This is a genomic window from Sphingobium fluviale (assembly GCF_004122115.1).
Classification (GTDB): domain Bacteria; phylum Pseudomonadota; class Alphaproteobacteria; order Sphingomonadales; family Sphingomonadaceae; genus Sphingobium; species Sphingobium fluviale.
In genome coordinates this window covers 1-109,599 of sequence record NZ_SBKP01000011.1, presented here as the reverse complement: position 1 = coordinate 109,599, position 109,599 = coordinate 1, and the positions used below count along the sequence as shown (strand labels likewise).

97 protein-coding genes and 3 tRNA genes are annotated in these 109,599 nt (G+C 60.0%); 55 read left to right on the top strand and 45 right to left on the bottom strand.

The features are described from left to right. The 4 genes from EQG66_RS15360 to EQG66_RS11545 form a co-directional block, all read left to right on the top strand. Positions 1 to 267: hypothetical protein (locus EQG66_RS15360; protein WP_164975668.1), on the top strand; the 267-nt coding region annotated here is incomplete at its 5' end. Further along, positions 264 to 875, top strand: a complete 612-nt coding sequence (locus EQG66_RS11550; RefSeq protein ID WP_129404746.1) for a J domain-containing protein — start codon at positions 264 to 266, stop codon at positions 873 to 875. The genes EQG66_RS15360 and EQG66_RS11550, both read left to right, overlap by 4 nt. Beyond that, positions 872 to 1,048 (top strand): hypothetical protein, encoded by a 177-nt coding sequence (locus EQG66_RS15355; protein ID WP_164975667.1) that lies wholly within the window; start codon positions 872 to 874, stop codon positions 1,046 to 1,048. Before EQG66_RS11550 ends, EQG66_RS15355 begins: the two co-directional genes overlap by 4 nt. A gap of 130 nt (positions 1,049 to 1,178) precedes the next feature. Continuing rightward, positions 1,179 to 2,111, top strand: coding sequence for a tyrosine-type recombinase/integrase (locus EQG66_RS11545; RefSeq protein ID WP_164975666.1), 933 nt, complete (start codon positions 1,179 to 1,181; stop codon positions 2,109 to 2,111). Positions 2,112 to 2,143: 32 nt separating this feature from the next. Here EQG66_RS11545 and EQG66_RS11540 read toward each other — a convergent pair. The 3 genes from EQG66_RS11540 to moaA form a co-directional block, all read right to left on the bottom strand. Continuing rightward, positions 2,144 to 2,218: transfer RNA gene (locus EQG66_RS11540), tRNA-Asn, on the bottom strand. 64 nt (positions 2,219 to 2,282) lie between these two features. After that, complete coding sequence (locus tag EQG66_RS11535; protein WP_129404744.1) at positions 2,283 to 3,047, bottom strand: NAD kinase; 765 nt, start codon at positions 3,045 to 3,047, stop codon at positions 2,283 to 2,285. Then, on the bottom strand, positions 3,044 to 4,033 hold the full coding sequence (gene moaA, locus EQG66_RS11530) for a GTP 3',8-cyclase MoaA (RefSeq protein ID WP_129404743.1): 990 nt from the start codon (positions 4,031 to 4,033) through the stop codon (positions 3,044 to 3,046). Before moaA ends, EQG66_RS11535 begins: the two co-directional genes overlap by 4 nt. 153 nt (positions 4,034 to 4,186) lie before the next feature. Here moaA and EQG66_RS11525 point away from each other — a divergent pair, with 153 nt between their 5' ends. Beyond that, positions 4,187 to 5,527, top strand: coding sequence for a putative bifunctional diguanylate cyclase/phosphodiesterase (locus EQG66_RS11525; RefSeq protein ID WP_129404742.1), 1,341 nt, complete (start codon positions 4,187 to 4,189; stop codon positions 5,525 to 5,527). Between the two features lie 95 nt (positions 5,528 to 5,622). Here the strand turns inward: EQG66_RS11525 and mfd are convergent, their stop codons facing one another. After that, positions 5,623 to 9,102: a transcription-repair coupling factor gene (gene mfd / locus EQG66_RS11520; RefSeq protein ID WP_129404741.1), complete on the bottom strand. Its 3,480-nt coding sequence runs from the start codon at positions 9,100 to 9,102 to the stop codon at positions 5,623 to 5,625. Between the two features lie 121 nt (positions 9,103 to 9,223). Then, complete coding sequence (locus EQG66_RS11515) at positions 9,224 to 9,490, bottom strand: FAD assembly factor SdhE (RefSeq protein ID WP_129404740.1); 267 nt, start codon at positions 9,488 to 9,490, stop codon at positions 9,224 to 9,226. 64 nt (positions 9,491 to 9,554) lie between these two features. On the opposite strand from EQG66_RS11515, the gene recG reads away from it, so the two are divergent. Next, a complete protein-coding gene (gene recG, locus EQG66_RS11510; RefSeq protein ID WP_129404739.1) occupies positions 9,555 to 11,645 on the top strand; it encodes an ATP-dependent DNA helicase RecG in 2,091 nt (696 codons plus the stop codon). Here recG and tyrS read toward each other — a convergent pair. After that, on the bottom strand, positions 11,632 to 12,855 hold the full coding sequence (gene tyrS, locus EQG66_RS11505) for a tyrosine--tRNA ligase (RefSeq protein WP_129404750.1): 1,224 nt from the start codon (positions 12,853 to 12,855) through the stop codon (positions 11,632 to 11,634). The genes recG and tyrS overlap by 14 nt on opposite strands. Positions 12,856 to 12,884: 29 nt before the next feature. Between tyrS and EQG66_RS11500 the strand changes: the two genes are divergently transcribed. Both EQG66_RS11500 and EQG66_RS11495 read left to right on the top strand, forming a co-directional pair. Further along, positions 12,885 to 13,445, top strand: coding sequence for a DOMON-like domain-containing protein (locus EQG66_RS11500; RefSeq protein ID WP_129404738.1), 561 nt, complete (start codon positions 12,885 to 12,887; stop codon positions 13,443 to 13,445). Next, a complete protein-coding gene (locus EQG66_RS11495) occupies positions 13,445 to 14,656 on the top strand; it encodes an exo-beta-N-acetylmuramidase NamZ family protein (RefSeq protein WP_129404737.1) in 1,212 nt (403 codons plus the stop codon). The genes EQG66_RS11500 and EQG66_RS11495 overlap by 1 nt, the downstream gene beginning before the upstream one ends. A gap of 30 nt (positions 14,657 to 14,686) precedes the next feature. On the opposite strand, the gene EQG66_RS11490 is transcribed toward EQG66_RS11495, so the two are convergent. Next, a complete protein-coding gene (locus tag EQG66_RS11490; RefSeq protein WP_129404736.1) occupies positions 14,687 to 15,343 on the bottom strand; it encodes a TetR/AcrR family transcriptional regulator in 657 nt (218 codons plus the stop codon). Between the two features lie 111 nt (positions 15,344 to 15,454). Between EQG66_RS11490 and EQG66_RS11485 the strand changes: the two genes are divergently transcribed. After that, complete coding sequence (locus tag EQG66_RS11485; RefSeq protein ID WP_129404735.1) at positions 15,455 to 17,071, top strand: GMC family oxidoreductase; 1,617 nt, start codon at positions 15,455 to 15,457, stop codon at positions 17,069 to 17,071. Positions 17,072 to 17,103: 32 nt separating this feature from the next. Here the strand turns inward: EQG66_RS11485 and EQG66_RS11480 are convergent, their stop codons facing one another. From EQG66_RS11480 to EQG66_RS11455, 6 genes are all read right to left on the bottom strand, one after another. After that, on the bottom strand, positions 17,104 to 18,063 hold the full coding sequence (locus tag EQG66_RS11480) for an SDR family NAD(P)-dependent oxidoreductase (RefSeq protein WP_129404734.1): 960 nt from the start codon (positions 18,061 to 18,063) through the stop codon (positions 17,104 to 17,106). Positions 18,064 to 18,145: 82 nt separating this feature from the next. Continuing rightward, positions 18,146 to 18,727: a cytochrome b gene (locus EQG66_RS11475; protein WP_129404733.1), complete on the bottom strand. Its 582-nt coding sequence runs from the start codon at positions 18,725 to 18,727 to the stop codon at positions 18,146 to 18,148. 23 nt (positions 18,728 to 18,750) lie between these two features. Continuing rightward, a complete protein-coding gene (locus EQG66_RS11470; protein WP_164975665.1) occupies positions 18,751 to 20,031 on the bottom strand; it encodes an MFS transporter in 1,281 nt (426 codons plus the stop codon). 102 nt (positions 20,032 to 20,133) lie between these two features. Beyond that, positions 20,134 to 20,931, bottom strand: coding sequence for a sugar phosphate isomerase/epimerase family protein (locus EQG66_RS11465; RefSeq protein WP_129404731.1), 798 nt, complete (start codon positions 20,929 to 20,931; stop codon positions 20,134 to 20,136). Then, complete coding sequence (locus tag EQG66_RS11460; protein ID WP_129404730.1) at positions 20,932 to 21,399, bottom strand: C-glycoside deglycosidase beta subunit domain-containing protein; 468 nt, start codon at positions 21,397 to 21,399, stop codon at positions 20,932 to 20,934. 25 nt (positions 21,400 to 21,424) lie between these two features. Continuing rightward, entirely contained in the window at positions 21,425 to 23,698 is a 2,274-nt protein-coding gene (locus EQG66_RS11455) for a TonB-dependent receptor (protein ID WP_164975664.1), read from the bottom strand. Positions 23,699 to 24,085: 387 nt separating this feature from the next. On the opposite strand from EQG66_RS11455, the gene EQG66_RS11450 reads away from it, so the two are divergent. Together EQG66_RS11450 and EQG66_RS11445 are read left to right on the top strand one after the other, a co-directional pair. Beyond that, on the top strand, positions 24,086 to 25,201 hold the full coding sequence (locus EQG66_RS11450; protein ID WP_129404728.1) for a Gfo/Idh/MocA family protein: 1,116 nt from the start codon (positions 24,086 to 24,088) through the stop codon (positions 25,199 to 25,201). 3 nt (positions 25,202 to 25,204) lie between these two features. Continuing rightward, positions 25,205 to 26,302: a sugar phosphate isomerase/epimerase family protein gene (locus EQG66_RS11445; RefSeq protein WP_129404727.1), complete on the top strand. Its 1,098-nt coding sequence runs from the start codon at positions 25,205 to 25,207 to the stop codon at positions 26,300 to 26,302. On the opposite strand, the gene EQG66_RS11440 is transcribed toward EQG66_RS11445, so the two are convergent. The 4 genes from EQG66_RS11440 to EQG66_RS11425 are packed head-to-tail and all read right to left on the bottom strand — an operon-like array spanning position 26,287 to position 29,670. Beyond that, a complete protein-coding gene (locus EQG66_RS11440; RefSeq protein WP_129404726.1) occupies positions 26,287 to 27,213 on the bottom strand; it encodes a VOC family protein in 927 nt (308 codons plus the stop codon). The two genes, EQG66_RS11445 and EQG66_RS11440, sit on opposite strands and share 16 nt — an antisense overlap. 51 nt (positions 27,214 to 27,264) lie before the next feature. After that, positions 27,265 to 27,864 carry an NAD(P)H:quinone oxidoreductase gene (gene wrbA, locus EQG66_RS11435; protein WP_129404725.1) on the bottom strand — a complete coding sequence of 200 codons (600 nt, stop codon included), beginning with the start codon at positions 27,862 to 27,864 and terminating at the stop codon, positions 27,265 to 27,267. Positions 27,865 to 27,900: 36 nt separating this feature from the next. After that, complete coding sequence (locus tag EQG66_RS11430; RefSeq protein ID WP_129404724.1) at positions 27,901 to 28,830, bottom strand: 3-carboxyethylcatechol 2,3-dioxygenase; 930 nt, start codon at positions 28,828 to 28,830, stop codon at positions 27,901 to 27,903. Positions 28,831 to 28,842: 12 nt separating this feature from the next. Next, positions 28,843 to 29,670 carry an alpha/beta fold hydrolase gene (locus EQG66_RS11425; RefSeq protein ID WP_220428661.1) on the bottom strand — a complete coding sequence of 276 codons (828 nt, stop codon included), beginning with the start codon at positions 29,668 to 29,670 and terminating at the stop codon, positions 28,843 to 28,845. A gap of 220 nt (positions 29,671 to 29,890) precedes the next feature. Here EQG66_RS11425 and EQG66_RS11420 point away from each other — a divergent pair, with 220 nt between their 5' ends. The 3 genes from EQG66_RS11420 (at position 29,891) to EQG66_RS11410 (ending at position 34,994) form a co-directional block, all read left to right on the top strand. After that, positions 29,891 to 30,580, top strand: coding sequence for a GntR family transcriptional regulator (locus EQG66_RS11420; protein WP_129404722.1), 690 nt, complete (start codon positions 29,891 to 29,893; stop codon positions 30,578 to 30,580). Between the two features lie 182 nt (positions 30,581 to 30,762). Then, positions 30,763 to 32,571 (top strand): flavin-containing monooxygenase, encoded by a 1,809-nt coding sequence (locus tag EQG66_RS11415; protein ID WP_129404721.1) that lies wholly within the window; start codon positions 30,763 to 30,765, stop codon positions 32,569 to 32,571. Positions 32,572 to 32,729: 158 nt separating this feature from the next. Then, the gene (locus tag EQG66_RS11410) at positions 32,730 to 34,994 is read left to right on the top strand and encodes a TonB-dependent receptor (protein ID WP_129404720.1); all 2,265 of its coding nucleotides are present in this window, start codon (positions 32,730 to 32,732) and stop codon (positions 34,992 to 34,994) included. A gap of 94 nt (positions 34,995 to 35,088) precedes the next feature. On the opposite strand, the gene EQG66_RS11405 is transcribed toward EQG66_RS11410, so the two are convergent. Together EQG66_RS11405 and EQG66_RS11400 are read right to left on the bottom strand one after the other, a co-directional pair. Next, complete coding sequence (locus EQG66_RS11405; protein WP_129404719.1) at positions 35,089 to 36,723, bottom strand: FAD-dependent monooxygenase; 1,635 nt, start codon at positions 36,721 to 36,723, stop codon at positions 35,089 to 35,091. A 17-nt stretch (positions 36,724 to 36,740) separates the two neighbouring features. Next, positions 36,741 to 37,061 (bottom strand): putative quinol monooxygenase, encoded by a 321-nt coding sequence (locus tag EQG66_RS11400; RefSeq protein ID WP_129404718.1) that lies wholly within the window; start codon positions 37,059 to 37,061, stop codon positions 36,741 to 36,743. 95 nt (positions 37,062 to 37,156) lie between these two features. Between EQG66_RS11400 and EQG66_RS11395 the strand changes: the two genes are divergently transcribed. After that, complete coding sequence (locus EQG66_RS11395; RefSeq protein WP_164975663.1) at positions 37,157 to 38,020, top strand: GntR family transcriptional regulator; 864 nt, start codon at positions 37,157 to 37,159, stop codon at positions 38,018 to 38,020. A 73-nt stretch (positions 38,021 to 38,093) separates the two neighbouring features. Beyond that, complete coding sequence (locus EQG66_RS11390; protein WP_129404716.1) at positions 38,094 to 38,609, top strand: luciferase domain-containing protein; 516 nt, start codon at positions 38,094 to 38,096, stop codon at positions 38,607 to 38,609. A gap of 27 nt (positions 38,610 to 38,636) precedes the next feature. On the opposite strand, the gene EQG66_RS11385 is transcribed toward EQG66_RS11390, so the two are convergent. After that, on the bottom strand, positions 38,637 to 39,545 hold the full coding sequence (locus EQG66_RS11385; protein ID WP_129404715.1) for an IclR family transcriptional regulator: 909 nt from the start codon (positions 39,543 to 39,545) through the stop codon (positions 38,637 to 38,639). Here EQG66_RS11385 and EQG66_RS11380 point away from each other — a divergent pair. The 9 genes from EQG66_RS11380 to eda all read left to right on the top strand — a co-directional run bounded on the left by EQG66_RS11380 (position 39,538) and on the right by eda (position 48,863). Then, a complete protein-coding gene (locus tag EQG66_RS11380) occupies positions 39,538 to 40,332 on the top strand; it encodes a 2-keto-4-pentenoate hydratase (RefSeq protein ID WP_129404714.1) in 795 nt (264 codons plus the stop codon). The two genes, EQG66_RS11385 and EQG66_RS11380, sit on opposite strands and share 8 nt — an antisense overlap. A 2-nt stretch (positions 40,333 to 40,334) precedes the next feature. After that, positions 40,335 to 41,273, top strand: coding sequence for an acetaldehyde dehydrogenase (acetylating) (locus EQG66_RS11375; RefSeq protein ID WP_129404713.1), 939 nt, complete (start codon positions 40,335 to 40,337; stop codon positions 41,271 to 41,273). After that, positions 41,273 to 42,301, top strand: a complete 1,029-nt coding sequence (gene dmpG / locus EQG66_RS11370; RefSeq protein WP_129404712.1) for a 4-hydroxy-2-oxovalerate aldolase — start codon at positions 41,273 to 41,275, stop codon at positions 42,299 to 42,301. The genes EQG66_RS11375 and dmpG overlap by 1 nt, the downstream gene beginning before the upstream one ends. Before the next feature lie 10 nt (positions 42,302 to 42,311). After that, on the top strand, positions 42,312 to 43,058 hold the full coding sequence (locus tag EQG66_RS11365; protein ID WP_129404711.1) for an SDR family oxidoreductase: 747 nt from the start codon (positions 42,312 to 42,314) through the stop codon (positions 43,056 to 43,058). Between the two features lie 326 nt (positions 43,059 to 43,384). Continuing rightward, positions 43,385 to 44,848, top strand: a complete 1,464-nt coding sequence (gene zwf, locus EQG66_RS11360; protein ID WP_245988065.1) for a glucose-6-phosphate dehydrogenase — start codon at positions 43,385 to 43,387, stop codon at positions 44,846 to 44,848. Further along, on the top strand, positions 44,841 to 45,452 hold the full coding sequence (locus EQG66_RS11355; RefSeq protein WP_129404710.1) for a 6-phosphogluconolactonase: 612 nt from the start codon (positions 44,841 to 44,843) through the stop codon (positions 45,450 to 45,452). The genes zwf and EQG66_RS11355 overlap by 8 nt, the downstream gene beginning before the upstream one ends. A gap of 5 nt (positions 45,453 to 45,457) precedes the next feature. Continuing rightward, positions 45,458 to 47,278, top strand: a complete 1,821-nt coding sequence (gene edd, locus EQG66_RS11350) for a phosphogluconate dehydratase (RefSeq protein WP_220428660.1) — start codon at positions 45,458 to 45,460, stop codon at positions 47,276 to 47,278. After that, the gene (gene glk / locus EQG66_RS11345; protein WP_129404708.1) at positions 47,275 to 48,249 is read left to right on the top strand and encodes a glucokinase; all 975 of its coding nucleotides are present in this window, start codon (positions 47,275 to 47,277) and stop codon (positions 48,247 to 48,249) included. Before edd ends, glk begins: the two co-directional genes overlap by 4 nt. Then, positions 48,246 to 48,863, top strand: coding sequence for a bifunctional 4-hydroxy-2-oxoglutarate aldolase/2-dehydro-3-deoxy-phosphogluconate aldolase (gene eda, locus EQG66_RS11340; protein WP_129404707.1), 618 nt, complete (start codon positions 48,246 to 48,248; stop codon positions 48,861 to 48,863). The genes glk and eda overlap by 4 nt, the downstream gene beginning before the upstream one ends. 47 nt (positions 48,864 to 48,910) lie before the next feature. Here the strand turns inward: eda and EQG66_RS11335 are convergent, their stop codons facing one another. The 7 genes from EQG66_RS11335 to dnaG all read right to left on the bottom strand — a co-directional run bounded on the left by EQG66_RS11335 (position 48,911) and on the right by dnaG (position 56,790). After that, positions 48,911 to 49,099 (bottom strand): hypothetical protein, encoded by a 189-nt coding sequence (locus EQG66_RS11335; protein ID WP_129404706.1) that lies wholly within the window; start codon positions 49,097 to 49,099, stop codon positions 48,911 to 48,913. 369 nt (positions 49,100 to 49,468) lie between these two features. Further along, complete coding sequence (locus tag EQG66_RS11330) at positions 49,469 to 50,650, bottom strand: vWA domain-containing protein (protein ID WP_129404705.1); 1,182 nt, start codon at positions 50,648 to 50,650, stop codon at positions 49,469 to 49,471. Between the two features lie 3 nt (positions 50,651 to 50,653). After that, positions 50,654 to 51,079: a GFA family protein gene (locus EQG66_RS11325; RefSeq protein WP_129404704.1), complete on the bottom strand. Its 426-nt coding sequence runs from the start codon at positions 51,077 to 51,079 to the stop codon at positions 50,654 to 50,656. Between the two features lie 4 nt (positions 51,080 to 51,083). Then, positions 51,084 to 51,923, bottom strand: a complete 840-nt coding sequence (locus EQG66_RS11320; RefSeq protein WP_129404703.1) for an AAA family ATPase — start codon at positions 51,921 to 51,923, stop codon at positions 51,084 to 51,086. Positions 51,924 to 52,000: 77 nt separating this feature from the next. After that, positions 52,001 to 52,630 carry a DUF6975 family protein gene (locus tag EQG66_RS11315; protein WP_342775139.1) on the bottom strand — a complete coding sequence of 210 codons (630 nt, stop codon included), beginning with the start codon at positions 52,628 to 52,630 and terminating at the stop codon, positions 52,001 to 52,003. A gap of 211 nt (positions 52,631 to 52,841) precedes the next feature. Further along, positions 52,842 to 54,890: an RNA polymerase sigma factor RpoD gene (gene rpoD, locus EQG66_RS11310; protein WP_129404701.1), complete on the bottom strand. Its 2,049-nt coding sequence runs from the start codon at positions 54,888 to 54,890 to the stop codon at positions 52,842 to 52,844. 28 nt (positions 54,891 to 54,918) lie between these two features. Beyond that, the gene (gene dnaG / locus EQG66_RS11305; RefSeq protein WP_129404700.1) at positions 54,919 to 56,790 is read right to left on the bottom strand and encodes a DNA primase; all 1,872 of its coding nucleotides are present in this window, start codon (positions 56,788 to 56,790) and stop codon (positions 54,919 to 54,921) included. Between the two features lie 88 nt (positions 56,791 to 56,878). Here dnaG and EQG66_RS11300 point away from each other — a divergent pair, with 88 nt between their 5' ends. Beyond that, positions 56,879 to 57,658, top strand: coding sequence for a hypothetical protein (locus tag EQG66_RS11300; RefSeq protein ID WP_129404699.1), 780 nt, complete (start codon positions 56,879 to 56,881; stop codon positions 57,656 to 57,658). A 9-nt stretch (positions 57,659 to 57,667) separates the two neighbouring features. On the opposite strand, the gene EQG66_RS11295 is transcribed toward EQG66_RS11300, so the two are convergent. Then, positions 57,668 to 58,120, bottom strand: coding sequence for a GatB/YqeY domain-containing protein (locus tag EQG66_RS11295; RefSeq protein WP_129404698.1), 453 nt, complete (start codon positions 58,118 to 58,120; stop codon positions 57,668 to 57,670). Positions 58,121 to 58,312: 192 nt separating this feature from the next. On the opposite strand from EQG66_RS11295, the gene carA reads away from it, so the two are divergent. The 5 genes from carA to EQG66_RS11270 all read left to right on the top strand — a co-directional run bounded on the left by carA (position 58,313) and on the right by EQG66_RS11270 (position 64,701). Next, on the top strand, positions 58,313 to 59,470 hold the full coding sequence (gene carA, locus EQG66_RS11290) for a glutamine-hydrolyzing carbamoyl-phosphate synthase small subunit (protein ID WP_129404697.1): 1,158 nt from the start codon (positions 58,313 to 58,315) through the stop codon (positions 59,468 to 59,470). Further along, positions 59,467 to 60,093 carry a hypothetical protein gene (locus tag EQG66_RS11285; protein WP_129404696.1) on the top strand — a complete coding sequence of 209 codons (627 nt, stop codon included), beginning with the start codon at positions 59,467 to 59,469 and terminating at the stop codon, positions 60,091 to 60,093. Before carA ends, EQG66_RS11285 begins: the two co-directional genes overlap by 4 nt. A 7-nt stretch (positions 60,094 to 60,100) precedes the next feature. Continuing rightward, complete coding sequence (gene carB / locus EQG66_RS11280) at positions 60,101 to 63,418, top strand: carbamoyl-phosphate synthase large subunit (protein WP_129404695.1); 3,318 nt, start codon at positions 60,101 to 60,103, stop codon at positions 63,416 to 63,418. 86 nt (positions 63,419 to 63,504) lie between these two features. Then, on the top strand, positions 63,505 to 63,981 hold the full coding sequence (gene greA, locus EQG66_RS11275; protein WP_129404694.1) for a transcription elongation factor GreA: 477 nt from the start codon (positions 63,505 to 63,507) through the stop codon (positions 63,979 to 63,981). Positions 63,982 to 64,005: 24 nt separating this feature from the next. After that, on the top strand, positions 64,006 to 64,701 hold the full coding sequence (locus tag EQG66_RS11270; RefSeq protein WP_129404693.1) for a rhomboid family intramembrane serine protease: 696 nt from the start codon (positions 64,006 to 64,008) through the stop codon (positions 64,699 to 64,701). A gap of 6 nt (positions 64,702 to 64,707) precedes the next feature. On the opposite strand, the gene EQG66_RS11265 is transcribed toward EQG66_RS11270, so the two are convergent. The 3 genes from EQG66_RS11265 to EQG66_RS11255 form a co-directional block, all read right to left on the bottom strand. Further along, on the bottom strand, positions 64,708 to 64,944 hold the full coding sequence (locus tag EQG66_RS11265) for a DUF4170 domain-containing protein (RefSeq protein WP_129404692.1): 237 nt from the start codon (positions 64,942 to 64,944) through the stop codon (positions 64,708 to 64,710). A gap of 44 nt (positions 64,945 to 64,988) precedes the next feature. After that, entirely contained in the window at positions 64,989 to 65,384 is a 396-nt protein-coding gene (locus EQG66_RS11260) for a hypothetical protein (protein ID WP_129404691.1), read from the bottom strand. A gap of 718 nt (positions 65,385 to 66,102) precedes the next feature. Continuing rightward, positions 66,103 to 66,693 carry a hypothetical protein gene (locus EQG66_RS11255; protein ID WP_245988061.1) on the bottom strand — a complete coding sequence of 197 codons (591 nt, stop codon included), beginning with the start codon at positions 66,691 to 66,693 and terminating at the stop codon, positions 66,103 to 66,105. A 206-nt stretch (positions 66,694 to 66,899) separates the two neighbouring features. Between EQG66_RS11255 and eno the strand changes: the two genes are divergently transcribed. The 4 genes from eno to EQG66_RS11235 all read left to right on the top strand — a co-directional run bounded on the left by eno (position 66,900) and on the right by EQG66_RS11235 (position 71,171). Beyond that, positions 66,900 to 68,174: a phosphopyruvate hydratase gene (gene eno / locus EQG66_RS11250; RefSeq protein ID WP_129404690.1), complete on the top strand. Its 1,275-nt coding sequence runs from the start codon at positions 66,900 to 66,902 to the stop codon at positions 68,172 to 68,174. Between the two features lie 93 nt (positions 68,175 to 68,267). Beyond that, positions 68,268 to 68,579, top strand: coding sequence for an FtsB family cell division protein (locus EQG66_RS11245; RefSeq protein WP_129404689.1), 312 nt, complete (start codon positions 68,268 to 68,270; stop codon positions 68,577 to 68,579). A gap of 149 nt (positions 68,580 to 68,728) precedes the next feature. Continuing rightward, positions 68,729 to 69,817 (top strand): pyruvate dehydrogenase (acetyl-transferring) E1 component subunit alpha, encoded by a 1,089-nt coding sequence (gene pdhA / locus EQG66_RS11240; RefSeq protein WP_245988067.1) that lies wholly within the window; start codon positions 68,729 to 68,731, stop codon positions 69,815 to 69,817. A gap of 1 nt (position 69,818) precedes the next feature. Next, positions 69,819 to 71,171, top strand: a complete 1,353-nt coding sequence (locus tag EQG66_RS11235) for a pyruvate dehydrogenase complex E1 component subunit beta (RefSeq protein ID WP_129404687.1) — start codon at positions 69,819 to 69,821, stop codon at positions 71,169 to 71,171. 39 nt (positions 71,172 to 71,210) lie between these two features. Here the strand turns inward: EQG66_RS11235 and EQG66_RS11230 are convergent, their stop codons facing one another. From EQG66_RS11230 to EQG66_RS11205, 6 genes are all read right to left on the bottom strand, one after another. After that, complete coding sequence (locus EQG66_RS11230) at positions 71,211 to 71,810, bottom strand: TadE/TadG family type IV pilus assembly protein (protein WP_129404686.1); 600 nt, start codon at positions 71,808 to 71,810, stop codon at positions 71,211 to 71,213. A gap of 38 nt (positions 71,811 to 71,848) precedes the next feature. Further along, positions 71,849 to 72,472: a TadE/TadG family type IV pilus assembly protein gene (locus tag EQG66_RS11225; RefSeq protein WP_129404685.1), complete on the bottom strand. Its 624-nt coding sequence runs from the start codon at positions 72,470 to 72,472 to the stop codon at positions 71,849 to 71,851. After that, positions 72,469 to 74,499, bottom strand: coding sequence for a TadE/TadG family type IV pilus assembly protein (locus tag EQG66_RS11220; protein ID WP_129404684.1), 2,031 nt, complete (start codon positions 74,497 to 74,499; stop codon positions 72,469 to 72,471). The genes EQG66_RS11225 and EQG66_RS11220 overlap by 4 nt, the downstream gene beginning before the upstream one ends. A 176-nt stretch (positions 74,500 to 74,675) precedes the next feature. Continuing rightward, positions 74,676 to 75,386 (bottom strand): TadE/TadG family type IV pilus assembly protein, encoded by a 711-nt coding sequence (locus EQG66_RS11215; protein WP_181951803.1) that lies wholly within the window; start codon positions 75,384 to 75,386, stop codon positions 74,676 to 74,678. After that, entirely contained in the window at positions 75,383 to 75,994 is a 612-nt protein-coding gene (locus EQG66_RS11210; RefSeq protein WP_129404683.1) for a TadE/TadG family type IV pilus assembly protein, read from the bottom strand. The genes EQG66_RS11215 and EQG66_RS11210 overlap by 4 nt, the downstream gene beginning before the upstream one ends. Continuing rightward, positions 75,994 to 78,321, bottom strand: coding sequence for a TadE/TadG family type IV pilus assembly protein (locus EQG66_RS11205; protein ID WP_129404682.1), 2,328 nt, complete (start codon positions 78,319 to 78,321; stop codon positions 75,994 to 75,996). Before EQG66_RS11205 ends, EQG66_RS11210 begins: the two co-directional genes overlap by 1 nt. Positions 78,322 to 78,415: 94 nt before the next feature. Here EQG66_RS11205 and EQG66_RS11200 point away from each other — a divergent pair, with 94 nt between their 5' ends. Both EQG66_RS11200 and EQG66_RS11195 read left to right on the top strand, forming a co-directional pair. After that, positions 78,416 to 79,057, top strand: coding sequence for a hypothetical protein (locus tag EQG66_RS11200; RefSeq protein ID WP_164975662.1), 642 nt, complete (start codon positions 78,416 to 78,418; stop codon positions 79,055 to 79,057). A 17-nt stretch (positions 79,058 to 79,074) separates the two neighbouring features. Next, entirely contained in the window at positions 79,075 to 79,539 is a 465-nt protein-coding gene (locus EQG66_RS11195; protein ID WP_129404680.1) for an EF-hand domain-containing protein, read from the top strand. 77 nt (positions 79,540 to 79,616) lie between these two features. On the opposite strand, the gene trmFO is transcribed toward EQG66_RS11195, so the two are convergent. The 3 genes from trmFO to gyrA are packed head-to-tail and all read right to left on the bottom strand — an operon-like array spanning position 79,617 to position 84,016. Beyond that, a complete protein-coding gene (trmFO, locus tag EQG66_RS11190) occupies positions 79,617 to 80,966 on the bottom strand; it encodes a methylenetetrahydrofolate--tRNA-(uracil(54)-C(5))-methyltransferase (FADH(2)-oxidizing) TrmFO (RefSeq protein ID WP_129404679.1) in 1,350 nt (449 codons plus the stop codon). 9 nt (positions 80,967 to 80,975) lie between these two features. Beyond that, positions 80,976 to 81,323, bottom strand: a complete 348-nt coding sequence (locus EQG66_RS11185) for a DUF952 domain-containing protein (RefSeq protein ID WP_129404678.1) — start codon at positions 81,321 to 81,323, stop codon at positions 80,976 to 80,978. After that, positions 81,320 to 84,016, bottom strand: coding sequence for a DNA gyrase subunit A (gyrA, locus tag EQG66_RS11180; protein WP_129404677.1), 2,697 nt, complete (start codon positions 84,014 to 84,016; stop codon positions 81,320 to 81,322). The genes EQG66_RS11185 and gyrA overlap by 4 nt, the downstream gene beginning before the upstream one ends. A 284-nt stretch (positions 84,017 to 84,300) precedes the next feature. Here gyrA and EQG66_RS11175 point away from each other — a divergent pair, with 284 nt between their 5' ends. Then, positions 84,301 to 85,578 (top strand): hypothetical protein, encoded by a 1,278-nt coding sequence (locus tag EQG66_RS11175; protein ID WP_129404676.1) that lies wholly within the window; start codon positions 84,301 to 84,303, stop codon positions 85,576 to 85,578. A gap of 57 nt (positions 85,579 to 85,635) precedes the next feature. Here EQG66_RS11175 and EQG66_RS11170 read toward each other — a convergent pair whose 3' ends face one another. Continuing rightward, complete coding sequence (locus EQG66_RS11170; protein ID WP_129404675.1) at positions 85,636 to 86,112, bottom strand: Lrp/AsnC family transcriptional regulator; 477 nt, start codon at positions 86,110 to 86,112, stop codon at positions 85,636 to 85,638. Between the two features lie 180 nt (positions 86,113 to 86,292). Between EQG66_RS11170 and EQG66_RS11165 the strand changes: the two genes are divergently transcribed. The 12 genes from EQG66_RS11165 to dprA all read left to right on the top strand — a co-directional run bounded on the left by EQG66_RS11165 (position 86,293) and on the right by dprA (position 97,035). Continuing rightward, positions 86,293 to 88,023 (top strand): sensor histidine kinase, encoded by a 1,731-nt coding sequence (locus tag EQG66_RS11165; RefSeq protein WP_129404674.1) that lies wholly within the window; start codon positions 86,293 to 86,295, stop codon positions 88,021 to 88,023. A 48-nt stretch (positions 88,024 to 88,071) separates the two neighbouring features. Then, positions 88,072 to 89,091 (top strand): polysaccharide deacetylase family protein, encoded by a 1,020-nt coding sequence (locus EQG66_RS11160; RefSeq protein ID WP_129404673.1) that lies wholly within the window; start codon positions 88,072 to 88,074, stop codon positions 89,089 to 89,091. Positions 89,092 to 89,135: 44 nt separating this feature from the next. Beyond that, positions 89,136 to 89,212, top strand: a tRNA-Ile gene (locus tag EQG66_RS11155). Positions 89,213 to 89,234: 22 nt separating this feature from the next. Continuing rightward, entirely contained in the window at positions 89,235 to 89,648 is a 414-nt protein-coding gene (locus EQG66_RS11150) for a ketosteroid isomerase-related protein (protein WP_129404672.1), read from the top strand. Next, on the top strand, positions 89,645 to 90,235 hold the full coding sequence (locus EQG66_RS11145; RefSeq protein WP_129404671.1) for a GNAT family N-acetyltransferase: 591 nt from the start codon (positions 89,645 to 89,647) through the stop codon (positions 90,233 to 90,235). Before EQG66_RS11150 ends, EQG66_RS11145 begins: the two co-directional genes overlap by 4 nt. Further along, entirely contained in the window at positions 90,232 to 91,134 is a 903-nt protein-coding gene (locus tag EQG66_RS11140; protein WP_129404670.1) for a carbon-nitrogen hydrolase family protein, read from the top strand. Before EQG66_RS11145 ends, EQG66_RS11140 begins: the two co-directional genes overlap by 4 nt. 69 nt (positions 91,135 to 91,203) lie before the next feature. Beyond that, positions 91,204 to 92,631, top strand: a complete 1,428-nt coding sequence (locus EQG66_RS11135; RefSeq protein WP_129404669.1) for a circularly permuted type 2 ATP-grasp protein — start codon at positions 91,204 to 91,206, stop codon at positions 92,629 to 92,631. 7 nt (positions 92,632 to 92,638) lie between these two features. Beyond that, the gene (locus tag EQG66_RS11130) at positions 92,639 to 93,586 is read left to right on the top strand and encodes an alpha-E domain-containing protein (RefSeq protein ID WP_129404668.1); all 948 of its coding nucleotides are present in this window, start codon (positions 92,639 to 92,641) and stop codon (positions 93,584 to 93,586) included. 36 nt (positions 93,587 to 93,622) lie between these two features. After that, positions 93,623 to 94,429, top strand: a complete 807-nt coding sequence (locus EQG66_RS11125; protein ID WP_129404667.1) for a transglutaminase family protein — start codon at positions 93,623 to 93,625, stop codon at positions 94,427 to 94,429. Positions 94,430 to 94,573: 144 nt separating this feature from the next. Then, on the top strand, positions 94,574 to 95,320 hold the full coding sequence (locus EQG66_RS11120) for a proteasome-type protease (protein WP_129404666.1): 747 nt from the start codon (positions 94,574 to 94,576) through the stop codon (positions 95,318 to 95,320). Between the two features lie 58 nt (positions 95,321 to 95,378). Further along, positions 95,379 to 95,978, top strand: a complete 600-nt coding sequence (plsY, locus tag EQG66_RS11115) for a glycerol-3-phosphate 1-O-acyltransferase PlsY (RefSeq protein ID WP_129404665.1) — start codon at positions 95,379 to 95,381, stop codon at positions 95,976 to 95,978. A gap of 7 nt (positions 95,979 to 95,985) precedes the next feature. Beyond that, a complete protein-coding gene (gene dprA / locus EQG66_RS11110; RefSeq protein WP_129404664.1) occupies positions 95,986 to 97,035 on the top strand; it encodes a DNA-processing protein DprA in 1,050 nt (349 codons plus the stop codon). A 90-nt stretch (positions 97,036 to 97,125) separates the two neighbouring features. Here dprA and EQG66_RS11105 read toward each other — a convergent pair whose 3' ends face one another. Next, positions 97,126 to 97,413 carry a GIY-YIG nuclease family protein gene (locus tag EQG66_RS11105; RefSeq protein WP_129404663.1) on the bottom strand — a complete coding sequence of 96 codons (288 nt, stop codon included), beginning with the start codon at positions 97,411 to 97,413 and terminating at the stop codon, positions 97,126 to 97,128. A 141-nt stretch (positions 97,414 to 97,554) separates the two neighbouring features. Between EQG66_RS11105 and topA the strand changes: the two genes are divergently transcribed. Further along, positions 97,555 to 100,107, top strand: a complete 2,553-nt coding sequence (gene topA, locus EQG66_RS11100) for a type I DNA topoisomerase (RefSeq protein ID WP_129404662.1) — start codon at positions 97,555 to 97,557, stop codon at positions 100,105 to 100,107. Positions 100,108 to 100,250: 143 nt separating this feature from the next. On the opposite strand, the gene pth is transcribed toward topA, so the two are convergent. The 3 genes from pth to EQG66_RS11080 form a co-directional block, all read right to left on the bottom strand. Beyond that, the gene (gene pth / locus EQG66_RS11095) at positions 100,251 to 100,820 is read right to left on the bottom strand and encodes an aminoacyl-tRNA hydrolase (protein WP_129404661.1); all 570 of its coding nucleotides are present in this window, start codon (positions 100,818 to 100,820) and stop codon (positions 100,251 to 100,253) included. Between the two features lie 176 nt (positions 100,821 to 100,996). Then, on the bottom strand, positions 100,997 to 101,605 hold the full coding sequence (locus EQG66_RS11090) for a 50S ribosomal protein L25/general stress protein Ctc (RefSeq protein WP_129404660.1): 609 nt from the start codon (positions 101,603 to 101,605) through the stop codon (positions 100,997 to 100,999). 608 nt (positions 101,606 to 102,213) lie between these two features. Next, positions 102,214 to 103,137: a TraB/GumN family protein gene (locus tag EQG66_RS11080; protein ID WP_129404658.1), complete on the bottom strand. Its 924-nt coding sequence runs from the start codon at positions 103,135 to 103,137 to the stop codon at positions 102,214 to 102,216. 109 nt (positions 103,138 to 103,246) lie between these two features. Between EQG66_RS11080 and EQG66_RS11075 the strand changes: the two genes are divergently transcribed. The 4 genes from EQG66_RS11075 to EQG66_RS11060 all read left to right on the top strand — a co-directional run bounded on the left by EQG66_RS11075 (position 103,247) and on the right by EQG66_RS11060 (position 109,382). Next, positions 103,247 to 104,140, top strand: coding sequence for a glycine--tRNA ligase subunit alpha (locus tag EQG66_RS11075; RefSeq protein ID WP_129404657.1), 894 nt, complete (start codon positions 103,247 to 103,249; stop codon positions 104,138 to 104,140). Beyond that, positions 104,110 to 106,452, top strand: a complete 2,343-nt coding sequence (glyS, locus tag EQG66_RS11070; RefSeq protein ID WP_245988060.1) for a glycine--tRNA ligase subunit beta — start codon at positions 104,110 to 104,112, stop codon at positions 106,450 to 106,452. The genes EQG66_RS11075 and glyS overlap by 31 nt, the downstream gene beginning before the upstream one ends. A 63-nt stretch (positions 106,453 to 106,515) precedes the next feature. Beyond that, the gene (ppdK, locus tag EQG66_RS11065; protein ID WP_129404656.1) at positions 106,516 to 109,179 is read left to right on the top strand and encodes a pyruvate, phosphate dikinase; all 2,664 of its coding nucleotides are present in this window, start codon (positions 106,516 to 106,518) and stop codon (positions 109,177 to 109,179) included. Between the two features lie 126 nt (positions 109,180 to 109,305). Then, positions 109,306 to 109,382, top strand: a tRNA-Arg gene (locus tag EQG66_RS11060). The last annotated feature ends 217 nt before the right edge of the window (positions 109,383 to 109,599 follow it).

The following is a 109,599-nucleotide window of genomic DNA, read 5'->3' as shown; positions in this document are numbered from 1 at the left end:
GCCAACAGCAAGGAAGTGCTCCGCAACGGTGTTCACTTCGCGGACACCGTAGATGACGCTGCGGCTCAGGCGATCGTCAAGGCAATGGGAACTCGGGACGGCATCGCCGAATGGATCGATCGGGAGAGCCAAAAGCGTCGGCATAGCCGCTATTTCCACCGTCTGATGCGGATTATCGCCGATGGGGTTCGCAATCGCTTTGATGAGGTGGATGAGCCGGCGCCGGAGGGTGTGAGGGCGACTTACAATGAAGATCAGGGATCATGAGCGTAACAGCTTTCCCTTTGCAGTGGCCAGCAGGATGGCCACGGTCCAAGGCGAGGACCGCCGCCAAGTTCAATCAGAAGGTCAGCAACGGCCGCTATAACGAGACCAAGGATGTGACGGTTGCTGTTGCGCGCGATCGGCTCCAGCGCGAACTCGACCTGCTGCGCGCGACCTATCCCACTCTGTCGACGAATGTGGAGCTTCGGCTTGATGGTCAGCCGCGCAGCGATCGGCGAGATCCGGATGACCCTGGCGTTGCGGTCTATTTCCGACTGGCGGGGAAGGACACGGTACTTGCTTGCGATAAATGGGATCGAGTTGCCGACAACATCGTGGCGATCGCCAAGCATATCGAGGCTCTGCGCGGTATGGACCGCTGGGGCGTCGGCACCATGGCCCAGGCGTTCGCGGGCTATCAGTCGCTACCGGCGCCGGAACAGTGGTTCCAAGTTCTTGGCGTGCGTCAGAACGCTACTCCAGAAGAAATCCGCCACGCATATCGAGAGAAGGCTAAGTCGGCACATCCGGATAGTGGCGGCAGCGACGCCGCAATGGCCCGGCTCAACGCTGCGCGCGACCAAGGGTTGGGGATGGGGGGCGCGCGATGACAGCCGCTGCGCGCATCTGCCAGGCCGACATGGAGCGGGCCGCCAAGGCGGTGAAAGCTGCCGGCTATGAGCGCGCGCGGATCATCATGGATTTGGCAAATCAGAAGATCGAGGTCATCATCGGCGAATCGGGGGAGAAGTCTTCCGAAGGGAACCCGTTTGATGAGGATTGATATGAAGCGTCGCTGGCTGCCAGAGAACGTAACCCCTTTCACCGATAAATGCGGTCGGGTGCGATACCGTTTTCGCAAGAAAGGGCTTCCCAATTATCTGTTTCGCGCCGAGCCGGGAACTCCTGAGTTTATGACTGAATATCAGGCGGCGAAACAAGCCATCCTGCCCGAGAAGGTGAGGTACGAGCGTGGCAGCTTCCATGCCTTGATCGAGAGCTATTACAAGTCGAAGCAGTGGGCGCGGATGGGGGATGCCTATCAAAAGGTGCGCGGTAACGCCTTGGAGCGCTTCCGGGCCAAGCATGGTGATAAACCTGTTTCTGCATTACAGGCACGCCATATCGACAAGTGGATGATGGAGATATCCGATACTCCTCACGCCGCCAACGATCTGCGCAAGATGCTCAATCAACTCATGAAGCACGCCATCCTACTCGGTCTGCGCGAGACGAACCCGGTCAATGCGACCGAGGCAATCCGCGTGGATAGCGAGGGCTATCACTGCTGGAGCGAAGATGAAATCGCCCGGTTCGACACGCGCTGGGCGCTGGGCACGCGGGAGAGATTGGCGAAGGAGTTGCTGCTTTATACCGCGCTTCGCCGCAGCGACATCGTGCGAATCGGGAGGCAGAACCGGCAGGATAATCTGTTGATCCTGCGGCACAGCAAGAACAAGTCTGACACCGTGATCCCCATCCTGCCGCCGCTGGCGCGCGCGCTGGATGCGATCGAGGTGCAGCACCTCACCTATCTGGTCACGGCTTTCGGCAAGCCCTTCACCGCGGCAGGCTTTGGCAATTGGTTCGGCGAGCGGTGTGAAATGGCGGGGCTTCCTCACTGCACAGCGCACGGGCTCCGCAAGGCTATGGCGCGCAGGCTCGCTGAGGCAGGTGTTTCAACGCTGGAGGGCAGGGCAGTGACCGGTCATAAATCGGACGCCATGTTCGCGCATTACGCCAAGAAAGCGAACGACAAGATCATGGCGCATCGCGCCCTAACCATCGTCTCAGATGCGCTGGGGTTGGCAAACGAAAATGGCAAACTATCAGAAAAGGGCAAATAAATGGCAGATTTCTGCGATTTTTTGAGCGGTATTGGCTCCCCGAGTAGGATTCGAACCTACGGCCATTCGATTAACAGTCGAATGCTCTACCGCTGAGCTATCGGGGAGCAGCCCGCTTTCGCAAGGCAGGCCGCGCCTATAGCAGCGCCTTTCGCGAGATGGCAAGAGGCATCACGCGATAAATTGTTCGGCAGCGATGCGGTCGTCAAGCGTATGTTCTGGATCGAACAACAGGGTAAGCGGTGTGGTTCGGTCGATCGCCACCTCAACCGTCGCCACATCGCGCACCTCGCGCTGATCCCCCACCGCGCTGACCGGTCGCTTATGAGGGTCAAGGATACGAAAGCGTACCTTCGTGCTTTCGGGTAAAATCGCTCCGCGCCAGCGACGGGGACGGAAAGGGCTGATCGGTGTCAGGGCGATCAGGCCTGAACCAAGTGGGAGAATCGGGCCATGAGCCGAGAGATTATAGGCGGTGGAGCCGGCAGGGGTTGCCACCAGCACACCATCGCATACCAGTTCCGGCAGCGCGACCCTGTCATTGACGGACACTTCAATCCGCGCGGTCTGGCGAGTTTCGCGCAACAGCGAGACTTCATTGATCGCGGGCAGGGAGATTTCTTCACCTTCGACTGTGATGACGCTCATCCTGAGCGGATTGACCTTGAATGGCTTGGCGCTGGCGATGCGCTGTTCCAGCCGATCCAGCCGCCATTCGTTCATCAGGAAGCCGACAGTGCCAAGATTCATGCCGAAAACCGGCTTGATAGAACGGCTTTCAAGCATGTGATGCAGCACTTGAAGCATATAGCCATCCCCGCCCAGCGCGACGATCATCTCCGCCTCGGCCGGAGGCACAAACTCATACGTCGCGCGCAGGCGCTCCTCCGCCGCGCGCGCGGCAGGGCTGGGCGAAACCAGAAGTGCCCTGCTCATCCGCCAGTAACGCTCATGTGACGACGGGTTACGCCTTTTGTGCCATCGGGACCGATAGCGAAGGCGTGAGCCAGTGGCTTGGCTATCAGCGCTCGATCCAGCGCTGCATCCACCGCGCCCACACCACCTTTGCGGTAGGCGGTCTTGAGATCGATATGATCCTCATGGCCGAGGCACATGAAAATCTTGCCCTCGCAGGTGAGGCGCATGCGGTTGCAGCCGGCGCAGAAATTGTCGCTCAACGGGGTAATGAGGCCGAGGCGGATATGCTCCATGCCTTCAGCCGCGAAATAGCGCGCCGGGCCACCGCTGCGATAGAGCACGGGGGCGAGCGGATGCTCTGCCTCGATCTGGGAAAGCGCCTCTGCGAGCGGCATATAGCGGTCCGTGCGGTCCTCGCCGGTATCGCCCAACGGCATTGTTTCGATCAGCGTCAGGTCATGTCCCTGATCGGCGCACCAGCGCAGCATCGGAAGGAACTCATGATCGTTCAGCCCCTTAAGCGCGACCATGTTGATCTTGATGCGAAGCCCCGCAGCGTTCGCTGCCGCAATGCCGCCCAGCACCTTGCCTAGGTCTCCGCCACGAGTGATATGAGCAAAGCGGTCAGGCTCCAGGCTGTCTAGGCTGACGTTGATACGCCGCATGCCCGCATCGAACAGCGCTTCGGCATACTCGGCGAGGCGGGTGCCGTTTGTGGTCAGCGTCAGTTCGTTGAGCCCGCCGCCCTCCAGATGTCGCCCGATCCGCCTAGCGAGTTCCATGAAATCACGCCGCACCAGCGGTTCGCCACCGGAAAGGCGGATCTTGTGCACCCCGCGCGCGATAAGCCTGTCCGCGATGATCGCGATTTCCTCAAGGCTGAGCACTTCGTTGCGCGGCAGGAAGGTCATCTTCTCCGCCATGCAATAGCGGCAGCGCAGGTCGCACCTGTCTGTTACCGAGATACGGAGATACTCGATCCGGCGGCCGAAGCCGTCGATCATAGTTTTATGCGGGCCAGGGGTGCTAGTCTCCATGCCGTATAGCTAGGTCATGCTGCCCATGTTCGCAAGCGGTGAAGCGCTAAGGCAGGCTCTGTGCGAATGCGGGACATCTTTTGTTGCGCTGTGCTAAGCGATGAGTAACCTCATGCCGGTATGGGTTTTTATACAGACCTTCTGGCGCGCGGCGGCATCGGTAATATGGCGGAATATCAGGGCGAGACAGACGCGTTGACGGGGCTTGCCTCGCGCACCGCCGCGCGCGATTGGCTGGATAGCCGGCTGGGGGGAGCAGACGAAAGGCGGATGCGCGCCTGTATCCTTGTCGGCATCAGCCAGTTCGCCAGTGTCAACGCTGCCTATGGGCACCAGATGGGCGACGCCATTTTGCTCCGTGTCGCAGAAGCGATCACGGTACAGTTGGCCGATATGCTGGGCGATGATGCACTTATCGCGCGCATGGGCGGCACGGAATTTCTTGTCGCCTGCCCGGCGTCTGCGGAAGCGGAGCCGGAGGATATCGCCCGCCTGATCCTTTCCGCTGTTTCCCGCCCGTTCGTTGCGGAAGACAGCGTGATACGCCTTACCGCGCGTTGCGGGATCGCAGCCCCCGTGCCGGGAGATGACGCGTCTGGTTTGTTGCGCCGGGCGAGCGCTGCGCTGGCCGATGCGCGCCGCTCAGCCACCAGCGAGATCTGTGTGCGTTCCGGTTTGGTGCCTGGTGGCGACGAGCATGATCGGCTGGACGCGGATCTGCGGCTGGCGCTGGACCGGGGCGAGATCGGAATCGTCTATCAGCCGCAATATGACAGCATCAAAGACGCGATCATTGGTGTGGAGGCGTTGGCGCGGTGGAACCACGCGCAACTGGGCCAGCTCGATGCCGGAACCCTGTTCGAGGCTGCGGATCGCGCCGATTTCCTGCTGCCCCTCTCGCGCCATATCCAGTCCCGCGCGCTGGCGGAAGCGGGGCGATGGCCGGAAAGCCTCGCCAGCCTGCGCCTCTCTGTCAACGTCACGGCAGTCGATCTGGCGCAGCCGGATTTCAAATCGCATATGCTCGCAATGGTCGATACCAGCGGCTTTCCGCGTGACCGGGTCACGGTGGAGATCACTGAGAGTGGCCTCATCGAGAATATCGAGCAGGCTGGCGGGTTGCTAATGGCGCTGAGGCAGGAGGGGCTGCGCGTCGCGATCGACGATTTCGGAACCGGCTACTCCAGCCTTGCCTATCTGAAGGCGCTGCATCCCGATTATCTCAAGATTGATCACAGCCTTAGCCGCGACATCCTCGGCACGCCGCGAGACCGGATCATTTTGCGCGCGATTATCTCGATGGCGCGTAGCCTTGCGCTTACGGTGATTGCTGAAGGAGTGGAAAGCGAGCAACAGCTCACCCTGCTGGCACGAGAAGGGTGCGATATCTATCAGGGGTTCCTGCGATCCCGCGCCGTTACCAGCGCCGAGTTGGTGGAGATGGTGGAAAAGGCGGTCTGAGGCCTCCCACTCCGCTGCGACTAGCCGCGTCTGCGTCTTGGCAAGTCTCGCTCCCCTTCCGCAAGCGGGAGGGGTTGGGGGTGGGCAGACATCGCCTAACCTGCCACCTTCGCCAATCCCTTGGAAAGCTGTAAACCCGCATGCAGGCGCGCGGCGCCGTCCTTCCACACGCGTGAGATCACGAGCTTGTTGTCCGGTCGCAGCTTGGCGGCACCAGCGAGCCGCTGCACATAGTCGATCAGTCCGGCAGGGTTGCCGAACTGATCGTTGTGGAACGCCACCAGCGCGCCCTTGCCGCCGACATCGAGCCGCGCAATGCCAGCCTTCACGCAGTTTTGCTTGATGCGGATGAGGGTGAGCAGATTTTCCGTGGCGGTGGGTAGCTTACCGAACCGGTCGATCAGCTCCGCCGCGAACGCCTCTACCCCGCGCGCGTCCTCCAGATCGTTGAGGCGGCGATATAGCCCCATGCGCAGATCTAGATCGGGTACATAGTCTTCAGGGATCTGCACCGGTGCGTCGATCGTGATCTGCGGCGAATAGGCGTCGCGTGGCACGAAATCCGTCGATCCGCCGGATTTTGCTTCCAAAATCGCTTCCTCCAGCATCGACTGATACAGCTCGAACCCCACCTCCTTGATGTGGCCGGACTGCTCATCGCCCACCAGATTGCCCGCGCCGCGAATATCGAGGTCATGGCTGGCGAGTTGAAACCCGGCACCCAGCGTATCAAGGTCTGACAAGACCTTTAGGCGCTTTTCCGCCGTCTCGGTGATGATCCGGTCGGCGGGCGTGGTGAAATAGGCATAAGCGCGTGTTTTGCTGCGCCCCACCCGTCCGCGCAGCTGATAGAGCTGGGCGAGGCCAAAGCGATCCGCTCGGTGGATGATGAGCGTGTTGGCGCTGGGGATATCCAGCCCGCTCTCGACGATGGTGGTGGAGAGCAGCACGTCATATTTCTTGTCGTAGAAGGCGGACATGCGCTCTTCCACCTCGCCCGCCGCCATCTGGCCATGTGCGACGACCGGCTTCACCTCCGGCACCTGCTCACGGAGGAAGTCTTCGATTTCCGTCAGGTCAGTGATGCGCGGGACGACGAAGAAGCTCTGCCCGCCGCGATAATGCTCGCGCAGCAGCGCCTCGCGGATAACCACGCCATCCCACGGCATCACATAGGTGCGCACGGCGAGGCGGTCCACGGGGGGCGTCTGGATGACGGAGAGTTCGCGCAGGCCAGACATCGCCATCTGCAATGTGCGGGGGATCGGCGTTGCGGTGAGCGTCAGCACATGCACGTCGGTCTTGAGTTGCTTCAGCCGTTCCTTGTGGACGACGCCGAAGCGCTGCTCCTCATCCACGATCACAAGGCCAAGGCGCTTGAACTCCAGCCCCTTGGTGAGCAGCGCATGGGTGCCGACGACGATATCGATCGTGCCATCGGCGAGGCCCGCTTTGGTTGCCGCTGCCTCTGCTGCGGGCACGAGGCGGGAGAGGCGGCCGATGTTGAGCGGGAAACCGGCGAACCGCTCGACGAAGTTACGATGGTGCTGCCGCGCGAGCAGGGTGGTGGGGCAGATGAGCGCCACCTGCATCCCCGCCATTGCCGCTACGAAGGCTGCGCGCAGCGCCACCTCGGTCTTTCCGAAGCCCACGTCTCCGCAGACCAGCCGGTCCATTGGCCTGCCCGCAGCCAGGTCCTCGATCACGTCTGTAATCGCGCGGTCCTGATCCTCGGTCTCGTCATAGGGGAAGCGATCGACGAACGCGGGGTAGCCACCTGCATCCGGTTCAGCCACGGGGGCATCGCGCAGCGCGCGCGCCGCCGCCACTTTCAGCAGCTCGCCCGCAATCTCTCGGATGCGCTCCTTCATCCGCGCCTTGCGCCGCTGCCACGCCTCGCCGCCCAGACGATCCAGCGCGACACCCTCGTTCTCCGCGCCATAGCGGGAGAGGACATCGAGATTCTCGACCGGTACGTAGAGCTTGTCGCCGCCCGCATATTCCAATGCCACGCAGTCATGCGGCGCGTTGCCGACCGGGATCGACGTCAACCCCTCATATTTGCCGATGCCATGATCGGCATGAACGACCAGATCGCCGGGGGTGAGCGTCGCCAGCTCGGCAAGGAAGGCATCGGTGCTTTTCTTGCGCTTGGCGCGGCGGACCAGCCGGTCGCCCAGCATATCCTGCTCGGTCAGCAACGTAACATCGGCGGTGGTGAAGCCATGATCGAGCGGCAGGACGACGAGCGCCGTCGCGCCCTTGGAGGCCAGTCCCTGCGCCTCCTGCCAGCTGTCGGCCTGAGCGAGCGCGCCCGCCTTGTGCTCGGTCAACAGGCCGGAAAGCCGCTCTCGCGCGCCGCCGGAATAGCTGGCGATAATGATCTTGCGCCCGGCCTTGCGCTGGTTCTCGATATTCACGGCAACCGCATCATAGACATTCGCGTTCTGCGCGCGTTCGGGCGCAAAATCCCGCGCGGCATCGACGCCGAAATCGAGCACCGATGCGCTTTCCGGCTCATAGAAGGGCGATATCATGTGCATGGGCTGCGCGGTGATCGCGGCGTCCCATTCTTCGCGCGTGAGATAGAGTTGGCCCGGCTCAAGCGGACGATAGCTGCCCGGATCGCCCTTCAATGCCGCCACCCGGTTGGCATGATAATCGGTGATCGCCTCCAGCCGGGTCTGTGCCGCCCCGGTCACGCCGCTATCGCGCACCACCAGCGCATCCTTGCCGAGATGCTCGGTGAGCGGCACAAGACGCTCCTCAAACAACGGCAGCCAGTGCTCCATTCCCGCGAGCCGCCGTCCTTCGCTCACCGCCTGATAAAGCGGATCGCCGGTGGCCGATGCGCCGAACAGCTCCCGGTAGCGGCTGCGAAAGCGCTTTATCGTCTCCTCGTCCAACAGTGCTTCGGATGCGGGCAGCAGCGTGAAACTCGGCACATCGCCGGTCGAACGCTGGGTTGCGGGATCGAAGCTGCGTAGCGTCTCGATCTCATCGCCAAAGAAATCCAGGCGCAGCGGCTCCTTCGCGCCGCCGGGGAACAGATCGACGATCCCGCCACGCACCGCATATTCGCCGGCATCATGCACGGTATCGGTGCGGCTATATCCGTTCGCCTGAAGCAGTTTCGTCAGCGCCTCAATGGCAATGCGCTCGCCCGGAGCCAGACGCGCGACAAGCTGCCGCACCCGGAATGGCGTGAGGGTGCGCTGGGTGATCGCCGCTGCTGTGGTCAGCACAAGCTGGGGCGCCTTGATAGGCGCGGCGAGCGCATGCAACCCCGCAAGCCTCTGTGCCGCGCTACGCAGCGAGGGCGATGCGCGATCATAGGGCAGGCAGTCCCACGCCGGGATGGTCACGACCTCCAGCTCCGGCGCGAACCAGCCCGCCGTATCCGCCACCGCTTGCATCGCCAGCTCATCAGGCGCGACGAACACGGCGCGGCGCGCGGAGCCGCCTCCCGCAGCTGCGCGCGCCAGATCGCTCAGAAGCAATGGCAGGAAGCCGGTTGGCGCGCCCGATAATGTCAGTGGCGCATGTGAAGAGAGGATGCGGTTAAGATCGGGCACTCGGCTTTTCCAACACGTCATGCTGAACTTGTTTCAGCATCCATTTTTCAATGAGGGATCTGGCCTAATAGGGCAAATGGACCCTGAAACAAGTTCAGGGTGACGACGCCCGTATAAAACATCAGCGCGGGATTGCGATAAAATCCAGCTTCTTGAACTGATCCATCAATGGCCCTTCAAACCGCTCGGGCACCAAAGCCGTTCCCAGCCCCCACGCCATGATGTCGACATCCTGCTCTTCCAGCAGTTCCTCGAACCATGCAATCTCAGGCTCGCCCCAGCCCGCGCCATAGCGATCGAAAAAGCCGCCGACCATATAATCCGCCTCGCGCGTGCCGCGATGCCATGCGCGGAAATGGAGGCGGCGCAGGCGGGGGTTCTCTTGCATGGCTTCATCATCCCATCGGTGTTTGCTCCCGCCATCGGGCTGAGCTAAGCACAGCGGCATAGCCATGAGACCCGAACTACTCAATCCGCTGTTTGCCGAAATTTCGGTGCTGAAGGGCGTGGGCAACGCGCTGTCGAAGCCGCTCGACCGGCTGGGCCTCACCAAGATGGTTGATCTTACCTTTCATCTGCCGACCGGCTGGGTGGAGCGGCACCGCGTTTCGCGCCTCGATCACAACGATATTGGTCGCACGATCATCATCACGCTGACGCCCACCGATTATCGCGCCGGAGGCTCTCCGCGCGCGCCATTCCGTGTCTGGGCGGTGGATGCCGAGGGCAATGGCGTGTCGCTGGTCTATTTCGGAAAAAACAGCGGATGGCCGCGCAAGCTGCTGCCCATTGGCGAGCCGCGCGTCATCTCCGGCAAGCTGGAGGCCTATGGCGATCAGCTCCAGATCATTCACCCGGATCACGTGGGTCTGCCCGAGGAAGCATTGCAGATCCCGGTGATGGAGCCGGTCTATCCGTTGTCGGAAGGGATCACCAACGCCCGCATGCGCGACCTTGTTGGTGAGGCGCTATCCCGCGCGCCGGATATGCCGGAGTGGATCGATGCCTCGGTGCTCGGCTCGCACGGGTGGAAAGGCTGGCACGACAGTCTGCTCAGCGTCCACGCCACACCAGACAACCGCGAGGCCCGCCGCCGCCTCGCCTATGACGAGATTTTCTCCGGCCAGCTCGCGCTGATGTTGGTGCGCACCGCTTCGCGCCAGCGCCGGGCCGAGCCGATCCGCCCGAATGGACGCCTACGGGACGCGGTAAAGCTGCCCTTCGCGCCGACGGGTGCGCAGCGCCGCTCTGTAGCGGAGATAGATGGCGACTGCGCACAAAATCACCCGATGCTGCGGCTGTTGCAGGGCGATGTCGGGAGCGGAAAGACATGGGTGGCGCTGATGGCGCTGCTCGGCGCGGTCGAGAGCGGGATGCAGGGCGCGCTCCTTGCGCCGACGGAAATCCTCGCCCGCCAGCATTACGAGACGCTGCGTAATATGCTGTCGGGCGTGCCCATCAACCTCGCCATCCTGACCGGGCGAGACAAAGGCAAGGCGCGTGAGGCGACGTTGATGGGACTGGCGGATGGCAGCATCGACATTCTAGTTGGCACACACGCGATCTTCCAGGAGGCGGTGAGCTATCGTCATCTGGGGCTGGTGGTGATCGATGAGCAGCACCGCTTCGGCGTCGTCCAGCGCATGATGCTGGCGTCGAAAGCGCGGCTCAACCCCCATATGCTGGTGATGACGGCAACGCCGATCCCGCGCACGCTCACCCTTACTTATTATGGTGACATGGAGGTGAGCCGCCTCGATGAAATGCCGCCCGGCCGTCAGCCGATCCGCACCACCGTCAGCTCCATCGACAAGCTGGTGGAGGTGGTCGAGGGGCTGGGCCGCCATATCGCGGGCGGCGGGCAGGCCTATTGGGTGTGCCCGCTGGTCGAGGAAAGCGCGGTCTCCGATCAGGCTGCGGCAGAGGCGCGGGCGGAGGCGTTGCGGGCGCGCTTCGGCGATAAGGTGGCTCTGGTCCACGGGCGGATGAAGGGGCCGGAGAAAGACGCCGCAATGGCGCGATTCGCGAGCGGGGAGGCGAGCGTGCTGGTCGCCACCACCGTGATCGAGGTCGGTGTCGATGTGCCCAACGCCACGCTGATGATCATCGAGGGCGCGGATCGCTTTGGGCTGGCGCAGCTGCACCAGTTGCGCGGGCGGGTAGGGCGGGGCGACAAGGCGTCGACCTGCCTGTTGTTGTGGGGCGTATCTGGCAAGGGGTCGTTGCACGACCAAAAGATCAGCGAAACCGCTAAGGCGCGTCTTCTAATAATGAAGAATTCAAACGATGGATTTTTTATCGCCGAAGAAGACCTGCGCCTGCGCGGGGCAGGGGATTATCTCGGCACGCGCCAATCCGGCGAACAAAAGTTCCGCCTTGCGGGGGACGCCGACATATCGGACCTCATAGACATGGCACGGGATGACGCGCGCCTGCTGATAGAGCGTGACGGCGGGCTGGCCTCCGCCCGCGGTCAGGCTGCGCGCATGTGTCTTTATCTTTTTGAACGGGATGCGGCCGTTGGGTTGCTCAAAGGCGGCTAGCCCCCGTCACCATCCCGTGCTTCTTTTTGCCGAGGCTGATCTTGTCGCCCGCCTGCGGAGCGTGGGCGCCATCGCGCACCACCTCATCGTTCACGCGCACCGCGCCTTCCTCCAGCTTGCGCTTGGCCTCGCCGTTGGAGGCGGCAAAGCCCAGTGCGACCAGCGCCGCGATGATATTGGGCGCCACGCTCACCGCAATGCTCGGCAAATCCGCGCCCGCGCCGCCGGCAAATGTCGCGGCCGCCGTCCCTGCCGCCGCTTCTGCCGCAGCGCGGCCATGCAGGATCGTCGTGGCCTCGTTCGCCAGCACGATCTTCGCGTCGTTTATCTCCGCGCCTTCCAGCGCCTCCAGCCGCGCGATCTCGTCCAGCGGCATGTCGGTGAACAGGCGCAGGAACCGCCCTACATCCGCATCCTGCGTATTGCGCCAGAACTGCCAATAGTCATAAGCGGGCAGCTGATCGGCATTTAGCCACACCGCGCCCTTCGCCGTCTTGCCCATCTTGCCGCCGTCCGCCGTGGTGATCAACGGCGTGGTAAGGCCATAGACCTCCGTACTGTCGACACGGCGAGACAATTCTATTCCGTTGACGATGTTGCCCCACTGGTCAGACCCGCCCATCTGCAACCGGCAGGCAGAGCGGCGGGATAGCTCCAGAAAATCATAGGCCTGAAGGATCATGTAATTGAATTCGAGGAAGGTGAGCGGCTGTTCCCGCTCCAGCCGCAGCTTGACGGAGTCGAACGTCAGCATGCGGTTGATCGTGAAATGGCGGCCGATATCGCGCAGGAACGGAACATATTCCAACGCATCGAGCCAGTCGGCGTTGTTGACCATCAGCGCGTCGGTCGGGCCATCGCCAAAGTTCAGAAAATGCTCAAATACACGTTTTATAGAGCTGATATTATTATCAATATCCTGCGCGGTCAGCATCTTGCGGCTCTCGTCCTTGCCGCTAGGGTCTCCCACCTTGGTGGTGCCGCCACCCATCAGCACGATCGGCTTGTGGCCCGCCTGCTGCAAGCGCCGCAGCATCATGATCTGCACCAGGCTGCCGACATGGAGCGAAGGCGCAGTAGCATCGAACCCGATATAACCGGGTACGATTTGCCGCGCAGCAAGCGCATCTAGCCCTTCCGCATCGGTGATCTGGTGGATATAGCCGCGTGAAGAGAGTAAGCGCAGCAGATCGGAGCGATATTCGGTCATGGCGCGGGCGGTTAGCATGGAGTAGCCATTTGGACAATATAGCGAGCCTCGTTTGCCATCCGGATACTCCAACGGATACGGTGACGGGCATTGTCGTATCCGGCACACGCGCAACCGGGGGCTTCATCACGGTGCGCTATCATGTGAAGGGGACTATCGGGCATATAGCCCTGCCGGCCGAGATGGAGCCGGGCCGCGCGGACGGTCTGTGGCAAACGACCTGCTTTGAGCTGTTTACCCGTGATGTGGGTGACATCGCCTATCGCGAGTATAATTTTTCGCCCTCGCGCCTTTGGGCGGCATACGGCTTTGCGGACTATCGTAAAGGCATGCACCCCATCGATATCTGGGCGCCACGTATTGAGGCGCTGCACAAGAGTGATGAACTGGTGGTGGATGTCACCTTTGTGTCTCCCCGGCTGGGTCCACAGATGATCGGCGCCTGCGCAGTCATCGAGGAAAAGGACGGGCACAAATCCTTCTGGGCATTGACACACCCGCCCGGCAAGCCTGATTTTCATCACCCCTCCTGCTTGGCCTATGAGCTGCCTGCCTCAGATGGCCCGGCGACGGCGGACGCGAATTCGTGATGAGAAATGGCATTGACCGGCTGATTGCCGACCCTGAATCGCGCAAACCCTTGATTGGAAGACGGGTTGCCTTGCTGGCGCATCCCGCCTCGGTGACGGCGGATCTGACGCACAGTCTGGATGCGCTCGCCATGTGCGAAGACATCACGCTTTCCGCTGCCTTCGGGCCGCAGCATGGCCTGCGCGGCGATAAGCAGGACAACATGATGGAGTCGCCTGACTTCGCTGATCCTGTTCACGGCATCCCCGTGTTCAGCCTCTATGGTGAGGTGCGCCGCCCGACAGAGGCGATGATGAGCAGCTTCGATGTGATCCTGATCGACCTTCAGGATCTGGGCTGTCGCATCTATACCTTCATCACCACGCTGCTCTATGTGCTGGAGGCTGCCGCCGCGCATGGCAAGACTGTGTGGGTGCTGGATCGACCCAACCCCATTGGTCGTCCGGTAGAAGGCTTAAGCCTGCGCCCCGGCTGGGAGAGTTTCGTAGGCGCGGGGCCGATGCCGATGCGCCATGGGCTGACGCTGGGCGAGCTGGGCCACTGGTTCATCGCGCATTACAAACTCGACGTCGATTATCATGTCATTGCGATGGAGGGCTGGGAGCCAGACGCCGCGCCCGGCTATGGCTGGCCGCCCAATCGCCTTTGGATCAACCCCAGTCCCAATGCGCCCAACCTCAACATGGCCCGCGCCTATCCCGGCACGGTGATGCTGGAGGGTGCCTGCCTCAGCGAGGGTAGGGGCACCACCCGCCCGCTGGAGATATTTGGCGCGCCCGATATTGATGCGCGCGCCGTGATCACGCAGATGCAACGGCTTGCACCGGAGTGGCTTATGGGATGTGCCCTGCGTGACATCTGGTTCGAGCCGACATTCCACAAGCATGTTGGCCACCAGTGCAACGGTGTGCACATCCACGCCGAGGGCGGGAGTTATGACCACGCCGCCTTCCGCCCCTGGCGCGTTCAGGCGCTGGCGTTCAAGGCGATCCGGCGCCTGTGGCCGGATTATGAGCTGTGGCGCGATTTCCCCTATGAATATGAATTTGGCAAGCTGCCCATAGACGTTATCAACGGCTCGCCCCTGTTGCGCGAATGGGTGGACGATGCCGCCGCCACGCCTGCCGATCTCGATGCGTTGGTGCTGCCGGATGAAGCGGCGTGGCGAGAGGAGCGTCGTCCGTTTCTGCTTTATCCGCCACGCGTTTGAGCCAAAGCAGCTGACATCAGGTTCGGATCATTAACGGATCGGGGGATGAACAAGGAATGCGGCTATCATCTGTGCGAGGTCCTCTTTAAGGACATCCCATTCGCCTTCCCATGAGCCTACTATTGACAGTCCCAGCCCCAGATATCTGGTGATGGCGGAATATGTCACCGTGAAGGCTGTGTCGACGGCGCGCTTAGGGCTTGGCTGCTGGATCTGGTCCTCATACTCAAGCATGGCGTCCTTTATTGCAGTGGCGGCGAGCACATAAGAATCTTTGCCTGTCTGCGCGATCAGCGGGTCTTCAGTGGCGCGCATCATGAAAGGGCGCATGACTTCGTGATGTTCGCGAAGGGTTTCGGCTAGCGCCTCCACCAGACCGACTATCAGATGGGGCAGATCGCGCGTTTGGGCTTTGGCCATAGCGAGACGGCGGTGCATATCTGCGTCCACGCGTTGCAGCACACGAAGCTGCACAGCGTGCAGCAAGTTTTCCTTGCTTTCAAAGCGGTTATATATCGAACCGATCGACACCTTGCCCTTGCGGCTCACAGCATTGAGCGTGAAGTCGCATGAACCTTCACTGCGGAGAAGATCCTCGGCAGCAGCCAGCATACGCTCATACGACGCCTTGCTGCGCCCCTGCACGGGGGCTCGCAATGTCTTAGCCAGTCCTACATCGCTCATCATGATGACCCTCTTGCTCAATCCCCCTACAAAATCAATTCCCCATTGTCTTTAAATTATTATTAGAATAATAATTCGAGTTTGATACACAATCTACCGTGATGGGATGAATTAGTGGCTGAAAACTTTGATTATATCATTGTGGGTGCTGGCTCCTCCGGCTGTGCTGTGGCCCGGCGGCTGAGCGACAACCCCGCCAGCCGCGTACTGTTGGTAGAGTCAGGCGGAACCAACCAGAGCATATTTATCAAAATGGCTGCGGGCTTCGCGAAGATCATGGGCAACCCTGCGTACTTCTGGTCATTCCCCGTTACTCCGCAGCCAGATCGCCCCCTGGAGCGTCATGGATATGGCAAGGGCCTCGGCGGCTCGTCGGCGGTCAACGGCATGTGGTATCTGCGGGGCCACCCCCGCGACTTTGACAACTGGCGGGCGATGGGGCTTCCTTCATGGGGGTGGGATGACATTGCGGCAGCATACAAGAAAATCGAGGATTATCGGTGTGCCGGAGCCGATGAATCCCGCGGAACCGGTGGCCCCCTCCAGATCACGCAATCGACGTACAAGTCGGAGGTGTTCGATGCGATTGTCGCGGCCTGCAACGAACAGGGCGTTGCATGGACCGATGATATCTGCACTCCAGCCAGCAGCGGAGTGGGCCGTACGCAATATACTGTCGACAGGAGAGGAAAGCGCGCATCGGCCTATGAAGCTTTTCTGGCTCCGGTTCGTAACAGACCTAATCTGAAGATCATGACGGATTGCACTGTCAAGCGAATCCTTATGGACGCTGGCCGTGCCGTTGCTATCGAATGTGAGGTTGGAGGGCAGAGTATACGTTATTGCGCGAACCGAGAGATCATTCTGTCCGCCGGGGTCTACAGGTCGCCACATCTGCTCATGCTGTCAGGTATCGGTCCCGGTGCCCAATTGTCGGAACTGGGTATTGAGGTGTTGCAAGATCTGCCAGCGGTGGGCCAAAATTTATGCGATCATCAGAAGATGGGGATTTCCTTCGATCTGGAAAATCATCCCGGCCTCAACCGAGAATTTCGTGGCTGGCGCCTCGCGCGCAATGCGCTGCGATATTTTGCGACCGGGACTGGCCCGCTAGCGCGCGTTGGCCTGCCGATTACCGCAATGGTATCCAGCGAGGGTGAGCCGGATTGGCCGGACATACAGCTGGCAGCATCGCCTTTTGCGATGCGTACGGTGCAGGAAATGGCGGCGAGACCCGGCAGTCCGATATCCGAAAGGCCAGGCATTACCTTTGCAGGCTTTGACCTGCGGCCGAAAGGGCGAGGCAATGTGAAGCTGAGCAGTGGCGATTACCGCGATGCGCCGCTTGTTGATCCTCGCTTCTGGAGCGACGAGCGGGATATCGCGAAAGCCCGCCTGTTGTTTGGCTTGTTGCGTAGATTGGCGGGTGCCAGCGCGTTGTCGCACTATGTGGGCGCGGAGCGTTCGCCCGGTGCGGCGGTGCAATGCGAAAGTGAAATCATGGATGCGTTGCGCCGGATGACGGACCCAGGCCTGCATGGTACTGGCACCTGTTCCATGGGTGTGGATCACAGAAACTCAGTTGTCGGTGATGACTGCCGGGTGCATGGCGTCGATGGACTTCGGGTCGTAGACTGCTCGATTATGCCGACGCCGATTTCTGGCAACACCAACGCGCCTGCAATGGCAATCGGCCAGCGTGCGGCTGAACTTATAGCGAGCGGGAGATAGCGCGCTGAGCGCGGCTATCCCCCGGCAGCGAATCAGAAATTCTCGCCAACCATTTCTTCGCTCTTTGCCCACAGTGCTTTTGCGTTAGCCGGATCAAGCGCATAAGAGCGAACGCTGTCATGCGTGCCTACGCCGTCCGCGACCTTGGCGATCCGGTAATCAACACAGTATCGCCCGCCAACCTCATCGCCATTGGCAACGATAGCGGCCCAGACCGGCATGGCCGCGCCTTGTGTTACCGTCTTCATCTCCATGGGCGGGCCGCCAGTGCCCGGCACAAGCGCTTTTATGCGAGCGCGCAGCGCGTCCATGTCTTCGGAGGACAGGTGGCTGGCGAGATCCGTGTTGACCGCACCGGGATGCACAGCGACAGAGCGGATGCCTCGCGACTTGTGGCGCCGGTCAAATTCGACCGCGAACAGGATAGTGGCGGTTTTGGAGCGCCCATAAGCATCCCATCTGTCATAATCGGTGTTTTCGTAATTGGGATCGTTGAGATCGACATCGGAAAAGCGATGCCCCGCGGTTGAAAGCGTCACGACCCGGCCGCCATCGTTTATGAGCTGCGCAATGCGGTTGATGAGTACAAAGTGGCCTAGATGGTTGGTGCCGAACTGCATTTCAAAGCCATCTGCAGTTTTGCCCAATGGCGTTGCCATTACACCAGCATTGGCGATGATGATATCAAAGCGCCTGCCGTCGTTGACAAGAACATCGGCCGCGTGGCGGACGCTTGCAAGCGATGCAAGGTCCAGCTCAATCAAGTCAAAGCTACCGCCATTGACAGCCGCTTCGCGAACGCCTGCTGTTGCGGCCTCACCCTTCGCAAGGTTGCGCGCAGTGCCGACGACATCTGCTCCATGCGCGACAAAGGCGCGGGCGATTTCTACACCGAGACCAGCCGAAACACCAGTAACGAGCACTCGCTTGCCGGATAGGTCCATGCCTGCCATCACGTCGTCAGTAGTGGTCTTTCCATCGAATTCGCTCATGATATGTCCTGTAAGAATTGGGCCGTTCTAGATGCGAGAGCGGCAATAGGGCTGAAGGAAGCGGGTTCATGCGTGGTGCGCGTCAATCCTGCGGTTTGTTGGTGCGGCCCCACAATGCCATCCGGCTTAGCAGGCGATCGCGGAGCACAAGCTGATGATAGGCCGCGCCAACAACATGCAGCCCAATCAGGACGAGCAGAAACCGGGCTGCCCATGCGTGCACCTGCGCACTCGGAAGAGACGCAAGATGTGTCGGCAGTTCTCCTGCCTCGGTTGCAAAAAGTATGTCGCCCAGACCCGAAATCTTTACAGTGGCCATACCACTTGCGAGCATGACCAGCACGCCCAGCCGCAAGACGATGTGTACAGCCTTGGCCAGCAGATCGAGCGCGCCGCTGCCTGAGGTTGCCTTCCGCGGTGCCCGGAACACGACTGCGGTGATGGCGTAGATCAAGAATATCGCCAGTGTAGTGAGCCCCATCATCACATGGAGACGCAGCACGCCGACTTTGGCCGGGTCAGCATCATCAAGCGGGGCAATTCCTTTCAGACCTCCGGCAAGCATGAGGATGACGATCAGGGCCAGCAGCCAATGCATAAGGGCGCGCGGCCTTGCATAGCGGTCCATTTGTTCCTGATTGCTGGCTGCTGAGTTCGTTTGCATAGATATTTCTCCGCTCTCAGGCGTTATCGCACGTCTCGAATGAAGGCGACGCACGCTGCTCCGAGTATGATGAACACGATGCCCATGACAAAAAGGATCGAGTAGCTTCCCACAAAACTCACCATTCCTCCTGCGAGGCCGACGCCGAGCGTCTGTGAAAGGGTGGTGGTAGTATTGATGATGCCAAGATCCTTTCCGGCATCGTCCTGAGACGGCAGTACTTTGGTAATGAGGACATAGTCCACCGAGCCAAAGCCGCCAAAGCCTGCGCCGATGAGGAAACTGTATACAATCAGCCCGGCAAAATTGGGGAAGGCGAGCGGCACCGCAATTGCTGCCACCATCACGGCAGAGCAGGCGTAGATGAGTGGGCGGGTGACATCCAGTCTATCACTGAGCCAGCCCGCGAGGGGCGTACCGACCGCAGAGCCTAGCATCCCGGCGAGGCCCATCAGCGGCATGGTTTTAACCGCCGCCGCGCCCAGCCCGGCATAATCCTGAAGAATATACAGCAAATAGACTGTGAGGGGGAAAAAGCCGGTCAGAATGAGAAACCGTCCAAGGAACGTCCATCCGAATGCCGGATAGCGCACCGGGTTCACCCAAAATGTCCGTAGCAGAATCCCGGCGTTCATCGGCGGCTTTTCAACCCCCAGATTGGAGCGCTTGTTCACCAGCGCAAATGTCAGTACCGCAACCAGCAGCAAGGCGCTGACCGCGAGATAGCCGAGCAGTAGCTCATCCGCGAACACCGCACCCGCGACCTGCCCGAACAGCACACCCAGCAGGTGCGAGAGGCCGACCGAAGCCGAGAATATGCCACGCCGCGCCACGGGAACCCGCTCAGGGATATGGACCAGTATCGGGGTGAAAACAAAATTGGTGCTGGCTTGTATAAGGAGCCAGTAGACCGCAAGCTCCGTGATGCTTGTTGCCTGGGCCAGCAATATCGCGAGGACGACCGTCGCCACGGCGCCGACCAGCATCCAGGGCGCTCTTCCGCCAATTCTCGTGCGAGTCCGGTCACTCAACGCCCCCGCTATCGGTGCCGATAGCAGCGCGCCGATGGCCCCTATCCCAACGACAAGCGCAAGCCCGCCGGCCGCGCCTTTGGGGTCGATCTGCTGAATTTGAAGTGCAAGAAATACGGACTGAAGCGCCGTCCAGAACACGAAAAGGACGACAGCAACGAAAACGAGCGTCGTCAGCAACGGGACAAGGCGCAGCTCACGCAGGCTGGGCAAAGCAGCGGTCGACGAAGGCTTATCAGGAGCGAGCGTGGCCTCTGGCACGGAAACGGACATCTGAGTTCCTTCTCTCGTCCGCCAAGCCATAGCGAGGCGGGGTTGTACTCTGGCGGTGCGTCACGTGGCTGTTATTGGTCCGTAATGCCCATTGCCGCGGCACTATCGGCCATATTTCTCCAGCAAGTTGAACAGCGTTTTCGCCGGCTGTTCCGAAGGGGCATATTTGATGAACCAGCCTTCATACTCGCCGGATACCGATCCCTTGAAGCCATAGTCTTTCAACATGCCCAGCAACTCCTTGTATGGCGTGTTGGGTTCCTCGCCATCCGCGGTAAACATATGCGCCTTTGCATGGCAGTGTACGGTATATTTAAGCAGCGGTTCGAGCGTAGAGAGCGGGTTGCTCTGTATCTGCCCCGGTGCGTTTGGTCCCTGCCAGCAGGAGAAATCCGGCACGAGGCGAAACCAGGGGGAGTCGACCGCATCCAATGCTTCCTGATAATAGGACGGCGGATGCGGGGCGTGCAGCTCGACCCCCCAGATCACGCCGTACTTTTCGAGAGAGGGTAATACGGCGTTCACGAAGTCGATGAGTTGTCCAACGGGGTTGGCATTGAAGGCAGGGCGCATGATCGGTGCGCCAAGATAGGCGGTGAGGGCGATCATCCGCTTGGCGTGATGCACCAGCTCCTCAAAGGTTTGCGGACGATCACTGCGGATGTTCTTGCCGAAGTAGCAGCTGAAGCAGAATATCTCCATGCCAAGAGATTCAACCAGCTCCCGGATCTGCGTCAGGTCATCCAGGCTAGGGTTTGGCCAGCCCGGAATATGCTGTTCTGCTATGATCTCGACACCGTCGCATCCCAGCTCGGCGGCTTTGCGAATGGCGTCAAACACGTCCATCTTGCCCGCGTGCAGATCGGCGCCAAAGCTGTAGAGGGTAAGCCCAAGTTTCATTCAACCACGCTCCACTTCGCCGGTAAGCCGATAAGGCAACGTGTCATCAGGAAAGCCATAGCTGAAGGTCGTGCGCATATCGATTTCGACGCCTATCTCGTTTGTGTCTTTGAGGAGGGCAGGGATCGCCGGATCGGTCAAAAAGACCTCCGCGACTTCACCCATGCCCCACCATATTTCATGCAAATTCTTGGCATACGCTGCAGGCACCATTTGCCCGCGAAGGGAGAGGAAGATGTGCCCCTCCGATACATTATGGCCATTCACCGCTATGCCGAGTGAAGACACGGTGGAAAGATGGGTGCCAGTATACCAGGGGTTACGGATGAGTAGCCGCCACCCCGCGTCGGTCTGTTCAATCCGGTTGGACGCGAACAGATCGCGCTGACCCAGACCGGAGAAGACGAAGATACCTTGCTTCGCTCTATCGGCCTGGTTCCTGTTGGTACGCGGAGGTTCGGCATTCATTTAGTAAATCTCCATCCGGTTCGGGTCAGAACTTGACGCCGATGCGCAAGCCATAAGTGCGTGGATCGCCAACGAAGGCAGAGCCATCGGTAAAGTTGGGGAAGTTCGCTGAAAGCGAGGTGCTGCCCAATGTGATGTTGTCTTCGATGTTCTTGACGTAACCCTGAACGTAAAAGCGGTCGCCGGAGCTGTTGTAGGTCAGCAAAAGATCGGTCTTGGTATAGCTGGGCTGGCGGAAGAAGCCGCGCAGACCGGTGCTGATCAGGTGATAGCTGTCGCTGATCCGTGTGCGGACACCGGCCACTAGCGATCCTTCGCCGATTGGCAGGGTATATTCATAGCCCGCAGAGGCTGTCCACGTCGGCGAACGATCCAGCTTCTCGCCCTTGAATTCGACGCCCGGCGCAACCTGATAGCTGGTGTAGCGTGCATTCATCCACACAGCCGCAAAGGAGAAACGGTTGCGGCGCGTCGGCTGGAGCGTGGTTTCCATCTCTACGCCGTCGATCTTGGCCTTGCCCGCGTTCTTGATGACGAGGCACGGGCCGCCGCAATAGGTAGCGTCAATCTGGCTCAACTGCAGGTTGGAATAATCATAGTGGAAGTAATTCGCCGATAACCGCACTGCTCTGCTCAGATTGGCCTTGATGCCAATCTCGTATGAGGTGAGAGTCTCCGGCTTGTAGAACAAGTCCTTGCTGGGCGCAGCGAGGTTGCAGTTTGTCTGCCCTGCAAGGCACCCCTCGTTAAAGCCTCCGGCCTTGTAGCCCGTTGATACAGAGCCATATAGCAGTGTGTCAGGCGTCAGATCATAGTCGACACCGACCTTCCATGTGACTTTGCTATAGCTTACCGAGGCGTTGTTGAGCGAGTCACGCACCGGCTGGAAACCCGTGGCAGGGCTGCCGGGGTTCGTGGTGCCCGGTTGTACGCCCGTGCTATAATCGAGCGGATCGGTAAGGTTGGCGTGATTGATCGTGTTGCCCAGCCGTGACTTGTCGTCGCTGGTGTGACGAATACCCGCCGTCAGTCTCAGCGTGTCGGTCACGCTGAAAGTCCCCTGCCCGAAAAAGCCGAGAGTCTTGGAGATCGTCGGATGCTGCGAGAAGCCATAGATATAGCCACGCTGGCCGGGCTGGAAGAAGCGCGTGCCAAATAGCAGGAAGTCCACGCCAGACTCTTCGCGGAAATAATAGACGCCCGCCTGCGCTTTGAGGCGATCTGAGTTATAAGCGAACCTCAGCTCGTGCGACTGCTGCTTATAATCGCCCTCAAAGGTCGCGTTCAGCGGATATTGCCCGGCGAACGGTCCGAACAGCAGGCGGCCAACATAGCCGCGCTGCACCTCGTCACGCGTGAACTCGCGATAGGAGCCGACATAGGTTGCGGTGATGGAGTCGGACAGGTCAACCTCCAACTCACCCATCAGGCCCCAGGTGTCATTGTCGCTGGTGGCCTTGCTTCCCTGAGTATAACCCAGCGTGCGATATTCGCTGGAGCTGCGGCCCGAACGATAGACGGGCGTTGCACCGCGCTGCCCCGGCGCCGGGCCGAGGATCGGCATCTGATAAAAATTGGCTAGGGCTACGCCGGTTGTCGGATTGCCCTTCATTGTGCTGTAGTCGCCCTTCACATAGAGGCGTACGCTCTCGCCGAAATCGAATTTCGCGCCGAGGCGGAACGACAGATCATCTTTGCCGGGGTTGAGCGAGGGTGCGGAAGCCCCCTTCAGGATATAGCTGTCGCGGCGGTTATAATTTACCGCTGCGCGAACGGCCACACTGTCTCCGACCGGCAGGTTTATCATGCCAGACGCATGAACGGTGTCGTAATTGCCGTATGTAATGTCGGCAGATGCCTGAAACTCTGGCTTGGGTCGTGCCGACACTGCATTGATGAGGCCAGCGGTGGTGTTGCGGCCATAGAGCGTGCCCTGCGGCCCGCGCAGAACCTCAACGCGCTCCAGATCGAACAGGCTCGTTTCCTGCGCTTGCGGACGGGCGATATACACGCCGTCAGACAGGAACGCGGCTGATGGATCACCCTTTTCCGACACGTCTGCGCTGGTTACCCCGCGAATGGTTATCTGAAGCCCGTTACCATTAACCCGGTCCACAGAAAGGCTGGGCGCTGCGTCTGCGAGCCGCGTGGGGTCGGAAATGCCCTGATCACGAAGGTTGTCGGACGTCAGGACGGAGAGGGCGGTCGGGGTTTTGGACGCGAGCGACTCGACCCGGTTGGCCGTAACCACGATGTCTTCAATTGCGACTTCCGGCGGGGCGTTTTCAGCATAGGCCAACTGAGGCGCGCTAAAAAATGCTGCCGAAACAAGCAGCCGGCTGCAAACGAACGTGGCACGACGTGCCGAGAGTCTCTGATTGTTGATCATTGTAAACCTCCCCATAGTTTTGTTGGCCTTTACAGCCCCACTGTCTTGCAGGCCCAATCGTTGGCGACTGGCACCAATGTTATGCATGCAAAAAGTGGTTGGTTGGCTGTGTGATCCTCATCTCATTACCGTCGATTGACTGGACGGCTTTATTTTGGAATAAGAACTATTGTTCTATTATTGAGCAAGGTTGTCAATAGCCAAAAACTGCTGCGCTCATCAATAGGGTGGATAGGCTCAAAACCTCAGAATTATGACCTAAAAACAGTACAGTATAATAGTTTATAAGGAGGGAAGATGCGTCGATTGCGGATGGGATTGATAGGGGGCGGCCCCGGCGCTTTCATTGGGCCTATCCATCGAATCGCGGCAGAACTGGATCGCGAAATTGAGCTGGTCGCCGGGGTGTTCAGCAGCGATGCTGTCAGGTCACGGCTGGGCGGGGAGAGCTATCGGATCGATCCTGAACGAGCCTATGCTGACGTTGCGACCATGTTATACGCTGAGCGTGGCAGAGACGATGGCATCGATTTCGTTACGATCGCATCGCCCAATGCGCACCATCTGCCTGCCGCGCGATTGTCCTTGGAGGCAGGCGTCGCCGTAATGAGCGACAAACCGGCCACAGCGACCCTTAACGAGGCACGGGAGTTGGCCGCGATTATCGGCAACACGCGCCAGCCCTACAGGCTATCCTACACCTATTCGGGCTACCCGCTTGTTCGGGAGGCCCGGTCCCTGATTTCTGCGGGCAGGATCGGCGCGGTGCGCAAAGTGGTGGTCGAATATGCGCAAGGCTGGCTGGCGGGCGCGGCAATGGGCAAGCAGGCGGAGTGGCGCGTTAATCCGGCGCAGGCGGGAGAGGGCGGGGCGATTGCCGACATCGGCGTGCATGCCTTTCACCTTGCGGAATTCGTGACCGGGCTGCGAACGACTCAGCTTCTGGCTGATCTCGCCAGCGTCGTTCCGGGCCGCACGCTGGATGACGATTGCCAAATCCTGCTGCGCTTTGACAATGGTGCGCGGGGTGTGCTGCTGGCGTCGCAGATCATGATTGGGGAGCGCAATGGGCTGCGTCTGCGCGTCTATGGTGACAAAGGCGGGATAGACTGGTCGCAGGAACAACCCAACCGGCTGACATTGCATCATGCCGATGGTCGAACCGAGTTGATTCAGGCGGCCGATGCGTCCCTTTCGGGTGATGCCAAATGGGCGAGCCGGACACCAGGCGGCCATCCGGAAGGATATCTCGAAGCCTTCGCCAACCTGTATCGTGATTTTGCCCGTGTGTTGCGGGGGGAATCTGGAAGCCTGATACCAGGCATTGAGGATGGCTTGCGCGGTATGGCGCTGATCCATCTATCCGTCCACGCCAGCCGCGAACGCGCCGGCTGGATCAATTTCGAGGTATAAGCTATGCGTACCATCAAAGGCCCAGGCATTTTTCTCGCGCAGTTTGCGGGCGATGCGCCTCCCTTCAACACGCTCGAATCGATTGCCGATTGGGCGGCGGCGCTGGGCTACAAGGGCATACAGATCCCCAGTTGGGATGCACGGCTGTTCGATTTGGAAAAGGCTGCGGAAAGCCAGATTTATTGTGATGAGATCAGGGGCATGCTGGCCGATAAGGGGCTGGCGATCACCGAGCTTTCCACCCATCTTCAGGGCCAGTTGGTTGCGGTTCACCCGGCCTATGACGCGCAGTTCGATGCTTTTGCCGCCCCCCATGTGCGTGGCGATCCGCGCGTGCGGCAGGCGTGGGCGGTCGATCAGCTCAAAAAGGCTGCGGTGGCGAGCCGCAGGCTGGGCCTAACCACGCATGCGAGCTTTTCCGGCGCGCTGGCCTGGCCCTATTTCTATCCGTGGCCGCAACGGCCCGCGGGCTTGGTGGAAGATGCTTTTGACGAGCTGGCGCGGCGCTGGCGGCCCATCCTCGATCACTTCGATGCAAACGGCGTTGATATTGCATACGAGATCCATCCCGGCGAAGATCTGCACGACGGCATCACCTTCGAGATGTTTCTCGATCGTGTCGGCAACCATCCGCGCGCGAATATCCTCTACGACCCTTCGCATTTCGTGCTGCAACAGCTCGACTATCTGGCCTTCATCGATATCTATCACCCGCGCATCAAGGCGTTTCATGTAAAGGATGCCGAATTCCGGCCTAACGGACGCAGCGGCGTCTATGGCGGGTATCAGCCGTGGGTCGAGCGGGCGGGGCGCTTCCGCTCATTGGGAGATGGGCAGATCGATTTCGGCCAGATCTTCGCGAAGATGGCTGCCTATGACTTTTCCGGTTGGGCGGTGCTGGAATGGGAATGTGCGCTCAAGCATCCAGAGGCAGGCGCCGCCGAGGGTGCGCCTTTTATCGCGCGCCATATTATCCCGGTGACGGACCATGCCTTCGATGACTTTGCCGCGGGCGGCGCAGACCGCGCGCTTAATGCGCGGTTGATGGGGATAGCTGAGCGCGCACTGCGCACCCAGCCCGTCGCTCAATCCATTTCGTAATTGGTGCCAAAGTCCGCAGGCGGTGGGCCATCGGCGGACCACAGGAACATGCCGTCCTTTTTGGTCCATTCCTGCGCTTCCCACATCGCCTGTTCCGGGATGTAGTCTATGTCGTGGAAATATTCGGCCATGCCGTTCCAAGGATCACGGAAATAGTGGAAATAGTTGGAGCCCACGCCATGCCGCCCCGGCCCCCAGACGTGCTTGTAGCCCTTTGACAGCAGGCGCGTGGCGGCAACCCCAGCCTCATCGATATCCCCCATTTCGAAGCTTGCATGATGAAAGCCGGGCGCTGCGGATTTGAGCAGCGCGACCACATGATGATCGCTGTCGCCGCTCGTGCGCATGAAGGCCGCATAGCCATCCACGATCCTGTCGCTCAGCCTCAGGCCCAGTACTTCACAATAGAAGTGTGACTGCGCGATCACATCTTGCGCGAACAGGATGAAGTGCCCCATGCGGCGCGGGCGCGGCTGTATATCGAACGGCGGACAGCCTTTCTCGCCAAGGCGGGCATAGAGGCCGGGCCGGTTCTTGAGAGGTGCTGGGGTGTCCCTTACGAAGTCAGCCGCTTCGGCTATTTGCACATTGACGAGGCTGCCTTCCGGATCGCGGAACCACAGGCCAGCGGGAGCACCCGCATAGGGCGGATCGAGCCGTGTGATCCCGCGCTCCTGCAGGCGCTGCGCAATCGTCTCCATCCCGGCTGCGGTCGTGCCTAGCGAGAAATGGTGAAACTTGCGCTTCTGCCCTGTCTCGATCAGCACGACCTGATCCTGATCCCGCCCGAAACACCGCATCGCGACATGGTTGGGCCGGTCGACGCGTTCCAGCCCAAAGGCCTCATAGAAATCAACACCCACCGTCATGTCGGGAATGCCGAGTGCAATGTGCTGCAACGACGTGATCATATCCTCTCCTCCCAATTTTGGGCTTGGCTGCCCTGTGCTGCGGGTGTTCGCTCAGGCGAACAGTTTTGCCGCCGTGCGGGCGACCAGCTCGCCCTGGTGACGCGCGCCTTCCAGTTCGTTCTCCGATGGCTGACGCTCGCCTTTGCCGCCCGCGATGGTGGTGGCGCCGTATGGCGAACCGCCGGTGACCTCGTCGATGCGCAACTGGCCCTGAAAACTGTAGGGCAGGCCAACGACGACCATGCCGAAGTGCAGCAGGTTGGTGATCATCGAGAACAGGGTGGTTTCCTGCCCGCCGTGCTGGCTACCTGTGGATGAGAAGGCCGCACCGACCTTGCCGTTCAGCGCTCCGCGCGCCCACAAGCCGCCTGTCTGATCGAGAAACGCCGCCATCTGGCTAGGCATCCTGCCATAGCGCGTCGGCGCGCCAAGGATGATCGCGTCGAAATCGGCCAGTTCATCGACAGTGCAGACAGGCGCTGCCTGATCCAGCTTGAAATGCGCCGCCTGAGCGACCTCGGCGGGTGCCGTTTCTGGTACGCGCTTGATAGTCACCTCGGCACCCGCGCGTTTTGCACCCTCTGCCACGGCAGACGCCATTGTCTCAATGTGACCATAGCTTGAATAATAGAGTATCAATACCTTCGTCATGTCTGTCTCCAATGGTCCCCGATGGGGATGATTGCTTCAGGCAGTTGCTATGCCCATGCCGGCGTTCCACTGCGGGATTGCCTCGTAGTATACAAATTGATGGTCGCTTTGCTCCGCCGCGCTCATGGCGGCATAGGCCGCGACCCAGGTGCGGACCTCGTGCCCACCGCATCCAGCGATGGCGGTCAGTTCATCGTCGCTCATCGCGGTTATAGCATCAAAGTCGTTCGCAGCCATCTGGCGCATGAAGGCTTGGTCCCATTCCGGGTTCAGCGGGAGGGCATCGCCTTCGCCTCTCGCCAGCTTGCGCGCAATTTCGAAGTTGGATTCCTCTCGCGCGCGCCGCGCTTCCATCGAGGGGTTGCGCCCGGCAATGAGCATCTCCCTCACCGGCGGAGGCGCCGTCTTGATGCTGGGTATCGGCGGATCGTGCGAAAGGCCACCCGACCCGATAATCATCACGCGCATGTCCAGCCCCGCTGCCCAGCGACCGACCTGATAGCCCATGTCACGCACCCGCCGAAACGACGGGCGTGGCGGCCCGGCGCAGTTGATGTGGATCGGGATCGTTGGATAGGTCGCCACATCCCCCGTCAACAGCACCGGGATCTGCGCAAACCCATGATCGGCCTGCATCCTGTAGGAAAGGGCCATGTCGATGTCATGTTGGAGGAGATAATCCACACATTCCAGCGCAAGGTCTTCCGGCACGTCGAAATCCCCGCCACCTATGTCATAATCACCGATTGCGCTTGCCCGGATCCCTACCGTGAAGGGCGGCATCATATCATAGAAAAAGCCCTTGAAATGATCCGGGCTGAACAGGATCAGCAACTCAGGGTCATAGGCCCTCACTTCTTCGCCCAAGGCACGGAAATGCGCGCGCACATCCCGATCTACCTGCGGGTCCGCCTCCACATGATCCATAAGCGGGGTGTGGCTGGCGCAAATCATGCGGACAGGCATGGCAACGGCTCCTCAGGAGTGCCGGGCAAGAAAGGCGAGATGCAGCGCGTTGAACTCGTCTGCTTTTTCCCACTGCGGCCAGTGCGCACAATCGTCCATAATTACGAGTGGCTCTGCCTTGGGAATCGCCGCCACGAAACGTTCTCCCGTCGCCACAGGAGCAGTCGGGTCATGATCGGTCCAGATCACTAATGTCGGGGCAGTAATGCGCGAAAGACTCTCCTCGGTCAGAACATTGCGCATGCGGATATCCATGTTCTGCAGGCAGAGGATATGCTCCATCGCCTTCACAAATCCGGGCTGGGTATAGATGGCAAGGCGCAACTCAATGAGGTCTTCGGTCACGCGCGAGGGATCGTTCATCAGCCATTCGAGACGCGCGCGCACAGTTTCATAGCTCGCTTCGGCAACCGCCTTCATTGTGACATTGTAGACCCGCTCCATCACCTTGGGATCAGTATTGAGGCCGCCTGCGGTATTGAGCGTCAGTGACGCAGTGCGATCTGGATGGTCAATAGCGAACTGAGCCGCGATCCATCCGCCGAGAGACTCGCCATGTACATGGATTCGCGCCAGGCCTAACGCATCACAGAAGTCCAGCAGATGCTTTACATAGTGGCGGATTTCGTAATCATGGTCTGGCTTGTCCGAATAACCATGACCGATCATGTCGAGCGCGATGGTGCGATAATGCTCCGCATGGGGCAAAAGATTGCGCGTAAACGCTTCCAGGTGTCCACCAGTGCCGGGGATGAATACCACAGCTTCGCTGGCGCTGGGGTCGCCCGCTTCGATGTAGCGCGTGCGGACCAATCCCGCTTGAACATATCCCAGACGCATTGTGCCGGCTGCAAGCTGAGGCCAAAGATACACTGAAAATCTCTCCTGATTCCGTTTTTTACATACTAGCATGTTAGAAAGAGCTGTAAAGCGCGAAAAATCGGCGTATGATTGAACCGGAATTAATGGCTCAAATTGGAGGGTCTAGTCGCATCTGGCGCATGACATCGCGCAGCTTGCACGTCGGCATGGCTCTCTGCTACGCAAAAAGCGTGGACTATTGTCGAACGGGGTGGGCTTTGCACTCAATATCAAAGAGAAAGAGGCGACTTTGAACAAGCGAGATGAAGTTTACAGTCGAATTATATCACTGTTATTAAGCGCAAAAATCCAGTTTGGCGAGCGACTGCTAGTAAAGGAACTTGGGGCGGAACTAGGGGTGAGTCGTCAACCCATCATGGCCGCGCTAAATCGACTGGATGCGGAGGGATTTGTTCAGATTATACCTCAAGTCGGTTGCGAAGTTATCAATCCGGGCCGCTCTGAAATCGCTGATTTTTACCTTATGTTTGAGCGTATGGAGGGGCTGTTGGCGGAACTCGCTGCTGCGCGGAGGACATCAGCGCAGATGAACGACTTAAAAGCGCTTCACCGCAGGATCATGGGCATTAACTTTTCCAACTCCCAGGCCGGTCAAGATTATGGATCGCTTAATCGCGAATTCCACCAGATCATTCATGTCATGGCCCGCTCACCCTTACTGGATGAGCGTCAGCGCAATAATTTCAACATGTCGGATTTCTTTATAAATCAGCTCGTTGGATTCGGAAAATTCACGGGTGATGCGGCGCAGGAGCATCAGGAGATTATTGACGCAATCGAAATGCAATCACCTGCCAAGGCGCGGGCGCTCACGGAAAATCATATCTCTGGAATAGCGGGAGTTCTCCTCGCTGCGATGCGCGATTGAGAGTCGAATTGTCCGGATAAGCCCGATATATTTGTCTGTGTTGGCAATCTAACTCGCCACTTGCATGCTTACATTCTTACATGCTAGTAATCTTTCCATAGACATGAACGACAGTCATTCGCTCTCCTCGGAGCGCGAATGTGGCTACTGTGCGAACACATGTTGATAGACCTTGGGAGACGATGATGGACGGGGTTGGCCGAGAGAATGTGAGCTATGATCCGGTGGCGCTGCGCAAAAAATACCTCGAAGAGCGGGACAAGCGCCTGAAGAAAGAAAAGGATGGCCAATATATCGAGGCTGCGGGTGACTATGAGGATTTTGTCGCCGATCCCTATGTGGAGCCTGGCTTTACGCGAGAACCTATTATCGAGGACGTGGACCTTCTGATCGTCGGTGGTGGTCTGGGTGGATTGCAAACCGCAGCTGAGGCGGTGAAACGTGGTGTGACATCGTTCAAAATTGTAGAGCAGGCCGGTGATTTCGGCGGCACATGGTACTGGAACCGATATCCCGGCGTCCGTTGCGACATCGAAGCCTATATATACATGCCTTTGATCGAGGAGGTCGGCACTGTGCCGACCGAGCGCTATGCTGTCGGCAGCGAAATCTTCGAGCATGCCAAGGCGATTGGCCGCCACTTCGGCCTGTATGAACATGCGCTGTTCCAGACCAAGATTGAAACAATGGCATGGGACGAAGATGCCGCGCGCTGGATCGTCTCCACCGATCGCGGCGATACGATCCGGGCCCGCTTTGTCTCGATCAGCCAGGGTCCGCTCGCAAAGGTGAAGTTGCCTGGCATCCCCGGCATTCGCGCCTTCAAGGGCAAGATGTTCCATTCGGCGCGCTGGGACTATGGTTATACCGGCGGTGACGCGCAAGGCGGCCTGACTAAACTTACAGGCAAGAAGGTGGGCGTGCTGGGAACGGGAGCCACAGCGGTTCAGATCGTGCCCAAGGTCTCCGAATATGCTGGGGAGTTGTATGTCTTCCAGCGCACACCCTCAGCGATAGATATCCGCAATAACAGCAAGACTGACGTGGCATGGCTCAAGAGCCAGCCAAGCGGGTGGCAACGCAAGCGGATGGAAAATTTCCTGTCGATCGTGACGGGTGTCCCTGTGAGCGAAAATCTGGTCAACGATCACTGGGGTGATCTGTGGCTGCGCTTTGGCGAGCTGATGCACGCGCATTTCAAACCCGGCGGCGATGTCTCGCCGGAAACGCTGATGCAGCAGGCGGATTTCGAGAAGATGGAGCAGATGCGGGCGCGGGTCGCATCCGAGATCAGGAATCCTGAGCTGGCTGAAAAGCTGAAGCCCTGGTACAATTTTCTCTGCAAACGCCCGCTCTATAGCGATGAATTTCTGCCGGTTTTCAATCGCGATAACGTCATTCTTGTCGATACTGACGGTCGCGGCGTGGAGCGCATCACTGAAAAGGGCATCATTGCAAACGGGAGAGAATACGAGCTGGACCTCATTGTCCTGGCAACAGGTTTTGATGTGGGTGCGCCGCCGCACAAGGTCGGCGAATATGAGGTACTGGGCCGCAACGGCCTGACGATGGAGCAAAAGTGGAGTAACGACCTGCGCACAGTCCACGGTACGCAGCTCAACGGGTTTCCGAACTTTCACATTGTAGGCGGCACCGCGCAAGGCACAACGGCATTCAACTTCACGCACACGCTGCAGATGCAGGCTGAACACGCCATCGCCATTATAAACTATTGTCTGGATCGCGGGATCAAAACGATGGAGGTGACGCCCGAAGCGGAGGAGCGTTGGCACGGCATCATTGAAGCCAAGCATGTCGATCACCAGAAATTCTATGAGGAATGTACGCCAGGCTTCCTCAACAACGAAGGCAACTTCAAGGAAAAGCCAACCTATATAGGCGGCACCTATGGTGGCGGCCCGCTTGAGTATGAGCAGCTTATAGCTCGGTGGCGCGATGAAGACATGATGAGGGATACCATCATCACCTGACAGCACAGGCGGGATCAGTGCCGTCTGAGAGTGATAGCCGGTTACTCCAGCATGACAGTCGACAGGCGCCGATACACGGAGGGCTTCAGCGCGAGCCAAGCAAAGATTTCATCGCAATTTTATTAAAAAACAGTTGGTTACGGGAGAGGAGAAGATACATGAGTGCATTAAGCAGGGCTATGCTTCTGGGTAGTAGTGCGGTCGGAGTTTTTCTGGCTACGCACAGCGCGGTCGCTCAGGAGGCGGCATCGCAAGGCGTTGATAACGCCAGCAGTTATGGACTTGAGGAGATAATCGTTACTGCGCAAAAGCGCAGCAGCGGCCTTCAGGATACGCCGATTGCAATTTCAGCATTCACCGGCGAAACGCTTGAGGAGCGCGGCATTGACGATGTCGATAATCTGCAATCCTATGTGCCAAATCTGCATATTGGGCGCGAGCAGGATGGCTTCAAGATTTCGCTACGCGGCATCGGTTTGCAGGGAACGACCTCCATCTCGGACTCCGGCGTCGCTTTCTATGCAGACAATTTCTATATCGGGCGACCAGCGGGCGGTAGCGCCATCTTTTATGACATCGACCGCATCGAGGTGCTGCGTGGTCCGCAGGGAACGCTCTATGGTCGCAATGCCACCGGCGGCGTCGTCAACGTGATCTCCAAACTTCCCACCAAGGATTTTGAAGGTCAGGTCGGTGCAAGCTATGGCACACGCAACCTCTGGGAGGTGCGCGGTATCGTCAACGTTCCCCTGCACGAGATCGCCGCAGCGCGTATTTCTGCCGTCTACACCAAGGAAGACGGCTATGTGAAAAATGTGTCCACTGTGCCGGGCACGAAGGATCTTTTCGGCACGGACGGCGACCTTACTCTGCGCGGACAGTTGCTGGTGGGCAGCCCGGATGAAATCGAAGTGCTGCTCTCTGCTACCCATAGCAAGCTTAATGGAACGGGCGTGCCGTTGTCCTATCTGGAGAGGCGCATCAATACTGGCGCGCCGCCCGTGCGCGCCCTTGCTGCAACGATCCCTGCGGACAATCCGAACCCGCTGATCACCAACAATAACACACCTGGCTATCTGGATGTGGAAACCACCACTCCCTTCGTTCGACTGACCAAGGATTTCGGAGGAGTTGAGGCGGTCGTGCAGTTCGGCAAGATGTGGCAGACAAGTGACCTTGTGCAGGATTTCGACGGCTCGTCTGTCAATGTCGGCTATTTCCGCAAATATCAGGATAGCGATGCCGGGAGTGTCGAGGCGCGCCTCGCATCAACCGGAGATGGCCCGCTGAAATGGATCACCGGCGTCTATTATTTCACCGAGGATACCTACATCAACCGCTTGGTCACGTTGCGTGGATTGACGCCCGGCGGGATCATCACACTGCCTAACTTCGACCTCGACGAGTGGGGCAAGAGCACGACCAAGGCCGCTTTCGGATCGCTCACCTATTCCTTCACTCCAGCATTGCGCGCCACGGTTGGCGGGCGTTACACCAAGGATAAAAAGAGCGGCACCAAACTCACCAAATCGAACTTCGGCCAGCCGCTGCCGCCAGACACGCCACTTGCCAAGACCTTCGACAAGTTCACCTGGAAGCTGGGGCTGGAATATGATGTCTCGCGAGACATCTTCGCTTATGCCAGCGTATCGACAGGCTACAAGGCGGGCGGTTTCAATATCTCGTCTGACTCCTCGCCTTACGATCCAGAGGAAATCACAGCATATGAGCTTGGCATCAAGACCGACCTGTTCGACCGCAGGGTGCGCATCAACCTTGATAGCTTTTACTATGATTACAAGGATATGCAGCTGACGACACTTGGTACATATGGACCAACTGCCGCACCCGGCCAGTTTACGGTGAACGCGGGCAAGAGCCGCATTTACGGGCTGGAGTTGGACACGCAGTTCAAGATCACGCGCGAACTGCTGTTGTCGGCCACCTATGCTTATACCAACGCGAAGTTCCAAGATCTGTGTAACCGCGACCCGCGCGACGTGCCACCGCCACCCACCGCCGCCAGCTGTGCGGCCAAGGGTTTGCTGGGCATAGATCTCAGCGGCAAGCGCGTGCCTTATGTCGCCAAGCATGGCATCACGCTGGGCGCGCAATATACACTCGATCTCGGCTCGGCGGGCGAGCTTACTCTTGCCGCCAACCATGCCTGGCATTCCAAGAAGTGGCTGCGTGAGTTTGCTGTTGCTGGGATTGATGATGTCAAGGCGAACGGCAAGACCGATGCTACGATTACATACAAGGTCGCAGAGACTGGCCTGAAGGTGACCGGTTATGTCACCAACCTCGAAAACGATATCGAGAAAAGCAACGTCTATGTCAGCCCCGGCTTCATCGGCACCAATGCCGGCACGGCTTACACCAAGCCACGCACATTTGGTGTGCGCGCGGATTATAAGTTCTGAAGCAATAGCTTGCTGGAAAATATTGAGGGCGCTGGCTTAGTGTCAGCGCCCTTTACTTTTATTTGAGGAAGGGGCGGTCAATCATAACCACTGCTCAGGCAAAGCGCTTGAGAAACTCTGCGCATCCCGAAAGTTCAATACCCGCGCTGCGCCAGGCCACATAGCCGTCGGGCCTAATGACATAGAGCGCTTTACCGCTGCCACACGGGACACCATAGCGGTCGAAGGCATCGGGATCACTCGTGAAAACCGCGGAGGCATCCCTGCCTATTGCCGCGCGTGCAATCAGGTGCGCTTGCGCTCGCGGCAAGGCATCGGCAATTGCATCCAGTTGCCCCTTCAGCATCGTCATTTCGTCCTGCGCCAGCGGTTCGCGCGAAAAGGCAAGAATTGTGAAATGATAGCCCTTCAGCAACGAGAATATGTCAGAGGTGTCTGAAATCCGGGCATTGGGAGCCCGCGCGCCGGCGACAGGACCGACAGAAAGCCCCGTACCCTCCGCCACATACCGGCTCTGGCTATAGACGATGTTACGCTGGGAAATACGAAAGAACGCCTTGCGCTGAATAGCAGGTGTGCGCGAGATCTTGCGGATGAGGAATGGTGCCACCGTATCGCGCAGCCACGCCTTGACGCCTTTCTGCCCGGCGGCTGCGGCGAACAAACGCCCGGTCGATTTGACGACCATATGCCCCACCGGCAAGCGCTCGCTGTTGTAGGTGTCGAGCAGCGCTGCGTCGGCACCTTGCAGCACCTGCGCGAGCTTCCACGCCAGATTTTCAACATCCTGAAAGCCAGTGTTCATGCCCTGACCACCGGCAGGTGAGTGGATATGCGCGGCGTCACCCGCCACGAACACGCGGCCCTCGCTGTATCGATCTACATTGCGATGATGGGCGCGATAGCGGGTTACCCATACCGGATCGCTCAGTGTAACAGGTAGGCCTGTCGCCTCCGTAAAGCCCTTGGCCATTTCGGCCAGATCCAGTGGCGCAGGCTTGCTGGCGTCCTCCGCGCCGAAGCTGCCGCTGAGGTCTGTCGCCATGATACGCGACATCCGCTTGCCGTAAAGCGGCAGAAAAAGGCCGATCCGCTTGCCATTCAGGAACACGCGAAACCGGTTGTGATCGAGCGGCCAGTCGACCTTGCAGTCAGCCAACAGGAAGCGCTGGGGCAGCAGTTCTCCCTCCCAGCCAATGCCGGATGCGCTGCGCACCACACTCCGTGAGCCATCGGCGCCGATCACATATGCGCTCTTGATTTCGGTCTCCGTGCCGTCAGGCTGGACCATGCTTGCAGTGACGCCTGATGCGTCTTGACGGACATCTTTCACCTCAACGCCGCGTTCTACAGCAGATCCAAGCCGCTCCAGTTCAGCGATCAGAATATCCTCAGTTTCTGACTGGGGGATCATGAAGATAAAAGGGAAGGGTGTATCCGCCGCGCCGGCCATGTCGGCGTCTATGCCGCCATGATGCTGTCCTTTGACATGCAGTTCTACCGAGTTGCAGATGACGCCCCGCGCCAGCATTTCATCAGATAGGCCAAGAGTCTGCATAAGCTCCATCGAACGGGCCTGCACTGCGAAAGCGCGGGATTCGCGTGTCGCTTCCATACGGTGCTCGACAATACGGACATCGACGCCCGCGCGCTTGAGCAGTACCGCCGCCATCAGGCCTGTGGGGCCGGCGCCGACGACAAGAACCTGACATTGACCGGGCTGTACCATCTCCGTCTCCCTTCCGACTATTTTCTTTGAAGCTGGCGTTTGTGCATCTGGGCAAATATATGCGCCTTCGTGATCGCATAAGGCTCAACGAACAGAACGTCCTGTTGCTCGATCACCCAGCGCGCTGTCGGCCCCTCAACATGCGCGGTGAGCGATGCGGCATCGCGAAAGCTGTTGAATATCGCAAATGCACCCTCGCCGAGATCCATCGCGCGAAAGCTGGTCGTTCCAGGTTCGTTGGCCAGACGCTGGCTGGCTTCAGTGAGGAATGCGCGGGCGGCCTCTTCCTTACCCGGCTTTGCTTTCATCGTGGCCCATACGGCGAACTGGTCATCCATTTTCGACTCTCCTTGCTCAAAAGTGTGAACAGATATTTATAATATGTCAACACATTGAGCCTTGAACTCCGCACAGTGGCCGTTAGGATATGCACATGGACACATTAAACACATCTGCATCCGTCGGCTCTCGCGATAGTTCCATGGCTGTCTACCGGCGCATTCGTAAAATGATTTTTGCCGGAAAGTTGGGCGCCGGAGAGGCTCTATCACAGGTTCAGCTGGCTCAGGAGTTCGATACGAGCCGCGGTCCTGTGCGAGAAGCGTTGCGCATGCTTCAGCGTGAAGGGTTGATTGAAGCAGAGGCCAATCAGAGGGTGCGGATCGTCAGTTTTTCAGCGTCCGATCTTGAGCAGCTATGCGCAATGCTGGCACTCAATGCCGCGATGGCCATTCGGATGGGTGAGGGGCGGTTCACTGCAGCCGATGTCGCAACTATTGAGCGCGCGATTGATCGCATAGAAACATTGGGGGCAGGCACGGGCGACAATGATGGCCGCGCTATGGGGATAGATGAGCGGCGGCGTATCGCATTCAGGCGACTTTTGACGGTTCTGTGTCGTCATTCGGGAGCTCATGTGAAGCAGCTGATCAACGACATTCTCGATCGACTGGCGGTCGTAAGACAGCTTTATACGCTCTCTGGAAGTTCTCCGCCTTACCCGCTTGCGAACCGCTTTCCCGAACTGCGTGAAGCAGCCTTGAGACAAGATGCAGTCGCGATGGCGCAAATCATTGTCGATAAGATTGCTGAAATTTCCCGAAAGGCAGTAATTTTTCTGGCGGACCATTACCGGCCTGACATGCTCGATACCTATGTAGTCGGAGCCAGAGCTGCTGTCGCTGGCGAGCTGAGCGCCGCTAGCCCTAACGGCGCAATGGAGGGCTATGATACTATGACTATCAAGGTACGCGCACTCCCCGGCTCTCGTCTCGAATGTGTTGTGACGCCATCTTGAGATGCTGAGGACAAAGCGGTTTTTGGTGTCTACACTTTGCGGCTGCGCTGCATCGCCCATGGAGGATCAAACTGTGACAAATACAATATTTACGGTGCCTCAACGCGCAGGCGAGCGCCCGATCACGGATCTCCGCCTGCCCCACACCCAGATAAGCCAGCTTCCAGCGCCCGCGCTTGGCCGCGAACTGAGCCGCTGGATGCTGGATCAGTTGTCCAGCCTCGATCACGTGGTTTTCGGATCGAGCCTGCGGGCTCCCCCTGGCACCATCGGCCTGTTTCTGGGCGATTGCTGCGGATGTGGGCCGGAGCGCGCCTTTTTGCTGGGCCGGGAATTCGCGCATGTCCATATCGAGGATGACGGCAGCCTTCATGCAATCTTGCCTGAGCCGCTGAGGCGGGCAGTATTAGACGCTGGCTGGGCAGAGCCACACCCGCTTGCTGGGCAGCCAACAGTTTCGCCTGACACAGTGATGATCTATGCCCCGCGCGACAAAGGAGAGGCCGAAACGATCGTTGCGCTCGTCCGTATGTCCTGGCTCAACGCCCGCGGCCAATATTCAGTAAGGGTGGGCGACCAGCCGCTCTAGACCGTTTTCAAGATGAGCGTGGAACGCTCACCGGTTCGGAAAACGGACAGACTCTATGACGAGAGCATTTTCGAACCGAATGACCGTGTTACGGTCATTCTGAAAATGCTCTAGCCGCTCAGAGATTTGGCGAGCGGCGATCTTGAGGCGGCGGGCTTGGTTTTCAATGTCTTTGAGACCAAAATGTTCCGGCGTACCAGAAAGCGATATTGCCGCGAGCGTCGCATCAGGCAGAGACAATGGCACAGCCACGCAGGCGACGCCCTCGTCCATCTCGCGATCATCGATCGCATGACCGCGCTGGCGTGTACGTATTATTTCCTCCTTTAGACGCAGGGGGTCAATCAGGGTATATGGTGTTAACTGAATGAAATTACCCGCCAGATAGGCATCCAGTTGCTCCGAAGGCATCATAGCGAGCAGAGCCTTGCCAATGCCCGTGCAATAGGCTTCCAGCTCTGCCCCTTCGCGCGTGAAAAGCGATTTTCCGCCCTCCTTGACCAGATAGGTCACCATATCATTGGATGCGTAAACGCCGAGATGCGCGGTCCGGCCTTCAGCTGCGGCCAACTTGCGAAGCACTGGTCGTGCAGTCTCGATCAGGCTGCGGTAACGGGTGATGCGGGCAGACAGATTGGTGAGCTGGCTGCCGCCCGCATAGCGACCATGTGCAATACGAGCCAGCAGACCCTGTCGCTCCAGCGCGGCAATCATGCGGCGGGCGCTGGAGGGTGCCAGGCCGAGTGTTCCGGCTACCTCCGATGCGGGGGTGGCGCCATCGTCGCTGGCAAGAGCGATAAACAGTGCCAGCGCGCGATCCAGCGACTGTGTTCCTTGAGCCATATGCTCACTATATGAGCATATGCTGCTATTGCAAGCTTTGTCTTGCATGTAAGATGCGATAGCTATGCATCTAGAAAGGATGCCGATGACCATAACAGTCACTTCTCACGACGATCTCGCTCGTCGTCTGCGTGAGGCCTACACCACTGGAGCGATCCCGCCCTTGCGTGACGGTTTGGAACCGACAGACGGTGCGGGGGCCTATGCCGTTCAAGACATAAATACTCGCCACTGGGTAGAGCATGGCCGCCGGATCGTTGGCCGCAAGATTGGGCTGACCGCAAAGGCGGTGCAGGCGCAGTTGGGGGTGGACCAGCCAGATTATGGTGTGCTTTTCGACGATATGCAGATTTTGGATGGCGGCGTGCTGCCTGATGGCAAGGTCATTCAACCCAAGGCGGAGGCGGAAGTTGCGCTCGTATTGGGAAAGGACATTGCCAAAACGCATGTGACCGCAGACGATATTGCAGCGGCCACAGAGTATGCCGTGGCAGCGATCGAAATTGTCGATAGCCGCATTGCGGACTGGAAGATCACATTTGCCGATACCGTGGCCGACAATGGTTCTTCGGCCTTTTTCGTGCTGGGCCGCGAAAAGAAGCCGCTGGACGGGCTAGATCTGTTTACGTGCGGCATGGCTTTGGAAATTAATGGCCAGATTGTCTCTGTCGGCGCGGGAGCGGCCTGCCTTGGTCATCCGCTGAATGCGGCTGCGTGGCTGGCGCAGGTTATGATCGCCAATGGCTCGCCGCTGCGCGCCGGCGATATTATGCTCACAGGCGCGCTCGGACCTATGGTGACGCTCTCACCGGGAGACCGGGTCAAGTCGAGCATCGGCGGGCTTGGCAGCGTATCGTTCACTTATGGCAAGGGGGCCTGAACATGGCAAAGATTAAGGCCGCGATTATCGGATCGGGCAATATCGGCACGGACCTGATGATCAAGATCATGCGGACTTCCGAAGTGCTGGAAATGGGCGCGATGGTAGGCATCGACCCGTCGTCGGATGGCCTCGCGCGCGCGCAGCGCTTGGGCGTTGCTACCACGCATGAAGGAATCGAAGGCTTGCAGAAGCTCGATGTATGGCCGGAGATCGGCGTGGTGTTTGACGCGACTTCTGCCGGAGCGCACAAGGCCCATAGCGATGTCGTGACCGGCGCGGGCAAGGTGATGATCGACCTGACACCTGCCGCCATCGGCCCTTATGTCATTCCGGTAGTGAATGGCGACGACCATCTTGATGCACCCAATGTCAACATGGTGACGTGTGGCGGGCAAGCGACCATCCCGATCGTCGCGGCGGTGTCTTCGGTCGCGACTGTGCATTATGCCGAGATCGTCGCGTCGATCTCATCCAAGTCGGCTGGTCCGGGCACGCGCGCCAATATCGACGAGTTCACAGAGACGACAAGCGCGGGGATCGAGAAGGTAGGCGGAGCGGCCAAGGGCAAAGCGATCATCATCCTCAACCCCGCCGAACCGCCGATGATCATGCGCGATACGGTGTTCACGCTGTCATCCGGCGCGGATGAAGCGCAGATTGAAGCTGCAATTGAGGCCATGATTGCCAAGGTCAACGCTTATGTGCCCGGCTATCGCCTCAAGCAGAAGGTGCAGTTCGAGCGTTTCGGCTCCAACAATCCGGTAAGGCTGCCCGGCATCGGCGCGTTCGAAGGCATCAAGACCAGCGTGTTCCTTGAGGTGGAGGGCGCCGCGCATTATCTGCCCGCTTATGCCGGCAATCTCGATATCATGACCTCTGCCGGTCTCAAAACGGCCGAAAAAATCGCGGCGCGCCGCATGGAAAAGGAGGCTGCGTGATGGTGTTCGACCCCACACAGACCAAGCTCTATATTCAGGATGTGACGCTGCGCGACGGCATGCACGCCATCCGCCACCAATATGGCATCGAGCATTGCCGCAAGATCGCCAAAGCGCTCGATGATGCGGGCGTGGACGCGATCGAGATCGCGCATGGCGATGGCTTGCAGGGCAGCAGCTTCAACTACGGCTTTGGCGCGCATACCGACTGGGAATGGATCGAGGCGGTGGCCGATGCGGTGGAGAATGCTGTCGTCACCACGTTGTTACTGCCTGGTATCGGCACGGTGCATGATTTGAAACAAGCTTATGCACTGGGCGCGCGCTCGGTGCGCATCGCCACGCACTGCACCGAGGCGGATGTATCGAAGCAGCATATCGAGGCGGCCCGCACTCTCGGCATGGATACCATCGGCTTCCTGATGATGAGCCACATGATCGAGCCGGAGCAGCTCGCGAGCCAGGCCAAGCTGATGGAAGATTATGGCGCCACCTGTGTCTATGTGACCGACAGCGGCGGCGCGATGGATATGGATGCCTATCGCGCCCGGCTGGAGGCCTATGACCGGGTGCTCAAACCCGAAACTCAGCGCGGCGTGCACGCGCACCACAATCTCTCGCTTGGTGTTGCCAACTCGATGGTCGCGGTGCAGGCGGGCGCTATCCGGGTGGACGCCAGCCTAGCTGGCATGGGCGCGGGCGCGGGCAATGCGCCGTTGGAAGTGTTCATCGCCGCCGCCGCGCGCAAAGGGTGGAACCATGGGTGCGATCTGTTCAAGCTGATGGACGCGGCGGAAGATCTTGTCCGCCCCTTGCAGGACCGCCCGGTGCGTGTGGACAAGGAAACGCTTTCTCTCGGCTATGCTGGCGTCTATTCCTCCTTCCTGCGCCATGCGGAGAAGGCCAGCGCCGACTATGGCGTCGATACCCGCGCGATACTGGTCGAACTCGGCCGCCGCCGCATGGTCGGCGGGCAGGAAGACATGATCGTCGATGTCGCACTCGATATGATCAAAGAACAAGCATAAGGAAACCTATATGGATCTGGGACTGAAGGGGAAAAACGCGATAGTCTGCGCGGCAAGCAGCGGGATTGGCCGTGCCTGTGCCACAATGTTGGCGCGCGAGGGTGCGAATATCGTCATCAATGGCCGTACCGCTGATACGCTGGACGAAACTGCCGCTGAAATTCGCGCGCTGGCACCGGATGTAACGATCAAGACTGTCGTAGGCTCAGTGGTCGATCAGTCCGTCCGTGAGGCACTGGCCGCGGCTTTTCCGCAAATCGACATATTGCTCAACAATGCCGGCGGCCCTCCGCCGGGCGATTTCCACAACTGGACACGCGATGACTGGATCGCGGCGGTGGACCAGAACATGCTCTCCGCCATCGAATTGATCCGCCTCACGATAGACGGCATGGCCGAGCGCGGCTTCGGTCGCATCGTCAACATTACGTCCTCGGCGGTGCGCGTACCCATTCCGGTGATTGGCATGTCCAATGCCACCCGCGCTGGCCTCACCAACTTTGTCTTCGGCCTGGTGCCGCAATATTCCTCGAAGGGTGTGACGATCAACAACCTTCTGCCTGGCCCGTTCGACACCGGACGTCTGCGCAACAGCAAGGAAATCACGATGCATCTCACCAAGAACCCGGTGGCGGGGCGTGTGGGCGACCCAGAGGAAATGGGCGCGATGTGCGCTTTCTTGTGTAGCCACTATGCCGGCTATATCAACGGACAGAACATCCTGATGGACGGCGGACTGTATCCAGGCAGTTATTGAAGCCAGCCTGACCCGAACAGCCTGCCGTATCCATTCCGTTGCTGCCGAAACCCGCGCCACCCTTGGCAAGCCCTGCTGAAGCGGGCAATCCCTCTTGGCTGTCTAACCGCCGCAACTTTCGCGACCAATCAGCTCCATTTGGGTATGCTTGGACAAGTGCGAAGACGTCTTGCTTGCATTCATCGGTTTTGAAAGGCTTTAAAGAGTTGCATACCAAGGCAATCTGCTACCTCGTTATGCAACAAAGCCGTTTTAGGGTGCAAATCAATGCAAGAAACTAACATTTTTTCTGGGCGTAAGCTTCAGCCTGTTGCCGGGGCAATGGTATGATGCAGCCAGCACCGGCGCGCCGCCATAGCAACACGATATTGCTGTTCGGTGCCACGGGCGACCTCTCCCGGCGTATGCTGTTGCCTTCGCTCTATGCCTTGAGCCTTGATCGGCTGATATCGCCTGATCTGCGTATTTTTTGCACGGCGCGCAGCAGCCTCGATGATGAAGGCTTTCGGGCCATGGCATATGCGGCGCTGGAGGAGTTTCTGCCGGAGGGGCGCAAGAACGAAGTAGGAATGAAAGCCTTTGTCGAGCGCCTGCATTATCAGCCGCTCGATGCAACGAAGATAGAAGATTTCGGCTTGCTGGCGGCGCGCATCGGCAGCATTTCGGATGGCCTGTCGATCTTTCTGTCTACCGCGCCCTCCTTGTTCGAGGCGACGCTGCGCGGCCTGAAAGAAGCAGGGCTAACGGGACAAGATGTGCGCATCGGCCTCGAAAAGCCGCTCGGCACCGATCTTGCGAGCTCGCGGCAGATCAACGAAGCGGTGGCTCAGGCGTTCACAGAGGCGCAGACATTTCGCATCGATCACTATCTTGGCAAGGAGACGGTACAGAATCTGCTGGCGTTGCGTTTCGCCAACATGCTGTTTGAACCACTGTGGAGCGCACAGACGATCGAGCATATCCAGATCACGATCAGCGAGACAGTGGGCCTTGAGGGGCGCGCGGATTTTTACGATGGCGCGGGCGCGTTGCGCGACATGGTGCAAAATCACATGCTTCAGCTTCTCGCATTGACCGCGATGGAGCCGCCCGCCGAATTCAACGCTTCGGCGATCCGCGATGAAAAGGTGAAAGTCCTGCGTTCGTTGCGCCCTGTGGGCGAGCAGGAGTGGGTGATCGGCCAATATGGCGCAGGCGCAGTCGACGGCCAGCCGGTCAAAGGCTATATCGAAGAACTCGAAAAGCCATCTCGGACCGAAACCTTTGTGGCGATTAAGGCCCATGTTGATAACTGGCGCTGGCATGGCGTGCCCTTTTACCTGCGCACCGGCAAGCGCCTTGGTGAGCGGCGCAGCGAAATCGTGATCCAGTTCAAGCCGGTGCCGCATAATATTTTTGCGGCGCGCGGCGGGCAGGTCGTTGCCAATCGTCTGATCATCCGCCTTCAGCCTGAAGAATATGTGCGGCTGTTGGTTATGGCCAAGGAGCCGGGCATTGATGAGGCAGGGATAGTGTTGCGCGAAGTGCCGCTGGACCTTTCGCTCACCCACGCCTTCTCAGGCACAGTGCGGCGCATAGCCTATGAGCGGCTTTTGCTGGATCTTATTGCCAACGACCAGACCCTTTTTGTGCATCGGGACGAGGTGGAGGCGCAGTGGCAGTGGGTCGATGCAATACGGGCTCAGTGGGACAAGGCGCAGGCAACGCCCAAGGGCTATGGAGCCGGGAGCTGGGGACCGACAGGGGCTATCGCGCTGACCGAACGCGACGGGGTGAGCTGGCATGATTGAGGTGCAGTGGGCGCCTGATGGCAGCGACGCAGCCGTCGCACGCTATCTGGCAGAGAAGATAGCGTCAGGCGCGCGCCATTTAGGCGTGCCGGGAGGAAAAACGCCTGTCGGCATCATGGATCGCCTTACGACCTTCGATCTTCCCTGGCATGAGCTGCGGATTGATCTGGTCGACGACCGGATTGTGCCGGTTGACCATCCGGCTAGCAATTTCGGGCTATTGTCCCGCGCATTTGCAGGCAAGCCTGTTCAACTCGCGCCGCTTTCGGACGGGCCATGGACCGGAGGGCGCTTTGATCTGGTCTGGCTCGGCATGGGTGAGGACGGACATATCGCCTCGATTTTTCCGGGCAGCGCCCCGTCTCCTGAGCTTCCGCCTGCGGTTGTTGCTGTCATGCCAGACCCGATGCCGCCAGAGGCACCTTTTGAGCGGCTGACCTTAACACTTTCCGCCCTCACGGATGCAGGAGAAATCATCCTTGTTGTCCGTGGGCAGCAGAAGCGTGAAATTCTGGAAAGCGTGATCGCGGGACGACGAGGGCTTCCCATCGCAGACCTTCTTGCAGCAGCCCGCTCTCCAGTCAGCATCTTCTGGACAGAGTAGATATTATGACACTGAACTCCGTTGTCGCGGCTGTTACGGAAGCCATTATTGAACGCTCCAGACCGGGGCGCGCCCGCTATCTCGACATGATAGACCGCGCGTGGGAGCAAGGCGGCGATCGCTCGCGGCTGTCATGCGGCAACCTTGCCCATGGCTTTGCGGCAGCAGAGGAGGATAAACCGGCCATTCGCAGTGCGCGGGCAATGAATATCGGTATAGTCACCGCCTATAACGACATGCTCTCGGCGCATCAGCCCTATGGTCGCTATCCCGATCAGATCAAGCTGTTCGCCCGTGAGCGTGGGGCCACTGCGCAGGTTGCCGGCGGCGTTCCTGCCATGTGCGACGGCGTGACGCAGGGGCAGGCCGGGATGCAATTGTCTCTGTTCAGCCGGGATGTGATCGCCATGTCGACAGCGGTGGCACTGAGCCACTGCATGTTCGAGGGTGCAGCATTGCTAGGCATCTGCGACAAGATCGTGCCGGGTCTGTTAATCGGGGCGCTGCGCTTTGGGCATCTCCCAACGCTCCTCATTCCCGCTGGCCCTATGGGGTCGGGCCTCGCCAACAAGGAGAAAGCGCGCGTTCGTCAGCTATTTGCAGAGGGCAAGGTGGGCAGGGCAGAGCTGCTTGAAGCCGAGGCACAGAGCTATCATGGCGTCGGCACCTGCACCTTTTATGGCACGGCAAACTCCAACCAGATGATGATGGAGATGATGGGCCTCCATATGCCCGGCAGCAGCTTCGTGCCGCCGAACACCAGGCTGCGTCAGGAACTGAACCGTGCTGCGATCCATCGTCTGACCGAAATCGGCCAAGAGGGGGACGACTATCGGCCATTGGGGCGGTGCGTGGATGAGAAGGCTATTGTCAATGCTGTCGTGGGCTTGCTGGCGACAGGCGGCTCTACCAACCATATGCTTCATATCCCAGCTATCGCGCGCGCTGCAGGCATCATCATAAACTGGGAAGATATCGACAGGCTATCGTCTGTGGTCCCCCTGATCGCGCGCATTTACCCGAATGGCGCGGGTGACGTAAATCATTTCGCGGCCGCAGGCGGGATGCCCTTCGTGATCCGTGAGCTGATACATGCGGGCCTCGCCCATGACGACATTCTGACTGTCTATGGGGCTGGGTTGTCGGATGGCGCGGTGCAACCGACGCTGGAGGGTGATCAGCTTAGCTGTAGTCCAGCCGAAGCGCACAGCAAAAATGCCGAGATTCTGCGCAAGGTGGCTGACCCCTTCAGCGCGGACGGCGGGATGCGATTGGTTCAGGGTAATCTCGGCCGTGCGACGTTCAAGACCAGCGCAGTAGAGCCAGAGCGCTGGACTATTGAGGCACCGTGTCGTGTCTTTGACGATCAGGATGCCGTGGTTGCTGCGTTCAAAGCTGGGGAGCTTGATCGTGATGTGGTCGTTGTGGTGCGCTGGCAGGGGCCAGCGGCCAATGGGATGCCAGAGCTGCACAAACTTACGCCCCCACTCGGCGTGCTGCAGGACAAGGGTTTCAGGGTAGCATTGGTGACCGATGGCCGGATGTCCGGCGCGAGTGGCAAAGTCCCTGCCGCCATCCATGTGACACCGGAAGCGGCACGGGGTGGGCCACTCGCTAAGCTACGGGATGGCGACGTCATCCGGCTTTGCGCGACTAACGGCGCACTGGATGTCCTGATCGACCCGGCAGAACTGGCGGCACGCCCGAATGGTATCAAGCCTTCCGAAGCGAGCGGAGTGGGGCGAGAGCTGTTTGCACTGATGCGGCATCATGCCGATTGCGCGGAGAAGGGTGGTTCCGCCATGCTTGCGGAAGCCGGGCTATGAGCCACGAGATCGTTGCCGTCGATATTGGCGGAACCCATGCCCGTTTCGCAATCGCCGAAATATCCGACGGCGAAGTCGTGCGGCTTGATGAACCCGTAACGCTGAAGACAGCAGACTATGCCAGCTTGCAGAGCGCCTGGGACGCATATGGCGAGATGCTTGGGCGTGAACTGCCGCGCTCGGCGTCGATTGCACTGGCCACCACGATTATCGGGGATGTCCTCAAGCTCACCAATAATCCATGGATCATCCAGCGCACAACGATCAGCCAAATATTGAAGGTCGACCGGCACGTGCTCATCAATGATTTCGGCGCGGTGGGCCATGCTGTCGCAACCCTGCCTGACACTCAGTTTACACACCTCGCTGGCCCGGCTGAGTCATGGCGTAACAAGGCTGTTATCAGCGTGATAGGCCCCGGCACAGGGCTGGGGGTTGCCAGCCTGGTCCTCGGAAAAGATCACTATCATGTAGTTGAAGCGGAAGGCGGGCATATCGGATATGCGCCACTCGACGCGATCGAGGACGCGATCCTCTCGCGGTTGCGCCAGCAGTTTTCCCGCGTTTCAGCCGAGCGGGTGGTATCCGGCCCCGGCCTTTCCGTGATCTATCATGTGCTGGCAGCCCAAGAGGGGCGCTCTGTCGTGGCATTGAGCGATGCCGAATTATGGACCCGCGCGCTTGAAGGCAGCGATAGTCTTGCTGCGGCGGCGTTTGAGCGCTTTTGCCTGAGCCTCGGCTCCGTTGCAGGGGATATTGTGCTGGCGCAGGGCGGCAGGGCACTGGTGATAGCTGGCGGCCTTGGTCTTCGTATTGCGGAGCAACTTGGCCAGTCCGGGTTCATGAGCCGTTTTGTCGCCAAGGGGCGTTTTCAGCATCTGATGGAAACGATACCCGTTCACATTATCACGCACCCTCAGCCGGGACTTTACGGGGCCGCCGCCGCCTTCGCACAGGAGCATGGACTATGAAACCAGTCGAACGGATCATGCGATCAGCCCCGGTAATTCCGGTTCTGGTAATTCACGATCCCGCAGATGCACAGCCCATAGCGCGCGCGCTTGTTGCGGGAGGATTGAATGTGCTGGAAGTAACCCTGCGCACCCCTGCGGCCCTTGATGTCATTCGTGAAATGAGGCGGGTCGATGGCGCGATCGTTGGCGCTGGTACGGTGATTGATGAGCTTACTCTCGATCAGGCGATTGAGGCGGGGGCGGAATTTATCGTTGCGCCTGGCCTTACTGAACGGCTGGGTCTGGCGGCTATTGAGCGCGCCATTCCCTTCTTGCCTGGCATAGTGACTGCTGGGGAGCTGATGCGCGGTCTTGACCTTGGCCTGGAGCATTTCAAATTCTTCCCGGCAGAAACGAGCGGTGGCCTTCCGGCGCTCAAGGCGCTGTGCGGCCCGTTTGGGCACGTGAAGTTTTGCCCCACGGGCGGAATTCGGTCTGAGACCGCTGCATCGTGGCTGGCGCATGAGCAGGTTTTATGTGTCGGTGGTAGCTGGCTTGTTCCGAGTGGATTAGCTGATCTGGCGGGCATAGAGGAAAATGCCCGCAAAGCAGCCTCTCTGCTAAGCAAATGATCTGTTCGATCAGATCGAACACGACTCCAAGCGAATGAATATGCGCGCTACTGCGCTTGTTTAAGTTGCGCCATGAGTTGATCCAGAGACCGCTGGAGCTGCGCCACTTCGACCCGAAGCGCTCTCACCTGTGTTTTCGCCGATGCCTTGTCGATAGTGAGCGCGGCCTTTTTGGGCTTCATCACCAGCTTGCGCAGCCACTGACCGAGTGTCGCGATACCTTTTCTCTGCACCACCAGCGCGCGATTACGCGGAAGCGGGGCTGGGGAGGTGGTGCCAATGTCAGGGGAGGCCTCAGTTCCCCTTGTCAGTGGCTCGCGCAGTCGGGGTAGCGCAAAGGCGCGAAGAGCTTCCGGCTCCTTGCGGGGAGGGGTGACAGGAGGTTTCGTATGCGGAAGACAAATGATCGCAGGTGCGTTGCTGCGACGACGACTGTTAGCACCGCGTCCGCGGTTTCTGCTCTGCTTCATTGAATTAACCCCCGCTTGTTCCCCGGCATCAATTCGTATCAAAAGCAATATGTTGCGTTAACCATATCATATAAACGCACGATGTTGAGTCAGTATTTTTACGGTGCGATGATTTTACAAATCAGAGGAGAGGGGTCAGCGTTTGCGGCTCAATTCACGCATCGCGTCGTCCAGCCCGTCGAGCGAGAGAGGGAACATCCGCTCGTCTAGCAACTGCCGGATCATGCGGTTGGACTGGCTATAGTCCCAATAATCGCGCTTTTCGGGGTTGAGCCACACGGTTGCGGGATAGGTGCGCGCAACCCGTTCCAGCCAAGCCGCGCCCGCCTCCTCGTTCATATGCTCGACACTGCCGCCAGCATGCGTGATCTCGTATGGACTCATCGCGGCATCGCCGACGAAGATCACCTTGTAATCATGGCCATATTTGTGAAGGATGTCCCATGTATTGATCCGTTCAGACCAGCGGCGGCGGTTGTCCTTCCACACGCCCTCATACAGACAGTTGTGAAAATAGAAGAACTCCATTTTCTTGAATTCGCTCGTTGCCGCGCTGAACAGCTCCTCGGTCAGCCTGATGTGCGGGTCCATCGATCCGCCGACATCGAGGAACAGCAGCAGCTTCACTGCATTGCGCCGCTCTGGCCGCATCTGGATGTCGAGGAAACCGCGCTTTGCCGTGCCCTCGATGGTAGCGCCCATGTCCAGCTCTTCCGCAGCGCCCTCACGCGCAAAGCGGCGCAGGCGCCTCAGCGCGACCTTGATGTTGCGCGTACCCAGCTCGCGCGTCGAGTCGAGGTTCTGGAACTCGCGCTTTTCCCATACCTTGATGGCGCGCTTGTGGCGGGATTCGCCGCCGATGCGCACGCCTTCGGGATTATAACCGCTGTTGCCAAACGGCGAGGTGCCGCCGGTGCCAATCCACTTGCTGCCACCCTGATGTCGACCATGCTGCTCTTCGAGGCGCTTCTTGAGCGTCTCCATGATCTCGTCCCAGTCACCCAGCGACTTGATCTTCTCCATCTCCTCCGGGCTGAGGAACTTCTCCGCCACGGCGCGCAGCCAGTCCTCCGGAATATCGCCGGTGATATTGCCGGGAATGTCCAAAAATACGCCCTTGAACACTTTGGCGAACACCTGATCGAACCGGTCGATCAACCCCTCGTCCTTTACATAAGTAGCGCGGGCAAGATAGTAAAACGCCTCCGGCGTCCGCTCGATCACCTCCTTCTCCAGCGCATCGAGCAGCACCAGATGCTCCTTGACGGAGGCAGGGATGCCGGCAGAGCGGAGTTCATCGAGGAAGTTAAGGAGCATAAGTTACCGGTTCAGGGGCGCGGACTCCGGCCCCTTCGGATGATGCGGCAAAGCAGGGTCGAGCTGTGCCCATGACGGTGCGCTTGTCGTCCAGATGATCGCTTGCGGTGGCATGAGTTCAGGGTTGTCGAGGGTGCCCGCGCGCACACGCATCGGCAAGCCGGCAGGCTCAATCGTGCGGCTATACATCTGCGCGCCGCAGTTCGGGCAAAATCCACGCTCCACCCGGTTGCCGCTGTCTGCAATCATCGCAAAGGTTACGATGTCCCCTACATAGGTAACAGCTTCCTCTGGGAAAAGGACGTTGACGGTCGCTGAACCACTGGCAATCCTCTGACAGTCGCGGCACCAGCACATGCGCGCACCCATGGGGTCAGCACTGATCCTGAACCGTACTTGGCCGCACAAACATCCGCCTTCTATCGCCATGTCGTCACCCCCGCCGGCTCATAAACGCCAGCCGCTCGAACAGCATCACGTCCTGCTCGTTCTTCAGCAATGCGCCGTGCAGCGGCGGGATGGCCTTGCGCGTATCCTGCGATTGCAGCACGTCGAGCGGCATGTCCTCTGCCAGCAACAGCTTCAGCCAGTCGAGCAGCTCGCTCGTGCTGGGTTTTTTCTTGAGGCCCGGCACCTCCCGTACGCTATAGAAAATCTCCAAAGCGCGGCTCACCAATATCTTCTGGATGCCGGGGAAGTGCACGTCGATGATCGCCTGCATTGTCTCCCGGTCCGGGAACTGGATATAGTGGAAGAAGCAGCGGCGCAGGAAGGCGTCAGGCAGCTCCTTCTCATTGTTCGAGGTGATGACGACGATCGGGCGCTCCTGTGCCTTCACCGTCTCGCCCGTCTCATAGACATGGAACTCCATCCGATCCAGCTCCTGTAGCAGATCGTTGGGGAACTCGATGTCGGCCTTGTCGATCTCGTCGATCAGCAGCACCGGCAGCTTGGGGGAGGTGAACGCCTCCCACAACTTGCCCTTGCGGATATAGTTGGAAATGTCATGGACGCGTTCGTCGCCCAGTTGCCCATCACGCAGGCGGGCCACGGCGTCATATTCATAGAGGCCCTGATGCGCCTTGGTCGTGGACTTGATGTTCCACTCGATCAGCGGTGCGTCGAGCGCGGCGGCGATCTGCTGTGCCAGCACGGTTTTGCCCGTGCCCGGCTCGCCCTTCACCAATAGCGGTCGCCGCAACAACACGGCGGCGTTAACCGCGACCTTCAGGTCAGCTGTGGCGACATAATCGGCGGTGCCTTCAAAACGCATGAATCTGGTCTTCCCCATGTTGCACTGCACGGGGCGTAGAACGGGCTGGCCGCCAGAGCAAGCGAAGAAGGGCGGGCTTATCCTTCGGTTGTGCGGATGCTCGCACGGGCCTGCATCAGCGCCCACAGGCCGCGATGCTGGTTGAGGAGCTGACGCGCGCCGAACTGGATGGCACGGGCCGAGGCCTCATCAATGGCGATAGCGCGCGCAACGGAAAGCGTATCTTCCACAGACGGCAGCGCGCATTTGCTCGGTTCGATCCCGGCGCGGATCGCCGCACGATCCAGTAGATGGCGCACGCCCACCCAGTCCAGAACCAAGGTCAGCGCGGCCCCCATCGCGCAACCGCGACGATCGGACTGGGAGAGCATTTCCAGTGCATGCCGCTGTTGCAGCACCGCCGAATCGCAGTTGTTCTGGCCGCTCGTGCTCGGCACCGGGCCAAGCGCAACGGAAACACGGGTCAGGGTAGCGCGTTCATCGGCAAAGGCCTCACACACCTGCAACAGCCATTTGCGCGCGGCATTATCTGTGCTGCGTGTAGCGGCATGATCGACAACGCCCGGAAAGCGCCCATGCAGAAGGCAGAGATAATGTGCGGCATCGGCCAGCGCAGCGAGCGGGCGTGCGCCATGATTGCCGGCATCTGCGCAGAGCGATTGGACATGCGGCTGTGCCGCCGTGCCATCCGCCTCGACCAGGGCCATCAATATTGAATCCATGGCGTCAGTTCGCGCGCCGTGGGAAAAGTTCGTGTGCTGCATGTTCTACCTCGTTCATTCCCCTGTTTTTGGCCCTGGGGTTCGAGGATCGATTATATGGCAGCGCAGTAAACGACGGGTTTATGCGGATTTTCAATTGGCCGCAGAAATCCTGTCTCTTTTGTCCCGCTTTGAGGCGTTAACCAATATTCTATGGTTACTGATCGAGAAAGGATCGCATCTTGCGGCTGCGCGAGGGGTGTTTCAGCTTCCTCAGCGCCTTCGCCTCGATCTGGCGGATGCGCTCGCGAGTCACGCTGAACTGCTGGCCCACTTCCTCCAGCGTGTGATCGGTGTTCATGCCGATGCCGAAGCGCATGCGCAGCACGCGTTCCTCGCGCGGGGTCAGGCTGGCGAGAACGCGGGTGACGGTTTCCTTGAGATTCGCCTGAATCGCGGCGTCCACCGGAATGATCGCGTTCTTGTCCTCGATGAAATCGCCGAGATGGCTGTCTTCCTCGTCGCCGATCGGCGTTTCGAGGGAGATCGGCTCTTTGGCGATCTTCATCACCTTGCGCACTTTTTCGAGCGGCATCGAAAGGCGCTCGGCCATTTCCTCCGGCGTAGGCTCGCGGCCCTGCTCGTGCAGGAACTGGCGAGATGTGTGCACCAGCTTGTTGATCGTTTCGATCATATGCACGGGGATTCGGATCGTGCGCGCCTGATCCGCAATCGAGCGCGTGATCGCCTGCCTGATCCACCAGGTCGCATAGGTGCTGAACTTGTAGCCGCGGCGATACTCGAACTTGTCCACAGCCTTCATCAGGCCGATATTGCCTTCCTGAATCAGGTCGAGGAACTGCAGCCCTCGGTTGGTATATTTCTTGGCGATGGAGATGACGAGGCGCAGGTTTGCCTCCACCATTTCCTTCTTGGCGATGCGCGCCTCGCGTTCGCCTTTTTGTACCATGTTGACGATGCGGCGAAACTCGCTGAGCGCCATGCCGGTGGCCTGCGCGATTTCGGCGACCTCGTTGCGGATGCGGTCCACCGCATGCGCCTCGTTGGCAGCGAAGGCGGCCCACTTCTTGTCGATCCCTGCGATCTTCTCCATCCAGCCTTCGTCAAGCTCGTGGTTGATATAGTTATCGAGGAAGTCCTTGCGCGGCACCTTATGACGCTCGGCCAGGCGCAGCATCTGCCCGCCCAGCGTGGTGAGGCGGCGGTTATAGCTGTAGAGCTGATCGACGAGATATTCGATCTTCTGCTGGTGGAACTGCACGCTTTCGACTTCGGCAGTGAGGTCTTCACGCAGCTGCTGGTAGCTATCCTCGTCTTTCTGGCTGATGGCCTCACCCGAAGCCATCGCCTCCAGCCGGGCGGCCTGCGCAGCGGCGAACTGGTGGAAAATCTCGGCAATGGCGGCGAACTTCTCCAGCGCCATCGGCTTCAGCGTTTCTTCCATCTGCGCGAGCGAGAGGGTGTTGTCGTCCTCGTCTTCTTCCTCAACGCGCGGCGCGCGGCGCTCCACCAGCGAATCCTCGTCCTCGTCAGAGGCTTCAGGCTCTTCCTCTACCTCGTCCTCGTCCTTGAAGCTGGGGCCGGCGGTCTTTTCAGAGATTTCCCCGTCGTCGTCGCCCTCATCGTCGTCAGAAAGGCTTTCGGGCGCGGGGTCTTTGGAGAGCATCGCCTCCAGATCGAGGATCTCGCGCAGCTGCATCTCGCCATTATTGAGCGCGTTGGACCATTCGATGATCGCGTGGAAGGTCGTCGGGCTTTCGCACAGGCCGAGGATCATCGTATCGCGCCCGGCCTCGATGCGCTTGGCAATCGCGATCTCGCCCTCGCGCGATAGCAGCTCGACCGCGCCCATCTCGCGCAGATACATGCGCACCGGATCATCCGTGCGGTCGACAGTTTCTTTCTTCTTCTCGGTAACGAGCAGTTCGTTGTCTTCGGTGGCCTCATCGCCGGAAGAGTCGATAGCCTCGACTTCTTCATCGCGAGCATCGTCGCCTTCTTCGCCGACTTCTTCGTTCTCGACGACATTGACGCCCATGTCGTTCAAGGCCGACATCACATCCTCAATCTGTTCAGAGGACATCTGATCCTCCGGCAGCGCAGCGTTCAGCTCGTCTACCGTGATGTAGCCGCGCTTCACGGCCTTGGCGATCATCTTCTTGACCGAAGCCTCGTTAAGATCAAGCAGCGGCGCATCACCGCTTTCCAGTTCATCGCCCTGACCTTTGTTCGCCTTGCTCGCCATGTATTCGCCTTGTGTTTCTGATGGCCGTTCAGGCGGCCATGAGCTGTTCTTCTATATTCGCCTTGAGTTCCTTGAGGCGCTCGTCATTCTGTCGCTTGCTGGCGATCAGGCTGAGATGGTCCTGCCACAAGGCCTCATATCTGGTGTCATCGTCGCGATGCGCATAAAGCTCTGTTGTCAATCGTTCAAGCTTTGGCGGATATTCCTGCTCAAACACCAGCAGATTTATAACTTCTCCCAAATCCTTTTCCGCCACTTCCTTGTCGCCATCGGCTCTGTAGAAGGAAAAAGCCATGTCATGAGCAATGCTCCGACGTTCGGGTTCAGCAAGCGAGGCATCGGCCAATATGGCGTCTATCAGGCTTTCTTCAAGGGCCGCGCGCTCAAATGATGCGCGAATGAGCAGCGAAGACCACTCGGCCAGCACAGGGCTGGGCATAGCGAGAGCGCTCAGTTGCTCGCGGTGGGTATAGAGCACGCCGGGATAGCGCGAGAGACCGAGCAGAATAGCCCGTTTGACCATCTGGTCGATCCGAACCGCCATATTGCCGAGATCGCCGGGGGTGCCGTTGCCTCCGCGGATTTCATCGCGCGAACGATTGATGAAGCCGCGAACGGCCGCGCGTTCTTGGCGTTTCCAGCCGAACTCCGCCCAAAAGCGGTCCTTGAGCGCGCGCTCATATTCGCGGCGGACGAGATCATGCGCGATGGTGCTTGCGTGTTCATTGAGCCGTTGTTGTAGTCCCGCGCGGGCTTCGGGTGTAGTGGCGGGCGTTGCGCTCTGTTCATGCAGCCACAGCCGCTCGACCAGAGGAGTGGGGGAGGCGACACAGCTCTCAAACCCGGCCGCACCTCTTGCCTTCACCAGATCATCAGGGTCCATGCCTTGCGGAAGCGTCACGAAGCTTAAAGACCGGCCCGGCTGGAGCAGGGGCAGGGCGCGCAAGGCCGCGCGGTCCGCCGCCTTCTGCCCGGCACTGTCACCGTCGAAGCAGAGGATCGGCACATCGGCCAGCTTCCACAGCCGCTCTATCTGATGTTCGGTGAGCGCTGTGCCCAGCGGCGCAACGCACTCATGGATGCCCGCCTGCGCCAGCGCAACCACATCCATATAGCCTTCAACGACAATGATCCGCCCCGCAGAGCGCGCAGCAGGCAACGCCTTGTCTAGATTATAGAGCGTGCGCCCCTTGTCGAAGAGCGGGGTATCCGGGGAGTTCAGATATTTCGGCTCGCCCGCTCCGATAATACGTCCACCGAACGCGATCACCCGCCCGCGCCCATCGCGGATCGGGATCATCAACCGGCCACGAAAGCGGTCATACGGCTCGCGGCCCTTGTCGTCGGGCTGGATCAGCAGCCCAGCCTCGATCAGCAGCGGTTCTGGAAATTCCTTCAGCGCGGCCTTGAGCTTGCCGCGCGAATCCGGCGCATAGCCAAAGCCGAAGGCGCGGCGCGTGGCGTCGGTTATGCCACGCTTCTCAAGGTAAGCCCGCGCCTCTGCGCCTTCTATCCCGCCCAACTGGCCCTCGAACCAGTCCTGCGCAGCCTGACACGCCTCGTGCAAGCCTTTCGCGGCCTCTGCTTGGCGCGCGGCGCGTGGATCGGGCGTGGGAACCTGCATGCCCGCCGCATCCGCCAGCTCCTTCACGGCGTCCATGAACGGCAGCCCGCGATTATCGGTCATCCAGCGGATCGCATCGCCATGCGCGCCACAGCCAAAGCAGTGGTAAAAGCCCTTCTCGTCGTTGATCGTGAAGCTGGGTGTCTTCTCGTTATGGAAGGGGCAGCAGGCCTTATATTCGCGGCCAGCCTTCGTCACCTTCACGCTCTTGCCGATGAGGGTAGAGAGCGTTGTTCGCGCGCGCAACTCGTCAAGGAACTGGGGCGATAAGGACATGACCTATTATACTGGTGTAACCCCGAACCGGGTTGGTTTCAATCTTCAATAACGGTATAACAACCAAAACTGATGGGGGGGGGCAACCATGGCAACTGCTAACAACGCCACATCCACGGGCAACAGCGCCCGCAGCACCGAGTCTTCATTCTTTACGATTTGCGCGGTCATCATGGCGCTGCTGATCGTTGCAGGATTTTCCGTTAATCTGGCTATGGGCCGATCGACCTTCGCGGTCCCGCCGGTCTTTCATTTTCATGCCTTTGTCTTTTTCGGGTGGGTCGCGTTGTACCTCGCGCAGAGCTTTTCGATAGCGCGGGGCAATATCGGCCTGCACCGCAAGTTGGGCAAGTTCGCCTATGCGTTCGTCCCGGTGATGGTTGTACTCGGCACCGTGCTCTCTCTCACCTCGCTGCGGCGAACCGGCTCTCCCTTCTTCTTCGATCAGCGCGAGTTCCTGTTCGCCAATATCATGATGCTGTGGCTGTTTGGCATATTGGCGATCACAGCATTGCGCATGCCGCGCAGTACCGGCTGGCACCCCCGCCTGATGCTCACCGGCATGGCGATTCTCGTCGGCCCCGGCTTTGGGCGTCTGCTGCCGATGCCGTATATGATCCCCTATGCCTTCCTGATCTCGGAGATGCTCGTTCTGGTGTTTCCTATAGCGGGCATGATTGCGGACAGGCGCCGCACAGGCCGCGTTCACCCCGCGTGGGCGTGGGGCATAGGCGCCATCCTCCTCACTCAGCTTGTTGCCGATGTGCTGGCCTTCAGCGACTGGGGCGGGGCCGTCACGCAGGCTGTCGTCGCGGGCACCCCCGGCGCGCAGCGGCCGATGGAGCCTTTCTTGCCGCCCGGCTTCTGACCAACAGGCTTAGGCGAGCGCCGCCTTCACAAGGCCGCTCGCCTTGCTCATGTCGATCACGGTGCCGTGGCGTTCCTTCAGCAGCGCCATCACGCGGCCCATATCCTTGACCGATGCCGCGCCGACCTCGGCCTTGATCGCCTCGATCGCCGCCTTGGTCTCGTCTTCGCTCATCTGGCGGGGAAGAAAGCTCTCGATCACATCAAGCTCGGCCTGCTCCTTCGCCGCCAGCTCGGCGCGGCCGCCCTGCTCATACATAGTGATCGATTCGCGCCGCTGCTTGACCATTTTTTGCAAGACATCGACGACGACAGCGTCATCCTCCGGCACCTGGGATGCGGTCCGCAGCTCTATGTCCCGGTCCTTCAGTTTGGCGAGGATGAGGCGCACGGCGGCAAGGCGTTCCTTATCCCCGCCCTTCATCGCCTCGATTTGCGCGGCCTTGATATCGTCACGGATCATGACGGTGCGAATCCTTCATTGATGCTAGGAAATAAAGGACCACATATAACGGTGAAATCATTTTTTAACAGTCATTGACCGCGCCGCAGCAAAGGCATAGGGAACCGGCCGTTTAGCCTGCGTTTCTTGCGATAGAAGCGCGGCCCAATACAAAGCAAAAGCCCACAGAGCAAAAGCAAGGAACGAACGATCATGGCAACCGCCAAATACCCTATCACGCCTAAAGGAGCGACCGGGGTATTGGTATTGGCGGATGGCACATGCGTCTTTGGCCGGGGCTTTGGCGCGGTGGGCGATGCGGTGGGCGAGGTATGCTTCAACACCGCGATCACCGGCTATCAGGAGATCATGACCGACCCGAGCTATGCCGGGCAGATCATCACCTTCACCTTCCCGCACATCGGCAATGTCGGCACCAACCCGGAGGATGTGGAGCGCGAGGCGCCGCACGCACTGGGCTGCATCGTGCGCGAGGATGTGACCGAGCCGTCGAACTTCCGCAATGTGCAGGGGTTCGACGCATGGATGGCGCAGACCGGGCGCATCGGCATTTCGGGCGTGGATACGCGCGCGCTCACCCGGCGCATCAGGATGCAGGGCGCGCCCAACGCCGTGATCGCGCATGATCCGGCGGGCAAGTTCGATCTCGCCGCGCTGCATGAGAAGGCAAAGAGCTGGCCGGGGCTGGTGGGTATGGACCTCGCGATCAGCGTGACGGGCGCGCAACGCGAATGGGCTGGCGGCGTGTGGTCGTTGGGGCAGGGCTATGCTCAGGGCGAGGGGAGCGAGAAGCCCCACGTCGTCGCGATAGACTATGGCGCGAAGGACAATATCTTCCGCTCGCTGGTAAAGGCCGGCGCGCGCGTCACCGTGCTGCCCGCCACGGCGAGCTACGAAGACATCATGGCGCTCAATCCTGCGGGCGTGTTCCTCTCCAACGGCCCCGGCGATCCGGCGGCGACGGGCGAATATGCCGTCCCGGTAATCCGCAAGCTCTTGGACGCCAACATGACGATCTTCGGCATCTGCCTGGGCCACCAGATGCTGGCGCTGGCGGGCGGCGCCAAGACGATCAAGATGCACCAAGGCCATCGCGGCGCGAACCACCCGGTCAAGCATCTGGAAAAAGGCGTGGTGGAGATCACCAGCATGAACCACGGCTTCGCGGTGGACGCCAAGACTCTGCCCGACAATGTGGTCGAAACGCATGTGAGCCTGTTCGATGGCTCCAACTGCGGCATCGCCTTCACCGACAGACAAGCCTTCGGCGTACAATACCACCCCGAAGCCTCCCCCGGCCCGCAGGACAGCTTCTACCTGTTCGAGAAGTTTGTGGGGGGATTGAGGTGAGAGATAGGATTGAAGGCCTTGCTGAGGCCATTCTTCAATTTTTGTCCAATAGCACTGATGAGAATGGTAATCCCGAATGGGTTGGCTTCAACGAAATGGCAGCGTCGTTGGCCAGATGGCAGTTTAAGGGAAATAAATACGGATATATCCCTATTGTGCTCTTTGAGGATATTGTGGAAGCACTAGAGCAAGCAATCAGCGATGACCTTTTAGAAGCTCGCTCAGGACTACCGGTCAGAGAAAATTTTTTTCGCGTCACAGATCATTATGTTTACGAGAGTGCAGGTTTCTCAGATGATTTAGTAATTGATACAGCGCCAACCAGCAACAATGGCTCTTCATTTGATAGCTCGATGTGGACGGGAGTAACGAAAGTTGGAGTGCTTACCGAAGAGTCAGCAGGGAGGCTCAAGACGGCGCTAATTATAGTTGAAGATGCGGTCATGCAGTCGGGTGCTACAAACCAAGAAAAAGCTCAAGCCCGCGCCTATATATTAGCGTTACATGCGCTGGCTGACGCACCTGAGCCGCCTGCAGAATTGATTTGGAAGATAGTGCAAGTTGTTAGTGCTATTACCGGAATAGGCTCATTTTTTGTTTCTCTTATGACACTTTATAAATAGGCCAATAATGCCCAAAAGAACTGACATATCCTCCATCCTCATCATTGGCGCGGGGCCGATCATTATCGGTCAGGCGTGCGAGTTCGATTATTCGGGCACGCAGGCGGTCAAGGCGCTGAAAGAGGAGGGCTATCGCATCGTCCTCGTCAACTCCAACCCCGCGACGATCATGACCGATCCCGATCTCGCGGACGCGACCTATATCGAGCCGATCACGCCGGAGATCGTCGCCAAGATCATTGAGAAGGAGCGGCCGGACGCCGTGCTGCCCACCATGGGCGGCCAGACCGCGCTCAACACGGCTTTAGCGCTGTTCAACGATGGCACGCTGGAGAAATATGGCTGCCAGATGATCGGCGCGGATGCGGAGGCGATCGACAAGGCGGAGGATCGTCTCAAGTTCCGTGATGCGATGGACAAGATCGGCCTCGAAAGCGCGCGCAGCCGCATCGCGCACAGCATGGAAGAGGCGATGGAGGCTCTGGATTTCACCGGCCTGCCCGCGATCATCCGCCCCAGCTTCACCATGGGCGGCACCGGCGGTGGCGTCGCGTATAACAAGGACGAGTTCCGTCACATCGTCGGCACCGGCCTCGATGCCTCGCCCACCACCGAGGTGCTGATCGAGGAATCGCTGTTGGGGTGGAAAGAATATGAGATGGAGGTCGTGCGGGACCGCAACGACAACGCCATCATCATCTGCTCCATCGAAAATGTCGATCCGATGGGCGTACACACCGGTGACTCGATCACCGTCGCGCCTGCGCTGACGCTGACGGACAAGGAATATCAGATCATGCGCAACGCCTCATTGGCAGTGTTGCGGGAGATCGGCGTCGAGACCGGCGGTTCGAACGTACAGTTCGCAGTCAACCCCAAGGATGGCCGCCTGATCGTGATCGAGATGAACCCGCGCGTCTCGCGGTCCTCGGCGCTTGCCTCCAAGGCGACCGGCTTCCCGATTGCCAAGGTCGCGGCAAAGCTTGCCGTCGGCTACACGCTCGATGAGATCATGAACGACATCACCGGTGCGACGCCTGCCAGCTTCGAGCCGACGATCGATTATGTCGTGACCAAGATCCCCCGCTTCGCGTTCGAGAAGTTCAAGGGCGCGGAGCCGCTGCTCGGCACGGCGATGAAATCCGTCGGCGAGGTGATGGCGATCGGCCGCAACATCCATGAGTCTATGCAAAAGGCGCTGCGCGGGCTGGAGACGGGGCTGAGCGGCTTCAACATCGTCGATCATCTGGTCGGCGCGCCCAAGGATGACATTATCGCGGCCTTGGGCCAGCCGACGCCGGATCGTCTGCTCATCGCCGCGCAGGCATTGCGCGAGGGGCTTTCGGTGGCGGAGATCCACTCGGTCGCCAAGTTCGACCCGTGGTTCCTTGAGCGGATCAAGGAGATCGTCGAGGCCGAGGCTGAAGTGCTGGAAAACGGCTTGCCGCAGACGGCGGAAGGGATGCGCAAGCTCAAATCCATGGGCTTTTCCGACGCGCGGCTGTCGTTCCTCGCGCTGCAATCGGCGCATCTGCTCGCCCCGCAGGCGGCAAAGGGCCACGGCCTGCTGCACGATGCGGTGAAGGCGATGACCGGCGCAACAACTGAGTCCGAGGTCCGCGCCCTGCGTCACAAGCTCGGCGTACGCCCGGTGTTCAAGCGGATAGACACCTGCGCGGCGGAGTTTGAGGCGAAAACGCCGTATATGTATTCGACCTACGAGGCGCCTTCGTTTGGCGAGCCGGAGTGCGAGAGCGCGCCGACTGACCGCAAGAAGGTCGTGATCCTCGGCGGCGGGCCGAACCGGATCGGGCAGGGGATCGAGTTCGATTATTGCTGCTGCCACGCCTGTTTCGCGCTCGAAGATGCAGGCTATGAGACGATCATGGTCAACTGCAATCCCGAAACGGTGAGCACCGACTACGACACGTCTGACCGGCTCTATTTCGAGCCGCTGACGGTCGAGGATGTGCTCGAAATCTTGCAGAAAGAGATGCAGAACGGCACTTTGGTGGGCGTTATCGTGCAGTTTGGCGGGCAGACGCCGTTAAAGCTGGCGCAGGCGTTGGAGGATGCGGGCATCCCGATCCTCGGCACCACGCCGGACGCGATTGACCTTGCTGAAGACCGCGAACGCTTTGCCGCGCTGGTGACGAAGCTGGGTTTGAAGCAACCCGCCAACGGCATCGCGCGGAGCCGGGAGGAGGCCATCGCGGTCGCCAATCGCATCGGCTATCCTGTGCTGATGCGCCCCTCCTATGTGCTCGGCGGGCGGGCGATGGAGATCGTCGACGGGCAGGCACAGCTGGAGGAGTATATCGCGACGGCAGTGCAAGTTTCCGGGGATTCTCCGGTACTTATCGACCAATATTTACGCGACGCGATAGAAGTCGATGTCGATGCGATCTGCGATGGGGATGATGTCGTGGTGGCGGGCGTCCTCCAGCATATCGAGGAGGCCGGGGTCCATTCGGGCGATAGCGCCTGCTCCCTGCCGCCCTACAGCCTCTCTGCCGAAATAATCGCAGAGATTGAACGACAGACCGACGCGCTCGCCCGCGCGCTCAAGGTGCGCGGTTTGATGAACATTCAGTTCGCGGTGAAGGACGGCTCGGTCTACCTCATCGAGGTAAACCCGCGCGCCAGCCGCACCGTCCCCTTCGTCGCCAAGGCGATCGGCGCGCCGGTCGCGAAAATCGCCGCGCGGGTCATGGCCGGAGAAAAGCTCGCGAATCTGCCAAAGATCGATCGCAACGCGATTTCGCACATCGCGGTGAAAGAGGCGGTGTTCCCGTTCAACCGCTTCCCCGGTGTTGACCCGGTGCTCAGCCCGGAAATGAAAAGTACGGGTGAGGTCATGGGCATCGACAGCGATTTCGCGACCGCATTTGCGAAGTCACAGCTCGGCGCGGGCACTGTCCTGCCGCGCGAGGGAGCCATCTTCGTCTCGGTGAAAGACAGCGACAAACCGGTGATCTTGCCTGCGGTCCAGAAAGCCGCCGCGATGGGATTTGCTATCGTCGCCACCGGCGGCACCGCGCGCTATCTGGTGGAGAAGGGCATTGCGGTCGAGACGATCAACAAGGTGGCACAGGGTCGTCCACATATCGTTGATCGTATAACCGATGGCGGAATCGCTATGATCTTCAACACCACCGAGGGCTGGCAATCGCTGAAAGACAGCCAAGCTATCCGCACAAGCGCGCTGAGGATGAAGATACCGAGCTTCACCACCGCTGCGGCAAGTGTCGCCGTGGTGGATGCAATAGAAGCTTTGAAGGCGCATCCCCTTGAAGTAAGGGCGTTGCAATCCTATTATCACTAACCCTGACTAGTGAATTCCGATCAGGATGACGATTATGCGTCGGTGCGCTTCGGTATCCGGCACGATGTTTTATTGGGGATTTTCTGATGGCAACCGTTGAAAAAATGCCAATGCTGGCGATAGGGTACGAAAAGCTGAACGATCAGCTGCGCGCCCTGAAGGCGGAACGGCCCCAGATCGTCGATGCGATTGAGGAAGCACGCGCGCACGGTGATCTGTCAGAAAATGCGGAATATCATGCTGCCAAAGAGCGCCAGGGGCATGTCGAAGCGTCAATCGCGGATCTGGAAGACAAGCTCTCCCGCGCGCAGGTGATCGACCCGACGACACTTTCCGGAGACAAGATCGTGTTCGGCGCGACCGTGACTCTGCTCGACGAGGACGACAAGCCGGTGCGCTATCAGATCGTCGGCCAGGCCGAGGCAGACGCCAAGCTAGGCATGATCTCATATAACAGCCCGCTGGGGCGCGCGCTCATCGGCAAGCAGGTGGGCGAGGACATTGAGGTCATCGTACCCTCCGGCGAGAAATATTACAGCGTCGACAAGATCGAGTTTATTTGAGAGCTGATATCAGCTCGGAGTGCCATGCGGCCAACGACATCATCCTCGGCTTTCGCTAGCACGGTAGGCCAGATCGCAGTGGTTACTGTGATTGCGTTTGTGGTGGCTCGCATCAGCGGCTATGATGCTGCGCTGAGTTACGCGGCAGGGTTCATTCCCGCCCGTATCGCACAGCCAGACCTGCTGGCACAGGCGGATCTTGCTATTCCAATCGTGCCAGTGTTGCTGACGCCGCTCAGCTCGGCATTGCTGCACGGGGGATGGCTGCATCTGGGCTTCAACATATTGATGCTGGTGTTCTGTGGGCGGCAGGTAGAGCAGGTGCTGGGCGGCCGCTTGATACTGACGCTCTATGGCGCGGGCGCTTATGCGGCGGCGGCAGGGCAATGGGCGCTGGGTCCGGATATGCCAGTGCCGATGATAGGCGCTAGCGGAGCAATTTCTGCGGTAATCGGCGCCTATGCGCTGTTGTTTGGCAGCCGCGAGGTGAAAGCCTGGGGGCCATTTTCTGCGAGTGCCCTGCGGATGCTATGGCTGGGGGCGGGATGGACGGTCCTGCAATTTTTGATAGGGATCGCGTCCAGCGCAGGCTCAATGGGGCTTGGAACTGGCGGGGCCGCTGTGGCCGTCGGTGCGCATGTCGGCGGCTTTGTGGCAGGCCTTCTGTTGACGCGCCCTTTGCTCATGATCCGGTTCGGCAGGCGCCCAAAAGCGGTCTGATCTGCCTCAGTGCGCGTCGCCGCCCTCGTGATCGGTCGAGGGATCGAGCAGGCGATGCAGATGCACGATCACATACTTCATCTCGGCATCGTCGACCGTACGCTGCGCCGCGCCGCGCCATGCTTTTTCTGCAGTAGCAAAGTCTGGAAAAACGCCGACAAAATCGATGGCGTCCAGATCTTCAAAATCGAGGGTGCGGGGGTCGCTTACGCGCCCCCCCATGACGAGGTGCATCTTGCTCATGGCAATCGTTTACGCACCGTCCAAGCCAAAATCAACCGGATAGCCTATTCAGGCGTTTGGTTGCGCTTGCCTCGCATGAAACGGGGCAGCAGGCCTGCTGCGAGAGCGCCCACTGCGGCTGCCGCTGCTAACGCAGCGAAAGGATGCTCGGTAATGATCCGTGTCGCTTCCATTGCCGCCTTGTCCGCCTGCAATTTCGCAGCGTCCAGCTTGTCGCCGGCGCCTTCGCTCGCTGCTTTGGCGCGCGCGCGGACCTGTTTTGCGCTTTTGGTAAGCCCGGAAGTCGCGCGCTTGACATTCTTGACGGTGGTTGTGCGAACGCGGCGCAAATTGTCTTGCATATCCTTACTCATTTCTGCCCTCTTCGCTGGCTGATGTGCCATGCCTACGGTATAGGTTCTTAAAATAATCTGCAGCGCACAGAGCGCCTCGTGCAGCAATCTTCATTATCGGTCCTCGCGCCAATATGGCTCCGAGCAAAGCGGCTATTCCCAGGGTCCGGACAGGATTTTCCCGTATAGTCCCCTTTGCACGGGCCAATAGATTGAGGGTGCCGTCAAGCAGCCGGTTTTGGGCACGCGCCTTGAGGTGAGCGGGGGCTGTTCTGCGCCGCAACAAGGCAACACTCTGCTCTAATGCGCGTCGGCGCTCCTCCGCCAGACTATCAAGATCCCGCATATGTTCTTTGGGCAAAGGAGCGTTACTCATGCCCACCCTCTTTGCCTAATGCGATATGCAGTGCCCGGCGCATCCGTGCGCGCGCAGCGGCCAACAGAGCGATTATGCAGAGGAGTGCGCCTGCGATTGTTACGGCCAGCGCACCCGCTACGCCCAAATGCGGGGCCAATATCCATACGCACGCAACAACAAGGGCCGTCATTGCTCCAAACAACAGAAATATCGCGGCAAGAACCAGCAGTGCAGCATCCCTTCCTGCTGTCCCCACAATATGGGCGCGAAGCCTTTGCCGCGCAAATTCTGTTTCGGCGTATGCGCGCCCCTCGGTGACAACCCGCCGCACCAGTTCTCCGATAGGAGTATCCAGGCCGTCGTCGCCAGACACAGAAATGCTGGCTTCGGTTATGTCCTGTTCGGCAGGAGGCTCAGGCGCCCAGCCTGATCGTTGCTCGCGTTTCACCGCCCGTTTCCTCCGAAGGCTCAATCCTCTTCAGACGATCCTCTGGCGAGGCGCATGAGGACATAACCCGCTATGGCAGCCGCGCCAATTGCGACGGCAGGGCTTTTGCGCACAAAATTGCGGGCTTCACCCAGCAATTGATCGACATCCTTGCTATCCAGCGATTTGGCGGCACCTGCTACGGCATTCGCCGCTTGCCGGGCATAATCGCCATATTGCGGGCCCAGCTTGCTATCGACGGTCTGCGCAGTTTCCGTGATAAGTTTGGCAAGGCCGTCCATCGCGGATGAGGTTTTCGTTTTTGCGGTGGTGGCGGTGTCTCGCGCCATCTTGCCAGCCTGCGCAGTGACTTCCTCGGCCTGCTTTTTCCAGTCAAAGGCCGAGACAGTTTCTTTTGCGGCCTGAACCTTGTCGGTGGCCATAGTTTTGGCGCTCGTCACTTTAGCGCGCGCGGCCTTCTTTGCCGCGCTTACAGCGGCAGTGGCAAGCTGAACCGACTCCGTGAAACCCGGCTCGGCAGCATTGGCTGTATTCTGCTTGCCCAATTTTTCTGCGTTAGGTTTCCGGCCCCGGCGCTTGGGAGCCGATGGTGCATCTGTAATTCCGGCCATGGGAATATCCTTCCGATGTTATGGCTAAGTCTGAAGTCATATATACTCTTTCAGAGAGATAACAGTTCCCTTGCCGAATTTCATCCTGTCAGGATCAAAAATTGATGCGTGATGCGCGGGTGCACCTTGCCTTGGCCGCCTGCTCTGGCTAAGCGGGCGCGCAATAATCAAGGCGTTCTGCCTGCGCCAGACATAAGGAAACACGTATGACCGCCATTCTTGATGTCCATGCCCGCCAGATACTCGACAGCCGGGGCAATCCGACTGTGGAGGTCGATGTGCTGTTGGAAGATGGCAGCTTCGGTCGTGCGGCGGTTCCGTCCGGCGCATCGACAGGCGCATATGAGGCCATGGAAAAGCGCGATGGCGACAAGAGCAAATATCTCGGCAAGGGGGTGCTGGCGGCCATTGAAGCGGTGAACGGCGAGATTGCGGAGGCGGTTGTCGGCATGGATGCCGAGGATCAGGGCGAAGTCGATGCCGCGATGATCGCGCTCGATGGCACAGACAATAAAGGCCGCCTTGGCGCCAATGCGATCCTTGGCGTCTCGCTGGCAATTGCAAAGGCGGCGGCCGATGCGCGCGGCCTTCCGCTATATCGTTATGTCGGCGGGGTGCAGGCGCATGTGCTGCCCGTGCCGATGATGAATATCATCAACGGCGGCGAACATGCCGACAACCCGATCGACTTTCAGGAATTCATGATCATGCCGGTGGGGGCGGAAAGCCTTGCCGATGCGGTGCGGATCGGTGCGGAAATCTTCCACACGCTCAAGAAGGGCTTGCACGACAAGGGGCTCGCGACCTCGGTGGGCGATGAGGGCGGCTTCGCGCCCAATCTCTCCTCCACAACGGACGCGCTGGATTTCATTCTCGCGTCGATCGAGAAGGCCGGATACAAGCCGGGTGACGATGTAATGCTGGCGCTCGATTGTGCCTCGACCGAATTCTTCAAGAATGGCCGTTATGAAATGGTGGGTGAGGGCAAGAGCCTGTCTCCCGCCGAAATGGCCGATTATCTGGCCGATCTGTGCGCCCGCTATCCGATCAAGTCGATCGAAGATGGCATGGGCGAAGATGATTTCGAGGGCTGGAAAATCCTGACAGACAAGATCGGCGGCACGGTTCAACTTGTTGGAGATGACCTGTTCGTCACCAACCCGAAACGCCTTGCTATGGGTATCGAAAAAGGCCTCGCCAACTCCCTGCTGGTCAAGGTCAACCAGATCGGAACGCTGACCGAGACGCTGGCTGCGGTCGATATGGCACACCGCGCGCGCTATACGGCGGTTATGTCGCATCGTTCCGGCGAGACAGAGGATGCGACGATTGCGGATCTGGCCGTTGCGACAAACTGCGGCCAGATCAAGACAGGCTCGCTCGCCCGTTCTGATCGGCTTGCCAAATATAATCAGCTCATCCGTATTGAGGAAGAACTGGGCGACGTGGCGCACTATGCGGGACGTGCTATTTTCCGCTGATCGCATCAGCCTTGGTATTCCGCACAATTGACGAAATTCAGACGTTAACCATTTTTCGGTTGCGCGAGGGAATCATGTGTGATTCAAAGGGCCATGGCGCATCTGCTTAAACTTAAAAGCTTGTTTTCATCGGCTTTCGGACCCGCGATGGCGGTGTTGCTGGTGGCGGTGCTGCTCGGATATGCGATATTTGGTGGTAACGGCCTGCTGGCGTGGGGCGGATACAGCAGCAAGCTTCACGACAGCATGGCTGAGCTTAAAATTGTGCAGGCCGAACGGGACCGTATTCTCAACAGGGTGAAGCTATTGGACCCTCGCCACGTGGACCCGGATCTTGCTGATGAAATGATTCGGCAGGAACTGAACGTCGGGCATCCAGATGAGGTGGTAGTTCCGCTGCGATAGGGCGCTGTCCATCCATAATTCCAGTTTTGGCGAGATAATTTTTCCTCTTTTAGCCATATAGGTGACAAGACGCGCATTTTAATGGATTATCCATGGGCGCCTCTTATAATCCTTCCGTACTCCCCAGCGAAAAGAAGGATGTCTCTACTTTGGCAAAAAATCCGACAGCGCGCGCGGCAAAAAAGCCGCTGCCCAATGCCGTGTCTACTTCTGCCCCTGTTCCCGAAGCGCCTCTTGCCTCTGTGCGTCCCGCTCTTCCTGAGGACTACAAGGCCAGCAAGCAAGAGCTCCTCGAATTTTATCGTCAGATGGTTCTCATCCGTCGATTTGAGGAAAAGGCCGGTCAGCTATATGGTCTGGGGCTGATCGGTGGATTTTGTCATCTCTATATCGGGCAAGAGGCAGTCGCTGTTGGTATTCAGTCTGCTCTCACTCCGGGTAAGGACAGTGTGATTACCGGCTATCGCGATCATGGTCATATGCTCGCTTATGGTATCGATCCCAACTTTATCATGGCAGAGCTCACCGGGCGAGCCGCCGGCATATCGAAGGGCAAGGGCGGTTCGATGCATATGTTCAGCGTCGAGCATAAATTTTTCGGCGGTCATGGTATTGTCGGCGCGCAGGTCTCGTTGGGAACAGGGCTAGGGTTCGCCCACAAATATAAGGGCGATGGTGGCGTATGCGTCGCTTATTTCGGTGATGGCGCGTCTAACCAGGGGCAGGTGTACGAGAGCTTCAACATGGCCGAGCTGTGGAAGCTGCCGGTCATCTTCGTGATTGAAAACAACCAGTATGCGATGGGCACTTCGGTCAATCGTTCGTCGGCAGAGGATCAGCTTTTCCGCCGGGGAGAGAGTTTTCGGATACCCGGCCTTCAGGTCAATGGCATGGATGTTCTTTCCGTGCGGGGGGCGACTGAAGAGGCGCTGAAATGGGTGCAGGGCGGCAATGGGCCGATCTTGCTGGAGATGAAAACCTATCGCTATCGCGGCCATTCCATGTCCGACCCCGCCAAATACCGCTCGCGCGAGGAAGTGCAGGAAATGAGAGAGAAATCCGATCCGATAGAGGGCATTAAAAAGCATATGGACGCAGCGGGCATCACAGAGGACGAGATCAAGGCCATCGACCAGAGTATCCGCAAGATCGTCAACGACAGCGCAGATTTTGCTGAAACGGCGGCCGAACCAGAAGCGAAAGAATTGTATACCGACGTTCTGGTGGAGGCATATTGAGATGGCGATCGAGATAAAAATGCCTGCGCTATCGCCTACCATGGAGGAGGGCACGCTCGCGAAATGGCTGGTAAAAGAGGGCGATGTCGTAAAGTCTGGTGATCTTCTGGCGGAGATTGAGACAGACAAGGCCACAATGGAATTCGAGGCGGTCGATGAAGGTGTGATGGGGCAGTTGCTCATTCCCGCCGGAACAGAGAATGTGAAAGTTGGCACGGTTATCGCGGTGATGGCAGGTGAGGCAGGCGAAGTGCCAGCGGTGAAGGCACCGGTTGCATCTGCGCCCGTGGCCGTGGCAGATGCTCCTGAGCCTGATCCCGTCGCTCCCGAAGTCGTTGCGCATAATGTGGCTGATCCTGCCCCTCCTACTGGAACAGAGATGGTGAAACTCACTGTGCGCGAGGCGCTGCGTGATGCAATGGCCGAGGAGATGCGCGCCGATGATCGCGTTTTCGTCATGGGCGAAGAGGTCGCGGAATATCAGGGCGCCTATAAGGTCACGCAGGGTTTGCTTGCGGAATTCGGCCCCAGGCGCGTCATTGACACACCGATTACTGAGCATGGCTTTGCCGGCGTCGGCGTTGGTGCGGCGATGGGGGGTCTCAAGCCCGTTATCGAGTTCATGACCTTTAACTTCGCGATGCAGGCGATTGACCAGATCATCAATTCGGCTGCCAAGACCAACTATATGTCTGGCGGGCAGATGCGCTGCCCGGTTGTATTTCGTGGGCCCAATGGGGCGGCAAGCCGCGTGGGCGCACAGCATAGCCAGAACTATGCCCCCTGGTATGCGGCGGTGCCCGGTCTCATCGTCATCGCGCCCTATGACGCAGCCGATGCCAAGGGGCTGCTCAAGGCGGCGATCCGTTGCCCCGATCCGGTCGTGTTCCTTGAGAACGAGCTGGTGTATGGCCGCAGCTTCGACGTGCCGGTGTTGGATGATTATGTCCTCCCCATCGGCAAGGCACGCGTGATGCGCGAAGGCACGGATGTGACCCTGGTCTCCTATTCGATTGGTGTAGGACTGGCGTTGGAAGCGGCAGAAACGCTGGCGGCAGAGGGCATCAGCGCCGAGGTGATCGATCTGCGTACCTTGCGCCCACTCGATACGCAGACTGTGCTCGAAAGTCTCAAGAAAACCAATCGCTTAGTGGTGGTTGAAGAGGGCTGGCCCGTCTGTTCGATCGCGAGCGAGATCATGGCTGTCTGCATGGAAAAAGGCTTCGATGACCTTGATGCCCCAGTACAACGCGTGACTAACGAGGACGTGCCGCTACCCTACGCGGCAAATCTTGAGAAGGCTGCGCTGATAGATGCGGGGCGGGTGGTCGCTGCAGCTAAGAGGATATGCTGAGATGTATATCCTCAGGTTTGTGGCGCTAGAACCGTTGGGCTAGGAACAGTTTGCAACTGTCGCTGTCGGGATTGGATTGGTAACGCCTGCGAGGTCCCGATCATCACGTACCATGACGGCCGCTGTCGATGTGAAACGCTGAGTTGTATAATTTGCAAAGCCTATCGGAACGATAGGCGTATAGTCATACACCACTGTTACAAACATCACTGCGTCCCCAGCAGGCGCTGCCACAAGATTACCAGCAGGGCCCAAACCCGCCAAGCCAGTGCCCGTTGCTCCAGTTCCTTCAGCATGTGTGGGTGTGAAACTGGCCGATCCGTAACAGCGCTGCCAGTGGATCCATTGGCCACCATCACTGTTTCGTTCAAGACTGGAGAGAACGATGCGTCCGTTAGCATGTAAATCCAGTGAACCAGACTGAAGCTGGGCGCCGAGGAAAACCTCGTTGATTTCCGCTTCGGTAATGGGCTTATTGGTGAGGACCGTGTCATCGCCCATACGCGATGCGTTATCAGCCACCATGAGGGCAATTTCCGCTACTTTCTTGCGAGCGATAATATTGTGCGTCAACTCGCTGCCGCCAAGGAATAGCGTAAGCAGAAACGGAGCGGCTACAGCGAACTCAACAGCCGCCATGCCAGACTCGCATTTTCTCAATCGGTTGCGACGCAAAATCACGAGCAAGCCCTTTGAGGTATCGTTGCCTTGGTGGTGAAGGGCTGAATTTTAAGCATTGTAGTCGAGCTTATCGTGACATTTTCACTCCAGCCCAGAACATTTGCCATCGGGAATACCCGCTCATATGTTGCTGTGACAGTGTAGACCATGGCATCCTTTGCTCCGGAAAAGCCGTCTACACTGCCTTGAATATCGCGTGTGCCATTCCGGTTGGAATCCTCATAGACCTCACCATTGTCGCACAGGCCGTTGCTGTTGGCGTCAATGAATGGTTCGCCGGGACTCGCAACACGCATGTAGGAAGAAAATGACTTGCGTGAAAATGCAAGTGTAGCGTCTGGAACAGCCGATCTAACCGCGTTTTGTACCTTGGTATCAATCGCTGTCTGTCGTGTTGTCTGACTCGCAGACTCAAGCGCACTATCACGTCCAGCTTTCGCTACTTCACCATCCAGTATTGACTGGGCATATTGCTGATACGCAATATCAAACCCACCAAGAAGTATTACTGTAAGCAGTGGTAACACGGCGGCAAACTCTACAATGGTTGCTCCCTGCTCATTTCTTGAGATGAGTTGGGACTGGCGTTTACAACAAAGCATGTCGGTCTTTCGCCTCATTGCGTCAGGCGCAGCTGGGCAATTTCACCAGCGATGATTGAGAAAGCAGACTCCAGTTCAGTCGTATTGTTCGCCTGAAAAGCATGGTTGTTTCTAGAGGTAGCACAATCGCGCAGAAGATCGGTTAATGACGTACCGAAGGCTATCACCCACACAGTTATGCCTTTCGCTTTTCCTGCCGTGCATATCTGGCCAAGTCTGCTCTCAACAATCGTGTTTTGCCCAGAGTCAGTTGGAATAGTGGTTGAAGGTGCGGCTGTCCGGCGTCTATCCAGTGCAGCAAGGCCATAGGCATCATAATCTGCGATGTTAGTCTCTGTTGCCCCATCGGTCATGAATATTACGTGGCGCGCAATAGAGCCTCCGTTGGGAGCAGATATATTCTCGGAGCCAAAAATCCCCTGAGCTGAAAGCAGGCGCAGGCCCCAAAGCATGCCAACGTCATGATATGTTCTGCCCGAAGCGGTAAGCGAATTGAGATACGTCGTCAGATTGGCTGAAGTAATTTCAGCGAGCTTGCGCGCCTGAGTAGGGCAGGAAGCGAAGTCGGACGGATAGCTGCTCGGCGTGATGTAGTTGGTTGTTGTTCGCACAGGGTATGTGTAGCTCCAGCCGGAGATCGTGGCAGGTGCTGTCGGATAATAGTTTGTTACCGAGCGTGCATAGACAAGCCGGGGCAAGGATGGGCGCCATTGTGTTGCGCTGTTTCCGGCAATCGGAACAAGATCAATGTCGAGATCATATGCTGTTCCGACTGTTTCGTCTGGACGCAGTGTAGCGCGCTCCTCGATACAACCGTTGTTGGCAGTTGTACCCCAGTTAATGGTCTGGGGCTGGAATGTGCCCGCGGCATTGTTCGATCCAGCGTTGAAATTTGCAACGACGAAGCTTCCGCCGGCCATCAGACCACTTGAAAGGCTGCCCTTAAGTGAAGAGACGTCGTAGGTGACGGGTTGGTAATTGAACCAATAGCGATATGTATCTCCAGACGTTTGGCCTGCGTTCGGATTGGCGGAAACTGTCTGGGTTACTGTGCGTGAGCTGTTGTTATAATCATAGCGTGTAATGGTGCACACACCCGTAGAGTTGTTTCGAGAGGCGCTGAAGGTCGTTCCGTTGCGGGTTTCCGTTCTGGTGCGCGTTCGCGGCAGGCTGGTAGCATCGGGTGACCAGGCAGACCACGATCCGTTGCTCGAAGAATAGCCGATGTTGGCCGGAGCATTGCAGCTCTCCGATACGACTGTGGAAGGCGTCACTGTTGCAGCAGGAACCCAAGGGGGGTTATTTGAATTTGTAATTGTTGGCGATTGTGGATTGCCCGGCACCGTTTCCTTTATGTCTGCAACGCGGCTTTGATAGGTCCACTGGTCAACCATCCATTCTCGCTTGAGAAGAAGTCCTACATTTACCGTGGATGAGTAGGGCACAAATCCATATCGCACTTGTGTGCCTGCGGCCTTTGCTGCCTCCAGATTGGTGTAAAAATTTTGAACCGCTGCCCGCATTGCAGCGATGCGGGTTTGTGTGTCGCCTGGATTTGTCTCGTTCATTGACAAAGTCGTATCAAGCACGAACATGACGTCACTATTTGGAAGCTGAAGTTCTGCTTTGCAGGTTGTACTCAGGACTTTGTCGCCAACATTAAACAGCGCCATGATAGTGGATGGAGAAGTCGCGACAGCCGTGCCTGTCACAACTCCTGCTGTATTCACATTGAAAGTAATGCTGGAATTTTTGCTACCAAGAGTTCCATTCGGGAAGTTGGTATTGAAAAAATTGCGTGCCAATGTTTCATCTGCGCTAGCCCACGTCGTTCCAGTCATGGATTTGCGACCCGCCATGGCAGCAGCGTCACAGGCATTCTGCAGTCGAGACTTTGTGATATAATAACGGCTTATATCGACGCCTCCCCCGATCATGGCAATAACGGGGATCATCGCGGCAGCAACAATCGCCAATACATTGCCCGATTGGTTCAGCTTCAATCGAAGCAGAAAACGGTCTATTTTAGCTTGCCCCTGAAACATGCGTTATGTTGCCCACATAGTCTTGTTCGCTCAGGGCTTGTTTGAAATTTTGAATAAACTTCATGCAGAGCCATTCGCTATGGTTAAGCAAATAGTGCATGATAGTTAATAATTAATTATTCAACCTAAGTTGAATTGAACAAAAAATAGAAACAAATAATAAAACTGTTGGATGATCAGGTGGTGGAATAGATGTTACAGGTGTGGGCAGTGGCTGCCTCGACATTATAGATGCCGCCGTTAGCGCCCGGACCGCTGGTCGGGCCAACATAATCGCGGCTGTCGCGGACGATCATTGAGGCAAATTCGTGAATGGTCGTATGCGGGACCAATCCTGATGTAAATAGTGGCTGATAGTCGTAGAAGACCTCGACATACATTACACCCGTGTCATCTGGCGTAGTGACGATCTGGCCAGCTGGCCCCATGCCATCTAGGTTGGAATCTCCTTGCAAACCCCATGTGGATGTCGAGTTTTTCAATCCCCGACAACGCTGCCAGCGGATCTTGAATTTTGGCGGAGACGAATTGGGGTTGGATACCGGCTCCAGACTGGAAACAATAACGCGGCCGTGAGTGTATAGATTGAGGTTGCGCGCCTGCATATCAGCGCCGGTCAGCAGGTCGTTAATGTCCGTTTCAGTAACCTGTGGGTTACCTGTCAGGCTAACCCTGCCCATGCGTGAAGCATTATCCGCTATTTGCAGTGCCGTTTGTCCTACGCGCATCCTCACGATCGTGAAATTCGTCAGTTCCGTTGCACTCAGCATAGTAACGAGGATGAATGGCAGGGCAGTGGCAAATTCAACGATAGCGAGCGCGCTACTGTCTCGCAGAAGGCGATGCAGATGGCAGCGGACCCTGCGGATCATAGAAGGGCGGATCACGGGCAAGTCCTCGCCGTCGCGGCGCCATATTGCGATTGCGCACCATAAGGCTGGTTTGCCACGACTGTCGTCGCCCTTACGGTGCTAATGCTGGTCGTACCAAGCATTTTCCACAGGGGGAACATGTGGGGGTAAGTGACCGTGACATTGTAGACGGTGATGTCTCGCGCCGCTCCCTGGCCGGCATTGCCGCCGTCCCGATCCCACACGCTGTTATTGTTGGCGTCGGTATAGGGTTCGCCCGCATCGCAGGTGCCATTCGTGTTCGTATCAGTCCAGGTCTCTGCCAGAGCGGCGGAGGCTGTCGAGAACGTCTTGTAATACCGACGCGTGATTGCAATGTCGGCATCCGCAAGAGAGTGATTGAGTTGCTTGACAGCAGTCCGGATGCGTGTGTCAATCGTGGTTTGTGTGGCAGTGGCAGTGCCTGACTCCAGCGAGCTATCGCGGGCCGCCTTCTGGATTGTACCCTGAAGCACAGCCTGCATATAGAGAGTGTGGCCGATATCAAGCGCACCCATTAGGAGCATGGCAAAGACGGGTGCGATCAGTGCAAACTCCGTTGCGGCTATGCCTTCCTCGTTTGATTTAAGGGTAAGCGTAGTCATCAGCTTATCAACCTCAGATCCGCGATTTCGGATGCGATCTGCTGGAATTTGGCGATCAGCGTCGCTGTGTCTGTCGCGCTGAAGAAGTGGGTGTTCGCTGCGCCGGGCGTGTTTGGGGTAGAGGCACAGTTCTGCAAGCGCGCTTCCGTGGTACTATTCACGCCGCCGCCATAGGACACCACCCAGAGCGTAATATTCTGATTTTTTATCGCGTTACATAGCGCAGTAGTGCGCGCGTTGACGATGTTGTTTGTGTCTGTGCTTGTGGGCGCATAGCTGGTCTGCCGGCGATCCCACCATGTTACGCCATAAGCGGAGTAGTTGCTGGTAGTCGTAACGGTGTCACCATCGGTCATGAAAACGATGTGGCGCTGAATCGGTTGGCCAGAGGGCGTTGCCGCGTTCTCGCTGGCGAAAATGCCGGTGGGAGAGATGAAGCGCGCACCCCAGACCATGCCGATATCATGATATGTGTTGCCGCCCGCTACCAACGTGCCCAGATAGGTTTCCAATGCACTGGCAGTGGACCACACCTGAAGCTTTTTTGCCTGTGTGGGGCAGGAATAGCTGAAGTTGCGGCTGAGGTCAGGGGAAGCCGCCGTGACCACATCTGCAACTGTGTTGCTCGAAGACCAACCGCTGCCCGTATAGCGCGCCCAAACAGCACCATCCAAAATCGGCCCCCACAAGGTTGCGGGAGTGATCGCCGTCGGCACTGTGTTGAAATCCGTATCATAGGCCGTGGCGGGGATCGGATTCCAGTCGCTCGTGGTGATGGTGGTATTATTTGTATTCTGAAAGGTTTGGCGTTCCTCTATGCAGCCGTCCCAATCGATATTTGTGTTCGCTACAGTCTTAAGATAGCTTGCTGTGGTCGAACCAGAGAGGGTGACGCTAGCACCATTCGCAGTCGCTAAAGGCAGCGCAACACTGTTATTCCAACTAGATCCGCCAGCTTTCAGACCTGAGATGTTGTGGGCAACCTGCTTGTATGTCCAGCCGGTAAGGTTGTTGTGGCTGGTCCAAGTCAAAGGCTTGGTTGAGGTGCCAGTGCGAGTGACGGTATAATTATAATTGTTGGAACTTTGGAGACGGCAGGTGCCGGTTCCGCTCGAATTCCATCTGTAACGATAACCAATCGCCTGCCGGTTGTCATCCTCCGAGTAGCTTAGTGTCTGGTTCGTATCCGCTGGATAAGTTGGCGTGCTACTGGTGTATGTTGGAGTCTGAATATTTGTGGTATAGCTATAGGTCAACAACGTGGTCGGCGTCATCGTATTGAGCGCCAGACAGGTAGTGTTGTTAAGACCGGCGGGCCTTTTGGTATATGCTATACCGTTAACGGTGACGGTAGATCCGCCTGATGTGTTGATATCGCCCCAACCAGAATACGTGCCTGCGTTCGTAAGGCTCGAAGGGTTGGACGGCCAGCTTCCCCACGAAACAGGGCTTTCGGTGCCCGCCGTCCAAGCGTAAACCGTCGTATAAACAGGCTCTCTCGACTGATAATTCCATGTGTCGGCGAAGTAGCTGTTAGGCAACAGCTTACCGACATTGACGTTGACCGAATAGGGCATGAATCCAAAGCGGATTTGTGCCGTTACTGTTCCGGCAGGCGTCGATCCGCAATTTTCGGTTGTGTCGATCTTGGCCAGCGCCTCATAGAAGCACTTTATGGCAGAGCGAAGCCCCTTCATCTTGGCTGTGCTGTCTTCCACGCCGTTATTGTCGCCACCTGGGCAGCTATAACCACTGTGTGCGACCTGACAGTTCATCGAACCGGTGTTATCGATCACGAACATCACGTCGGTATTCGGGATTTCCATCTTGGCGGTGCATGAGACGTTGATCGTCTTCGACGTGATGCCCAATACCTTTATCACCATCATCGGCATTGTAACCGAGGCGGTGCCGCTGACGACCCCGCCGGATTCGGTAAAGCTCTTCGTGACCGTGCCGGTGCCGAAGTCTCCATCCTTGAAATTGCCAGAAAACATGTTGAGAGCACGGCCCTCAGTAGTGGATGGACCGGTCCCGGCGGTCCAGGCGCCAGTGTCCATGGCCTTGCGTCCGGCAAGCGCTCCGGCATCGCATGCCTGCTGAAGCCGTGTCTTGGCAAGATAAAGCCTGCTCATATCCACGCCGCCGCCGACAAGGCCGAGCAGAGGAATCAGGAAGGCAGCCGTCATGAACAGCACATTGCCTGCCTGATTGCTCAGCAGGCGGGCGAGAAAGCCCTTTTGCCCATCTGGTTTCCGTGCCATGCGATTGCCCATCTTGCCTTGGTCCCACATCCCGAATGGCGCGCAGCGGCGGGTATCCGCCATGCGGACGCATTACGAGCTATCCTGAGGGAATAGGGCCGTGGTCTTAAAATTTGGTGTTCCAGTGGAATGAAGATACTCTTAACACATGGATGAGATGTCCGAAATTTCGCCGTTTCAGAGACTTGTTTGCACGGCGGCGGGGAGGAAGGCCGGGCGTGCCGCCGGGATATTCGCGCTCGACAATGCCTGCGCCCAGATTGCGCGGACGGTTACGGAGCCGATTATGGCGCAGATTCGTCTCGCGTGGTGGCGGGATGGCCTGATGGCAGAGGCGCTCTCGGCTCAGCATGTTGCGCCGGATATGTTAGCTCTTCGGTCGATCGATGAGTTTGCGCAGGCGCGGCTCGGCCTTGTCGCAATAATTGACGGCTGGGAGGAACTGATAGCAGGCGGCGACGGAAACGACCGGGATATGCTCCTGGCTTATGCGGCAGGGAGAGGGGCGGGCCTGCTTGCTGCGCTGGTCCCGGAATATGCGGAGCGCAGCGCGAGGGCAGGGCAGGTCTGGGCATTATGGGATCTGGCTGGGCATGTGACCGATGCGGCATTGAGAGAGGCTGCGATTGGGCTGGCGTGTCAGATTGCCGAGAGTGCAAACATTGCCGGACTGCCGCGCATAATTACGATGCTGGTCGGCCCCGCTCTCTCTGACGTGCGGCGGGGCAGGGGCGCGCCACCGGTGTTGACGCCCGGCCTCTATGCCCGGATGATGCGGTTTCATATTTTCGGGCGATAGAGCGATGCGAGGGGACTATGAACCGGTTTGTTGCGGGTGGAGTGGCGGGCCTGCTTATGGCCGCGGGCGGATTGTTCTGGTGGCAGGGGCAAGCGGAGAGCCAGCGAGAAAGCGCGCGCCCGCCAGTCTCAGCCGCTGTACTTGCGGATGAGGGGCTGCCGGAGGGAGATGAGAACGCCTTTGGCGCGGCGCCGCCGATGCCGCCGGAAGCGCGTGCGGAAGACCGCGAGGCACAGCGCTTCAACCGCTATGACAGGAACCGGGATGCGATTATTACCCGCACGGAAATGCTGGGCAGCCGGACCAAGGATTTCAAGAAGCTGGATACGGACGGCAACAATCTGCTGAGCTTTGAGGAGTGGGCGGTGAAGACGGCGGATCGCTTTGCCGGAGCGGATGGCAATGGCGACGGGAGGCTGACGCGCGCGGAGTTTGCGACGACCGCGCCGAAGCCGGAACCCAAGCCAAGGTGCCGGTGCTAGTAGAGGGCTTTTTCCATGTGGAAACGTGTTTTTGGCGATCCTACAGCCCGGTTTCCAACAGGGGCGTTTCCAACAGATCAGGCGGGCAGGGCCGCGCCCTCCAACAGCCCACACTTGCGCGCCCATGCGCCGAAATCCGCCCGCGCCCGCGCGGTGTAAGCGGCCTTGCGCTCCTTTTTCTTCACACGCCCGTCTGGCGGAGGCATCAGACCGAAGTTGACGTTCATGGGTTGGAACGTCTCGGCCTCAGCTCCCCCGGTCACATGACTGAGCAATGCCCCCAGCGCACTCGTCACCGGCGGCGGGGGAAGCGTTCGTCCGCCTAATTCCGCCACCGCAAACCGCGCTGCGATCAACCCGATGGCGGCGCTTTCGACATAGCCTTCGCACCCGGTCATCTGCCCGGCGAAGCGGATATGCGGCGCGGACTTTAAGCGCAAAGTCCCATCGAGCAGCTTGGGCGACTGGATGAAGGTGTTGCGATGCAGCCCGCCCAGCCGGGCAAATTCCGCCCCTTCCAGACCCGGAATCGTGCGAAACAGCTCGACCTGCGCGGCATGTTTGAGCTTGGTCTGGAAACCGACCATGTTCCACAGCGTGCCGAGCGCATTATCCTGCCGCAATTGCACCACCGCATAGGGCCAGCGCCCGGTGCGCGGATCATCCAGCCCCATCGGCTTCATCGGCCCGTGGCGCAATGTCTCGACCCCGCGCGACGCCATTACCTCGATCGGCATACAGCCCTCGAAATAGGGCGTGTTCGTCTCCCATTCCTTGAACTCGGTCTTGGGGCCATCGAGCAGACCCTGCACAAAGGCGTCATAGTGCGCCTTGTCCATCGGGCAGTTGATGTAATCCTTGGTCTCGCCCTTGTCCCAGCGCGACTGCATCCAGCAGATGCTCATGTCGATGCTCTCGCGATAGACGATAGGCGCGATGGCATCGAAAAACGCGAGGCTGTCCATCCCCGTCGCCGTGCCGATGCTGTGGCTCAATGGCTCGGCTGTGAGCGGGCCGGTGGCGATTATGGTGGAGCCGGTGGCGGGGAGGGCATCGATGCGTTCGCGCACGATTTCGATATTGGGATGCTCGGACAGGACGCGGGTGACGAGGCCGGAGAAGATGTCCCGGTCTACAGCCAAGGCCGATCCGGCGGGCACGCGCGCCTCTGCCGCTTGGCGCATGATGATGGAGCCGAGATCGCGCATCTCCTGATGCAGCAGCCCTACGGCATTGTTCTGCGCGTCGTCAGAGCGGAAACTGTTGGAGCAGACGAGTTCGGCAAGGCCGTCGCTCTGGTGCGCGGGCGTCATATGCCCCGCGCCGCGCATCTCGGAGAGGCGTACCCTTATTCCCGCCTGGGCAAGCTGCCACGCCGCCTCGGACCCGGCCATCCCGCCGCCGATGATGTGAACCTGATGCGTCATGCGGGTGCCCTAAAACCCCGCGGGAAAGACGTGGCTGCCGTCTGCGCCAAGGCGCAGGGTCGCCTTGGTGGTGACGGCGCTCATCGGGATGGGGCCATAGACATGAGGGAAGAGCGCGCCGCCGCGCGATGGCTCCCATTTGACGGTATCGCCCAGCGCGGGCAGGTCTATCATCGCCAGCACGAGGTCATCCTGACCGGTGAAATGCCTGGCGACTGTTTCCATAAGCTGCTCGCGCGCGGAGAGGTGAATATAGCCATCCGCGAGATCGACCGGAGCGCCAGTAAACGTTCCTTCCTCACGAAAGGCGGTCCATTGCTCGCGCGTCAGGACTTTATAGGCGAAGAGATCGGTCATTCGGATGCCGGGGAAGCATCCAGCTCGCTGGCCTCCTCGCCATCACTACTCTCGCCGATCTTGGCGGCGGAGACGACATGCTCGTTATCCGCCACGTTGAACAGGCGCACGCCCGCCGATCCGCGCCCGATCACGCGCATGGAGCCCAAGCCCATGCGGATGAGCTTTGCCTGATCGGTGACGAGCATCAGCTGATCCTCGCGCGTGGCGGGGAAGCTGGCGAGCACAAGACCGTTGCGGGCGATATTGTCGATGTTGGTTATGCCCTGCCCGCCGCGCCCGGTGCGCCGATATTCATAGGCGGAAGAAAGCTTGCCATAGCCATTGGCGCAGACGGTGAGGATGAACTGCTCCTTCTCGGCCAGTTCGGCAAAGCGCTCCGGCGCGAGATCCGGCTCGCCTTCCTTCTCTGCCTTCCATGGGGCGAAGCGCAGATAGGCCTCGCGCTCGTCTGAGCTGGCTCCAGAGCGATGGAGGATAGAGAGCGAGATCACCTCGTCGCCCGCCTTCAGGCTCATGCCGCGCACGCCGGTGGACGAGCGGCTCTGGAACTCGCGGATGTCGGACCCCATGAAGCGGATCGCCTTGCCCTGTCTGCTGGCGAGCAGCACGTCGTCACCCTCGGTCAGCAGCGCGACGCCGATCAGCCGGTCATCGGCATCCTCGCCCTCGAATTTCATGGCGATCTTGCCGTTGGACGGGATGTTGGTGAAGGCGTCCATGCTGTTGCGCCGCACCGATCCCTTCGCCGTGGCGAACATCACGTGCAGGTCTTTCCAGCTTTCCTCGTCCTCCGGCAGCGGCAGCACGGTGCGGATCGTCTCGCCTTCGCTCAGGGGCAGCAGGTTGACCATCGGCCGCCCGCGCGTGGCGGGGCCGCCTTCGGGCAGGCGCCACACCTTCATGCGATAGACCTTGCCCAGCGTGGAGAAGAACAGCACCGGCGTGTGAGTGCTGGTGACGAACAGCTCTGTAACCGCGTCCTCGTCCTTGGTGGCCATGCCGGCGCGGCCCTTGCCGCCGCGCGCCTGCGCACGGAAAGCATCGAGCGGGGTGCGCTTGATATAGCCTTGCAGCGTGACGGTGACGACCATGTCCTCGCGCTCGATCAGGTCTTCGTCGTCAATGCCGTCTGCGGCGGGCGCGATGGTGGACTTGCGCGGCGTGGCGAATTCGGCCTCGATCGCCTCGAACTCCTCGCGCATCACGGCATAGAGCTTGGCCCGGTCTGCAAGTATCGCGAGATAGCCCTCAATCGCGGTCGCCAGCCCTTGCAGCTCGTTGCCGATCTCGTCCCGCCCCAGCGCGGTGAGGCGATGCAGGCGCAGATCGAGGATGGCACGCACCTGAAGCTCAGACATGCGATAGGTATCGCCCTCGATCTCTGTCTCTATCGCCTCGACCAGGCGGATATAGGGTGCGATCTCCGCCACCGGCCATTCGCGCGCCAACAGTTTTTCGCGCGCTTCCGCCGGGCTGGAAGACCCGCGGATGATCCGCACTACTTCGTCGAGATTGGTGACGGCGACGACGAGGCCCAGCAACAGATGCGCCCGCTCGCGCGCCTTGTTCAACTCAAACTTGGTGCGGCGGGTGATGACCTCCTCACGGAACTTGATGAACGCCTCGATGATGTCCTTGAGGTTCAACAGCTCCGGCCTGCCGCCGCGGATCGCCAGCATATTGGCCGGGAAGGAAGATTGCGCCGGAGTATGGCGCCAGAGCTGGTTCAAAACCACGTCGGGCGTTGCGTCGCGCTTCAGGTCTATGACGATGCGGACGCCTTCGCGGCTCGATTCGTCGCGGATGTCGCTGATCCCCTCGATCCGCTTGTCTTTCGCGGCCTCGGCGATCTTTTCAACGAGGCCGTTCTTGCCGGTCTGATAGGGGATTTCGGTAAGGACGATCGAGCGGCGATCACCGCGCCCTTCCTCCACCACATGGCGCGAGCGCATGATGATCGATCCGCGCCCGGTTGCATAGGCGCTGCGCGCGCCGGACTGGCCGAGGATCAGCGCGCCGGTCGGAAAATCGGGCGCGGGGACGATCTGCATCAGCTCTTCCAGCGCAATCAGCGGATTGTCCATCATCGCGAGGCAAGCGCGCAGCACCTCGCCCAGATTATGTGGCGGCACGTTGGTCGCCATGCCGACGGCGATGCCGCCAGCGCCATTGACCAGCAGATTGGGAAAGCGCGCGGGCAGAACCTGCGGCTCAAGCTCAGACCCGTCATAGTTGGGCGTGAAATCGACCGTATCCTTGTCGAGATCGTCGAGCAGCGCGTTCGCCACCTTCGCCAGCCGCGCCTCGGTATAGCGCATGGCCGCCGGGCTATCCGGGTCCATCGAGCCGAAATTGCCCTGACCGTCGATCAGCGGCACCCGCATCGACCAATCCTGCGTCATGCGGGCGAGCGCATCATAGATCGAGCTGTCGCCATGCGGGTGATATTTACCCATTACATCGCCGACGATGCGCGCAGACTTGCGATAGGGCTTGCCCGCGACAAAGCCCTGCTCGTGCGCGCCGAACAGGATGCGGCGGTGAACGGGCTTCAGGCCATCGCGCACATCGGGCAGCGCGCGCGACACGATAACGGACATCGCATAATCGAGATAGCTGGACTTCATCTCATCGACGATGTCGATCGGGCTGATGTCTGAAGGTTCGGCGAGCAATGTCCCGTCGGTCAAGGCGACTCTCTTTTCGGTTGGAGGCTGTTACAGAATGATGGCACGTCCTAGCCGGTTCGGGACGCTATGTCACCCCTCGCGCGTGCGCTCGCGTGTACGCGCGCGAGGGGGCAGGCGACGGAACGAGGCAAGGCGGCGTTAAAGCGCATCACCACGCATGACAAGCGCTCTTGCGCTCGCTATGCAAGCCGCCATTCAACCGCCATTCACGCTGCAGCCAGTATCTGCCAGCGTGAAGGCAGAGCTTTCCGCCGGATATTGCCGGCGCAAGAGGAGAAGAATGGATGCGTAAAGTTTCGCCGGTCGCACTGGGATTGATGCTGGCACTGGGGGGGGTATCGCTGGGCGTATCCGCGCCTGTCGCCATCGCCAAGGAAAAGGCGCCGAAAGCGCCTCAGGCAAAGCCGAGCGCGGGGTTCATCGGCCCGGTGCAAAAGCTTCAGGAGGCGATCAACAAGAAGGATGTCGCCGCCGCGCAGGCCGCGTTGCCCGTCGCGCAGGCTGCCGCCAAGACACCGGATGACGCCTATTACCTCAATTCCATGAAGCTCAACCTCAGCATCCTGGCCAACGACGGCGCGATGCAGGGTGAGGCACTGAAGGGCATGCTGGAATCCGGCTTCACGCCTGTCGAACAGCAGGGTCAGTTCAGTGCAATTCTCGCGAGCCGTGCCCAAGATGCCAAGGATTATGGCACCGCGATCAGCTATGCCGAAAAGGCACTGGCGCTGGGCTACAAGCCTGAGGAAACCAATATCATCATGGCTCAGGCGATATGGGGCAAAGCGAACCGCAACCCTGCCGAAGTCGCGCGTGGGCTGGACTATTTCAAAAAGGGCATAGAGGCGCGCAAGGCCGCGGGGATGACCGTCGATCCGCAATGGTATCAGGTCGGCGTGCAGCAGGCCTCGAACGCCAATCTGCCACAAATCACCGAGTGGGCGGCAATGGCCTATGAGGCCAAGCCGTCTGGCGACAACCTGCGCACCGTGCTGCGCATCTTTCAGCGTGACAACCCGACGATGAGCAATCGCGAGAATCTGGATCTGCTCAGGCTGATGCAATATTCCGGCGGCCTTGCGGTGAAGGGGGACTTCCTCGAATATGCCGAAATGGCCTTCAAGGGCGGGATTTATGGCGAAGTGAAATCCGTGATCGAGACGGGCCGCACCACCCGCGACGCACGCAGCAACTTCTACCTGACCTCGGTAGATGGCGTGGAAAACTACACCGTAGCCACGGGCAAGATCGCTGGCGATAAGGCGACGCTTGGCGCCGCCGCGGCCGATTCCGCCAAGTCTGCCACCGGCAAGATCGCGGCCGCTACGGCTGATGCCTATATGGGCTATGGCGACAACGCCAAGGCGATCAGCCTTTATGAAATGGCGCTGCAAAAAGGCGGCGTTGATGCGGCTGAGGTCAACACCCGCCTCGGCATCGTGCAGGCGCGCGCGGGCAACATCGAAGCGGCCAAGGCGAGCTTCGCCAAGGTGACGGGCGGCGCGCGCGGCGCAATTGCGCAATACTGGCTGAAATGGCTGAGCCGCGCCCCTGCCGCATAGGGATTGTCGACTGCAACCGAAACAGGGCGGCGGGAGCGATCCTGCCGCCCTTTTCTATTAGCGATCTATCGGTACGCCCGGCAGGCTTTTCGACGTGCGGATCGTCAGCGAGGTCTTGACGCTCGCGACATTGGGCGCGGAGGTGAGATGCGCGGTGAGGAAGCTCTGAAAGCCTTGCAGATCGCGCGCCACCACCTTGAGCATGAAATCTATCTCGCCGTTGAGCATATGACATTCGCGCACCTGTGGCAGCGCGGCGACATGATCCTCGAACGCGCGCAGGTCTGCCTCTGCCTGGCTCTTGAGGCTGACCATCGCGAACACGGTGATGCCATAGCCCAGCGCGGCGGCATCAAGATCGGCATGATAAGAGCGGATGACGCCCCTCTGCTCCAGCGCCTTCACCCGGCGCAGGCAGGGCGGGGCGGTGAGGCCGACGCTGGTCGCCAGCTCGATGTTGGTCATCCTCCCATCCTGCTGGAGCAGGGCGAGGATCGCAAAATCGGTTTCGTCGAGCCTGGAGCCGGCGGTCACGGTAATTTCCTTATCGGTTGATTGGCAGCACGATAATAATATTCCCCGTCTTTGCAACCGTCCCACAATGCGACGGATTGATTTTAACCCTGAACTGCCCTTTCCCTTTGACGCCGAAGTCAATAAGCCCGAAAAGGCTTAGCGAGGGATTCACCTTGGGGGGCGATGGAGACCTTGGCAGTGCGTTTCAACGATCTGACGCAGACCATCCTTGCGGTGGAAGACAGGACCGGCACCGCCGCCGGGAGCCTGTGGCGCCAGTGCGTCGATATGCTGGCCCAGCACGATCAGGCGGGCAAGATTATGCTGCGGCAGGAAGACCGCGCCGCGCTGGTGGCGCGGCTGCATGATCTGCGTTCGGAGCTGAGCGAGGCACAGCGCATCGCCAGCGTGGTGGAGCTGGGCAGCCGGTTGCGCTCGCCCGCGCTGGTGGAGTTTTTCGCGACCGACCGCCCGGCGGTTTGCGTCGCCGCGCTGGCGCGCGCGCGCCTGCCCGATGCGATGTGGCCGGTGCTGCTCTCCCGCCTTGGTCCGACGGCGCGCGGCGTGCTGCGTGGGCGGCGCGACATGGGGCCGGAGACACGGCGCGCGCTCGATGCCTTTGGGCCGACCGACCTTGTGCTGGGCGATAATGGCGCGGCTGTCGTATCGAACGATCTCGGCTCGGCGGGCGTGGCCGATCTGGGGCAGGAGCTGGTGCTCGATACGCCCCAGCCGACCGGGCAGGAGGGCGAGCGCAGCCAGATCCGCCAGCTGGTCGAGCGGATTGAGCGGTTTACCAGCACCGGCAGGCTAAGGGCCATCGGGACGCCCGCTGAGCCAGATCAGCGGGCGAGCGAGCAGGCGGCGCTGCGCATTTTTCCGTTTGAGACGGATGCGGAAGGCACGCTCATCTGGGTGGGGGATGCTTCGCGCCCGGCACTGGTGGGCCTGTCTATCGCGCAGATCGCGCTGCCGGGCGAAACCGGGCCGGATGGCCATGTCGCCGGCGCCTTTGCCCGGCGCAGCAGCTTTCAGCATGGTCGATTCTTCATAGGAGAGGGGCTTTATGAAGGCGAGTGGCGCCTGTCTGCCGTGCCGTTCTTCGATCCTGCGTCGGGGCGCTTTCAGGGCTATCGCGGGCAGGCGCGGCGGCCACTGGTGCACGAGATCCCGCATACTGCCTCTGGTGCTGCGCCCGTTGCGGCACCGCAGCCCTCGCTCGATTCGGTGCGGCAGCTGATTCATGAACTGCGCACGCCGCTGAACGCCATTCTGGGCTTTGCCGAGATCATCGAGCAGCAGCTCTTTGGCCCGGCGGGCGTGCATTATCGCGAGATGGCGGGCAATATCCTCTCCGATGCGCGCCGTCTGCTCGCTGCGTTCGAAGAAATAGACGCCGCTGCCCGCGCCGCCGCCGCCCATGATGGAGATGGCTCGGCCGCAGCCGAACGCAGCGCCGTCGATGTGGGGGCGCTGGTCGATCAGGCCACCGCGCTGTTTGAAAACGAGGGGGCATCGCGCCTGCGCATCGCCGCCTCGGCCGATCTGCCGTGCGCCTATATCGAGCCGGTGCAGGCAGAGCGCATGATCCAGCATCTGGTGCGCACGCTGATGCCGCTGACGCAGGGCGAGGAGCCGGTGCAGGGCGCGCTGTGGTTTCAGCCGGATGGCGCGGGCGGCAGGCTGGTCCTCGGCTTTGACCGGCCCGCGCGGCTGAAGGGGCTGGATGAGCACGAACTGCTCGATCCCGGCTATGGATCGGACGGAGACTGGCCCGATGCACCGTTGCTTGGCCTCGGCTTCTCGATGCGGCTGGTGCGCAGCCTGGCGCAGGCGCAGGATTGCGCGCTGCGCATAGAGGCGGAGCGCATATTGCTTGAAATGCCGGTGGCGCAGGGCGACGCAATGGCAGATGTCGGCCCGGCCTGAGCGACGCTATCAAGCCAATCGCAAGAATTATGCTATAGGCGATCGGGTATGAGCGCATCCGCCCTCCTGCCAGATGATCTGCGCGCGCCGCCCGCGCCGGAGGATTGTATCGCCTTGCCGCCTGATTTCGGCACGCGCTTCATGCTGGTGGTCGATACCGAAGAAGAGTTTGACTGGGGCGCGCCGTTCAATCGGGAAAGCCGCTCGGTCACGATTTGCGAACCGATGCGGCGCGGGCAGGACTATTTCAAGTCGGCGGGGGTGAAGCCGCTTTATGTCACGGATTATCCGGTAATCGACGACGCAGAGGCCGGGCCTATGCTGGGCGAGTGGCAGGCGAACGGCGAGGCCGATGTCGGCGCGCATTGCCACCCCTGGGTCAATCCGCCGCATGAGGAGGTGGTGAGCGTCGCGCACAGCTTTGCGGGCAATCTGCCAGAAGCGCTGGAGCGGGCGAAGATCGCACTGCTGAGGGATCGCATTACCGAGGTCACAGGCCGCGCGCCGCTGGCGTTTCGCGCGGGGCGTTATGGGGTGGGGCCGAACACGGGGCGGATTCTTGCCGATCTCGGCTTCCGGCTCGATACCTCGGTGCGCAGCCGCTTCGATTACAGCGCGCAGGCGGGGCCGGATTTCTCCGGGCTGCCGGTAAAGCCGTGGCGCGCGGGGCCGGGCAGGGCGCTGATCGAGCTGCCGCTTTCCACAGCATGGGCAGGGCCATTGGGGCGGATGGGGGGCAGGCTTCAGTCCATGATCGAGCGCGGCGGGCTGGCGGCGGGAGTGCTATCCCGCGCACGCCTGTTGGAGCGCATACCGCTGACGCCCGAAGGGGTGAGCGCCGAGGAAACCGCGCGCGGCATAGATGCGCTGCTCTCGGAAGGTGCGCGCCTGTTGCTGTTCAGCTTTCACTCGCCCACTTTGGCACCGGGCAACACGCCTTATGTGCGCACGCAGGCGGACCTTGCTGCATTTTATCGCTGGTGGGACAGCGTGCTGCTTCATCTGGCGCGGCGCGGAGTGACCCCAGCCGCGCTGGGCGATGTTCTTGCGGCATGCGGGCCAAGATAGGCTTGCCTTCGCGCATGGCGGCGGCTAATCCCCCGCGTCAGGTGGGGCCTGTAGCTCAGTTGGTTAGAGCTGGCCGCTCATAACGGCTAGGTCGCGGGTTCGAGTCCTGCCGGGCCCACCATTTTCCCGATGAGCGAGAGACGATGCCTACCAGCCGCGACCAGACCGAAGCCCTGCTTGCCCGCTATTACGCCGCATTTAACGCGGGCGATCATGAGGCGATGCTGGGCTGCCTCGCGGATGATGTGGCGCATGACATCAACCAGGGCGAGCGGCAGGTTGGCAAGGATGCCTTTCGCACCTTCCTTGGGCGGATGGACACCGCCTATGCCGAGCAGCTCAAGGACATCGTGCTGCTGACCAGCGCGGATGGCGCGCGCGCTGCCGCCGAGTTTGTGGTGCATGGGGTTTACAGACAAGCAGACGAAGGCCTGCCGCCCGCGCATGGGCAGAGCTATGTGCTGCCCGCCGGCGCGTTTTTCGAGGTGCGCGACGGGCTGATCGCCCGCGTTTCCGTTTATTACAATCTTGCCGACTGGATCGCGCAGGTTTCATGAAGGCGGTGATCCGCACCCTGACCGATGCGGCCGAGCGGCAGGCGGCTTTGCCTGCACTGGCGGCCCTGAGGATCGAGGTGTTCCGTGATTGGCCCTATCTCTATGACGGCACGGAAGACTATGAGGCGGACTATCTGACCGAGTTCATGGCCGAGGCGGGATCGGTGCTGGTGGTGGCGGAAGTGGGTGGCGCGATTGTGGGCGCCGCCACCGCCTCTCCGATGGCCGGGCAGAAGGCGGAATTTCGCGCGCCATTCGAGCAGCGGGGCTTTGATACAGGCAGCCTGTTCTATTTCGGCGAGTCGGTGCTGAAGAGCGGGTTTCGCGGCCTTGGCATCGGCCACGGCTTTTTCGATGCGCGTGAGGCGGCGGCGCGGGCGGCGGGAGCCAAGGCGGCGACATTTTGCGCGGTGCTGCGCCCGCAGGACCACCCGCTGCGTCCCGTTGACGCGCGGGATCTGCACCCCTTCTGGCGCGCGCGGGGCTATGCCCCGGTCGATGGCCTGACATGCAGCTTCGACTGGAAGGATATCGATCAGCCGGGCGAGACGGCACACCCGATGCAGTTCTGGATGCGCGACCTGTGAGCGGCTTTCGCATCGCCTGCGCGCAATATCCGATCGAGCCAATGGCGAGCCTTGATGCTTGGCAGGAAAAGATTGGACGTTGGGTAGGGGAAGCGGTGCAGGGTGGGGCGGCGCTGTTGGTGTTTCCCGAATATGGCTCGATGGAAATCGCGGCGAGCGCCCCGGCGACGATGGGCGACCTGCATGCCAGCCTGCGCACCGTGATGGACGCGGGCGAGGCGATGGATGCGCATCACGCGGCGCTTGCGGCAACGCATCAGGTGCATATCCTCGGCGCCAGCAGGCCGGTCGCGCTCGATGACGGCCGCATCGTCAACCGGGCGCGCCTGTTCGCGCCCAATGGCCGCAGTGGCTATCAGGACAAGATCGTGATGACCCGGTTCGAGCGGGAGCAATGGGGCATCAGCGGGGGCGATCATCTGCGTGTGTTCCACACCGCGCTCGGCGTTATCGGCGTTTCGATCTGCTATGATGTCGAGTTCCCGCTGATTGCGCGGGCGCAGGCAGAGGCAGGGGCGCGGCTGATCCTTACCCCCTCCTGCACGGACAGCATGCAGGGCTATTGGCGCGTGCGGATAGGCGCGCAGGCTCGCGCGCTGGAAAACCAGATTCATGTCGCGCAGGCGCCGACCGTGGGCATGGCGCCGTGGTCCCCGGCAGTGGATGAGAATTACGGACTGGCAGCGCTCTATGGGCCGCCCGTGCTCAATACCCCTGACGATGGTGTGCTCAGTCTGGGTGAGGAGGGTGCAAGCGGCTGGACCTATGGCGCCGTGGATTGCGCCAAGGTCGATCAATGGCGCGAGGCGGGCGCTGTGCGGCCCTTCGCACACTGGCCAGAGCAATATCTGGGGGCGCCGCCCTCGCTTCCGGCGGTCGAGGTCATAGATCTCGCCTGATCGGCAGGATCATTTCGCACTTGCAACATAATTCTTGCCAAGCGGCGAATCGCGCGACATCATGCGCGCATGGGGACGGATAAAAGTTTCTTCGACGAGATGTATGACGAGGCCGGACAGCCTCACCCCCCGTTTACTGCCTATGGCGAATGGCTGGCCCAGCAGGAGCCGGCCAAGCTGCTGAAAAAGGCCTATGAGGCTGAAGACCTGTTTCGCAAGACCGGCATTACATTTGCCGTCTATGGGCAGGAGGAGGCCGAGGAGCGGCTGATCCCGTTCGATATCGTGCCGCGCATCATCGCCGCCGCCGAATGGGCACGGCTTTCGCGCGGGATAGAGCAGCGGGTGCGGGCGATGAACGCCTTTCTGCATGACATTTATCACAGGCAGGAAATCGTGCGGGCGGGCCGCCTGCCGGAGCATATGGTGAGCACCAACAGCGCCTTCCTCGACCGGATGGTGGGTTTCACGCCACCCGGTGGGGTCTATAGCCATATTGTCGGCGTCGATCTGGTGCGCACCGGGCCGAACGAGTTTTACGCGCTGGAGGACAATGCGCGCACGCCGTCGGGCGTATCCTACATGCTCGAAAATCGTGAGACGATGATGCGCATGTTCCCCGAACTGTTCACGCAGATGAAGGTGCGCGAGGTGTCCGATTACCCAAAGCGCCTGCGCCGTTCGCTCTCCGCCTGCGCGCCGCCAGCGTGCAAGGGCGACCCAGTCGTCGCGGTGCTGACGCCGGGTATCTACAACAGCGCCTATTTCGAGCATGCGTTTCTGGCGGACCAGATGGGGGCGGAGCTGGTCGAGGGGCATGATCTGCGCATCGTCAATGGCCGGGTCGCGATGCGCACGACGCAGGGCTATCAGCCGATTGATGTCCTCTATCGCAGACTGGATGATGACTATCTCGATCCGATGTCGTTCCTGCCGGATTCGGCGCTGGGTGTGCCCGGCATCATGGACATCTACCTCGCGGGCGGCATCACGATCGCCAATGCGCCGGGCGCGGGCATTGTCGATGACAAGGCGATCTACAGCTATGTTCCCGATATCGTGCGCTTTTACACAGGCGAGGAGCCACTGCTCCAGAACGTGCCGACGTGGCGCTGCTCCGAGCCGGACTCGCTGAAATATGTGCTGGAGCATCTCGCCGAGCTGGTGGTGAAGGAGGTCCATGGCTCTGGCGGCTATGGCATGCTGGTTGGCCCGGCGGCGAGCAAACGCGAGCTGGCGGACTTTGCGGCCAAGCTCAAACGCGCGCCCGCCAAATATATCGCGCAGCCGACGCTTGCGCTCTCGACCGTGCCGATCCTAACCAAAAAGGGACTGGCGCCCCGGCATGTCGACCTGCGCCCGTTCGTGCTCGTCTCGCCAGAGCGGATCGACATCACGCCCGGTGGCTTGACCCGCGTGGCGCTCAAGAAAGGCTCGCTGGTGGTGAACTCCAGCCAGGGCGGCGGCACCAAGGACAGCTGGGTGCTGGGGGAGTGAGCGCAGCATGACCACCCTTGGCAAAACCGCCGGCGCGCTGTTCTGGATGTTTCGCTACCTCGAACGCAGCGAAAATCTGGCGCGGTTGACGGAGGCCGGGCTGCGCATGTCTTTGACGCGCGGCGACACGGCGGTGCAGGAATGGCGCTCTGTGCTCACAACTGTCGGGCTGGCGCAGGCCTATGAAGAGACGGGGCTGGCCTATGAGCCTGCCCAGGTGGTGAACTTCCTGCTGCGCGGGCGTAATCAGGGTGGATCCGTGCTCTCGATGATCGAACGCGCGCGCGACAATGCGCGCATAGCCCGCACCGCCATCACCCGCGAAGTGTGGGAAGCGACGAACGAGTGCTTCATCACCACGCGGGACACGATGGCGCGGCCTCTGCGCGAGGCGGATATGCCGCAGGCGCTGGGCATGATCCGCCAGCACAGCGCGCTGGTGCGCGGGGCGCTGCACGGCACGATGCTGCGCAACGACATCTACAACTTCGCGCGCCTTGGCACCTTTGTGGAGCGGGCGGACAACACAGCACGCATCATGGATGTGAAATATTATCTGCTGCTGCCCTCGCTGAGCCATGTCGGCTCCACGCTCGATACCAACCAGTGGGATATGCTGCTGCGCTCGCTCTCGGCCCAGCGCAGCTATCGCTGGCTCAATCCCAACGAGACCAAGGCGATCGACATCGCGCGTTTCCTCATCCTCGACGGGCGGTTCCCGCGCTCCATCCTGTTCTGCGCGCTCAAGATCAGCGAAAATCTGAAATGGCTTGGCTTTGACTATAACGAGGAAAAGCCGGTCCATGCGCAGGCGCTGAAGCTGGCAAAAGACCTTGAGAGCATCAGCGTCGAACAGATATTCGAGCGCGGGCTGCACGAGTTTCTGCAGGATTTCATGGCGAGTAACGCCGCCATCGCATGGCAGATCGAGAAGGATTACCGCTTTACCGAATAACGGCATCAGCGAACGGACAAGGGCGCACAGAGTTTCATGAAGATCCGCTTTCATCACACCACAGCCTATCACTTTGACCAGCCGGTTCCCTATGGCCTTCAGCGGGTGCGGCTGAAGCCCAAGGACAACGCGCATCAGAAGGTGGTAAGCTGGTCGATGGAGGTGCAGGGCGGGACATGCGAGGCGGAATATGATGATGCGCACCGCAACCATTGCTCGCTGATCCGGGTGGAAGAGGGCGCGGGCAGCGTAGCGATCGTCTGCTCCGGCGAGGTGGAGACGGTGGAAGACTATCACGGCGTCGTTGGTGCGCATCAGGGCTATACGCCGCTCTGGCTGTTTCGCCAGCCCACCGCACTCACCAAGGCGGGCGCAAGCGTGAGCGCGCTGGCGAACCGAGTGAAAGCAGAGGGGCATGAGGGCGACGTTGCGCTGATGCATGGCCTCAGCAACGCCATAGCCGATGCCGTCGCCTACCAGATCGGCTTTACCGACGCCCGGACTTCGGCGGAGGAGGCGATGCAGATCGGGCAGGGCGTGTGCCAGGATCATGCGCATATCTTTATCGCCGCCGCGCGGCTGCTGGGCATCCCGGCGCGCTATGTGTCGGGCTATCTGTTCATGGAAGACCGGGTGGAGCAGGAGGCAGGCCACGCATGGGCCGAGGCCTATCTGGATGGGCTGGGCTGGGTCGGCTTCGATGTGTCTAACCGGGTGTGCCCAGACAAGCATTATGTCCGCGTCGCGACCGGGCGGGATTATGCCGATGCGTCGCCGGTGCATGCGATGACTTTCGGCGGGGGCGATTCAACTATGCTTGTATCTCTGCGCGTCGATCAGTAGGTATTTTATCGAAATGCGCTGACGCGCATTTCCGGGGACGGCACCGGCCCTCTCCCCCGCCCAACCTCCCGACAGGCTATCTTATGGGAGATTGGGAGGGGGAGCGGGCTGGCGCTGAACCATAGGGGTACGAAGGGGAGCACAATGACGTATTGCGTGGGCATGCAGCTGGATGCAGGCCTGATCTTCATGTCTGACACGCGGACCAACGCAGGGGTCGATAATATCTCGGTGTTCCGCAAGATGTTCACCTGGGAGGCGGCGGGCGAGCGCGTGATCACGATGCTCACCGCGGGCAACCTCGCCACCACCCAGTCGGTCGTCAGCCAGCTTGAGGAGCGCAACAAGCGGCCGGCTGATCGTCGGCCCTCGATTCTCGAAGCGCCCAGCATGTTTCAGGTCGCCAATATCGTAGGCGAGACATTGCGCGACACGATCCGCTCCGGCGCGATGAGCGGCAGCGAGGCCGAAAGCAAGTTCGATGCGACGATCATCTTGGGCGGGCAGATATTGGGCAGCCCGCCGCGCCTGTTCCTGATCTATCCCGAAGGCAATTTCATCGAGGCATCGGCCGACACGCCCTTTTTCCAGAGCGGCGAGACGAAATATGGCCGCCCGATCCTCGTGCGCGCATATGATCCGCGCATGTCTTTTGCCGAGGCCGCCAAGCTGTTGATGGTCAGCTTTGATTCGACGCTGAAGGCCAATCTGTCGGTCGGCTTGCCGTTCGATTTACAGGTGGTGCCTGCCGGAACCTGCCGCGTCGGCTTCGAGACGCGGATCGGCGCGGACGACCCCTATTATAACGAGATTTCACGCGGCTGGGGCGCGGCGCTGAAACAGGCGTTCAAGTCTCTCCCCGAATATTCGGTGCCGCTCGAAAACGAGTGACAAGCGCCTCCGCGCGGCTATGGATGGGGAGATAGAGGATGCAACGGAGCCTGATTTCATGACCCTGTGGCAGATGCCCGCGTTCATCATGGCGCTCGGTTATTTCCTTGGTTCGATCCCCTTCGGCATCATCCTGACGCGCCTTGGCGGGGCGGGAGACCTGCGCGCCATCGGCTCTGGCAATATCGGCGCGACCAATGTGCTGCGCACCGGGCGCAAGGGGCTGGCGGCGGCGACGTTGCTGCTCGATCTGGGCAAGGGCGCGGCGGCAGTAATGCTGGGTGAGGCGCTGTTGCCCGGTGGTGGCGGGGCGATGGCGGGCGTGATGGCGTTTATCGGCCATTGCTACCCGGTCTGGCTGCGCTTTGCGGGCGGCAAGGGCGTGGCGACGATGATGGGCGTGTGCCTCGCGCTCGCCTGGCCGGTGGGGCTTGTGTTTGCGGCTGTCTGGATCGGGATGCTGCTCCTCACCCGCATTTCCTCGGCGGGCGGCATGAGCGCGGCTCTGAGCGCGCCTGCAGCCGCAATGCTTGGCGGACGGCCAGAGCTGGTCATTCCCTGTGCGGCGATGGCGGCGGTGGTGCTGTGGCGGCACCGCACGAACATCGCGCGCCTGATCAAGGGCGAGGAACCGCGCATCGGCAGCAAGAAGGCCTGATCCGCAGATGGATCAGGCGCGGTTCGATGCGATCCGGCTGGCGCGCTCGCCCCGCATCGGGCCTGTCAGCTATCGGCATTTGATCGGGCGGTTCGGTAACGCCAGCGAGGCGCTGCGGGCGCTGCGCGAACGGGCGGACGAACGCGCTATTGCCGCTGAGATAGAGGCGGCAGAGCGGCTGGGTGCGCGATGGCTTGTCTGGGGCGATGCGGATTATCCCGCGCTGCTCGCCGAGACGGAAGACGCGCCGCCGGTGTTGACCTATCGCGGAAACATAGCATTGGCGAACGGCCCATGCGTCGCGATGGTGGGCGCGCGCAATGCCTCTGCCGCTGCCTGCCGCTTTGCGCGGGGGCTGGCGCGGGAGCTGGCGGGAGAGGGGCTGGTGATCGTCTCCGGCCTCGCGCGCGGGATAGACACCGCCGCGCATCATGGGGCGGAGGAACGCACCGTCGCGGTGATCGCGGGCGGGATCGACAGCCACTATCCGCCCGAAAACGCTGACCTGCAGGAGCAGATTGCCGAGGCTGCGCTGCTGATCGCCGAGCAGCCGCCCGGCACAGAGCCGAAGGCGCGCTATTTCCCGCATCGCAACCGCGTGATCGCGGGCCTCTCTCGCGCGACGATCGTGGTAGAGGCGGCGCCGAAATCCGGCTCGCTCATCACCGCGCGTCTGGCGGGCGAATATGGGCGCGAGGTGCTGGCCGTGCCCGGCTCTCCGCTCGATCCTCGCGCGCAGGGGTGCAACCTGCTGATCCGCGAGGGCGCGACGCTGATCCAGTCCGCCGCCGATGTGATGGAGGCGCTGAGCAACCTCGATCCCCGCGCAGGACCACGCGCGCCGCAGCTCTCGCTTTTTGCAGGGGAAAAGCCCGCTGCCGAAGCGGTTGACCCGGCAGACATCATCGCGCTGCTGGGACCAGTTCCGGTGCCGCTTGATGAGCTGATCCGCCAGTCCGGCCAGCCCTCCACCGCCGTGCAGATGGCGCTGCTGGAGCTGGAGCTGGCGGGCAGGCTGGAGCGGCACGCGGGCGGCAAAGTCTCGCTTATCGCTTGACGGCATGAGATGCCAGCCTGCGCTGGCATGACGATGAAATGTTGGGTGGATCCTTCCCGTCACCCCAGCGAAGGCTGGGGTCTCAGAGTTTTACGCCAACAATGAGAACAAATCTCGCCATTCAGGGTTTTGCTCCTCGATGAGGCGGATTTTCCATTCCCGCTTCCACGCCTTCATTGCCTTTTCCCGCGCGATGGCATCTTCGATGCGTTCATGTCGCTCGGCCAGCACAAGGGTGTGCAGGTTATAGCGGCGGCAAAATTCCGATCCCTTGCCTCGCTTGTGCTGTTCGATCCGCGCATGCAGGCGGCTCGTAACGCCGACATAAAGAACGCCGCACGGTTTGTTGGTCATGATGTAGGTCCATCCGCCGCGCATGCATCAGAGTTTGGCACATCGCCGCACGAGATGCCAGCCTGCGCTGGCAGACGGATCGGGGTGGCCCTCGCTTATCGCTTGACGGCTCGGCCCAACCCCCTACATCCTCGCGCGTGTACGCGTAAGGAAGCCAACACCCCCATGCAGCTTGTCATCGTCGAATCTCCCGCCAAGGCCAAGACCATCGAGAAATATCTGGGCGGGGATTATCATGTCCTCGCGTCTTACGGCCATGTGCGGGATTTGCCGCCCAAGGATGGATCGGTCGATCCTGATGACGGCTTTGCGATGCAATGGGAAAATTATGGCGACAAGGGCCGCCAGCTCAAAGCCATCACCGATGCCGCCAAGCAATCGAGCCGCGTTATCCTCGCGACCGACCCTGATCGGGAAGGGGAGGCGATAAGCTGGCATGTGCTGGAGGTGCTCAAAGCCAAGAAGGCGGCGCCCAAGGATGTGGTGCGCGTGACCTTCAATGCCATCACCAAACAGGCCGTGACCGAGGCGATGGCTGCCCCGCGCGATCTCGATCATGACCTGATCGATGCCTATCGTGCGCGGCGGGCGCTCGATTATCTTGTCGGCTTCACGCTCTCGCCGGTGCTGTGGCGCAAGCTGCCGGGCGCGAAGTCTGCTGGCCGGGTGCAGTCGGTCGCGCTTAGGCTGATTGTGGAACGCGAGCGCGAGATAGAGGCGTTTACGCCGCAGGAATACTGGTCCGTCGCCGCCGAGATGGAGCAGGATGGGCGGACCTTTACCGCGCGGCTGGTCAAGTGGCGCGGCGAGAAGATCGAGCGATTGACCATCGGCAAGGAAGGCGATGCGCTCGCCGCCAAGGCCGATGTCGAGGCCGGGCGCTTCACGGTCGAGAGCGTCGAGACCAAGCCGCTCACCCGCAATCCGCCGCCGCCGTTCACGACCTCGACCCTGCAACAGGAGGCCGCGCGCAAGCTCGGGTTTTCCGCCAGCCATACGATGCGGGTGGCACAGGGGCTGTATGAGGACGGCGCGATCACCTATATGCGGACCGACGGCGTGCAGATGGACGGCAGCGCCATTTCCGCTGCGCGCAAGGCGATAGCGGACAGATTCGATGGTGGATATCTGCCGGACAAGCCCCGCCAATATACCACCAAGGCCAAGAACGCGCAGGAAGCGCACGAGGCGATCCGCCCGACGGACTTTGCCAAGGATAAGGCAGGGAGCGGCGATCATGCCCGGCTTTATGACCTCATCTTCAAGCGGGCGTTGGCGAGCCAGATGGCGTCTGCCCGGCTGGAGCGCACCACGGTCGAGATGCTGGATGGCACCGGCAGCCACGGCCTGCGCGCCACGGGCCAGGTGGTGATCTTCCCCGGCTTCCTCTCGCTCTATGAGGAAGGCACGGATGACGATGCGGACGACGACAGCAAACTGCTGCCGCGTCTCAATGCTGGCGATGCGCCCGCGAAGAAGGCGGTGAGCGCCGAGCAGCATTTCACCCAACCGCCACCGCGCTATTCCGAGGCGTCGCTGGTCAAGCGCCTGGAGGAGCTGGGCATTGGGCGGCCATCGACCTACGCATCGACCATTCAGGTGCTGAAAGACCGGGACTATGTCCGCGTCGAGAAGAACCGCTTCTTCGCAGAGGAAAGCGGGCGGCTGGTCACGGCGTTTCTGGAGCGCTTCTTTGACCGCTATGTGAGCTATGACTTCACTGCCGGGCTTGAGGAGGAGCTGGACGATATTTCCGGCGGGCGGGCGCAGTGGCAGGCGGTACTGGATGCCTTCTGGCGTGATTTCAAGCCCAAGACGGCGGAGGTGATGGAGCAGAAGCCGTCTGAAGTGACGGCGGCGCTCGATGAATTCCTTAGCCCCATGCTGTTCCCCGACAAGGGCGACGGCACAGACCCGCGCGCCTGCCCCTTGTGCAGCGAAGGGCGCCTGTCATTGCGCGGCGGGCGCTTTGGCGCGTTCATTGCGTGCTCCAACTATCCCGAATGCAAGTTCACCCGCAAGTTCGGCCAGCCGGGCGGTACGGGCGAGGGCGCGGACAGCGGGCCGGAAATTCTGGGCAAGCACCCGGAGACGGGCGAGGACATCGTCAAGAAATCAGGCCGCTTTGGGCCGTATGTCGAGATGGGATCGGGCAAGGACGCCAAGCGGGGCTCCATACCCAAGGATCTGCCCGATGGTGAGCTGACGCTGGACTGGGCGGTGAAGCTCTTGAGCCTCCCGCGCGAGGTGGGCAACCACCCGGAGACCGGCCTGCCGATCGTCGCCAATCTGGGGCGTTATGGGCCATATCTGCTGCATGACGGCAAATATGCGCGGCTGTCTTCCACCGCCGAGATATTCGAGACCGGCATGAACGCTGCCGTCGTTAAGCTCGCCGAGGCAGCGGTCAAAGGCCCACGCGCGGGCGGGGCATCGCGCGAGCCGCTCAAAGTTCTGGGCAAGCATCCGCGCACGGAAGCCGAGATCAAGCTGATGGCCGGGCGCTTTGGCGCTTATGTGACCGACGGCACCACCAACGCCACGCTGCCCAAGAGCATCGAGCAGGATGCGCTGACGCTGGAGGAGGCCGCGCAGCTGATCGATGCGCGCGCTGCGGCGGCACCGGCGAAGAAGGGCAAGAAACCGGCGACGAAAAAGAAAGCTGCGCCCGCCAAGAAGGCCGCGCCGAAGAAAGCTGCGGCGAAGAAGGCGGGATAGAACATCATTGTTCTCCTGCGAAAGCAGGAGCCCAGGGCTTGTCGTGCAGCTTATCCTGACTCTGGGTTCCCGTTTTCACGGGAACACGAGGAGCGCGCAGCCCAAACGGCTACTGGATCGATGAAATATACAACGGCAATGGCTTATTCCGCCAGCCGCATCGCAACGTCGTTCATGAAGCGGGCGTCATCGCCCGCCGCGAGCCAGCCCGCCTCCGCGCCGATCGCGCCGAGCATGTCGGACAGCGCGTCTGTCTCGCTATTGTGATAGTTGGAGAGGACATAGCCGTGCACCCGGTCCTTGTGGCCGGGATGACCTATTCCAAGCCGCACACGGCGGAAATCCGGGCCGATATGTGCGTCTGTTGAGCGCAGGCCATTATGCCCCGCCGCGCCGCCGCCGCGCTTAACCTTCACCTTCATGGGCGCAAGATCCAGCTCGTCATGAAAGACGGTGACGTCTTCGGGCGCGCACTTGTAGAAATCCATCGCGGCGCGAATGGCGCGCCCGCTTTCGTTCATGAAGGTTTCGGGCTTCAACAGCAGTATTTTCTGCCCGCCGATCCGCCCTTCGGCGGTCAGCCCGTGAAACTGCTTCTTCCAGGGGGAGAAATCATAGAGGCCGGCAATGACATCAAGTGCCATAAAGCCTGCATTGTGCCGGTGGAGCGCATATTGAGCGCCGGGATTGCCGAGGCCAACCCAGATTTGCATCAGGGTCTTTGCATATTGAGCCCATGCGGGCCTGCGAACGGTGGCTTTCTGTGCTTCCGGTGCTCATGTACTTCAAAGTACACTGCGCTCCGGTTCTCGAAATCCACCATTCCCGGCTCCGCCTGAACTCAATCTCCAAAGACCCTGAACAGGCTTTTGCCCGCAAGTAGGGAGGGTTATTCGCCCTCGGTCGAGGTGTCGCCTTCGCTCGACTTGAGCGCCGAGGGCGCAACAATGGTCGCGAGGGTGAAATCACGATCCGTGATCGCGGGCTTGGCGCCTGCGGGCAGGGTCGCTGCGCTGATGTGGATCGACTCGCCGACATCGAAGCCGGTGAGATCGACCGTGATGTCATCAGGGATTTCCGCCGCATCGCAGATCAGCTCTACCTCGTGGCGCACGATGTTGAGCACGCCGCCGCGCTTCAGGCCGGGCGATTTCTCTTCGTTGATGAAGTGCACAGGCACGTTGACATGCACGCTGGCATGCTCCGAAACGCGCAGGAAATCCGCGTGCAGCGGGCGATCCGTGACGGGGTGAAACTCCACGTCCTTGGGAAGCGTGCGGACAGCCTTGCCGCCCACCTCGACCATGACGACCGAGTTGAAGAAGTGGCCGGTTCCAAGCAGCTTGTTCAGCAGCTTTTCCTCGACATGAACCAGAGTCGGTTCTTCGTTCATTCCGTATATGACGGCGGGTACGCGGCCCTCTCGGCGGAGAGCGCGGGAGGCTCCCTTGCCAGCCCGATCGCGTGCCTCGGCCGACAGCGTAAGCACATCGCTCATTGCATGTCTCCAAGTGTTGGTTTGCAGTTCAACCCGCCACGCCTCCAGGGATGACCATGACGGGAAGGCGGGCCTTTAGCAGAAATGCGCGGGAAAGCAAGGGAGGGTTAGATATTGTGATCAATCTAACTCGTGCAACGGGGTCGAGGATCAAGCGGGCCGCATGCTTTACCAGCGAGGGTTACGACCGTCTGGCGCAGGTTTCAGAGTGTCGGGATCAAGGCCCTTGCTCCAGTCGCGATCCGAAGACAAACCCCCTCCGGGTCCAATCGAGCGCCCTCCTCCCGGACCGATGGATTGACCCCCTCCGGGTCCAATTGATTGCCCGCCCCCAGGGCCGATGGACTGTCCACCGCCGGGACCAATGGATTGCCCTCCGCCTGGGCCGATAGAGTCGCATCCTCCGGGTCCGATAGATCCGGGAGTACAGTTCCTCCATGCCTGAGCAGTAGATGTCGATGGGAGAACGGCGATGAATACGCTAAACGATATGATGGCGATCCGCATATAAACTCCCGTAGAACAATATTAGAATCTGTGTATAAAGTAAAAAATACAAAATTATTACAGTAATAAAATCGCGAACGAGCCTAAATTGCAGTATTCCTCTACTTCGTTGAGCGCCGCACCACTAACCGCTTCTGCCCCAGCAGTTCGATCACGCTGCCCTTGCCGGCCAGATGCCCCGCGCCCACCGCTATGAACACCGTGCCCGGCTGATCCATCCGCTTCTCGATCCACGCGGCCCAGCGCACATTGCGATCAAGCAGCAGGGGCTTGGCCAGCTCCGGCGTGTCTTTCAGCGACTCGTTCATCTGCCTGGCGAGCGCATCCGCCCGCCCGCGTGACCAGTTGCCGATCAGGGTGGAGAATTCCTTCTCCGCTTCGGGCAGCCCTTCGAGCGTGGCGTTGAGATACTCGATCTGCACATCGCGCGGCAGGGCGTCGAAGATACCGAGCTGTTCCTCCGCGCTTTCAAGGCCCACTACCGCCTTGCCCGATTGCGCGGCGGCGGCCTCCAAAACCTTGTCCGCGCCTAACTCTTGCCGATAGCCAAGCTGCATCAGCGGCGTGACCGAGAGGTTTATCGCCACCAGCCACGGGTCAACGCGCTCCATCGCCTCAGGCGGAATATTGTATGTCTTGAGCGCGGCGGCATAGCGCGCATTTTGCTTGGGGGTGAGAAGCTGGCTGACAGTGGGACCGTTCGGATTGGTGGCGAGGCGCGCGAAGGTGGCGGCGAGCTTGGCGGGGTCATCCTGAGACACCTCGATAACCAGCGTATCGGCGCTATCGAACGCGGCCTTCACATCGCCCTCGAACCAGCGCACATCGGGCTTGAGCAGATGCACGGTGCCGAAAAGATAGATGGTCGTATCGGCATCCTTCACCGCCCACAAAGCGGGCGTGGCGTGGATCAGGCCATCGCTCGGCGGAACCGCACCCGTCTTCGCCCCGCCCGAAACCGGGGCGGAACAGGCGAGCGCGACCGTCGTCAACAGCGGCATGAAACGGAGCATCCGTGCGATCATCCCCGCTTCATGGCCGCAATGCCCGGCGCCATGCAAGCCTTCTCTTGACCCGCGCGCGCCCTTGGGCCAAGGCGAGCGCCACTTTCTTCACCCGCGCGCGAAGGGCAACATGGCTGAACAGGCGGCAGAACCACTCAGCTTTCAGGGGCTGATCCTTACCCTGCATGATTATTGGAGCAGGCAGGGCTGCGTGATCCTTCAGCCCTATGACATGCGCGTGGGCGCGGGCACCTTTCACCCTGCCACCACGCTGCGCAGCCTCGGCCCCGATCCGTGGAACTGCGCCTATGTTCAGCCCAGCCGCCGCCCGACCGACGGCCGCTATGGCGAGAATCCCAACCGGCTCCAGCATTATTACCAGTATCAGGTGATCATGAAGCCATCCCCGCCGGATCTGCAGGCGCTCTATCTCGGCAGCCTCGCCGCCATCGGCATAGACCCGCTGCTGCACGATATCCGCTTTGTCGAGGATGACTGGGAAAGCCCGACATTGGGCGCATGGGGGCTGGGCTGGGAGGTCTGGTGCGATGGCATGGAGGTGACGCAGTTCACCTATTTTCAGCAGATGGGCGGGTTTGACTGCAAGCCGGTCGCGGGTGAGCTGACCTACGGGCTGGAGCGTTTGGCCATGTATATTCAGGGCGTCGACAGCGTCTATGACCTGCGCTTCAACAATGCGGTGGGAGACAGGCCCGCCGTGAGCTATGGCGATGTGTTCCTCGCCAACGAGCAGCAGATGTCGAAATGGAATTTCGAGGTGGCGGATACGGACAGCCTGCTGCGCGGCTTCGAGGCGGCGGAGGCGGAATGCCAGCGCAGCATCGCGGCGGGCGTGCCCTTGGCTGCCTATGATCAGGCGATCGAGGCGAGCCATCTCTTCAACCTGCTGCAGGCGCGCGGCGTCATCAGCGTGCAGGAGCGGGCGAACTATATCGGCCGGGTGCGTGATCTCGCCAAGGGCAGCTGCGCCGCATGGATGCAGGTGAACGGGTGGGCGGAATGAGCGCGGATTTTCTTCTCGAACTGCGCTGTGAGGAAATCCCGGCGCGGATGCAGGCGAAGGCGTCGGACGATCTCGCGCGGCTGTTTACCGAACAGCTGGCACAGGCGGGTCTGAAGGCGGAACGCATCACTTCCTACGTCACGCCGCGCCGTTTGGCCCTCATCGCGCATGGCCTCCCGCTTCAGACGCAGGCGGTGAGCGAAGAGTTCAAAGGCCCGCGCACCTCCGCGCCGGAGCAGGCGCTGGAGGGCTTTCTGCGCAAGACGGGGCTGACCAAGGATCAGCTCGAAGACCGCGATGGCGTGTGGTTCGCGGTTGTCGAGAAGCCCGGTCGAGCGACCACCGACGTTCTGGCGCAAGCCATCCCCGCGATCATTCGCGCCTTCCCCTGGCCCAAGTCGATGCGCTGGGGCGCGGCGAGCGAGACGACTGAGAGCTTGCGCTGGGTGCGCCCGCTTCAGGGCATCGTCGCGCTGCTGGGTGAGGAGCTGGTGGGGATAGAGGTCGAGGGCGTCACCTCCGGCTATGCCACGGTCGGCCACCGCTTCCATCATCCCGGCATTATTACCATCGGCAGTGCGGCGGACTATGTCGAAAAGCTGCGCGCAGCCCATGTGATCGTCGATCAGGAGGAGCGCAAGGCGATCATCGAAAGCCGCGCGAAGGCGCTGGCCGCCGATGCTGGCTATGAACTCATCGAGGACGCCGGGCTGGTCGCCGAAAATGCGGGGCTGACCGAGTGGCCAGTGCCGCTGCTGGGGCATTTCGACCCCGCGTTTCTTGAGGTGCCTCCTGAGGTTATTCAGCTAACCCTCAGGATCAACCAGAAATATTTCGTGCTGCGGAGCACGGACGGCAAGCTCGCCCCTGCCTTCATCTGCACCGCGAATATCGAAGCGAAGGACGGCGGCGCGGCGATTGTTGCGGGCAACGGCAAGGTCCTCGCCGCGCGCCTCTCCGATGCGCGCTTCTTCTGGGAACAGGACAAGAAGACCAAGCTCGCGGATCACGCGAAGAAGCTCTCGCGCATTACCTTCCACGAGAAACTCGGCACCGTGGCCGACAAGGTCGAGCGCGTGGCCAAGCTGGCGCGCTGGCTGGTGGAGGGTGGTGTAATTGAATGGCAAAATATTACTGAAGCAGAGAAAGCGGGCAGGCTTGTTAAAGCCGATCTGGTGACGGAGATGGTTGGCGAGTTCCCTGAATTGCAGGGGCTGATGGGCGGATACTATGCGCGGGCAGAAGGCCTGCCCGATGCAGTCGCCGATGCGATCCGCGATCATTACAAGCCTGTGGGGCAGGGGGATGATGTCCCCACCGCGCCGGTGACAGTGGCGGTCAGTCTGGCGGATAAGCTGGATACATTATTAGAATTTTTTAGTATTGATGAAATACCAACAGGATCAAAAGATCCATTTGCACTGCGAAGGGCTGCAATTGGCGTTTTGTCTTTGCTGATCAAAAATAATATTCGGTTGCCATTATTAAAAATATTCGATCCCGCATATGTCATTAGAGTTAGTGCACAATCGAAAAATTTTTCCAATGACGACTTCAAGCCATTGGAAATTTATGATGGTGATGAGGTGGTTTTTGATGATGATGCAAGCCATTACAATGTATATAAAAATGGTAAATTGATTGCGCGATTGGCAGTCGAAAAGACTAATGCTGTACGTCGTGCAGAGGAGATACTGAGGGGACGGAATCATAAGCCATACAAACTCCTGGACTTCTTCGCAGACCGCCTCAAGGTCCAGCAAAAGGAAGCGGGTGTCCGCCATGATCTGATCGACGCCGTGTTCGCGCTTGGGGGCGAGGACGATCTCGTCCGCCTGCTCGCCCGCGTCCGTGCGCTTCAGGCCTTTGTCGAGACGCCGGACGGCGCGAACCTGCTCGCGGGATACAAGCGCGCGGCCAATATCCTCAAGAAAGAGGGCTATGACGCCCCCACCAGCCGTCACCCCGGCCTTGAGCCGGGGTCCCGCTCATTCACCGATGAAGGTAGCGGGATGCCGGATCAGGTCCGGCATGACGGTGCGGAAGCGGCTTACTTGTCAGAACCCGCCGAATCCACCCTCTCCGTCGCGCTCGATGCTGCAGAGCCGCGCGCCGCCGCCGCCATCGAGGCGGAGGATTTCGAGGGGGCGATGTCCGCGCTTGCAACCCTGCGCGTGCCCATCGATTCCTTCTTCGAGAGCGTCATCGTCAACGATCCCGATCCCGCCAAACGCGCCGCGCGCCTTGCCCTGTTGCAGCGCGTTCGCGTTGCAGTGCACAAAGTAGCTGATTTTTCAAGAATTGGCGGCTAATAGGGCAGCGCCACTAGCGGTGCAGCGCCTGGGCAGCGACGAAAAAACCAAGGAAAAGGGCACATGACCAAATATGTCTATCGCTTTGGCGGCGATGCGAATGACGGCGGCAATGGCAACAAGAACCTGCTCGGTGGCAAGGGCGCGAACCTGGATGGCATGGCCTCTATCGGCCTGCCCGTCCCTCCCGGCTTCACGATCACGACCGAGATGTGCACCCGCTATTATGCGGATGGGGAGGTGTTTCCCGACAGCTTGCGGGCCGAAGTGGCGAACGGCATCGCGCATATCGAGGGCGTGACTGGCAAGCAGTTCGGCAACAAGGCGGACCCGCTGCTCGTCTCCGTCCGCTCCGGCGCGCGCGTCTCGATGCCCGGCATGATGGACACGGTGCTGAACCTCGGCCTTAACGACGAGACGGTGATCGGCCTTGCTACGGCCAGTGGCGACGAGCGCTTCGCGTGGGACAGCTATCGCCGCTTCATCCAGATGTATTCCGATGTGGTGCTGGAACTCGATCACGGCGCATTCGAGGAAGCGCTGGAGATCGCGAAGGAAGACAACGACTATCATCTCGATACGCAGATGAGCGCGGATGACTGGAAGGCGCTGGTCGCGGAATATAAAAAGCTGGTCGAGAAGCTGTGGGGCAAGCCCTTCCCGCAGGATGTGCATGACCAGCTCTGGGGCGCGATTTCGGCGGTGTTTGGGTCTTGGCAGGCAGACCGCGCCAAGGTCTATCGCCGGTTGAACGACATTCCGGGCGACTGGGGCACGGCCGTCAACGTGCAGGCGATGGTGTTCGGCAATATGGGCGACACCTCGGCGACCGGAGTAGCGTTCACACGCGATCCCGCGACCGGCGAGAACGCCTATTATGGTGAATATCTGATCAACGCGCAGGGCGAGGACGTGGTGGCGGGCATCCGCACGCCGCAATATCTCACCAAGGCTGCGCGCGAGCGGGCAGGGGCCAAGCCGCTTTCGATGGAAGAGGCGATGCCAGAGACCTACGCGGAACTGGCGCGAGTGTTCAACATCCTCGAAACCCATTATCGCGACATGCAGGACATCGAGTTCACGGTGCAGCAGGGCAAGCTCTGGATGCTCCAGACCCGCTCAGGGAAGCGCACCGCCAAGGCCGCGCTCAAGATCGCGGTCGATATGGCGACCGAGGGGCTGATCACCGAGCAGGAAGCCGTCGCCCGCGTCGATCCGTCCGCGCTCGATCAGTTGCTGCATCCCACGCTGGACCCCAAGGCGCCGCGCGATGTTCTGACCAAGGGCTTGCCCGCCTCTCCGGGTGCGGCATCGGGCGCAATTGTGTTTGACGCCGATACTGCCGAGCGCCGGGCCGAGCTGGGCGAGGCAGTGATCCTCGTGCGCATCGAGACATCGCCGGAAGACATTCATGGCATGCACGCGGCCAAGGGCATCCTCACCGCGCGTGGCGGCATGACCAGCCACGCCGCCGTGGTGGCGCGCGGCATGGGCCGGCCCTGTGTTTCCGGCGCAGGCAGCCTCGCGATCGACGCGAAGGCCAAGACGATGCGCATTGCGGGCCGAGAGCTGAAAGAGGGCGATATCCTCACCATCGATGGCGCGACCGGCGAGGTGATGGCAGGCGAGGTGCCCACCGTTCAGCCGGAGCTGGCGGGCGATTTCGGCACGCTGATGGTTTGGGCAGACAAGGTGCGCCGCCTCAAGGTGCGCGCCAACGCCGAGACGCCGCTCGATTGCCGCACCGCGCGCGATTTTGGCGCGGAGGGCGTGGGCCTGTGCCGCACGGAGCATATGTTCTTCGACGCTGGGCGGATCACCGCCGTGCGCCAGATGATTTTGGCCGAGAACGAGGCGGGTAGGCGCGAGGCGCTGGCCAAGCTGCTGCCCGAACAGCGCAGCGACTTCACCGAGATTTTCGAGGTGATGGCGGGGCTTCCGGTAACGATCCGCCTGCTCGATCCGCCGCTGCACGAGTTTCTGCCCCATGAAGAGGCGGAGTTCGAGGAAGTGGCGAAGGCGACCGGCATCGGCGTGGTGGCCCTGAAGCAGCGCGCGAGCGAGCTGCACGAGTTCAACCCGATGCTCGGCCATCGCGGGTGCCGCCTTGGCGTCACCTATCCCGAAATCTACGAAATGCAGGCGCGGGCGATCTTTGAAGCGGCACTCGATGTGGCGGCGAAGAGCGGCGCGGCGCCGATCCCCGAAGTCATGATCCCGCTCGTCGCCACAAGGCGCGAGCTGGAGCTGATGAAAGAGGTCGTCGACCGCATGGCGAAGGAGGTTTTCGCCGAGCGTGGCCAGAGCATCGATTATCTCGTCGGCACGATGATAGAGCTGCCGCGCGCCGCGCTGAAAGCTGGCGAGATTGCCGAGGTGGGCGAATTCTTCAGCTTCGGCACCAACGACCTGACGCAGACGACAATCGGCATCAGCCGCGACGACGCCGGACGGTTCCTGACGCAATATGTCGACAAGGGCATCTTCGCGCGGGACCCGTTTGTCAGCCTCGATGTAGAGGGCGTGGGGCAGCTGATCGAGATCGCCGCGGAGCGGGGCAGGGCAACCCGGCCCGATATCAAGCTCGGCATTTGCGGCGAGCATGGCGGCGATCCGGCCTCCATCGCCTTTTGCGAGCAGACCGGCCTCGATTATGTCTCGGCCTCTCCCTATCGTGTGCCGATCGCGCGCCTCGCCGCCGCACAGGCTGCCCTCGCGAAGAAATGACTCTTGCGGCGCGGGCGGCGCGCAAATCCCGCAAATAATTTCGGATAAAGGGGGTTGCCATAACCGGCATCCCCCTCTATCTGCGGCACCTCCAAGGGGCAGCAGCCCCCGCCGTATAGGCAGTGTGCACCCGTAGCTCAGCTGGATAGAGCATCAGACTACGAATCTGAGGGCCGGGCGTTCGAATCGCTCCGGGTGCACCATTTTTCACAGAAACAGACAGAGCAGCCTGTGTGGGCGGGTCTATTCTCAGGGATGGGATTGAGCCTGGCCTTTATCAAAGGTCAAAAAGCTGGACACCTCGAAGAACCGCCTGATTTTGGCATGATATCGACGTGAAGGCGCATGAGAGGATGGTGAGCCCCGGTTTCGGAGGCTGATCCGCTGATTTCCGTGGTGGGACCGACCGCAGTCGCCGGT

Excerpts from the sequence above, each read along its gene's own strand:
- EQG66_RS11320 (WP_129404703.1), bottom strand. The coding sequence starts at position 51,923 with ATGCGTTTTGAAGGCACCGCCGATTATGTCGCCACAGCTGACCTGAAG.
- pth (WP_129404661.1), bottom strand. The coding sequence starts at position 100,820 with ATGCAAATCTGGGTTGGCCTCGGCAATCCCGGCGCTCAATATGCGCTC.
- recG (WP_129404739.1), top strand. The coding sequence starts at position 9,555 with ATGAGACCCGAACTACTCAATCCGCTGTTTGCCGAAATTTCGGTGCTG.
- EQG66_RS11325 (WP_129404704.1), bottom strand. The coding sequence starts at position 51,079 with ATGGCGATAGAAGGCGGATGTTTGTGCGGCCAAGTACGGTTCAGGATC.
- EQG66_RS11120 (WP_129404666.1), top strand. The coding sequence starts at position 94,574 with ATGACGTATTGCGTGGGCATGCAGCTGGATGCAGGCCTGATCTTCATG.
- EQG66_RS11495 (WP_129404737.1), top strand. The coding sequence starts at position 13,445 with ATGAGAAATGGCATTGACCGGCTGATTGCCGACCCTGAATCGCGCAAA.
- rpoD (WP_129404701.1), bottom strand. The coding sequence starts at position 54,890 with ATGGCGAGCAAGGCGAACAAAGGTCAGGGCGATGAACTGGAAAGCGGT.
- EQG66_RS11225 (WP_129404685.1), bottom strand. The coding sequence starts at position 72,472 with ATGAGGCGAAAGACCGACATGCTTTGTTGTAAACGCCAGTCCCAACTC.
- EQG66_RS11090 (WP_129404660.1), bottom strand. The coding sequence starts at position 101,605 with ATGAGCGATGTGCTTACGCTGTCGGCCGAGGCACGCGATCGGGCTGGC.
- tyrS (WP_129404750.1), bottom strand. The coding sequence starts at position 12,855 with ATGACCGAATATCGCTCCGATCTGCTGCGCTTACTCTCTTCACGCGGC.
- EQG66_RS11105 (WP_129404663.1), bottom strand. The coding sequence starts at position 97,413 with ATGCGCGGCGGATGGACCTACATCATGACCAACAAACCGTGCGGCGTT.
- zwf (WP_245988065.1), top strand. The coding sequence starts at position 43,385 with ATGATGCAGCCAGCACCGGCGCGCCGCCATAGCAACACGATATTGCTG.
- EQG66_RS11265 (WP_129404692.1), bottom strand. The coding sequence starts at position 64,944 with ATGAGCAAGATGCACCTCGTCATGGGGGGGCGCGTAAGCGACCCCCGC.
- EQG66_RS11220 (WP_129404684.1), bottom strand. The coding sequence starts at position 74,499 with ATGTTTCAGGGGCAAGCTAAAATAGACCGTTTTCTGCTTCGATTGAAG.
- EQG66_RS11470 (WP_164975665.1), bottom strand. The coding sequence starts at position 20,031 with ATGTCCGTTTCCGTGCCAGAGGCCACGCTCGCTCCTGATAAGCCTTCG.
- EQG66_RS11400 (WP_129404718.1), bottom strand. The coding sequence starts at position 37,061 with ATGGATGACCAGTTCGCCGTATGGGCCACGATGAAAGCAAAGCCGGGT.
- EQG66_RS11490 (WP_129404736.1), bottom strand. The coding sequence starts at position 15,343 with ATGATGAGCGATGTAGGACTGGCTAAGACATTGCGAGCCCCCGTGCAG.
- EQG66_RS11175 (WP_129404676.1), top strand. The coding sequence starts at position 84,301 with ATGCGTAAAGTTTCGCCGGTCGCACTGGGATTGATGCTGGCACTGGGG.
- EQG66_RS11365 (WP_129404711.1), top strand. The coding sequence starts at position 42,312 with ATGGATCTGGGACTGAAGGGGAAAAACGCGATAGTCTGCGCGGCAAGC.
- EQG66_RS11125 (WP_129404667.1), top strand. The coding sequence starts at position 93,623 with ATGAAGATCCGCTTTCATCACACCACAGCCTATCACTTTGACCAGCCG.
- EQG66_RS11465 (WP_129404731.1), bottom strand. The coding sequence starts at position 20,931 with ATGAAACTTGGGCTTACCCTCTACAGCTTTGGCGCCGATCTGCACGCG.
- EQG66_RS11440 (WP_129404726.1), bottom strand. The coding sequence starts at position 27,213 with ATGATCACGTCGTTGCAGCACATTGCACTCGGCATTCCCGACATGACG.
- EQG66_RS11200 (WP_164975662.1), top strand. The coding sequence starts at position 78,416 with ATGTCCGAAATTTCGCCGTTTCAGAGACTTGTTTGCACGGCGGCGGGG.
- EQG66_RS11395 (WP_164975663.1), top strand. The coding sequence starts at position 37,157 with ATGGACACATTAAACACATCTGCATCCGTCGGCTCTCGCGATAGTTCC.
- EQG66_RS11150 (WP_129404672.1), top strand. The coding sequence starts at position 89,235 with ATGCCTACCAGCCGCGACCAGACCGAAGCCCTGCTTGCCCGCTATTAC.
- EQG66_RS11525 (WP_129404742.1), top strand. The coding sequence starts at position 4,187 with ATGGGTTTTTATACAGACCTTCTGGCGCGCGGCGGCATCGGTAATATG.
- EQG66_RS11205 (WP_129404682.1), bottom strand. The coding sequence starts at position 78,321 with ATGGCGGATACCCGCCGCTGCGCGCCATTCGGGATGTGGGACCAAGGC.
- carA (WP_129404697.1), top strand. The coding sequence starts at position 58,313 with ATGGCAACCGCCAAATACCCTATCACGCCTAAAGGAGCGACCGGGGTA.
- eda (WP_129404707.1), top strand. The coding sequence starts at position 48,246 with ATGAAACCAGTCGAACGGATCATGCGATCAGCCCCGGTAATTCCGGTT.
- dprA (WP_129404664.1), top strand. The coding sequence starts at position 95,986 with ATGGATCAGGCGCGGTTCGATGCGATCCGGCTGGCGCGCTCGCCCCGC.
- dmpG (WP_129404712.1), top strand. The coding sequence starts at position 41,273 with ATGGTGTTCGACCCCACACAGACCAAGCTCTATATTCAGGATGTGACG.
- EQG66_RS11145 (WP_129404671.1), top strand. The coding sequence starts at position 89,645 with ATGAAGGCGGTGATCCGCACCCTGACCGATGCGGCCGAGCGGCAGGCG.
- EQG66_RS11515 (WP_129404740.1), bottom strand. The coding sequence starts at position 9,490 with ATGCAAGAGAACCCCCGCCTGCGCCGCCTCCATTTCCGCGCATGGCAT.
- EQG66_RS15355 (WP_164975667.1), top strand. The coding sequence starts at position 872 with ATGACAGCCGCTGCGCGCATCTGCCAGGCCGACATGGAGCGGGCCGCC.
- EQG66_RS11235 (WP_129404687.1), top strand. The coding sequence starts at position 69,819 with ATGGCGATCGAGATAAAAATGCCTGCGCTATCGCCTACCATGGAGGAG.
- EQG66_RS11450 (WP_129404728.1), top strand. The coding sequence starts at position 24,086 with ATGCGTCGATTGCGGATGGGATTGATAGGGGGCGGCCCCGGCGCTTTC.
- dnaG (WP_129404700.1), bottom strand. The coding sequence starts at position 56,790 with ATGTCCTTATCGCCCCAGTTCCTTGACGAGTTGCGCGCGCGAACAACG.
- carB (WP_129404695.1), top strand. The coding sequence starts at position 60,101 with ATGCCCAAAAGAACTGACATATCCTCCATCCTCATCATTGGCGCGGGG.
- EQG66_RS11185 (WP_129404678.1), bottom strand. The coding sequence starts at position 81,323 with ATGACCGATCTCTTCGCCTATAAAGTCCTGACGCGCGAGCAATGGACC.
- EQG66_RS11480 (WP_129404734.1), bottom strand. The coding sequence starts at position 18,063 with ATGAGCGAATTCGATGGAAAGACCACTACTGACGACGTGATGGCAGGC.
- EQG66_RS11550 (WP_129404746.1), top strand. The coding sequence starts at position 264 with ATGAGCGTAACAGCTTTCCCTTTGCAGTGGCCAGCAGGATGGCCACGG.
- EQG66_RS11405 (WP_129404719.1), bottom strand. The coding sequence starts at position 36,723 with ATGGTACAGCCCGGTCAATGTCAGGTTCTTGTCGTCGGCGCCGGCCCC.
- EQG66_RS11130 (WP_129404668.1), top strand. The coding sequence starts at position 92,639 with ATGACCACCCTTGGCAAAACCGCCGGCGCGCTGTTCTGGATGTTTCGC.
- EQG66_RS11295 (WP_129404698.1), bottom strand. The coding sequence starts at position 58,120 with ATGATCCGTGACGATATCAAGGCCGCGCAAATCGAGGCGATGAAGGGC.
- edd (WP_220428660.1), top strand. The coding sequence starts at position 45,458 with ATGACACTGAACTCCGTTGTCGCGGCTGTTACGGAAGCCATTATTGAA.
- EQG66_RS11380 (WP_129404714.1), top strand. The coding sequence starts at position 39,538 with ATGACCATAACAGTCACTTCTCACGACGATCTCGCTCGTCGTCTGCGT.
- glyS (WP_245988060.1), top strand. The coding sequence starts at position 104,110 with ATGGATGCAGGTGAACGGGTGGGCGGAATGAGCGCGGATTTTCTTCTC.
- EQG66_RS11385 (WP_129404715.1), bottom strand. The coding sequence starts at position 39,545 with ATGGTCATCGGCATCCTTTCTAGATGCATAGCTATCGCATCTTACATG.
- EQG66_RS11445 (WP_129404727.1), top strand. The coding sequence starts at position 25,205 with ATGCGTACCATCAAAGGCCCAGGCATTTTTCTCGCGCAGTTTGCGGGC.
- EQG66_RS11425 (WP_220428661.1), bottom strand. The coding sequence starts at position 29,670 with ATGCGTCTGGGATATGTTCAAGCGGGATTGGTCCGCACGCGCTACATC.
- EQG66_RS11300 (WP_129404699.1), top strand. The coding sequence starts at position 56,879 with ATGGCAACTGCTAACAACGCCACATCCACGGGCAACAGCGCCCGCAGC.
- EQG66_RS11535 (WP_129404744.1), bottom strand. The coding sequence starts at position 3,047 with ATGAGCAGGGCACTTCTGGTTTCGCCCAGCCCTGCCGCGCGCGCGGCG.
- greA (WP_129404694.1), top strand. The coding sequence starts at position 63,505 with ATGGCAACCGTTGAAAAAATGCCAATGCTGGCGATAGGGTACGAAAAG.
- EQG66_RS11330 (WP_129404705.1), bottom strand. The coding sequence starts at position 50,650 with ATGCTCCTTAACTTCCTCGATGAACTCCGCTCTGCCGGCATCCCTGCC.
- EQG66_RS11355 (WP_129404710.1), top strand. The coding sequence starts at position 44,841 with ATGATTGAGGTGCAGTGGGCGCCTGATGGCAGCGACGCAGCCGTCGCA.
- EQG66_RS11160 (WP_129404673.1), top strand. The coding sequence starts at position 88,072 with ATGAGCGCATCCGCCCTCCTGCCAGATGATCTGCGCGCGCCGCCCGCG.
- EQG66_RS11245 (WP_129404689.1), top strand. The coding sequence starts at position 68,268 with ATGGCGCATCTGCTTAAACTTAAAAGCTTGTTTTCATCGGCTTTCGGA.
- EQG66_RS11375 (WP_129404713.1), top strand. The coding sequence starts at position 40,335 with ATGGCAAAGATTAAGGCCGCGATTATCGGATCGGGCAATATCGGCACG.
- EQG66_RS11230 (WP_129404686.1), bottom strand. The coding sequence starts at position 71,810 with ATGGCGGCTGTTGAGTTCGCTGTAGCCGCTCCGTTTCTGCTTACGCTA.
- EQG66_RS11195 (WP_129404680.1), top strand. The coding sequence starts at position 79,075 with ATGAACCGGTTTGTTGCGGGTGGAGTGGCGGGCCTGCTTATGGCCGCG.
- EQG66_RS11545 (WP_164975666.1), top strand. The coding sequence starts at position 1,179 with ATGACTGAATATCAGGCGGCGAAACAAGCCATCCTGCCCGAGAAGGTG.
- ppdK (WP_129404656.1), top strand. The coding sequence starts at position 106,516 with ATGACCAAATATGTCTATCGCTTTGGCGGCGATGCGAATGACGGCGGC.
- plsY (WP_129404665.1), top strand. The coding sequence starts at position 95,379 with ATGACCCTGTGGCAGATGCCCGCGTTCATCATGGCGCTCGGTTATTTC.
- EQG66_RS11475 (WP_129404733.1), bottom strand. The coding sequence starts at position 18,727 with ATGCAAACGAACTCAGCAGCCAGCAATCAGGAACAAATGGACCGCTAT.
- topA (WP_129404662.1), top strand. The coding sequence starts at position 97,555 with ATGCAGCTTGTCATCGTCGAATCTCCCGCCAAGGCCAAGACCATCGAG.
- EQG66_RS11410 (WP_129404720.1), top strand. The coding sequence starts at position 32,730 with ATGAGTGCATTAAGCAGGGCTATGCTTCTGGGTAGTAGTGCGGTCGGA.
- EQG66_RS11315 (WP_342775139.1), bottom strand. The coding sequence starts at position 52,630 with ATGGCCCTGGTCGAGGCGGATGGCACGGCGGCACAGCCGCATGTCCAA.
- EQG66_RS11255 (WP_245988061.1), bottom strand. The coding sequence starts at position 66,693 with ATGGCCGGAATTACAGATGCACCATCGGCTCCCAAGCGCCGGGGCCGG.
- glk (WP_129404708.1), top strand. The coding sequence starts at position 47,275 with ATGAGCCACGAGATCGTTGCCGTCGATATTGGCGGAACCCATGCCCGT.
- wrbA (WP_129404725.1), bottom strand. The coding sequence starts at position 27,864 with ATGACGAAGGTATTGATACTCTATTATTCAAGCTATGGTCACATTGAG.
- EQG66_RS11080 (WP_129404658.1), bottom strand. The coding sequence starts at position 103,137 with ATGATCGCACGGATGCTCCGTTTCATGCCGCTGTTGACGACGGTCGCG.
- EQG66_RS11210 (WP_129404683.1), bottom strand. The coding sequence starts at position 75,994 with ATGACTACGCTTACCCTTAAATCAAACGAGGAAGGCATAGCCGCAACG.
- eno (WP_129404690.1), top strand. The coding sequence starts at position 66,900 with ATGACCGCCATTCTTGATGTCCATGCCCGCCAGATACTCGACAGCCGG.
- EQG66_RS11430 (WP_129404724.1), bottom strand. The coding sequence starts at position 28,830 with ATGCCTGTCCGCATGATTTGCGCCAGCCACACCCCGCTTATGGATCAT.
- EQG66_RS11270 (WP_129404693.1), top strand. The coding sequence starts at position 64,006 with ATGCGGCCAACGACATCATCCTCGGCTTTCGCTAGCACGGTAGGCCAG.
- EQG66_RS11460 (WP_129404730.1), bottom strand. The coding sequence starts at position 21,399 with ATGAATGCCGAACCTCCGCGTACCAACAGGAACCAGGCCGATAGAGCG.
- trmFO (WP_129404679.1), bottom strand. The coding sequence starts at position 80,966 with ATGACGCATCAGGTTCACATCATCGGCGGCGGGATGGCCGGGTCCGAG.
- EQG66_RS11075 (WP_129404657.1), top strand. The coding sequence starts at position 103,247 with ATGGCTGAACAGGCGGCAGAACCACTCAGCTTTCAGGGGCTGATCCTT.
- moaA (WP_129404743.1), bottom strand. The coding sequence starts at position 4,033 with ATGATCGACGGCTTCGGCCGCCGGATCGAGTATCTCCGTATCTCGGTA.
- EQG66_RS11415 (WP_129404721.1), top strand. The coding sequence starts at position 30,763 with ATGATGGACGGGGTTGGCCGAGAGAATGTGAGCTATGATCCGGTGGCG.
- EQG66_RS11135 (WP_129404669.1), top strand. The coding sequence starts at position 91,204 with ATGGGGACGGATAAAAGTTTCTTCGACGAGATGTATGACGAGGCCGGA.